Here is a 115,343-nt window from a genome sequence, read left to right as displayed (position 1 = left end):
AACTGCCGGCCTGTTGGTAGGTATGTTTAAATGGCCCGCTGGTAAAGGATTGAACGGGCGTGTTATCTCCCCAGTTCCAATCCCACTTTTTAATCCCACTACTATGGCTAACATCTGTATTGTCTGTAAAGGTTACTTCTGTTCCCCTGCATTGAATTTGTCCGGGGAGATGATAACCGGCGATAGGCCCTTTTACATTGATCTCAATATCATTGCTGGGATGGTAACATCCTACCTTGTCCACAATTTGAAGACCTATCACGTGTTTGCCGGGGGCAAGCCCGCTGTAGGTATATGTTTTGTAATCATAGTATCCATAACCACCGCCACCGTCCAGTTCCCAGCGGGCAGGATAATAGGAGTCGTGAATGCTGGCATCTTCAGATACGATACTGGCCACCACATTTTCATTGCTGCACAGGGTTGTTTTATTGGTGGTTATCACCACCGGGGAAAGAGCAATGATGGTAACGGTATGACTGGTATGCGTGGTACAATGTCCATCGGAGGTAGTGAGCTGTATGGTATAGGTACCGCTTTTATCATATTGATGGGTTACGATATCGCTGTGCGTGGTGTAGCTGGTCTCTTTGCCGTCGCCCCAGCTCCATTTCCAGCTGGTGGCGCCCAAAGAATGCTCGGTAACGCTAACGGTAGTACGTTTTGAACAGTCAACCGGGTTGATATCGAACCGGGGGAACGGGTTTACCGCGGTGATGTAAGCCTTTTTGGTAATCCTGTTATGGCAGGTTTCATTGCTTACTACCAGGGTCACATCGTAGGTGCCAGGTTCAGAATAACTATGGGTAACGGTGTTGCCGGAAGCATATCCGCCATCACCAAATTCCCAGTACCAGTCGGTACCTACATCTGATTTATTGATAAAGGTAGCAGGGGTATTTCCGCAAACTTCCGGGGCATCCGGAGAGCTGAAATCGGGGGCAGGCTTTTTATAAACAGCCACTTTATCGGTCAGGTAGGCCGTTCCGCTACAGCCATTGGCGGTAACATAGTCCATCGAAATAGTGTAAAACCCAGCCTTGGCATATTCGTGCGTGGGCGTAGCTTCGGTAGAGGTAGTGCCGTCTCCGAAATGCCATAAATAGGTCTTTACCTCGTCGCCGGTGCTGGTATATGCATAAAAGTTGGTAGACAGGTTTTCGCAACCATTGGTCATCGCTGCGTAGATACGGACTTCTGTTTTGCGGATGTCCAGCCGCAAGCTGTTGCTGATGCTACATCCGTCTTTACTGGTGGCCAGCAGTGTCACGTCGAAGTAACCTTCCTGGTTATATACGTGGGTAGCATCTGCGGTAGTGGCAGTACCGCCATCATTAAAGTCCCACTTCCAGGCGATGGCGCCGGTGCTGTTTGCCTTGAAATCTACGGTGGCCGGCACATTGCAGATGAGCTTATTGTCGGTAACAGGTTGTATTGTGGGACTTTGTTTTACATCCACCGTTTTTGTCACCACATCGGTACAGTTGCCATACTGGGCGGTAACCTTCACCGTGAGGGGACCGGCAGCGCCGTTGTAATAGGTGGCGTAGTCAGCATTAGACCAGTAAGGAGAGCCGTTAAACTCCCATATGGTACTTTGGGGTTGAACAGGCGAAAAAACGGCTCTGTAGTCACTGCTTTGACCGCTACAGGCCAGCGTAGGAACGGTCAGCGTGGTAGCGTAGTTGGCTACGTTGATATCGTTGACCGTTTTGGTGCCTGTGCAACCCCGTTCGTTCGTTACCGTTAATTTAATCTGGTGAGTGCCTTTGGTGGTAAAGGTATGCTTCCCCAGGTCTTTGAGGGTGCTGGTACTGCCATCATCAAATTCCCATTTATAGGAAAGGGTGCCCGGGCCGGTAGACGTATTTTGAAACAGTACATCCACGGGAGCTTTACAAAGCATTTTATCCGTTACCGTAAAATCAGCCTGGATAGCTGGTGCTACGTCAACAGCCTTTTCCATTGTTTTAAAGTTCGTACATCCATAGCTGTTAGTTACCGTCAGGATAACATTATAAATGCCCGGTACGGTATAAGTGTAATTGGCAGTGCTGCCGGCATTCAATGCCACGCCGCCATCCCCGAAATCCCAGCTGAAGCTCTGGAGAGTACCATCGCCGGGTTGCGACTTATCGGTGAAAGAGGTGGCGAATGGTGCGCAGCCTTTATTGGCGGAAACTACAAAATCTACTTTAGGCTTGGACCTTACATGAATATAGTCTGCTTTTGTTACGGTTTGGGTGCTGCCATCGGCGTAGGTTACTTTCAGGGTCACGGTATAATTGCCTGTTTGTACATAGGTGGCGGCAGGATTTTGTTTGGTAGCGGTATTGCCGTTGCCGAAATCCCATTGCCAGGCCACAGGGCTGCCGGTGGACTGATCAGTGAAAGTTGTAATCACCGACTCGCAGTCGCTTGTTACCGAAGCGGCAAAATCAGCCTTTTGTTGTCCTTTTGCCGAAATAGCTAAACATAAACACACACATAAACACGCAAAAAAGGAGGCAACAAATGAGTGCTTGACAGGGTACAGGACCATCTTAGAATAGGTATATGCGCCAAAAGTAGGGTATTTTTACGGATAATTTCGGGGAGAAAGGAGATGGCGAAGGCTGTCTTAGCTATATAATTAATACTTAATTTTAATCCACTTAAAAGCAGTCGATTATGTCACAATTGTTCAGCCCTCTGTCATTGAGGAAAGTTACCCTGAGAAACCGTATCACGGTATCGCCTATGTGCGAATATTCTTCCACGGATGGATTCGCCAATGACTGGCATTTGGTACACCTCGGTAGCCGGGCGGTAGGAGGGGCAGGGCTGGTACTCACGGAGGCGGCAGCTGTTTCACCGGAAGGCCGCATCTCTATTCATGACCTGGGTATCTGGAGCGATGCACATATTCCTATGTTGCACCGCATTACGGCTTTTATCAGCGCCCAAGGCGCCATACCCGGGATACAGCTGGCTCATGCAGGTAGGAAAGCCAGCACAGTACGGCCCTGGGAGGGCAGCCACGCCTTACCGCAAGCAGAAGGTGGCTGGCAGGTGGTAGCCCCCAGCGCTATTCCGTTCAACGATGTATATCCCCAACCGGAGGCGCTCACGGAAACAGGCATACGTAAAGTACAGGATGATTTCAAGGCGGCGGCTATACGCGCGCGCCAGGCAGGCTTCCAGGTATTGGAACTGCATGCAGCGCATGGCTACCTGTTGCATAACTTCTTATCGCCACTCAGTAATCAACGTACAGATGAATACGGCGGTTCCTTTGAAAACAGGATCCGCATGGTGCTGGAAACCATTGCAGCACTCCGCAGCGTATGGCCGGAAGAATATCCGTTACTGCTGCGCATTTCCGCCACCGACTGGGCAGAAGGAGGGTGGAACCTGGATGAATCGGTGAAGCTGGCAGCAATTGTGAAAGACAAGGGAGTAGACCTGGTCGATTGTTCCTCTGGTGGCCTGGCCGCTCACCAGAAAATAAGTGTTGGCCCGCTGTATCAAACGCCTTTTGCAGAAAGGATCCGGAAAGAAGCAGGCATTGCCACCGGCGCGGTAGGACTGATCACCACTGCGCAACAGGCGGCTGGTATTATTGAGGAGGGCAAAGCGGATATGGTGCTGATGGCACGGGAGCTGCTAAGAGATCCTTATTTCCCACTAAGAGCCGCTCACGAATTGGATGCGGCGGTGAAATGGCCGGTGCAATACGAACGTGCGAAGTACCGGAAAGCGTAAAGCAAAAGCTATTGTAGTGAATGATGAACACGATTTTGATATTCGCTATAATCATTCGCTACAATAGCTTTTTGCTTTCCACTTTTTGCTTTTAGCTATTTTAATATTGTTTCTATCGCGTCCAGTTCTTCTTTGCTGAAGCTGGTATTTTTCAGCGTGTAAAGGTTATCGTCCAACTGCGCTACAGAGCTGGCGCCTATCAGCACGGTGGTGATCCGTTTGTCTTTCAGAATCCAGGCCAGCGCCATTTGTGCGAGGGATTGCCCGCGTTGCTGGGCCAGGGCATGGAGCTTTTTCACCTTTTCAATTTTCTCAGGTGTTACTTCGCTTTCCTGCAGGAAGCCGGAAGGCTTGCTGGCGCGGGATCCGGCAGGGATGCCGTGCAGGTAGCGATCGGTCAGCAGCCCCTGGGCCAGCGGTGAAAATGGAATACACCCTACGCCATTGGCTTCCAGTACATCCAGCAGACCGCCTTCTACCCAACGCTCAAACATGCTGTATTTCGGCTGATGAATTAAACAGGGAGTACCAAGCGATTGCAGTACCGCCAGGGCTGCCTTGGTTTGCTCGGCGTTGTAGTTGGAAAGCCCCACGTACAATGCTTTCCCTTGCTGAACAATGCTGTGCAGCGCGCCCATGGTTTCTTCGATGGGCGTATTGGGGTCAGGGCGATGGGAATAGAAAATGTCTACATATTCCAGCTGCATACGTTGCAGGCTTTGATCCAGGCTGGAAATAAGATACTTGCGGGACCCAAAGTCGCCATAAGGGCCGGGCCACATAGTATAACCGGCCTTGGAAGAGATGATGAGTTCATCCCGCAGGTGACCGGTAAAATCTTTTTTCAGTATGCGGCCAAAGTTTTCTTCCGCACTACCTGGTACCGGGCCATAGTTGTTGGCCAGGTCAAAATGGGTAATCCCTTTATCGAAGGCATGCCGGATAATACTGCGTCCGTTCTCAAAATTATCTATTGAACCGAAGTTGTGCCATAAGCCGAGTGAAATAGCTGGCAGCTGGATACCGCTTTTACCACAACGCTGATAAGTCATGTTGTTGTATCTGTCGGCTGCAGGAGCGTAATGCATGGAATTTTAGATTTTAGGCAACCAAGATAGAAAATAAAAGCAGAAAGCAAAAGGCATAAAGCAAAAAGCCATTGAGGCGAATGACCAGAGCGAGTTAATATCCGCTTTAATCATTCGCCTCAATGGCTTTTTGCTTTATGCCTTTTGCTTTCTGCTCCCCTAGTGTGTAACTTCTTCTACCGGTATCCGGGAGGAAGCGAGTTGCTTCAGTTTATTACTTTCTTTCAGCTTGGCAGGGATCGGACGTATTTCCCATACAATGCCGAGCAGCCCCAGTACTTTAATCACATAGTAGGTAATATCTACTTCCCACCAGTAAAAACCTTGCCTGGCCGCGCTTTGGTAGTAGTGGTGATTGTTATGCCAGCCCTCTCCCAGGGTAATCAACGCCAGGATGGCACTGTTACGGGATTCATCTCCGGTATAATATCTTTTATTACCAATTTTATGCATGAGCGAGTTAATGGTAAAAGTACCATGATATAATAATACCGTGCTGAGGAAAAAGCCAATCAGCAAGGTGGACAGGCCGGCCGACCAGTCAAACCAACCGGTACCATTTACTTTATTACCTACAAAGTATACGGCGATAGCCAATACAACGGCTGGCACCATGTGCCATTTGTTGAGCCATAATAATTCCTTCGCTTTATGGTCCTTGATCAGGTCAAAACGGGTAGGCTTGTATTCCGGCCCCATAATCCACCCGATATGGGCATACCAGATGCCATACACATTCGCTGAGTGCGGATCTTCCGGCGTATCGCTATGCTTGTGATGTATACGGTGATTGGCAGACCACCATAACGCGCCCTTCTGTAAGCTGCTCTGTGCTCCGCCTGCCAGGATAAACTGGAAGAATCGCGACGTCTTAAATGCGCGATGCGAGAAATACCGGTGATAGCCGGCTGTTACAAAAAACATGCGTACTACGTACAAAACTCCGCATAAAATCCAGTCAAATGCTGTTGTACCAGTGAAAAACGCTAACAAGGGCACCGCGTGAATACCCAAGAAGTCTACCTGATGCCACCAATTGGGTGGTTGTCTGTCTTGCTTGATCGCCTTATTCATTCCACAAAGATAATTTCCGTCTGTTGTTAATTCTATGATTTAAATCATCCGGGCAAAGTTAAGTGCTTTTCCCCGTTTTTTTGCGGTCCTGTTCTGCTGAACTTTTTATACCCGGATGTGTTAGAGAAAAGTGAATACGATCGTTTTATAACATTAAAATAATCTTTATGTCAGAAATTATCTCCGGCATCCGGAACAACCTCAGGTATTGGTGGCTGTATTTGCTCAATGGTATTATATTCCTGATAGCAGGAGGCATTGTTTTTTCCAACCCTTTCAGCAGCTATGTACTATTAAGTATCTTTTTTAGCATTACTTTTTTTGTGACAGGGATCTTTGAAGTATCCTTTGCGCTCAGCAACCGTAAACATCATACTGGTTGGGGATGGTCCCTGGCGTCAGGTATTGTGGATGTAGTCATCGGTATTATCCTCATGCTGTACCCGGCAGTGAGTATGGCGGTCATCCCGTTATTCCTCGCTTTCTGGTTTATGTTTAAAGGCATTAGCCTGATAGGTTTTTCGATACAGCTGCAATCAGATGGTATCCCCAATTGGGGCTGGCTGTTGGTAGGAGGGATAGTACTTATCATTATCGCTATTTTTATACTCGATAATCCCGCCCTTGGTATTGCCGCGATATTGGGCCTCATGGCCGCCGCTTTCTGGGCTACCGGTATCCTGAGCATTATTTTTGCCTTCCGGATAAAGGCTTTTAAAAAAGCGCACCATTTGTAAAGCTTAAAGCGAAAAGCATAAAGCGAACAGCGGGTATTTAAATCGCTTCAACAGCTTTATGCTTTTCGCTTTTCGCTTTCTGCTTTTTCTGTATATTCGATTTAGTTAAATCTAATCGCTCCGATGAAAATCAACAAAATCTATGCTATCGCGTGCTTGCTATTGAGCACGGGAGTACAACAGAGCATGGCCCAAACTGCACCGGTATATGACCAGCATGACGCTTTTGGTCCCTTGTTTTATCCTGCACCGGGCAATGAATACCGCAGCGCCGGCGGCCAGCCCGGCCCTAAGTATTGGCAAAATACGGCGGACTATAAAATGGAAGTAACCCTCGACACCACCCAACACCGGATTAGTGGTTCCGTAGTCATTACGTACAAGAACAATAGCCCCGATCAGCTGCCCTTCCTATGGCTGCAGCTGGATCAGAACATTTACCGCCAGGGCTCCCGTGGTTCCTCTACGGTAGCCGCTTCCGGGGAACGGTTTGCCAACCGCAGCTTTACCCAGGGATTTGAACTGAAAGCCGTTAACCTGGTGGTAAACGGTAAAACAATGCCGGCTAACTACCTGGTAAATGATACCCGCATGCAGATACGCCTGGCAGATGCTATGAAAACAGGCGCCTCACTGCAAATAAAGATCGACTATGCCTATACAGTGGCTGAATATGGTACCGATCGTAATGGACGGCTGCGTACGCCCAATGGCTGGATCTACGAAATAGCGCAATGGTATCCCCGTATGGCGGTATATGATGATATTCTCGGCTGGAACAATATTCCTTACCTGGGCGCTTCTGAATTTTATCTCGAATACGGCAACTTCGACTATAGCATCACGGCCCCGGCTAATATGCTGCTGGGTGGTTCCGGTGAACTGGTAAACGAAACACAGGTATTGTCGCCCAAAGAGATCAGTCGCCTGGCCAAAGCCCGCAACAGTGAAGAGACGGTGATGATCCGCGATAGCACAGAGATAAAGAATAACACCGCTAAAGGCAACCGGACCTGGCATTTCGTCTGCAAAAACTCCCGCGACGTAGCGTGGGCCGCCTCTTCGGCATTTGTATGGGATGCTGCCCGCATTAACCTGCCCGGTGGTAAAAAAGCATTGGCCCAATCGCTTTATCCGCCTGAAGTTGGCGGCAACAATGCCTGGGGCAGATCTACCGAATATGTGAAAGGCTGTATTGAACATTACTCTAAAACATGGTTTTCCTACACTTACCCGGTAGCGACCAACGTAGCCGGTATTGTAGGCGGAATGGAATATCCCGGCATCGTTTTCTGTTCCGCAAAGTCTACCAGGGGCGGCCTCTGGGGCGTTACGGATCATGAATTCGGGCATAACTGGTTCCCCATGATCGTAGGTACCAATGAACGTAAATATGCCTGGATGGATGAAGGCTTTAATACTTTCATCAATGGCATCTCTACAGCACAATTCAACAAAGGAGAATACAACAGCCCGCAGAACGCTCAACGCATGGCCCCTTTGCTGTTTTCCCCCAGGGCGGAAGCTATCATGAATACCCCTGACGTGATCGATTTGTCGTACAATGGCGTGGCCGCTTATTTTAAACCGGCTATGGGATTGAACCTGCTGCGGAATGAAATTTTAGGCCCCGATCGTTTCGACTATGCTTTCCGGGAATACATTAAGCGCTGGGCATTTAAACATCCTACGCCGTGGGACTTCTTCCGCACTATAGAAAATGTAGCAGGAGAAGATCTCAGCTGGTTCTGGCGCGGCTGGTTCTTCAGCACCTGGAAACTGGATCAGGCGGTGAAAGGTGTACAGTATGTTAAAAACGATCCCGCACAAGGTGCGCTGATTACTATACAAAACCTGCAACAAATGCCTATGCCGGTAGTCATCGCAATAAAAGATGTAAACGGAAAAACAGATACGGTACGCCTGCCGGTTGAAATATGGCAACGTGGCGCCAGCTGGACTTTCCACTATCCATCTACGGTGAAACTGAGTAGCGTAGTGATTGACCCGGGTAGCAACTTCCCGGATATTAAGCCAGCCAATAACAGCTGGAAAGCAGACAACAATACTCCTGTACCCGCCGGTACTACCGGTCCTTCGGTACTGAAACGGTATATAGACGCCATTGGCGGCGCCGATAAATTAAAAGGAGTAAAAGACCTGGCACTGGATGAAGAAGGAGACGTTTCCGGTACACAAATGGAACTGCACATCAAAGCTACCCCCGACAAACGCCTGGAAACTGTATACATTCCGATTGCCAGTCTAACCGCCATGAAATTGTTGATCAATGGTAATGAAGTACGCATAGCCCGCAGCGGACAGGAAATACCACTTTCTGCATCCGACAAAGCTATCCTGAAAGATAAGAATCTCCTTTTCCCGGAACTGTATTTCGCGGCGCCGGAGTATAACGCCAAACTGGAGCTGTCGCCCACCATGGAAGATGTAAACGGTGCGCCGGCCTACGTAGTAAGTATTGCTACTCCCAATGGCGCCCTCGTAAAAAACTACTACGATGCTAAAACCGGCTTTAAAGTAAGAAGCACCGCCCTGGTTGGCCAGGAAAGTGGGGGAGGCAGCGAAACTACCACCGACTATGCCGACTATCGCGAGGAAGGCGGTATCCTGATGCCACATAAAATACAATCAAATATAGGAGGATATAATAATAGCCTCACCCTGAAAAAAGCCGTGGTAAACGGTGGTTTGAGTGATGACGTGTTTAAGTGGTAAATAATTTTTTTATCAAGAAAACAGCCCTGCTTTTGGCGGGGCTGTTTTTTGATAAGTACTTTTGCGCAGGGAATAAAAAGATGATCTTACTTGACACTAACAGGTAGTAATCCCCAACACCTTCTTCAATCCTTCTATATTATCTCCAAAATAAAAATGCAGGTAACTCGCCAGGATATTTTCATTCCTGAAAACAGGGACCTGCAATATTTCATTCCGTGCTGTTAAAACACGTATATCCGGCGCCGTTAGTAGCGGTACGCCGGTATATTGGGAGTAGTGAAACTCATGACCTTTTAATTGCACATCGCCGAAATATACCTGGCGGTACCCCAGTGACAGTTGCGGTGGCTGCATACTGGTGCTACCAGGAATTACGCCGGCCATCGGGTAGGAGGTACCATCTTCACTGGTAATGGACGTTCCCAGGTACATCATACCGCCGCATTCTGCCAGTATTTTACCGGTATACGTACGTAATTGATCCAGCAAGGTGGTGTTGGCCGACAAGGCCGGCAGATACAGCTCGGGGTAACCGCCGGGAAAATAGAGGAGGTCGGCAGAAGGCAGCTGCTGGTCTTGCAGTGGACTGAAATAGGTAACCGGCCCTAGTTGGGATAATATCCGGAGATTTTCCCTGTACAGGAAACTAAATGCAGCATCCCTGGCCACGGCTATACGAAAATTGCCGGTCGCCACAGGTATGGTGGTAACGGCGGGCGCCGGCTGTGTACAATGCGCAAGCAGGGCGCTGAGGTCAATATGTTTTTCCAGTTCGTTGGCAGCCTGGTTTATCGCCCGCTCGTAATCTGTTTCGTCGGCTACATATAGACCCAGGTGACGGGAAGGAATATAAATAGCCGCTGTTTCGGGTAAATAGCCCAATGCCGGAATCCCGACATCGGCCGCGGCTTCCTGTAAGAGATGGTAATGAGCCGCCGAATTCACGAAGTTGAAGATAACGCCGGCGATGTTGATATCCGCATAGAAATGTTTGTATCCATATAACAATGCCGCCGCTGAATAGGCCATGGCTTTGGCGTCTACAATCAGTATCACCGGTATGTTGAGGAAAGCGGCGAGAGCTGCCCCGCTGCCTTCCATTTTGCGGGCGCCGTCAAAAAGGCCCATTACTCCCTCTACAATACCCACATCTGCGGCCTGCAGGTAGCGGGCATACACTTCCTGTACATGCGCGTCGGTCATCATGTACCGGTCGAGGTTAATGCTGGTTTGCCCGGCTGCTAGGGTATGGAGCTGGGGATCCAGGTAATCGGGACCGCATTTGAATGGTTGCACTCGTAGTCCGCGTCGCCGTAAGGCGCTCAGCAGGCCAAAGGTAACCGTGGTTTTGCCGGCGCCGCTATGCGGCGCCGCAATGAGGAACTGTGGTTTCATGCCATGCAAAGAAAGAATTCTTTTATGAAAGTTAATATCTTCGTTCCCGTTTAAAGCGGGTAATATATGAAACAACTGCGGCCGGTTATGTTTGTAGGTACTGCCTCCGATGTAGGCAAGAGCGTGATCACTGCGGGATTTTGCCGTATATTTAAACAGGATGGCTATGCACCAGCGCCATTTAAGGCGCAGAATATGTCACTCAACAGCTATGCTACGCCCGAAGGTTTTGAAATAGGCCGCGCACAAGCGGTACAGGCAGAAGCGGCAGGCATACCTTGTCACACAGATATGAACCCGGTGTTGCTCAAACCTACCACCGATAAAACCGCCCAGCTGGTGCTGCATGGCAAACCCGCCGGTAACCAATCGGCCTGGGAATATTTCATGGAAGATGATAAGCGTGCCTTGTTCGACGAAGTAAAGCAGGCTTTTAACCGCCTCTCGCACCGGTTTAACCCGGTAGTGATGGAAGGCGCCGGCAGTATTTCAGAGCTCAATTTACGGCACCGCGATATCACCAATATGCGCATTGCACTACACGCCGGCGCCGCCGTATACCTGGTAACCGACATCGATCGCGGCGGTATCTTCGGCAGTGTTTACGGCACCATCGCCTTATTGCCGCCGGAAGAGCGACAGCTGATCAAAGGCATCATTATCAATAAATTCCGTGGCGATATCCGCCTTTTTGCCGAAGGACGTACCATGCTGGAAAAAATTACCGGCGTACCCGTAACCGGCGTGCTGCCCTACTTTCATGATATTCATATCGAAGAAGAAGACGCCGTGGCACTATCGTTGAAGCAAAAAGGATGGAGCGCCGGCCGTATTAATATTGCAGTAGTTTTATTGCGGCATATGTCTAACTTTACGGACTTTGATGCCCTGGAGAAAGATGAACGGGTAAACCTCTTTTATACAGACAACCCGGCAGCATTGGCCGAAGCAGATATCATTATTTTGCCGGGGAGCAAAAATACAATCGGCGACCTGGTGGCGATCCGGAACAATGGCACCGCCGCCGCTGTAACGGAAGCGCACAAACGAAATAAGGTGGTCATTGGCATTTGCGGCGGCTACCAGATGATGGGATTACAGGTAGCCGATCCCGATGGGGTGGAAGGAGCGCCGGCTACAATACCGGGATTGGGTATTTTACCGGTAACCACGGTACTTACCCCGGAAAAGATTACCCGACAGCGCCGCTTTTATTACCGCCAACAAACTAAGTTATGTGAAGGATATGAAATACATATGGGAGATACCAGCTGTGAAAACCGTGCGCCGCTCAATGAATTTACAGATGGTACCACCGATGGGTATTTCCTTCATGCAAAATGCTGGGGCACTTACCTGCACGGCATACTCGACAACGACACAGTGGTAAATGATTTACTGGCCCAATGTGGTAAAGATACTACTGTAAAGGATTTTGACTATCGTGCATTCAAAGAAATACAATATAACAAACTAGCAACACATATCCGTGAACATCTGGATATTCCGGCTGTTTACAAGGCGCTGGAACTATAATTTAACTGCACTATGATACAAGGACACGGGGACGATGGCTACCTGTTTGACCGGCCCATCAAGGCCGACTTCAGCTCCAATGTCTGGTACGGCGGCTTATCAGAAGGATTGAAAGCGCATCTTGCCGGTAAAGTGGGCGACATAGACCATTATCCGGATGCTGGAGGGGTGAAATTACAAAGCCTGCTTGAGAAGCAGGCCGGCCTGGCCCCTGGTACCGTTATGGTCACTAATGGCGGTACGGAAGCTATTTACCTCGTGGCACAGGCTTTTACAGGCGCCACTGCTACGATCATAGCGCCTACCTTCGCTGAATATGCCGACGCCTGCAAACTGTACCGTCACCAGGTGCAATACCTGTTCTGGGACAAGCTAACCCGCGATACTGTTTTTATGACAGATATGGTATTTATCTGTAATCCCAACAATCCAACGGGGCATGCATTCGATGAGCGGTCGCTGCAACACCTGGTGAACCTGAATAAACACACTATTTTCATCATTGATGAAGCCTATATCCAGTTCACACGCGATGCGGCTACCATGTTGCCGCACCTGCACCGCCTGCCGAATGTACTGGTGATACGGTCCCTTACTAAAACCTGCTGTATTCCGGGATTGAGACTGGGTTATCTTGCTGGCGGGAAACAGCTGGTCGACCGGGTGCGAGCCTATAGAATGCCCTGGTCGGTCAATAGCCTGGCCCTGGAGGCGGGCTACTATATTGTTGCCCATCCCGGTCAGTTTCAGCTGCCAACGGATACCTTGCTGGAACAAACTTACCAATTCCGGGAAAGCATCCGGAAAATGGCGGAGTTCAAGGTATGGCCCACACATACGCACTATTTTCTTTTTGAAACGTTGACGGGTACTGCCGCAGCGCTGAAGGCGTGGCTGCTCGAAAATCATGGCATTCTTATCCGCGATGCGGCCAATTTTTATGGGCTGGAACAAGGTCATTGCCGTGTTGCCTGCCGCAGCGTTGCCGACAATACTTTATTGACTACTGCTTTGCGCCAATGGACCTTATACTGAAATTCGTATTGCCTTTACTGTTAGGGTATTTGATGGATCTTATATTAGGAGATCCCCAAAGCTGGCCGCACCCGGTAAAGGGCTATGGTAAACTGATTCATTACGGCACACAATGGCTGAATAGCGGGGACGCCCGTTTCTGGAAAGGAGCTTTATTGACGGTTACCTGTTGCGTGGTCATATATCTCTTTTTTTATGGTGTACAAAGAGCCCTGGCACCCTGGCCCCTGGCTTATTACAGCTTTAGTACCATTTTCGTCTATTTTGCGTTGGCCAATAAAAGCCTGCTGAAGGAAGGACGGGAAGTATTTAATGCCCTGCAACACGATGGACTGGAGGCAGGCCGTCAGCGCCTGTCGCGGATTGTAGGCCGGGATACCACCCAGCTAACACCCGACCAGGTGCGAATAGCGGTAATGGAGTCGATGTCGGAAAACCTGAGTGATGGGGTAGTGGCCCCATTGTGCTTTTATGCAGTGCTGGGGCTGCCCGGTATGATGATGTATAAAATGATCAACACCCTCGACTCGATGATTGGCTATAAGAATGAAAAATACTTGTATTTTGGGCGCTTTGCCGCGCGACTGGACGATGTAGCCAATTACATTCCTGCGCGCCTTACCGCCGGGTTGATGATCATTTTGTATGGCAGCAGCCGTGCCTGGCATTTCGTTGTAAAATACGGCGCCGCACATACCAGTCCCAATGCAGGATACCCCGAAGCCGCATTAGCCGGCATTCTCGACTGCCGTTTCGGTGGCCCTAACACTTACCAGGGGAAGCTGGTGGAAAAGCCTTATATCGGCGAAAATGACCGCAGTATTGCCCATGAAGAATTCCGGACCGTGGCGCTTCTGAATCATGCGGTGACTTTTACAGTGGTGATTTGCATTGCCGCCATAAAATACTACCTGTTATGGCATGCACAACAGGCGGGCTAATCACTTTTCCCGTTGTGTAGGTATAATGAGTGTAACCTTTACGCCATGTTCTCCTTTTTCCTGTTTGTCGCTAACAACGATGGATGCCAGCTTCCCGGTTTCTTTGCTGAGTATTTTCAGCCGCTCCCGCGTAATAATACCAGAGAGCGAATGTTTGCCGGCACTTGAGCTGGCCGCCAGTCCATGCCCGTTATCTTCTATTACGCAATGCAGTAAATCGTTGTGGAGCTGTAGTTGTACGCTGATATGCCCTTTATAGGCCAGGTTGCGCATACCATGCTGAATGGCATTTTCCACGAAGGGTTGCATCAGCATGGGTGGTATAAGTATATCCATCTCTTCACATCCTTCAATCGGGTGTATAGCATAATCAAAGATATTTCCAAAGCGAATGGTCTGCAAGCTGAGATAGTTTTCGAGCGCTTCTACTTCCTGGTGCAGCTGTACCAGGTTATGGCGGGAATTATCCAGGTTAAGCCGCAGCAGCCGGGCAAATTTGTTAAGATACTTTACGGCTTTTTCTTTTTCATCATGCCGGATGAAGCTCTGTAATACAGCCAGGGTGTTAAAGATAAAATGTGGCTCCATCTGGCTGCGCAGTAGGCGTTGCTCCAGGGCCATATGATGTTGCTGTGTTTTGAGTTTTCGCTGCCGGATCAACACCAGTCCGAGGGAAACGCCCGCTATCATCAGGATACCCAGGATCAGTAATATAACCCGCTGCTGGCGGAGAATGATCGCCTGGTTATTATATTGGCGGCTGATATCAAGGGTTTTATGCTGTTGCTCTTTTAGTTCATTCAGTGCCTGCAGTTCCATTACTTTTTTCAGCTGTTCTTCTTCCAGGGCGGTAAGCGCCATGTTGGATGCAGAGTCGAGGTATAACACCGCTTTTTTATAATCACCGCTCTGGTAGTAAATGGTATACAAGGTGTTGTAGGCAGAGCTGAGATTGCTGGCATTGGTGGGTGTTCTTGCCATGTCTACTGCCTTTTGAAGGTAGAAGACAGCAGGAGCGTACTGCGCTTCTTCCATAAACATTTGTCCATAGTTCACATATTCCCGGAACGATACTTTATTCTCCCGCTCCTTGATATGAAATGCCTGTATCATAAGGGCATGGCCTTTGGCCTGTTGACCCATTTTTTCATACAATACTCCCAGGGCAGAATATACAGTGGCAATCCGCAAGGAGTCGGGTTGCCGCAGCGCCAGCACCAGGGCGCTGTCTTCGTAGCGCAAGGCAAGTGGATAATTGTGTTGCCGTTCAGCAATCCGCGATTGTGCCTCCATCAGGTAGGAATGATAATAGTTATCATCAGAGTTAGGGTAACTTGCAGTGGCTTTGTCAGTGTATAATTTCGCTTTGTCATAAACGCCGTAACGGAAATGGATTTCAGCCGCGAGGTCGTATACACGGAATATATCGGGGTAGTGAAAACGTGCCGCTATATCCAGTAGCTGATAAATCCTGGCAAAGGTGCTGTCATCTATCTTCTTTTTCAGATCCAGGCGAAGCAGGGCCATTTGTTGCAGCAGGTATAGATCAGTCATGCGGGTGGTATCGATGGACCCGGGAGGAAGCATGCGCAGGAAGCTTGCTATGGCTGCTTTGTTGCTGTCGGGCTGCCATTGTAGCTTGCCTATCAGGTAATAATAATATCCCTGCGCCCGCTCGCCCCCCGCCATAGCAGCGGCATACAACGATTCCACCTTTTTTCGCGTAGCTGGTGTGGTCGACCGGTCAACGCTGTCGATCCACTGTTTCAGGCTGTCGACCACAGGGGAGTTGGCAATTACAGTGGTATCGTATGTACGCGTCTGCGAGCCCTGCTGACGGCAGGAGAGCAAACAGCAAAACAGTAAGCCCGCAAGGAGTATGATCCGGAAATTTATCATGGTTGATCGCCGGTAAGAAACTGCCGTACGAAGTCCCGCTTACGGTAAGAAACCGGGATTTCACTGCCTTCTTTCAATATCAATATCCCATCTTTCAGGAACCGGTCTATGAAATGATGATTCACAATATATGACTGGTGTATACGAATGAACCAGGCCTCCGGCAATAATTCTTCATATTCTTTGATAGGCCGGGATACCATCACTTTTCGTTTATCCAGGAGATGAAAGGTGGTGTAGCTGCCATCGCTCTGGCAATATAGTATTTCTTCAAAGGAAACTACCTGCAGGTATTGATGGGAGCGGAGTACAATGCGGTTATGTAACCCTGGCTTTTTGTTACCCAGGTGCTGATCTGCTACTTCCAGCTGCACTTTGTGAGGTATAGGGTCCTCCGCTCTTAAACGTTGCAGGGTAGCCGCCAGTTCATCTTCGTCTACAGGTTTCAGCAGGTAGTCGTAAGCCCCAAATTTAATGGCTTTGATGGCATGCTGATTGTAGGCAGTAATAAAAATGACCCGGAAGCTCCTGTCCGGGAATTGCTGCAGCAATTCAAATCCTGTACCATCCAGTAACTCGATATCGAGCAGCAACAAATCAGGTTCGGTATTGGGAATAATTACTTTCGCTTCGGCAATACTGCCACAACTGCCCAGCACCACATAATCGCCGTATCGCTTCATTAGCCATTCCAGATCCTTCCTGATGGCGGGTTCATCATCAATTATCAGCGTGCGGATCATAGTTCGCTTTTTCGATGGTCAATAATTATTTCATAGGTGGGGCTATAAACAGCACGCTAAAATAAGGGATTTTCACAGTCTTCAAAACCAGGGGGGTATAAACAGTGATGAGAGGCCGGCTAAATGCCCTGATGGCTGCTGTTGACGAGCATGTTAGCCTCGTCTTCAAACGACTTGAATTCATCAGCCCGGGTGGATTTAAATACTGCCTTAATGATCAGTAGCCCGATAATCACCGGGATTACACCGCCAATGCTGATCACCAGCTGCTGAAATAATATGCTCAGTAAAATGGTGAAAATACCCCAACCTGCCAGCATACCGCCTATCGTCCAGATAACCGGCGGCATAAAATCTACGCGTAAATATTGTTGCTTGTATTGCAACAGGAACTTGTAGTTGCCCTGGGGAACAATAATCGTTTGGGGGCTTAGAAACGGCTTCTTCAACTTAGCATTCGGAAAGTGTTGCTGTATCTCCGAAAAGATCTGCTGCACACTCTTTGACCGCGAATTGGTAATTTTCATGTAAAAACATTTATAGGTGCTTCAATCATTTGAATACTGGTGCAAGGTAACAGGCGTCTTCCATGGGAACCAGGTGGAACCTATATCCGCTGTGATATTTTATATATTCGACGGATTTGGGGAGATGCCGTCAAATGTTTTTATCTTCGCCGCCACCTGTGGGTAGGTTGTATACGGGTAGGAAATCCGATGCAAATTGGTACTCCTGGCGGTGTAACGTGTAGTGTAAACGTAAAGTAGTGATATGACGCAACAAACTAAGATCAGCATTTTAAGCTGTGGCTGGCTCGGAAAACCATTAGCGCTGCACCTGCAGGCGGCAGGTTACAGCGTGAAAGGTGCCCGGACATCGGCTGCCGGCGTGAGGGAGTTGGAAGCGCTGGGGCTGGAGGCTTATGAAATGGTGTTGTCAGAAGAGGTGTTGTCTGGCCCGGACGCATTTTGGGATGCGGATATCCTTATTGTGAATATCCCGCCGCGCAAGGAAAGAGGAAAAGAAGCACATATCACCGAAATAGCCCTGCTGCGTAGTTTCGTTGAAACAACCGCTATCCGTAAAGTATTATTTGTGAGTTCTACGTCTGTATATGCCGACATCAATGGGCTGGTGACGGAAGACAATGAGGAAATGCCGGATACTCCCAATGGACAGGCATTAAGAGCGGCGGAAACATTGTTGATGGAATCACCTGTATTTGAAACCACGGTGCTACGTTTCGGAGGCCTCATCGGCTATGACCGGATACCTGACGAACGTCGTTTGCTGGAAGGGAAGCGGGTAAATGAACAACCGATGAACGCCATTCACCGGGATGACTGTATCGGCGTTATCCAAATGGTGATTGAGAAAGAAGCCTGGGGAGAAATATTCAATGCCTGTGCTACCCGGCATCCATTGCGCTGCGCCTACTACAAGGCTGCTGCACAGGCCATAGGACTGCAACTGCCCCGGCGCACACCCGCTGAAGAACAGCCTTATAAAATAGTGGGGTCCAGTAAACTGAGAAATAAGCTAGGTTATACTTTCACCTACGATGATCCACTGCTGATTTTCGATCAGCCCCCAAAACAAGTATAGGCAGTATCCGCCAGTTACGCATTCACAGGCCGATGTACCCGAAAGCCTGCAGGAATGCCGCGGTAGGCGTCTGCCGGAAAAATAAAAAAATTGTTTACATATATTAAAATCGCTATATTGTAAGACCTCTGCCGGTTACTATGCCAACGGAGAGGCGTATTCAACCATATATTGATCACTACCTAAACCTGAAAAAGCCGTGAATCTCCTGTTACTTAGCCTGTTTGCCATAGCAATCTGGCTGATGTTTTCCCTCTACCGGAATCACAATCGCAAAAAAGTGGCATTTATGACACCCGTAAGATCTGCGAACATCCTGAAGATCCGTAGCTATAAATCCTTCGGTATCCTTGCCACGATCCGTTTTAAAGACTCGATGACGCCACAGGTAGGCGACCGTTTACATGAAGAAGGAAATATCTACCAGATAACCGGGGTGGTAACACCCGACCCCGTAAGGGAGCAACCTAAAGATACCTGGGACTGCCGGTTGGTAAAAATGTAAGCGATGGAATACCTCAAGATATCCTGGCTTCATCCTTTTAAAGATGAACCCGAACTGCTGTATAGCGAAATCGATGCCCAGCGCTATGAAAGCCGGAAAATAGAGATATACCCGGATGGCAGCTTCGGCATTGCCTGTCCCCAGTTTCATTTTGGCGGCACCGCCCTATCTGGCCTGATAATACCCGAAATAGAAGAATTTTCGGCAGATACCCAGCTGATCTCTGAACAGATTTCAGCTGCCGAATTTGAAGGGGTCTGGAACAAATATTTTAATTTTTTATCCTGATGTTGCTGGTCTGTGATTTGCGTTAAGATCTTTTAAAAGGGATCTTATGAATGCTTTTATGATTAAAACAACCGGCGGACGGTTTTATGTAAGGCCTTGTACTCCTGAGCGTTTCCTGGTGGATATTGACGGGGAGGAGGTTGCTATGGAAAAAGATGAAGACGGATATGTTCGGGCGCCAGGTGCTACTGACAGCGGACACCGGTTGGATATGCAATTATTGAACAACATTGCGGAACAAATTGCCAGGCAGACGGCGTAATAAATCCACAATCTGGGGTCAGGCGAAGTCGGCAAAAGCCTGGAGGTATTTGTCGATATAAACGGCCTTGGTTTTGGATTTATACTGCATCACAAACCTGGGATGCTCCAGAGGAACCACTTTTTTGAAAAAGTGTTCCTTGTTGTTCAGGGCCTGCAAAAAGGCCGCGTTCTTGCCTGTTCCCATTACATAACAGGTTTCCCGGCTGATATTCCATTCCAGCTGCTTTTTCAGGCTTATTATAATGAAGTCGTAAGCGGCTTTGGTCAGCGCCGTACTATCGTAATAATTGTAGTTGATTTCCTTGCCGCCGGGCTGTACAGCGGTAAACCCCAATGGGCATACTGAGCTGATATAAAATTGCCGGTAGAACTTCTTTACGCCACCATAGGCATCAATCACATCATATACAAATACAGAAGAGGGTTCATGGGTTTTCAGTCCTGGGATTTCGATACCGCATTTCTCCCACATCCTTTTAGTATCTGTAAAAGGTACGCCCGTGGCACCCGAACCCAGCCGGCCGGGGTTAATGCCCAGGATTAGCTGCCGGGGCTTTTGATCGTCGTAAAACTTTTTATAAAACTTCGTCATAATATCCATAATGCCAGGACCCTCTTTAAAAGGATTCATAACACGGATACCGGGAGGTAACTTACCAGGAAAATGCAGATGGCTGTTGAAGTCAATAATCTGATCGGCGATAGTCATGCTGCAATTTAGACCATTTGGTGATGCCTCGTTATTTTTTCCAGGATATCCTCTTCGCGGTAAGGCTTCATGATATAATCGTTTAGCCCCGAACGTAAATACAGCGAAATATCATCTTCCATTACGTTGCCCGTAATGGCGATAATGGTTACGCTGGCCTTTTTCTTGTCAGGCAGTTCACGGATCATAGCGGTGAGCATCAGTCCGTCGATACCGGGAAGATCAATGTCGGTAAGGATGAAATCGAAGGATTCACGCTGGTATACCTCCAGTGCTTCTTCTGCAGAAGAAACAATGAGAAAGGAGGCCTGCATCCTGTTGAGCATCAGTGCCAACAGTTTCTGGTTAAGGATACTGTCTTCTACCACCAGTAATCGGATTCCTGCAGGAATGGTGGCATTGGTAGGTGTATTACTCACGGGGACGATAATTTTTTTGGTAGCCGGAGATGCGGGCATCGCCTGGTACCTGATTTCAAAATAAAAAGTGGTGCCTTTACCTGGAAGGCTCTCCACATGAATTTTACCGTTATGCAGATCGATGATTTTCTTCGTAATATGTAATCCCAATCCGCTTCCTTTATGATAATGGTTATTTCCCTGGGAGAAAGCGTTGAATACCAAAGGTAGTTCTTTATGGGAAATACCTGGACCAGTATCTTTTACGCTTACCTGTAACAGGTTATTGTCGCGCATATGCGCTGTAACGGTGATGTTTCCCTTTTCCGTGAATTTAATAGCGTTCGCTACCAGGTTGATCAATACTTGTTTCAACCGGAAATCGTCGCCTATCACCTGCAAGGTGCTGGGAAAGTAGATGTTAACGATCAGGGGGAGCGATTTCATCTCGGCCTGGATAGACAAGGCCTGGCATACTTCTTCAATAGTGATGCGGGGGGCAAATTTTTCCTGGCGCAACACAGGGGTAACTGTTTCCATTCGCGTATAGTCCAACACGTTATTGACAATCTGTAACAGCATCTGTGCCGAATGGCGAAGCGCGGATATGGTTTCGGGTGATTTATCCCGCTCCAGCAAGGACGAAAATCCAATTATCGACTGTACCGGCGTACGGATTTCGTGGCTCACTGTGGCCGCAAAATCGCTTTTTTGTTGCGCAAACGTTTCGGCCTGTTGCTTGGCTTTCAACAGAGCCAGGTCGTACCGGTACAGCCGGGTGATGCCATAGATCACAATGCCTACCATCAGCAGTATCAGGGGAATCTCCCAGGAGTTGTGCTTATCAAGTTGGTATAGCGAATGATCAATATCTTGTCCCAGCTGCAGCCGGCGTTTATCCGTTTCCGTTGTAATGTTTTGTTTCAATGCGGCCATCAGGTGAAGCAGTTCGGAAAACAGGCGCTCGTTGGCCACCACCAGCGCATATTCTTTTTGTTTCAGGGTATTATGGCTTTCCGTGGCATTCTTTAAAAAATTAGCGTAGGTATCCTGGATCTTTTTCAGTTGTTCTTTGGTAAAAGCCCCGTTATCGCCGGCCTCGCGCTGCACAATGGTTACCTGGCGATTGGTTTGCTGAACGCCGGACTTATTGTTGATCGCATCTTTCAGGCGGCCAAACAACTTTTTCTTCCCCCGTGAGGTGGCTACCTGGGTAGTGACGATCGTGTCTGTTGCCGGTTTTATTTGCGGAAGTTTAATCTGGTTTAACTGTTTTTCAGGAGAAGGAATATCGGTAGTATCCCATACCTGCGACAACTGCAGGAGCGAGTCCACATATTGCCGTGTTTGCAGGAACAGGGATGATTTCCGGGCTTTGTCGGCCATCAGCACTTCCAGTTGCTGCTCATCCTTTTCCGAAGTCAGGGCGCTGTCCAGGTGGGCTGTAATGCCATTTAATTGTGTAATATAAGTCTGCAGGTATTTGCGGTCGTATGTAAGGGTATAGATACGGAAATTATTATCGGCCGCGTACAATAGCTGTACCGCCTGGTCAATGTGACCAACATCGGCTTTAGTGGCAACGAGATGTTTTACCACCATACCTAGTTGCATGGATTCCTTTTTCTTTAAAAAAAAGATCATGAAGAATGTCATCAGCACCAGTACTATGATGGTTAACACTGCGTAACGGGTAAACGTCTTTTTTTCGGGTAATTTGTACATTGTTACATTATAATAATTGGGTTGGCAGGAGTGGCTTTCCCGGCTAAAGAACGAAAATAGATGATTTTATTTTCCATAACTAATAGATTATCAATTGAAAACAATGAATATGGGTATGTGTTTTCGGTTGAATTGGCTATATATTAGCAGATTTAATACATTAATTTTTTTTATATAATAAAGGCCGGGCTTCCCGGCCGGTTACCGTTGGTATAATAAATTTTAAATATCTTTTGGCGCTGCAAAATTCAGGTGGGTTTTTGTATTATTATTGCGGTAGTAATATCATTTCCATGCGCCTTATGAGAATCTGCTTAATAAACATCCTGCTGTTATTCATTTTCTTACCAGCCGTTTACAGTCAACACAGTGCACCTGATCCGCATTACCGGTTTATCGCCGGGCCATCCCTGTTACAGGACAGGAATTTCTACCTTTTTACCCTGATGGAACGTTTGCCAGGCCTGCCCGTGTTGCTGGAGAAAGATAGTACGCTACAGCATGTGCTGCTTACCTGCCAGGAACGTATAGCCCATCCAGTGAATAAGGAAGCTCCCGCCGAAGCGTTGTTGTTTTCGGACGACGCCATCCGGGATGTAACAGGTGCATTACTGCGTTTATGGCGGCAGGATCCCGGGCAGATGGCGACCTTGTTTCATGAAATGCGCGCCAGTGGACTGTTTCAGCTCTATGCCGGCAAAGGCGATAATGAATTGCTGGAAGCAGCATGGAAAGATGCCGCCAACGGTATCAACTATATCATTAACGGCTATACGGCAGGGAAGGGGCAACGCTATCCGACCATCGATTCCGCCGCATTTTATGTAGCGTCACCCGCATATAAGAGCGCTGTACAGCGATTGGTAGCGAAAGCAGGAGAGAAGAACACCCTTTTCTTTCAACCATCCCTGCGATTGGCACTAGGCTTACTCACCCTCAACCGGCGTGAAGAAGCCATCCGTTATGAGCCCTTGTCGGCCCTCAACGCCGCAGCCTGGAAGCAGATAAAGAAAACCGACTGGAGTAAATACACTTATCCGGCCATGGTGATCCTGGGCGCCAGTCCCAAATCGACAGAGCACATCAGCGAAATCGGTAAAAACCGTTGTCGCATGGGAGCCGACTTATACCGTAAGGGACAGGTGCCTTTCATTATTGTATCCGGAGGGCATGTAAGGCCGGTGTTCACTACATTTTCAGAAGGAGTAGAAATGAAAAAATACCTGGTAGAGGAATTGAAAATCCCCGCGTCTGCGGTGCTGGTAGACCCCTATGCCCGGCATACGACCACCAATTTACGCAACGCCGTGCGACTGGCCTGGAGAAGCGGTATGCCGGTGGATAAGCGCATGTTGTGTGTGTCTGATGCCATGCACCTGGTGTATGTAAACAGCCCCGTGTTTGCACAACGCTGTAACACCGAACTGGGTTATGTGCCGGTAGCGGATATCCAGCAAACAGGCCTTTACTTTTTGTCATTTATGCCTGATCTCCGCTCCCTGCAGGCTAACGCTATGGACCCACTGGATCCCTGATCAGAGAACGCAATATTTTAATCACTTGTTCGTCTTACTTACATCTACAATTATCATTTATGTCTGAGTCACCTTTGTATACCATCCTCGGCGCAGGAGGTATTATTGCTAATGAACTGGCCACCACACTGGTCAGCAACCAGAAAAGGGTACGCCTCGTTAGTCGCTCCCCACAATCAATTGCCGGCATCACCGACCTGGTAGCTGCAGATATCACCGATGCGGCGCAAACACTCAACGCCGTGAAGGGAAGCGCCGTCGTATTCCTCACAGCGGGGCTCAAATATGACACTAAGGTCTGGTCCGATGCCTGGCCCCGGATCATGAATAATGTTATCGCAGCTTGTAAAGCTACCGGCGCTAAACTGATCTTCTTCGACAACGTATACTCGTACGGGTTAGTAAACGGCCCTATGAAAGAAGATACACCGTACCGGCCAAGCAGTAAAAAAGGCCAGGTACGCGCGGCTATCGCCACTCAACTAATGAATGAAGTAAAAGCAGGGAATATCACCGCTACCATTGCCAGGGCAGCAGATTTCTACGGTCCGGGCGCAGATAAAACCGGCTTCCTCAACCTCCTTATCATCGACAAATTCAAAAGTAAAAGCTCCGCTATGTGGTTGGGAAAAGATACCCTCACACATACTTATACTTTTACCCCGGATGCCGCCAAAGGACTTTACCTGTTGTCGCAGGATGACAGTTCCTGGAACCAGGTGTGGCACCTGCCTACAGCCAATCCTGCACCCGACGGTAAAGGTTATATGCAGATGATTGCCGCACAAATGGGCGTAAAACCCCGGTACATGAAGCTGGGTGGCTTTATGCTCACCATCTCCGGGTTGTTTGATCCCACCATCCGGGAAATGAAGGAAATGCTTTACCAGAACAACTACCCCTATATATTGGATTCGTCAAAATTTGAAAATCACTTTCATGTTAAACCTACACCTTACGAAGAAGGCATGCGTTTAACACTGGCAAAACAATAGTCTACTGATTTTGTAGGAAATAAATTTGGTAATTAAATTTTCTGCCCTATCTTTGCACCAGTTCTTTAAATAGCTTATCAAGAAAGGAGGAGGGAAATGGCCCTGCGAATCCTTAGCAACCATCTCGCGAAAGCGGGAAAGGTGCTGCATCCATCCACGCTTTTAGCGGGAAAGATAAGTCAGATTACATGTTTTTAATCGCATTATCATATAATGTAAAAACTCATCTGGCATCCAGGTGAGTTTTTTTTTGCGCCCACCCACCACTTCTTGATATGCTCATTTAACCGGACCTGTTTAATCATTTTTTCATCAAACTAAAAATCAAACGAAGATGAGCACTATCACCCAACTGATTCATTCTATCCCGGTAGACCCGCAAACAGGCGCTATTGCTGTACCTATCTATCAGACCTCTACTTTTGTGCAGGACGCACCCGGCATTAACAAGGGCTATGACTATGCCCGGTCTAACAATCCTACCAGGGAAGCAGCCGAAAAAATTATCGCTCAACTTGAAGGGGGCGCCGCTGCCTCTGCCTTTGCCAGTGGGCTCGCCGCCATAGATGCAGTGATTAAACTGCTAAAGTCCGGCGATGAAATTGTAGCAGTAGACGATATTTATGGCGGCGCTTTCCGCCTCTTTCATAAGGTATATGAAAAATTTGGTATCAAAGTAAAATATGTAGATACTTCCGATACACAGGCCGTATTCAATGCCATTACGCCGGCCACCCGCCTCATCTGGCTGGAAACGCCCACCAACCCAACGCTGAAGATTTCCGACATTGCAGCGATAGGACGTATTGCCAAAGCGCATAACTGCCTGTTTTGCGTAGATAATACCTTTGCTTCCCCCATACTGCAAAAGCCGTTGCAATTGGGCGCAGACCTGGTCATACACAGCGCTACCAAATACCTCGGCGGCCATAGTGACTTAATCGCAGGCGTAGTCATCTCAAAAACGCCGCAATTGGGCGAAGAAATTAAGTTTTACCAAAATGCCTGTGGCGCTATTCTTTCGCCGTTCGACAGCTTCCTCCTGATCAGGGGCATAGAAACCCTGCCACTGCGCATCAAACAGCATGGCATCAACGCACAGGCATTGGCTGAATACCTGGAGCAACATCCTGCCGTAGAGAAAGTATTTTACCCGGGGCTGCCATCGCATCCGGGGCATGAACTGGCAAAGCAGCAAAGCAAAGGATTTGGAGGAATCATTTCTTTTACGCTCAAAGACGATACCTCCGGGGCAGCTACCGCTTTCGTAACGGGTACACATTACTTCAAGCTGGCGGAAAGCCTGGGTGGTATTAAGAGCCTGGTCTGTCACCCTGCGGCCATGACCCATAAATCTATTCCTGCTGAAAAGAGAAAAGCAGCGGGTGTGAGCGATAGCCTCATCCGGTTGTCGGTAGGACTGGAAGAAACAGCCGACCTGCTGGCCGACCTGGAACAGGCGTTTAAGAAATTGCCGGCGATCGCCCGCGAAGAAACCGCGCTGTCAGCATAGCGGCTACATTATCGCCTGTGGCATTGAGAATAGTGGCCAGCGGATCTACAAGGGTACCAATAATCATCAGTGGGGGCAAGGCCTCTATTGGGAAGCCATAGATGCTCATTACCAGCATCTCCCCAATATAACCGCCATTGGGAATACCACCTTCTACAATGCTGGCAATAACGGTAACACCGAGCGCCATGAGGATAATGCCCGGCCCATCGAAGCTCTTGCCAAACATGGCAAATACAACCGCCATCTTAATAATAGAAGAAATACTGGAGCCATCTTTATGCAGGGTGGCTCCCAGGGGGACTACCACACCGCCTATATCCTCGGGTACGCCCATCGCTTTTACTGCATTGAGATTAGCGGGAATGGTAGCAATGCTGCTACCGGTACCCACTGCGGTAAGCGTGGGTATAATGTTGTTTTTCCAGAAGATGCGGATGCCCGGCATGCCACCAGCAATGAAGGCATATAAGGTGAAGCCAACAAGGAAATACAAGGTGCCGAAGCCATAATAGATACCCAGGGAATGTGCGTAGGTACCAAACAATTTTGGGCCTACAGTGCCCACCTGGTAAGCGAAGTAAGCGCCTAAACCAACGGGGCCAAGCCGCATGATCACAATGAGCACATCTTTCATCACCTCGTTGCCGGAATGCAGAAACTGCCGGAATGCTTTACCACGCTCACCTGCGCGCATAGCTGCCAGGCCGGTGATACCCGAAAAAATAATAAACGGCAACATATTTTTGCGGGACAGTATCTCGTAAAACTCATTTACAGTAAGGAGTTTAACGACCTGGTCGCCCCAGTTGCCCGGCTGCTCCAGGTTAATATCATGACTCAGCGTTACCTGCTGATGTATCGGGAAAATCCATACCGCTACTATGGTTAAGAATGCAGAGAAAAGAATGGTTGACAGGAATACCAGCGACATTACGCCCAATATACGCCCCAGCTTATTACCAGCTTCAATATGAGCAATGGCACTGGCAATACAGAAAAATACCAGTGGTATAATAGCAGTAAATAAAAGGTTCAGGAATATGTCGGCGATGGGCTTTATTACAACAACTTTTTCACCGAATATGAGCCCTGCGATACTGCCTGCTATAATGCCGGCCAGCAGCGTAAACATGCTGCGGTACGTCTTAAAAAATCCCATGCCTGAAGTTTATAGAGTACAAGTTAACCAAATGTAATCGATCCGTGAACAATCAGGGCTGATTATTGTTTAATGAAAATTGAATACTAATTTTAGTACTATGAAAAGCTGGTTGTTGGGTTTGTTGCTTCCCTTTGCCCTGGTACAGGATAAGACCTATACTGTGGGAGAGGTGATGCGTAATGCCCGGCGGTTGCATAACGATAGCACTACCGTGCAGCTCATCGGCTATTTCACCAAAAAGTTGAATAACAATAACTACGTGTTTGAAGACCGGACCGCAGAAATCCACGTGAATGTGCCTCCTAAATTCCTGCCTGAACGCCCGCTGAGCGATAGAGAAGCGGTAACGATTAAAGTATGGGTGGAATATGAAATGGATAAACCCATTACATTAACAGTTAACCAGCCAATTAATTAACGGGGAGGGCTATATGATTTTTCCCAGAAAGGTATAAATGCTCTTCATACTCACCAGGATCACAATCACTGCCACGGCTACCATAATGGTTTTAGCGGAAATTTTATTGGATACGCGGGCTGCAATGGGAGAAGCAATGGCGCTGCCCAATACGAGACCCAGTACGGCATCCCAGTGTACGTGCGAAAGCACAGTAACAAATGTGAGGGAACTGAGCATGGCAATGAAAAAGCGGGTAGCCTTTACCGTGCCTAAAGAAAAGCGGGGATGCCTGCCACCGGCAATGAGCGAGGATAATACGATAGAACCCCAGCCTCCGCCGCCAATAGCGTCTATAAATCCGCCACCAAATCCCAGGAAACCAATACGTTTTATCTTGTTAGTCACTACCTTTCTGCGTTGCGCCTGAATAGCCCGTTTCAGGATTACGGTTCCGAGGATCAGGGTATATAAGGATACCAGGGGTTTGGTATACTGTGCATAATGTTCGAGCGACGACAACAGGTAAGCCCCGATCACCGCACCGGCAATGCCCGGTAATATCAGGAGTTTAAAGAGCTTTTTGTTGATATTTCCCATCCTCAGGTGCATCCAGCCGGCAATACCACAACTCAGGATCTCCGAAATATGCACCGCCGTACTGGCCGATGCCGGCGGTATCCCCATCGACAGCGAAAAGGTAGTTGACGTAATGCCATACGACATGCCGATGGCGCCATCAATCATGGCAAAAATAAACCCGGCTATGAGGAAATAATAGAAAGTAGGAGGGACATCTTCTACATACACGCGAAAGTCGGGCGACTGCCACCAGGCAATGCCCAATCCCGTTACCAGGAGCAGTAATCCGGCCAATCCGTATATCCAGCGCTGTTTTCTCAGCGTACTGTTTTCGGTATTGATGCCGTTTTCTTTTGGCGCTACCGCCTTCGATTCCGCTATGATATTGGCTGCAGGGGCAACCAGGGTAGTAGTATCTTTCTCCATTTTTTATGATATGCCTGCCTTAATTCACCACAAAATACATAAACTCTATGAAATAAGTAGACTATTTGAAAAAAAATACCTCCCCGGATCATCAATAAAGAAGTTATTCATAAAATAGCAACAACGTATAAAAATTGATTTACCTATATTTGGGGTTGCGAACCAATTTACGAACTACATGCTTTGGCAACTTTTCTGGACCATTATATTAGTGCTTTTAAACGGATTCTTTGTAGCGGCGGAATTTGCCATTGTCAAAGTACGCTCTTCCCAGATCGCCAGTAAAGGCGGCGCAGGCAAGAGAACCACCGCAGCGGCCAAAAGTATTTTAAGTAACCTGGACGGGTACCTGGCAGCTACCCAGCTGGGCATCACCCTGGCTTCCCTGGGGCTGGGCTGGGTGGGCGAGTCCGTGATGACTACCATCGTACTCACGGTAATGGATAAACTGGGTATCCATATCGCCGAATCTGCCGTACATGTGATTGCAGTAGCTATCGCCTTCACTATTATCACCATCTTACATATCGTTTTCGGAGAACTGGCCCCTAAGTCAATGGCCATCCGTAAGCCATTACCCACCACGCTGGTGGTAGCCGTTCCGTTAAGAGCGCTGTTCGTCATTTTCCGTCCTTTTATATGGATGCTCAACGGCTTAGCCAATAGTATCCTCCGCCTGATCGGCATTACCCCGGCGGGAGAGTCTGAAATTCATTCCGAAGAAGAGCTGAAGCTGATTATCTCTGAAAGCCAGGAGGGAGGCGCTATCGAAGAAACAGAACGGGAGCTGATCCAGAACGTATTTGAATTCGATGACAGCCGGGTTAAGGAAATCCTTACTCACCGCAAAGATATTTCCGCGCTCGACATTAACCTGCCGCTGGCTGAGCTGATAGACCAGGTCATCCGTGATGGCTATTCCCGTTACCCAGTTTACAGTAACTCCCTCGATCACCTCCAGGGCGTGGTATATACCAAAGATGTGGTAAAAGGCATGCATGAGAAAACGCTGGTCAACATTAAAGATATCATGAAGCCAGTATTTTATGTACCGGACAGCATGAAAATCAAAGACCTCCTGCGTACTTTCCAGCTACAACGCCTGCAGATGGCTGTTGTAACCAACGAATTTGGCGACACGGAAGGGATTGTAACCATGGAGGATATCCTGGAAGAACTGGTAGGAGATATCCAGGATGAACACGACCATGAGGCGCCTATCGTGGAGCAAAAAGATGATAACTTTATCGTTAACGCACACGAATACCTGGCCGATATCAACGAGCTGCTGCCTTACCCGCTCCCTGAAAGTGAACATTATGAAACACTTTCCGGTTTAATCAATTACATACATGGTAATATCCCCCGTGAGGGAGAAGTGATCATAATCGAAAACTACGAAGTGCTGATCCTCAAGATGTTCCGTAGTTCAGTGGAAAAAGCAAGATTGAAACTGATCCGTTAAAATAGTTTTTATGGAGAAGAAGATACTACACGTGCTGGAAGGACGTGAAAAACACATTACCGATACCGAAGTTGTCAGGCAATCGCTGCCTACTATGCAATTCCGGTTTGCCAGCCCGTTTATCGTCGTACATCATATGCCGGTAAAATATTTTGCCCCGGGATCGCCGGAAGACAGGCTGCATCCGCATCCACACCGCGGTTTTGCCCCGGTTACCTTTATGCTGCAGGGCCAAGGCTTCCACCGCGATAATGCCGGCAATGCTATGACGGTGACCGGAGGGGACGTACAGTGGATGTTTGCCGGTAAAGGCATCCTCCACAGTGAAGGTCCCTCTCCCGAATTTCTGGAAAAGGGCGGTAACTATGAACTGTTACAACTATGGTTTAACGTACCCGCCGCCAACAAGGGCGAGAATCCCTGGTACCAATACATTAAAGGCTCGGAAATGCCCGCCGTGGCGGTAAAGGAAGGCGTACACCTTACGCTGGTGGGTGGCGACTACGAAGGCAAAAAGGGCCCCCTGAAAAACTATACACCCATTACAGCTATCTGGGGAAAGGTAGATGCCCGTAGCGAAGTAACATTAACAGCAACATCGGGCTATTGGACTTTATTATACGTGATAGATGGGAAAATAAATGTAAACGGAACGGAGGTTACCGGGTATCACCTGGTAGTGTTTGATAAGGAAGATGCGGCCCGCGATATACATATTACCGCTGCTGAGGATACCCGCCTGTTATATCTCTGCGCCGAACCTATCAATGAACCGGTAGCCGCAAAAGACAACTTCGTGATGAATACGGCAGAGGAAGCGGACCAGGCAATAGCAGACTATAAAAACGGCTTATTCGGTACCCTGGAAAAATAAAATACTCCTGGCAAAGGGCCAGGAGTACTGTACGATAACCATCTATCTTACTTATTCTTATTGAACGCTATCTTTCTTGGGTCTCCAGGTTGTATCCTTTCCCATTCCTTTTCCTTTTTTCTTCCAATCCTTCTTTTCAGGGTGATGCTTTTTAGGCATGGTATCCACCGACTGACGCAGAGCGTCTTCGGAAATAACGCTACCGTTAGTTGCTATCGGAGCGGCCTGTGCTGCATAGTCAGGATTTCCCTTAAAGAAAAAGAGCAGCATCAGTATTACGACAAGGCCAATAGTGGCAGGCAGGTTTTTCATAATGCTAGTATTTTTTGTTCATGAAAGTGTAGACAGATATCTTGCCAAATACCTTCCGGTTTGAGCTAATCAATTGAACATATTTAAGTTATACTTTATTTCAGCTAACCCTGCCACCGCTGTTAACTGTGGATATTGCCCGTCAATCAGTGGAACACGGGTAACACGATTATTCCCACAAACACCCCATAGCCGGGAAAAGGAGTAGGGCACTGCTTTTGTGTCGCATAGGATATTGTTTACTTTAAATCTATTTGCTATGAAGAACGTGAATAGCGCCAACAACCAGCGAAACAAACAGCCCCATTTACCCAAGCCGGAGATCAGGGACCATCTCGATAGCCGTAAGAATGAAGAACAGGAGTTTAAAGGGAATGACATGACTCACAACAGTAAAGACACCAAAGCTCAGAAACACAAAAAACAAGGATGATGTACAGCAAAATAACAATGGGCTTCATGATATTGGTTGTTCTTTTTTCCTGTAACAGCCCCCTGCAAAACAAAAAGGAGCGGGCAGAGCATGATTCCGCCAACGCCGCCCCCGAGGGGAATGCGCCGGAAGAAGAAAAGACGGCAGCGAAAGATACCACCTATGAAGGGTATCATATCAGGGTCCGCACAGAAGGGACTACCAACATCAGAAACCTGGTGCTCATCGTCACTGATAAAAAGGACTCCACCCGGCAAGACAGCGTAATGGAACGTGATATCAAAGGAACGCTGAAAGACCTGATGATAGCGGACCTGGATAAAGATGGCAAACCGGAAATTTATTGCTCCACCTTGTCAGGAGGCTCGGGCCATTATGGGAAAATATATGCTTATAACCTGGGCAATAAAATAACCAGCATCAATACCGATGCTATCGATACTATGGAGCTGCCCTCCTACAGAGGAGAAGACACTTTTTATATAAAAGGAGACAGGCTGGTACGTAGTTTCCCGGTATACAAACCAGATGACCCGGAAGCACGTACCGCCAATACAAAAGGCATGTTGTTATATTATCCAAAGCGGCTACAGGATACGATTAGAATGGTACAACAGCCGTAGGAAGCGGAATGCTTAAAGCAGAAAGCAAAAAGCTATTGTAGCAAATGATATTAGCGAATATTCATAAATCGCATTGGTCAATCGCTGCAATAGCTTTTTGCTTTCTGCTTTAGGCTTTCCGCTCTATTTGTTATAACCAATAGCTGCTTTGTCCCAGCGGGTATAGAAGTACTGTAACGCCTGCTGAAACTGGGTGAAATTTTTATTGGCTGTCTGGCTCCAGCCATCTTCGGCATAGGCAGCCAATCGCGGAAATACCTGGCGATTCATAGATTTTACATCGGGTATCCATTCTCCCCACATCTGGCAACCGGTACCCAGTATCTGCGCATGGTATTTAGGATCTAATCCGGCAGGAATAGGATCGAAATTATACGCCTTTTCCAACGAGATATCCTGGTAACTGTAGTCCAGGTAGGTGAGTGCATGATAGGAGTTCACCACATCATATCCTTTAGACACTGCGTCGTTGATCAGTTTCAGGTCGCCTTTCCAGAATTGTACAATAGTTCCTGGCGCCAGCTTTTCGGTTACTGTATTGTCTTTGCTGTCGGTATATTCATGCAGTTTGCTGCCCATGATTTCATTCCAGCCCGTCATCCTGCGATTTTTTCCCGCCAGGTAATTGGAAATGCTGTTGGTAAAGGCTATTTGCAGGTCGGCCGGGGAACTGAGATGATGTGCTTTCATATAGGCATTCACACCAGGATCTGCCTTCCATTGATCGTATCTTACCTCGTCGCTACCAATATGAATGACTTTAGAGGGGAATAAGGTAATCACTTCCTGTAATACATCCTGCAGGAAGGCAATCACTTTGGGGTCAGATACGTTGAAAACATCGTAGTGCACGCCGAAGGAGGTGGGTACTTTGATGGCCTGGTGGGTGGTGCCCAACCAGGGATAGGCGGCAATGGCGGCGCTGGAATGGCCCGGCATTTCTATTTCCGGTACCACCGTAATATGCCGGTCGGCCGCGTATTTGATAATTTCTCTGATCTGCTCTTGGGTATAATAGCCTTCATGGACTTTGCCGTCAAATACTTTACTGTTCCAGGTGCCTATCTGTGTAGAGTCGCGTTTGCCTCCCACCTGTGTCAGCAATGGATACTTTTTGATTTCTATACGCCAGCCCTGGTCATCCGTCAGGTGCCAGTGAAATACATTCATCTTCAACAAGGCCATTTCATCCAATAGGCGCTTAACGGTTTCTCCGCCTTTGAAATAACGGCCTTCGTCCAGCATAAAAGCTCTCCAGCCAAAGCGTGGCTTGTCTTTAATGGCAACGGCATTTATCGTATGTACGTTACCGCTGGTGGCGATGAGTTGGCGCAGCGATTGGGTACCATAGAAAATACCGGTATTAGTGGCAGCGGTAATGTCCACGTGATCAGGGCTTACCTGCAACTGGTAGCCTTCTTCTCCCAACTCTTTTTTAAGGGAAGGATTGAGGGTAAGGCGGATGTAATTGTTTTTTGCGCTGGGCTTCAGCGGGAGTGCCAGACTATAACTCTCCTGTAGCGCCTGTGCCAGGAGGTTGGCCTCGCCGGCGCTCTTGCCAACAATGATGGCAGTGGCGCCGGACAATGTAAAGGTGCCGGTTAAGGTTTTTACTTCCGACGGCTGTGGAATAATATTAATGGCATGCCCCGGAGTGGTGCGTGCCGATAGCAACAGCAGGAGCGCGCCTGCCAGCGTGGAACGTAGTTTTGACATACAGCAATTTTAATTGTTCACTTGATTAACCGTGATAAAATACAAATAAAATTCCGTGATTTAAAACTACGCCTGCCCACGGGACACCGTAATGTCCGTGATCGCTTCTGAATAAAATACCGGCGGCACGTTTTTCAGCAGCAGCAGGCAGTCAGCAGCTTCTTTATCTGTACTGCGGAACCAAGGCTGCGATGCCTTGGTTTTATCAATAAAATACAGCTTGCCCAGCTTAGACTGGAAATGGTCGGCAGCTGAAACACTGCTCATCTCCAGGATCACTTCCAGGTGGTGTACGTCATCTGTTTTGTGCCAGGCATACATAAATTTACTATCGCTGCCCTCGCTCAGTTTCCAACCTTTTTGTTCCATATGGGCATGCCATATCCCGCTTTCCATAGATATATCCTCAAAGTCATGCACCAGCGTGGTATATGCTTGTTGTGGCAACAAGGCGCTTACCGGCCTGTCCAGTTGAGGAAAAACCGGTTCAATACCGCGTTCTGCAAATTTATGCTTCCACTGTTGTAAAGTGGCCGTATCCAGCATCAGGGGATGCAGGATGCGTATACTGGTATTTTCGAGTAGCGTAATCTCTGTATCTACTGCTGTAAGCAGGGCCATATTGTCCTGGCAGTAGAATGGCGTAATCAGCTGGTCCTGCTCATCAAATAATCCCCACAGCAACCGTTTGGCAAATACAAACATTAACGGGTTGCCCAGGAACAGTTGCCGCCATGCGTGGCTGCTCCATTTTCTTTGTATCACCAGGAAATACTCCAGTCGCTGCGACTGCGATTTTACCGCATCGCCAATTTCTTTTGCCAGCAGTTTAAATGATTCTCTCATTTCGCTGGAAGTACCGGTAGGTATAGATTTGAAGCGGCGATTATTTTCGTTGAGATAGCCAGGTTTGAAGTGGTTGTCGATAAATACGCGCCAGGTCTCATTGTTTATTTCCACGTATTTAACCATGCCGGCAAAACCGAAATCGGGGGCAATACGATCTCCCAGTTCATGAATACTGATGCCCAGTTCAGTAGCGGTGCTTTGCAAGGTTGCCGATGCAGCCGCACCTACGGCAGATTTGCGGATACGGTAGCGGCGCGAAAGGAATTCCACAAAGCGTAGCGCATTGGCGCTGCCCTGCATGGCTAATGCAGCAATGCCGTGTTCCGCCATTTTGAAACGCTTGGACTCTATCCAGAAATGCATGGCGCCCTTGAGCTTTTCCACCAGTTGATCATCGCCCAGCATCGCCGCTACGATCAGCAGGTACCGGATGCTGGCATCGCCACCCTGTTGCTGGTACTGCTGAAATAAAGCGGATGCAAATTCCCCGCTGCGGGAACGGTCTATTAAACGCAAGAGGGGCTTCACTTCCATATCAGCACGTACTTCCCTTACCCGCGACATACGGTATAGCAGGAAACGCATCATTTCGATGCTCATCGCCTGACCATCCAGCAAATATAATAATGGCAGGGAAGTGTCATCCAGCCACTTCTCTGCTGGCCGGGAAAGTTTATGCCGTTTTTTGGCGTAAGCTACCAACCGGGTTACTACCGTAAGATCGTCGCCGTCTTCAATGGTTGGATAATTTAATGTTTCCAACATCAGGTCGCGGGCATCATCATTTATTTCTTTCTGCACCGCCTCTTGCAGTAGTGTTCTTGCATAGGTATTATTTAACCTGCACAGGATTTGCACAGCTGTGAGGCGTTGATCCGCTTTTTTATGTTCCAGTAATTCACCCGCTCTTTCCAATGCCTGTGGGTGTTCGGCCAGGATAACGGCTACGAGCGAACGAACAGATTTTAATTTGTGCAAGGTAAACGGCCAGAGTTTGTCCATGTATAACGACACGGGCAACTGGCTCAATGCGGGCAGTACCACCCTGGCATCATAATCGTTGTCCAGCGCCTGCAGCAACAGGCTGACCGCATTTTCTTTCAGCTCATCCGCCAGTACCTGGAAGGTATCAGGGTGCATATAGCGTTTGCTGTTAAGATAATCGCCCAGGTAGGAGAGCACCGCAGGCTGGTCGTATTTCAACAAGTCTTTTATGGCCAGCACTACTGGCGGCGGCATACCGTTATGAGCCGGTGTTGCTATGTGGCTATGAGGCGCTTCCAGGAAATCGTACGCGGCTTTTTTCAACACCGGCACATATTGCTCCGGCAACTGGGCCGCCAACAGGTGGTAGCCCAATAAGGCAGGGGCATATTGTTGGTCTGCTGTGAATGTTCCCGTGACACGGGCCACCAGGTCGGCATATTTCTGTACGTTATTTTGCAGCAATACCCGGCTGAGTTCATACCGGTCTGCCAGCGTATCGCCACGCAGCAACCTGTTTTCCAGGTATTCCATTTCCCTTTCAGGATGGGCTTTTGCCAACAGGCGATAAAACAGGGAGTTCCAGGGTCTGTCTCTCCAGGTATGGAGATATGCATTTACCACATAAGGTGCTGCACTCTTCATCAGGTCCTGTAAAAACTTACGCAGTGGCGTAAACTTCAGTGGCGACAGGTCAAAGTTGTGTCCATCGCCGGAGTAGCTGATCAGGCGGGAGCCTATCTCTTCCGGCGTATAGCCCCGCTGTTGCAGGAAGCTGGTAAAATAACTGAATCGCAGTACAATAGACGAAGAAGTACCCGGCATGTCCATCATGGGTACAATTGTGCGCAGGAACCGGTCCTGGCACCTGGCCCAGGTATTGGGGGCAGAAATAAGTTGCAATACCAGCCGGTCGTTATCATCCCATAGCTCTGGTACCTGCAATAGTGTAATAAATAATCCGGGTGTATCCGCATGTTCATCTGTGAAGATGGGTGGCTGAAAGGTTACACCTGTAAGGAAATCTACCCCGGACCGCAAAGGTTCATTGTTTTCATAGTTAGTCAAGTTCAGTTTTTCAAGCAGAGGTAGTATCGTTTCCTTTTTGTACGGCATAAGGGTATAGATAGATTCAATTATTTTTTCAGCACAATATTTTCTTTTGCGGCCCATTGCGCCACATCTTGTTTACTGAGCGCCATGGCCATCATATCCGGGAATTGGTCCGGAGAGCAGGCAAACACCGGGATGCCCAGTCCTGCGAGGAACTGCGCATTTTCCTGGTCATAACCAGGAGCTCCTTCATCGTTTAGCGCCAGCAAAACGATCACCTGCATACCGGCCGCATGCAGCTCAACAAAGCGTTTCCTCATGCCCATTTCATCGCCGCCTTCCATCAGGTCGGTTACCAGTACCAATACCGTATCGGTAGGGCGGGAAATGATCTGGCTGCAATATTTTAGCGCTGCATTGATATCGGTACCACCGCCCAGCTGCACGCCAAAGAGCAGGTCTACGGGGTCGTTTAGCTCTTCTGTGAGGTCTGCCACCGCGGTGTCAAATACTACCATCTGTGTTTTCAACGCCGGGATGGAGGCCATAACAGCGCCAAAGATACCGGAATATACCACAGATGTTCCCATGGAACCACTTTGATCCAGGCACAATACTACTTCTTTCAGCGCAGAACGCCTCCGGCCGTAGCCTATCAATGTTTCCGGGATAATTGTTTTATAATCAGACTGGTAATGCCGCAGGTTTTTCTGTATCGTCAGGTGCCAGTTGATTTCATGATGGCGAGGGCGATTGTTGCGCGTACTCCTGTTCAAGCTGCCATTAATGGCCTGTTGAGTGGGTTGCGCCAGTTTTTTCATCAGTTCATCCACCACTTTTTTTACCACTAGCCTGGCAGTATCCTTGGTTTTCTCCGGTATTACCCGGCTGAGTGTCATCAGGGTCGCTACCAGGTGTACATCTGTTTCTACGTTCTCCAGCATCTCTTTTTCAAAGAGCATTTGGGTAAGGTTCAGGCGTTTTAGTGCATCCTGTTGCATTACCTGTACTACGGAGGAAGGGAAGTAGTTCCGTATATCCCCCAGCCAACGGCTTACATTGGGCGACGACGGGCCAAGGCCGCCCCGCTTCGTACTGTCGTACAGTGCTTCCAGTGTTTTGTCGATTTGCAGATCCGTTTTATTCAACGAATAAGCGGTGCCGTCATTTTCTGTTCCTCCCAACACCAACCGCCATCTGCGAACCTGTTCTTCATGCTCCATCTGCTAACAATTTTGAGTCAACCAATCCCAGCATTTGCATTATCACCCGTATGCCCTGTTCCCCCCGGGCTGCATCCGTTTCTCCTGTTGCCACTATTTTAATGGCGGTTTCACTACCTCCCCGTTTCACTTTAGCGCCCAGTTTTTTTCTTTCCGGGGCTGTAAAGTTAGAAAAGGTGCGGCGTAATAACGGCAATACCTGGATGAAAATATCATTTTCCAGTTGAGAAACCCAGCTGTACACCATTCCCCAGAGCGATTCGTCCAGTAGCAGCAAGGTGCCGCTGCCTTTGAGGAAGCCTTCCAGCCAGGAAGCGGCTACCGCCGGTGGATTGGCCACCGACATCGCCACACTGAAGCCCTGCAGTAAAGGTTCGCCCCTTAATATCCCGGCATCAAACAACAGGCGGGTAGCATAGCCGGCTATCATGGGGGCGGACTGGCGATTACCGGTAATTGTCTGTAAGGTATTATGCCAGGAACCGGTCAGCGCCGCGTGTTGCAGTAACCCGATGGCATCGTTCATACCATAGAAGAGCTCCAGTAAGGCCAGCGCCGCATCTTCTGTAATGGAAGTGCTGGCGGGGGGTAAACTGATGCAGATACGGTCTATCATGCTCTCAATAATACCATTCACCAGCTCGGCATCTGTTTTACGTACGTTCCCAAATTTGCTGATATTCACCAATGGGGGAATCACCTGCATTAGTTGCAACACATCTGCGGAGGTGGCCGCGAGGTTGTTGATACGATGTATCAGCACGTCTACCACAGCCGGTAGTTCGGCCGGTATGGCCGATTCCAGCATTTGGCATACCTGCTGTAAAGTGCCCGTATGATTGGCTGTATCTATCACATAGTTGGAAGCCGCCTCGGCTACCGTATTTCCCCAACTCCCTTTTTCAATAATGTCAATAGAGTAGGAGGGATCCCATTGCAGGCGCCACTGCTCTTTAAAAGTGCCCTTGCCCGACACCTCGTGCCTGGTTCCCCAACGGATTTCCAATAGTTGTAGCCGGTGCAGGAATATACTGCGTTCCAGGTCATTTTCCTTACGCAGGTCGAGTTGATAATCTTTGAAATCAGCCGTTTGCGGTAGCCGCAGTTTCTTCTGCCATTGCGCAATATCTGATTGCAAAGGAGGAGCCGGCACTTCGTGGGGCACGCTACCAATGCGGTCGCGTATGATCAGTTGATCCCTGATCAGTTGCATCAGCACTGATTCCCCGTTACAAAGCACGCTCAATGTAGCCTCGTTCAGCTCTTCCAGTCCCGGACGGGAATATTGGCGCAGCGCTGCCAGCGCATTGGCCAGCCGTACTGCTTCCATTACATGCGCCACCGAAGTATCCTGTTGTTGTTCCCTGAAGAGTTTCGCCACCAGGGCCATCCAACGGGTACCATCATCGGTGGGATGTTCCCATATGTGTTCATACCAGCCAGGGGAAGGAATGCCTGCACCATAACCGCTTTCATAACTCAAACGGTTATAGGTCCATGGTATCCAGGTGGTAGCCACTTTGGCTTTGGGTAAGCCTTTCAACAGATCGTTGTCTTCTTTTTGCTTAGGCATATTTTGCAGCGCAGGTCCGTGCCAGGCGCCGCAGATGACGGCTATCCGCTGGAACATTTCCTTTTCTGCAGCACGGATACATTTCCGCATCCAGGCTTCCCGCAGTTGTTCTACCTGGTTATCCCGCTGGGGCAACTCTTCCCGGAGCGCCTGCATGGCATCATTTACCGCCTCAAATACCTGTTCCTGCTGCTGCCGGTATTCAAACATATGTTCCCACCATCTTTCTCCATCATCGTAACCTGCGGCCGCCGCCAGGTGGGATATGGGATCCTGCCTCACGGGGAAAGAGATTACCTCGCCATCCGTTGCAGCCTGGCTATCCTGGCGAAGATGCTGCCTGGTTGAGAAGAAAGATTGACGGGCACTGTTCAGCCGTGTTTTTTCATCCCCGTTAGCTCGTATAATATCATCTTCTTGTGCAGGCCCTTCTTCATTAGCTGCCGCTTTCACCGCCGCCTCATTTTCCAGTCCGAATACATGTGCCAGCGGCAGATCCATAAACCGGGCATGGATGCGATGTTCTTTTGCATACAGCATGGCCTGCCATTCGGGTGAAAAAGTGGCAAATGGATAGAAACAGGCTTTCCGGGGATTATCCGGTTGCCAGGCCAGGATGGCTACCGGCGGCTGTAAGTCATCATGTCCTGCCCACGACAGCAGTGCATCGGCTTCAGGAGGTCCCTCTATCAGCACAATATCCGGTTGCAATTCCTCCAGGAATGCTTTCACGTTCCTGGCAGAACCAGGCCCGTGATGCCGGATACCTAAAATATGTACAGACATATGTCTATGTTAGATCGTTAAGTAATGAAGGAAGCAGCAGGCAGAAAGCTAAAAGCTAAAAGCTAAAAGCTAAAAGCATAAAGCTTTTGACTTGTTTATAGATTTGTTTCATTACAGCCGGTGCTTTCTGCTTTTAGCTTTTAGCTTTCAGCTTTTTACGCCAGATCCCTGCAGGCGCGGTACACATCTTTCCAGTCTTCCCGCGTTTTCACAACGGTTTCAAGATATTCCTGCCATACCAGTTTATCTTGTACCGGGTCTTTCACCACAGCGCCGATCACACCTGCGGCGAGATCTGCGGCATTGAGCGTGCCGTCGCCAAAGTAGGCGGCCAATGTCAGTCCATTGTTTACAACAGAAATAGCTTCTGCGGTGCTGAGCGTACTGCCGGGGGATTTTAATTTTGTTTTGCCATCCAGTGTTACGCCGTTGCGCAGCTCCCGGAAAATGGTCACGATACGGCGTATTTCTTCCAAAGCAGGTTTCTCTGCAGGAAGATCCATGGTCTTCTCAAAGCTTTCCACCCGCCTCCTTACAATATCTATTTCTTCTTCCATAGAATCCGGTACAGGGAGTATAACGGTATTAAACCTACGTTTTAGGGCGCTGGATAATTCATTTACTCCCTTATCGCGGTTGTTGGCGGTGGCAATCACATTAAAGCCTTTATTGGCCTGTACTTCAGTGTTCAGTTCCGGAACCGGCAACGTTTTTTCCGACAGGATAGTGATGAGGGTATCCTGCACATCTGCTCCGATACGGGTCAGCTCTTCTATGCGGGCAATTTTTCCATCCTGCATGGCCCGCATCACTGGTGTTTCCACCAGCGCATTACGGGAAGGTCCTTCTGCCAGCAGGCGGGCATAGTTCCAGCCATAGCGGATACTTTCTTCGCTGGTGCCAGCCGTACCCTGTATGATCATGGTGGAATCGCCACTGATAGCAGCGGCGAGGTGTTCACTCACCCAGCTTTTGGCGGTGCCGGGCAAACCGTATAGCAATAAGGCGCGGTCGGTAGCCAGTGTAGCCACGGCTATTTCCATAAGGCGCTTACTGCCAATATATTTAGGTGTTACTTCAAATCCGTTCTCCAATTTTCCGCCTACCAGGTAGGTTACTACAGACTGGGGGGCTAACAGCCAGTTATGAGGGCGTTTCCCGGTATCCTGTTTCCGGAGTTCTTCCAGTTCTTCCGCGAAGAGTTGTTCTGCGTGATAGCGTAAAATGTCTGACATGGTATGTTTGTTAAGCGTTGTTGTTAAAGGGTATTAATCAGGCTTTTGGCGTGCAACAGCCTGGCCAGGTGAGCTTTGATATTGTTCCAGTAGCCGGTATGATAAGTTTCGGTAGCATTGATGTCGTCCAGTTTGCCTGCTATGGCCACTGGTATCTGTCGGACCACATTATTCATGAATAGCTGGTTATATGTATATGGTTGTGTGGCGGCATACCGCATAATGCGGGTGCATAATGGCATACTCCACTCTTCCGGACTGTCGGCCGCATATTTGATGATCGTTTCCGGCTGCTCATCGAAATATTTTTCACTGAGCAGTTGTTGCTGCTCTACCGGCAACAAGGGAATCAGGTCGATATAAAACACCTCACTGTGTTGTATAAACGTCATAGCGCGTTGCTGTTCTTCAAACCATACGATGGCCTGTACAAGAGACGGAATAAAGATTTGCAATGCGGCCTGTTGTTGAAACAGCTGCATTATTTCCGCTGTTGTTTTGCCGAAATGGATTTCCCATTGAGCAGGATGTATAAGGCCGATCAACTGGAGCAGAAGGTGCCAGTCGTCCGATATTTTTTTATTGTTGCTGAGCTTTTCTATCCCACTTTGAAAAATGCTGTCATCTTTAATAATGGGCGCCATCACGTCCACGGTACCATCCGGACGAAGCTGTACCGCTTCCGATACCACCTGCCAGTACTGCGCTTGTAAGGAAGAGGATGGTTGTTTTTTCAGCAGGTGTATCAACGCTTCTTTTACTTGCTTGCTTTTTTCGCCGCTGAGCGATTCCAGCCAGGGAACATCATCCGGATCAATGGGTTGTTCCAGCACTTCCAGCAACGCTGTTTTTACAGTAGCGCTTTCCTTCGCCCATGATTGTTGTAACCAGGTACGGGCCAATACGGGGTCGGCTATACGTAGTTCTTTTAACGCCTCCACCCGTTGAGCGGTAGCGCCGTTCTGCCATCTTTCTTCGATGGTATCTGCCACCCGGGAGAAGTTCCAGTCGGGATTAAATTGTCCCAGCCATTCAGCCCGGTATCCGCCGGCCGCCGCCGTGAGTACCCGCAGCGATTTGTTTTTCCATGCTTTGTCGAGCATCACTGGAAGCTGTGCCGGAGGCAACAGCAAATTGGCGCCGGTACAGTATTCCAGCCAGAGCTGTACCAGCTGTGTGCTGTCGGTTTCCAGTACAGATTGTAGCACCCTTACCGCGGCGGGGGTACAATAACGTTTCGTTTCCGGCGGCGCAACGGGCGTAGGCGGAACATTGGCCGTAATCGGCTGCGTGCCGCACTGCCGGTAGTTATAAATCACCGACGCCAGGTGCAGGAACTGATCTTCCCGGTCCAGCGCGGGATTGCCCAGTATACTGTCGGCCGCCTGTTCCAGTGGGCCCGTTAAGCCCTGCTTGTCCACCGGTTTTTTGGCGGTGCCCAACAACACGGTATTAATGATATTGTTCCAATGCTCCATTATAATATTTTGTATTCCTGTTCATGCCAGACTCCCAGGGGTTCGTACTGTTTTTCGCGACCGGTTACGGCCATGGGCAGAGGGGCGCCGCCGCTGAAGGCCAGCAATTTCCAGATATGCGGAAACCCTTTTCTTATGGGCATCAGCTGTTGCCGGCCATCCTGCAGCCACCATTGTTCCTGGTACCATACCGGCGTGAGGGCCGTTATCGTATATACCTGGTCGTTATAGAGGGGAAATACGCTTCCCATATTGGTTTGCGTTTGCACCACTTCCTTCCAGCCTTCCAGGCCCTGGAAGGTATGATTCATCGGTAGTTGGATTTGTTGCTTGATCAATGCCCGCAGTGGTGCTGCGGAAGGGTAATACACCAGTTCTGCCTTTAGGCAGGTGCCGGGTGTTAGTGAGGTAGCAGCCGCCTGTTGGCCGCGGACAAAAAATTGCAGGATCAGGGCACTGCGTCTGGAATTAATCCCGTATAGCCAGTACCGTTCTATTACCAGCTTGTCTTCTTCGCTGGTTTGTTTTCCCAATACCTGCCAGGTATCGATGATCCCGGTCTGCGCTTTCAGCTCTTCCTGTGATTGAGAAAAGCCAATCAGCGTGCGCAAATCCTGCTGCAGTGCAGCTGGCAGTTGATCCTGGTGCCGGTAGCCCTGGATAACGAGATAAATACGCAGTAGCTGGTGCAGGAAAACGGTTTGCCAGCCATCATGGAAATAGCTGATATCTGCCAGCTCCCGCATCATGGCGGCCAGGCCGGGGGCCTGGGCATCCACCATGCGGCGGATCATATTTTCGAAGAAGGAAAAATCTTTTTCGGGAAGATCCAGTATGCCATTGCGTACCAGGTGCTTGATCCAGCGAAGCAATTCATCGGTACCATCGGCAACCTTTTGTTGACGGGCCTGCAACCGTTTGGCCTGGGCCGCTGTATCCGTTGTTTTTTCTGCTGTGGGTACTGCCGTTTTTTTCTCGTCCCGCTCCGCGCGTTTGGCCAGCCAATCGCTCACCCAGGCAGGCGGTGTCTGGGTGTCAAAAGAACTAGGCTGCCGGGAATAAAGGAGCAACAACCCTAAACCATGTTTACAGGGAAATTTACGACTGGGACAACTGCACTTAAATGCCATGTTGCCCGTATCTATCTGCGTCTGGTAAGGTTTACTGCCGCTGCCCTGGCACTCGCCCCATAACGCCTGTTCGCCAACGCACTTACTCGCCCATTTAGCCGGATTGGCCAGGTCTTTCCCCGCTTTACGGGAGGAATCATCAGGCGCCATGGCCAGCACTTGTTCGTCGGATAGGTTCAATGGATTAACGATTTAAGCCACAAATTAAAGAATTAAGTAAAATAAAAAACCAAATATCAAATAACACTACGCAGTGTATTTGGTATTTGGTTTTAATATCACGAAATTTCTTTCTCTTATAAAAATCCCAGCTCCAGCTTGGCTTCCTCGCTCATCATATCCCGGGTCCACGGTGGATCAAAGGTGAGATGTACATCTACATCAGACACGCCTGCTATATTTCTTACCTTCTCATCTACCTCCCGGATGATATCCCCCGCTACCGGGCAACCAGGCGCGGTCAATGTCATATCTATACCTACGCGGTTATTGGCCTTGATCTTTACTTCGTATACCAGTCCCAGTTCCCAAATATTGACCGGGATTTCCGGATCATATACCGTTTTCAGCTGGGCTTCTATCTGTTCTCTTAATGTTGCTTCACTAATAGGTGCTTCACTCATTGCTGGTTAATTTTAGCCTGGTAAGCGATCGAATACAGCTTCATTTGTTTCAGCATACTCAGTAACCCGTTGGAGCGGGTAGGGGAGAGATGACTGCTTAAACCAATGGCATCGATGAAATAAATATCCGCAGCGGCAATCTCCTGTGGTGTATGACCGGAAAGCACATAAATCATCAGACTTACCAGTCCCTTGGTGATCACCGCGTCACTGTCGCCGGTGAAAAACAATTTCCCGTCTTTCAGCTCCGTGTGCAGCCATACCCTGGATTGACAGCCCTTAATCAGGTTATCCGGTGTTTTATATTCTTCTGCAATGAGTGGTAACTCTTTACCCAGCTGGATAATATATTCATATTTATCCTCCCAGCTGCCCATCACCGAAAAATCGGATATTATTTCTTCCTGTATTTCCTGAATCGTCATATATGCTCATTTACAAAAGCATGGAAGCGGCTCTTTTAACACCGGCTACCAGTTTGTCTATTTCCTCCTTGGTGTTATAAAATGTCAGTGATGCCCTTACGGTACCCGGTACCTGGAACAGGTCCATCAATGGTTCCGTACAGTGGTGGCCGGTTCTCACCGCTATTCCCTGCTGATCCAGTAATTCTCCCATATCAAACGGGTGAATATTATGTACCAGGAAGGAAATAACGCCACTTCTGTTTTTGGCATCGCCAATGAAACGGATACCATCTATTTTACGCAGCTCCTGCAGGGCGTAAGTCATCAGCGCTTCTTCCCGCTGTTGAATTTCAGGGAGACCAATCTGCTGCAGGTATTCGATTGCCGTACCCAATGCGATGGAACCAGCAATATTCGGGGTACCTGCCTCAAATTTATAAGGCAGTTCGTTGTAAATAGTTTTAGCAAAAGTAACGGTCTTGATCATATCGCCACCACCCTGGTAGGGAGGTAGTTTATTTAGCCATTCCGTGGTGCCGTATAATACACCGGTACCGGTAGGCCCGTAAATTTTATGCCCCGAAAATACCAGGAAATCCGGCTGTAGGGCCTGCACATCAATACTAATATGCTGAATAGCCTGGGCGGCATCTATGAGTACGGGTATATTCCGGGCATGCGCCAGCGCAATGATGTCCTGTACCGGGTTTACGGTACCCAGGGTATTGGAAACATACGTAACAGCCACCATCTTCACGGTGTCGTCCAGCATGCCTTCATACACATCCATCCGCAGTTCCCCTTTTTCTGTAATCGGTATTACCTTCAGGATAGCGCCGGTCTCTTCACAGGCAATCTGCCAGGGCACAATATTACTATGGTGTTCCATGGAAGAGATGATCACGCTGTCGCCTGCTTTCAGGAAACGGCGGCTCATAGTGTTGGCTACCAGGTTGATGCCATCGGTAGTGCCTTTGGTGAAGATGATTTCATGGGAATGGGCGGCATTGATATAACCGGCCACAATGTGACGGGCCTTTTCATATGCATCCGTTGCCACCTGGCTCAGGTGGTGTACTCCCCGGTGCACATTGCTGTTATATTCCTCGTAATAGCGTGCTTCCGCATCTATTACAACCTGTGGTTTCTGCGTGGTAGCGCCGTTATCAAAATATACCAGCGGCTTACCATGCACCTGTTGCTGCAGGATAGGAAAATCCTTTCTTATCTGTGCGATATCCAGGCCGGTGGTAATGTTAGCAATATGTTCCATCGTTAATTTTAATTATTCATGATCTCCGCAATCTGCTCCTGCAGGAAATGCTGCAGGGCCGGTACATGTATCGCATCGGTAATATCGTGCGAGAAAGCATTTACCATCAGCGCTTTGGCCGCCTCTTCACCTATGCCACGGGAGCGCAGGTAAAACATAGACTCTTCGCTGAATTGACCGGCAGTAAAACCATGGCTGCACTTTACATCGTCGGCATAAATTTCCAGCTGTGGCTGGGAATTGATATCCGCTTTGCTGCCCAGCAACAGGTTATTATTTTGCTGGAAGGCATTGGTTTTCTGTGCTTCCTGGTGTACCAGGATCTTACCGGTAAATACGCCGTTGGAATCGTCCAGCAGCACGCCTTTATACAGTTCATTACTGTTACAATCCGGCATGATATGATCCATAAAGGTATGGTTGTCTACATGCTGATGCTTGTTGGTAATGTATAAACCGTTCAGGTTAGTTTCGGTATGACTGCCATTCAGTGCCACGCTGGTATTATTGCGGGTAAACGGTGTACCAGGCAGGGTAACACTGAAGTGATGGTAACGGCTGTCTTTAAATTGCTGTGCAGCAGTGGTGCTAACTTCACGGAAGCTGTCTTCTCCCTGTTGTACGCAGTAATGCCATAATTCAGCATTTTCCTGTACTACGGTTTCGACCACGCTGTTGGCAAAAGCTACAGCAGTGGTTTCCGGGTGTACAGAACTTTCTATAATCGTTGCTGCAGCGTTCCGGTTCAGCACCCACAGGTGGCGGGGCTGGATAAAGGAATGCGCTGTACAGGAGTATACGTGTATTACGTGGATAGGTCTATCCAGCACCGTATTGGCGGCCAGTTCAATATAGAGGCCATCTGCGAAGAGGGCGGTATTTAGCTGGGCCAGGGATTCAGTTTCCAGGTGATGCTGCTGGTTGAAGTAGGTGACAAAACCAGGGGCGTCGGCATAAGCGCTCATAGCGCCTATGGTGATGCCTTTACCTTCCGGCAGGGTAGACTGATCTGCCTGCAGGTGACCATTTACCAGTACTACCCGGTAGCAGTCCAGCTCAGGAATAGCTGCCTGTTGTGCCACTGTTGGCGCTACAGGAGCGGCATTGTTCAGCAGCTCATAAGGAAATTCCTTTAGGTAGCGCTGAATATTTGAATAGCGCCATGCTTCCGTTTTCAGCGTTGGTAAACCCATCGCTGTAAAACGCTCCAACGCCTTCCGGCGGATGCTTTGTACCGCATCGGTCGACGGAACAGTTACCTGCGCCGCTAATGCAGTTACATCGGCTGTTAAAGCCTGGTAAAATGGCAGTATCATATCGCTTGTCATAAATTCGTTCTTATACAGATTCTTTCAAATGTAATTCCTCTTTCAGCCAGTCGTATCCTCTTTCTTCCAGCTCCAGTGCCAGTTCTTTGGTACCGGTCTTGATGATACGGCCATTGTACAGTACATGTACAAAGTCGGGTATGATATACTCCAGCAGGCGTTGGTAGTGGGTAATCACTACAAAGGATTTTTCTGCATCGCGCAATTTGTTTACCCCACTGGAAACAATACGCAGCGCATCAATGTCCAATCCGGAATCTGTTTCGTCCAAAATAGCCAACTGAGGATCCAGCATAGCCAGTTGGAAAATTTCGTTACGTTTCTTTTCTCCACCGCTGAAGCCTTCGTTCAGAGAACGGTTCATCAGGTTGGAATGAAAATCTACCAGCTGCTGTTTTTCTTTGGTCAGTTTCAGGAACTCTCTGGCTTCCAGCGCAGGGAGACCTTTATACGCCCTGATTTCGTTCAGCGCTGTTTTCAGGAAGTTAAGGTTGGAAACACCTGGTATTTCTACCGGGTATTGGAAAGCAAGGAATACACCTTCACGGGCGCGATCTTCCGGAGATAAGTCCAGCAGATTCTTACCATTGAACCAAACTTCACCTTCGGTCACTGTATAGTTATCACGACCAGCCAGCACAGAAGCCAGTGAGCTTTTACCGGAACCGTTAGGTCCCATGATAGCGTGCATTTCTCCTTTGTTTATTTCGAGATTGATGCCCTTCAGAATTTTTTTCCCTTCTACTTCTGCGTGCAGATTTTTAATCGTCAGCATGTTTGTTTTATTTCGTTCTGTATGTATTAGTTGAATAATGAATTATCCAACGCTTCCTTCAAGTGTAATAGATAATAATTTTTGTGCTTCTACCGCAAATTCCATTGGCAGCTGGTTGAGCACTTCCTTCACGTAACCATTTACAATGAGGGCTACTGCCTTTTCACTGTCAATACCACGTTGATTCAGGTAGAAGATCTGGTCTTCCCCGATTTTAGAAGTAGTGGCTTCGTGCTCAATCATGGCGGATTTGTTCCTTGACTCAATGTAAGGGAATGTATGAGACCCGCATTGGTTACCAATCAGCAGGGAATCGCACTGGGTAAAGTTACGCGCGTTATCCGCACGTGGCCCTACAGATACCAGACCGCGATAGCTGTTGTCGCCATGGCCGGCGGAAATTCCTTTGGAAATGATACGGCTTTTGGTGCCTTTACCTATATGGTGAATTTTGGTACCGGTATCTGCAATTTGCTTATTGCGTACCACTGCTACCGAATAGAATTCACCTTCGGAGTGATCGCCCTGCAGAATTACGCTGGGATACTTCCAGGTAATCGCAGAACCGGTTTCTACCTGTGTCCACGAGATCTTGCTGGCAGCGCCTTTACAGATTCCTCTTTTGGTCACAAAGTTGTAGATACCGCCTTTACCGTCCTTATCACCTGGATACCAGTTTTGTACGGTAGAATATTTTATCTCAGCATGTTCGAGTGCTACCAGCTCTACCACGGCCGCATGCAGCTGATTTTCATCACGCATAGGGGCGGTACAACCTTCCAGGTAGCTTACATAACTGTTATCATCTGCGATAATCAGGGTACGTTCAAACTGGCCGGTGTTCTGGGCATTGATACGGAAGTAGGTGCTCAGTTCCATCGGGCAACGCACGCCTTTGGGAATGTAAACGAAAGAACCGTCAGAGAATACAGCGGAGTTCAGTGCAGCAAAAATATTGTCGGTATGAGGTACCACGCTGCCCAGGTATTTCTTCACCAGTTCAGGGTGTTCCTGTACAGCTTCTCCGAAGGAACAGAAGATAACACCCATTTCCTTTAACTTGCCTTTAAAGGTAGTAGCTACGGAAACGCTGTCAAATACGGCATCTACGGCCACCCCGGTCAATGCTTTCTGTTCATTCAACGGAATACCCAGCTTTTCGAAAGTAGCCAGCAGTTCAGGATCTACTTCATCCAGGCTGTTGAGCTGTTTTTTCTTACGCGGTGCGGCATAGTAAGAAACGGCCTGCAGGTCGAGTGCCGGCATTTCAAAGTGCTGCCATTTCGGGAACTCCATCTTCTTAAAAGCTGCAAAGCCTTTCAAGCGCCATTCCAGCAACCATTCAGGTTCATTTTTCTTTGCCGAAATAAAACGGATGATATCTTCATTCAGCCCGGGAGGGGCAATATCCATTTCAATATCGGTGGTAAAGCCAAACTCGTACTCCTTATTGGCTATATCATCAATTATTTCGTTACTGTTGATCATACAAGTTTAAAATTTAAACTGCAAAGCTCTCGCCGCAGCTGCAGGTTCTCGTCGCGTTAGGATTGTTAAAGAAAAGGCCTTTTCCGTTCAGTCCATCTGAATAGTCCAGCTCTGTACCATACAGGTACAACAGGCTCTTCATCTGCACCACCACTTTTACGCCTTTGTCTTCAAATACCTGGTCGCCTTCTTCTTCTGTTGATTCAAATTTCATCACATATTCAAGACCTGAACAACCACCACCTTTTACGCCTACACGTACAAAGGTACCTGGCGCATGGTGCTCTTTTTCCATGAGATCTTTTATATATGCTCCTGCTTTTTCTGAAACGGTTATCATACTCAGAATTTTTTTTAATGACTAATACCGGTTGCCCGGTGTAACGTTTTATCCTTCAATACCTGCCACTACGTGCGATTTAGCCGCACATAATAACTGCACCATCGTATCGAGCTTGTTTTTATAAAATGCAGTAAACCCACGGGTTTGCGGGTCATACAGATTGTCTTTCAAAATGGGTAGGGAATAAGGTAATACCCAGGCCCTTAATGCTTTCGCTACTGCATCCATCGCATTGATACCCTGCATGGCCTGCGTCCCGTCTGCCCAGGACAGCAAAGCTACAACCTTTCCTGTTAAATAAGGGCGTTGGTTCTTACTGGTCATCTCCAGCCAGTCCAGGCAATTTTTCATGGCGCCGGTCATGCTGCCATGATAGAGAGGTGTCATCCATATATGAAGATCTGCTTTGCAAAATGCCTTGCACATGGCATCTACTGCGGCCGGTTTATTACCTGCTTCCTGCTGGGAGAAAAAGGGGATGTCCGCATTACCCAAACTAAAAATCTCCGGGGAAAATCCCTTTTCTTTTAACTGCTCCGTCAGATACGCCGCCAACTGGTTGGACGTGGCATATGGCCGGTCATCTATAGCGCCATTAAATATCAGGACGTTCATTAATATTTAATTTTTAGAGATTGAGCTGATTGTGAGATTAAGTTTTGATGAACAACTGCTCATTACCAGCAAAATCCCAAAAATCTTTTTTTAGCTCCCACAAATTTACGACATTTGAGAATAAAACAAGTAAGAACTTGGAAAATTATCCAATCCGTACGAAACATGCTGCCGACAGGTTTTTGACTTTGCTCAAGACCCGGGGCCCGCTGTCTGCCGCCGTGCTGGCGGGCGAATTGGGTATTACCGGTGAAGGAGCCCGGCTACAGCTGGTAAAGCTGGCCGAGGAAGGACTAGTGCAATCTGAAAGTATCTCCAAAGGCGTTGGACGCCCGGTATTAATATGGAGCCTTACCCCCCTGGGTAACGCCCGTTTCCCCGACACTCATACAGAACTAACCCGCGAACTGATCCAGACCATCAAAAATGTGCTGGGTAAAGAAGCATTGGATAACGTAGTGAATGCCCGGGAAAAAAATCAACTGGAGAAGTATAACACCGCCCTGCAGGGAGTAACCGGTCTCGAAAACCGGCTCACCTCGTTTGCCGCCATCCGCTCAGGAGAAGGATACCTGGCTGAATGGAAAAAAGAAGGTAATACCTATTATTTTATTGAAAATCACTGTCCTATCTGTTGCGCTGCCACTGAATGCGATAATATATGTACCTCAGAAATGAGGACTTTCGTCAGCGTCCTGGGGGAAGCCACCAATGTGTCCCGCGAGGAACACATCATCAACGGCGCCCGCCGCTGTGTATACAAGATAGAAAAGGTGGCTGCTCCTACTTTATAATTAGTACCAATGTACCGGAAATGATCAGCAAGGCTCCGATCGCCGTCTTCCAGGTAATCGCCTCCTGCAGGAAAACAGCTGATAAAATAATGGTCAGTGCCACACTGAGCTTGTCTACCGGCGCTACCTGCGATACCTTCCCAAGCTGTATAGCCTTGAAATAAAAAATCCAGGAACAACCTGTCGCCAACCCTGATAATACGAGGAATATCAGGCTGTGCCGGGAGATGGCCTGCATCCCTCTATATTCCCCACGGGCCAGCACAATAGCCCAGGCCATAATGAGAATAATAACAGTACGGATAGCCGTTGCCAGGTCCGAAGAAATATTGGCTACGCCCACCTTAGCGAAAATAGCCGTAAGCGCTGCAAAACCAGCTGATAGTAACGCGTAAATCCACCACATGGCACCATATTTAAAGATTCGAATGTAGTCGGAGAATCTGATGGAATACTGAAGCGGTACTTATTTTATCTTGTAGCCTAATATCTTCAGGCTCCGGCTTTCGCCATCCAGTATGGCAATGTCCGGCAAATGCGCCCATTCTTCAAAACCCATGGCCGTAAAAAGCTTTACACTGGGCTCATTATGCGCAAAGATGAATCCCAGTAAGGTATGTACACCAAATTGCGGCGCCGTTTCCATGGCATAACGCAGCACTTCTTTTCCCAAACCCTTTCCCCGCGCGTTTTCTGCCAGGTAAATGCTCACCTCCACGGTACCACTATATGCCGGCCGGCCATAAAACGACTGGAAACTCATCCAGCCCACATTCTGTCCATCGAGGTCTATCATCCATAAAGGACGCTGGGCAGGATTATGTGCATCAAACCAGGGCACTCGGCTTTCTACGGTAACGGGACTGGTATCTGCCGTCACCATCCGCCCCGCTATCGTACTGTTATAAATTGCCACAATCCTCGGTAAATCAGCCATGCTCGCATGCCTGTACACTAAATTCATCATCAGTATGAAAATATTAATAAATGGATTCTCTGCTGTGCTCCCGTCTTAAAAGGCTATACATCTCCGCATCCACAAATCTGCCCTTCTCAAAGAACGCATCTCTTAAAAAGCCCTCATAACGAAAGCCCAACCGCGTCAGCAGTTTTGACGATGCGATATTGGCAGGATCTACGAAAGCTTCGATACGGTTGAATTGCAATACATCAAAGCCATAAGCCAGCATAGCGCTCACGGCTTCTTTCATGATACCCTGCCCCCAGTATAAAGGCCGAAGGTCGTATCCGATCTCCGCTTTAAAATGCGGCTTATTAATTTTGTGAAATCCGCAGGTGCCAATCAATTCATCGTTGCTGGCCACTGTAATGCCCCAACGCATGCCTTCTCCTTTTTCCAGGTTCTCCCGGAAAAAATGAATAATCTGCACAGCGTCACTGATATTGGTAAAGGAGTCAATGTCCATGAACTGGGTGACCGCATCGTCCGAAAAATGACGGAAAAGGGCAGCGGTATCTCTCTCTTCGATAGGCCTCAGTACCAGGTCGCCAGTACTTAAAACAGGTAAATGCATGATACGGTTGCCGGTTTAGGTGGAGACAAAGCTAACAGTTATTCGGAAAATGTATGATTTTAATCTGTCTTTAATGCCCGCGGATGGAAACAATCCTACTTTTGTAAGGGTTATTGCTTTTAATATATTATTATGAAAATATTGGTAATAGAAGATGAGACTAAAGTAGGCGCTTTTATTAAAAGGGGCCTGGAGGAACATCATCACCAGGTAGAGGTATATGCCGATGGTATTGGCGGACAACAGGCAGCATTGGAGCACGACTATGATATAATCATTCTCGACCTCATGTTACCCGGCATCAATGGTATTACCCTCTGCAAAAATTTGCGCACCCTGGAAGTCGGCACTCCTATATTAATGCTTACGGCCCTCAACGCCACCCAGGATATAGTGGATGGCCTTAATGCCGGTGCTGACGATTACCTGGCAAAGCCTTTTCATTTTTCAGAACTAATAGCGCGGCTACAGGCGCTTGCCCGCAGGAAAACCCCGTTCCACCAGGATCAGGCCATCCTGGCATTTGCCGATCTGCAGTTGAATACCAATACCAAAATGGCCCGCCGCGGGGGGCAGGATATAACCCTCACTGCCAAGGAATATGCCCTGCTGGAGCTATTGCTGAAAAATACCGGTAAGGTCCTTTCCCGTGCTCTGATCTCGGAAGCGGTATGGGGACTGGAGTTCGACACGGGTACCAATACGATTGATGTCTATGTAAATTATCTCCGCAATAAAATCGAAAAGGGCTTCAGCGGCGAAAAGTTAATCCACACCGTAGTAGGTATGGGTTACGTCATGAAGCAGAAGTAAATCATCACCATCACACAAACAGGCCAGGTTACCCGCACACATGAAGATACGGCATCGCTTATCCCTCCAGTTTACGCTGATATCAGGTATTATCCTGACGATCGTTTTTGTATTGATATACCTGTTGTCTGCCCAGTATATTCAGAACAGCTTTTATAAGCTGCTGCAGATGCGTGCATTGGTAACCGCCCAGGTATACCTGGAAAAAGATGAGCTTACCAAAAAGAAATTTCTCGAAATAGAAAAAAGTTACCGCGAACGTATACCTGATGAATCCAGTAATATTTACGATGCGCATAACCAGCCGGTCTTCATAGAAAAAACACGGTACGACTGGCCGGTATCTATGCTGGAAACCATCCGCCATAAAGAACTATATCGCTTCCGGTTCCAGGATGAGTCGGGGCTGGGAATCTATTATCCCGACAACCAGGGCGACTTTGTGGTTATTGTCACAGCCCGCAATAGTATGGGAATTCAACAGCTGAATTACCTGATGTGGATACTGATTGTAATGTTCCTGGTGGCGCTGCTGATTGTATTCCTGATGGGGCAGTGGTACGCCAGCAGGGCATTGGAGCCTATCAAGAACATTAACCGCCAGGTGAAAAATATCCGTTCCAACAACCTGCATATGCGGGTACAGCATGGCAGGAATAAAGATGAAATAGACGAACTGGCCACTAACTTTAATAGCCTGCTGCAACATATGGAACAGGCTTTTGATATGCAACGTTCCTTTGTTTCCAATGCGTCCCATGAATTGCGTACGCCATTAACCACTATCATCGGGGAAATAGAAGTGACCCTGCAGAATGACCGGCGGCCGGAAGAATATGTACAGTCGCTGGGCACTGTACTGGGAGAGTCAGAAAAACTGAAGATCATTACGGACGGCCTGCTGCAGCTTACCCGGCTGGATGCCATCATCACCGACGCCAATGCCGAAACAATACGTCTTGATGAGCTGCTGTGGGAGATGCAGGAACACTGGCGCCAAAAGACACCGCCGGTGAGGCTGATCGTAAAACTTAACAATTTGCCGGAAGAGGCAACCTTGCTCTGTATCCGGGGAAACCGTTCACTCCTGGTGCTGGCACTGCAAAATATTGTCCGGAATGCCTTTAAGTTTTCGTATAACCGTGACGTTAATTGTTTGCTTACCTGGCACAAATCAGGCATGACGTTATCCATCAGTGACCATGGTATCGGTATTGAAGCTGACGACCTGGATAAAATATTTATGCCGCTTTACCGGGCTGGTAACGCCCATGCCTTCGATGGGTATGGAATAGGATTGTCTATGACCGGTAAAATCCTCCAACTCCATGGCGCCGGTATTACCGTTAGCAGTGTACCCGGTCAGGGCACCACCTTTAATATATTCTTTCCGCCTGCGCTATAAATTCTAATTTTGTTTTAACTTCATTCTAATATGTAGCTAATAGCCTATTGCCATCTTTGCACTGAAAAATCAGATGTATGGTTAATAGACTAGTATTAAGTTCCTATTTTGTACTGTTCGCCGTCTTTCTACCTGTGATGGTGTTTGCTCAGCTAACAGCTCCTCCCGCTGCTGCTACCCCGCAGCAGGATACCCTTCACCTCACTTTAGACAGCGCTGAGAACATTTTTTTACGACAAAACCTGTCATTGCTTGCGCAGCGGTATAATATCGATGCACAGAAAGCGCTGGTGATCCAATCGAAGTTATACGCCAATCCTAATTTTAACGTCGAACATGGTCTATATAATACGGAAACGCATAAAGTCTTTCCTTTTGGCAGTCAGGGCGAAACTTCCGCGGGATTATCGCAGCTCGTAATGTTGGCGGGTAAGCGGAATAAGCAGATCAAAATAGCCCGGGCCAACGTAAAGCTGTCCGAGTTTGAATTTTATGACCTGTTACGTACCCTTAAATTTACCCTGAGAGATGATTTCTATAACATCTATTACCTGCAGCAATCAGCCAAAGCCTATGATGAAGAAATTAATTCCCTCCAGAAAGTGGTAGATGCCTTTGTAGAACAAAAAGGAAAGGGCTATATCTCCCAGAAAGAAGTAGTAAGGATACAGGCCCAGTTGTATAGCCTGAAAAGTGAATACCGGGATTTGCTGGAACAGATTGCAGACCAACAGAGTGAAATGAGACTGGTATTGCAGGTAAAGCCCGTATATGTCGATCCATTGGTAGATACCACCTCCCTGGTGGCGCTTAATCCCCGCCAATATCCCTTGCCTGTGCTGCTGGATTCTGCGTATAGCCGCAGGAGTGATCTGCTGATTGCGAGGGCCAACACAGAAATCAGCAAACTAAATTACAGTTATCAGAAAGCGCTGGGCGTACCGGATGTCACATTTAATCTCGCTTACGATCAGCAAGGTAGTTACATTAAGAACTATACTGCCGCCGGTGTAGCCATTGATCTCCCCGTATTTAACCGGAACCAGGGGAATATTAAATCGGCAAAAGCCATGATTGATGTGAATACAGCCACGCAAAAAAGTACGGAAGCCACCGTGGAAGAACAGGTATACCGCGTAGTGGAGAAAGCTACAGCGGCAGATAAGCTGTACCGGAATATAGATGCTTCTTTTGCATCGGATTTTCAACGACTCATGCATGAAGTATTGATTAATTACCAGAAAAGAAATATCAGCATGCTGGATTTCCTGGATTTCTATGATTCCTACAAGCAGCATGTATTGCAGTTAAACAGCATCCAATACAACCGGGTACGGGCTTTTGAAGAGCTCAACTTCGTTACGGGAACCAACTTTTTTAATTAAGACTAATCTATAACACAGATGCAAAACTTTATGAAGGCAGGTAGTATGAGCCGTTTCTTTTTTTTCTTTGCCGGAATACTCCTGGCGCAGGGCTGTAATACCCAACCCGACAAAGTAGCGGATGAAAAGCAAAAATATATCATCCCTGATACTGTATTACATTCCCTGAAAATTGATACCGTACAAAAACGTGCGCTGGTAAATGATCTGACACTGACCGGTAAAGTAACGACCAACGATGATAATGTGTCTAAGATATACCCTATGGTGAGTGGTAAAATCCGGGATATTAAGGTGGCACTGGGCGACTACGTCAATAAAGGCCAAATCCTGGCAGTTATGAATAGTACCGAGATGGCCGGCTATAGCGCCGACCTGGTAAATGCAGAAGCAGGATTGTCGGTGGCAAAGAAAAATATGGATGCCACACAGGATATGTATAAAAGCGGCATCGCTTCCCAGAAGGACCTCCTGTCGGCCGAAACCGATTACCAGAAAGCACAATCCGAACTGAGTCGCGTAAAAAGGGTATTGAACATCAATGGCGGTAACACCGGTGGTGAATACGTGATCACTTCACCGATCAGCGGGTTTGTAGTAGAAAAACTCGTCACCAATAATACCATGGTGCGCGCCGATGCCGGTACGCAATTGTTTACTATCTCCGATCTGAAAAATGTATGGATCATGGCCAACGTATATGAGTCCAATATAGGACAGGTGCATATGGGCGACAATGTGGAGGTAACCACTTTATCCTATCCTGGCAAGGTTTTTCACGGTACGGTAGATAAGATGTATAACGTGCTCGACCCCACGAATAAAGTGATGAAGGTGAGAATCGTCATGTCTAACGAAGATTATTCCCTGAAGCCGGAGATGTTTGCCAGCATCAGGGTAATTTATAAAGAAGGAGGACAGGCGCTGAGCATTCCTTCTTCCGCCCTGATATTTGATAACAGCCGCTACTATGTACTCATATACCATAGCAAATCTGATGTGAAGATTACGCCGGTAAGCGTAATCAATTCTATTGGCGACCGAACATATATTTCAGCAGGCGTGAACGCAGGCGACCAGGTCGTTGCATCCCAGGCCATCCTGATTTATGATGCACTGAATAACTAGGCGCCCTTGCTAACTAATCATAGTATAATTGTTTTTAGATGAATAAAGTTCTCAGAAGTATAATAGGCTTTTCGCTGAAGAATAAATATTTCATTTTCTTCGCCACGCTGCTGTTGCTGGTATCGGGCATCATCTGTTTTAAGAATATGCCCATTGAGGCATTTCCGGATGTTACCAACACGGAAATCAGCATTATTACCCAATGGCCCGGAAGAAGTGCAGAAGAAGTAGAGAAATTTGTGACTATCCCGATAGAAATCGCGATGAACCCGGTGCAAAAGAAAACCAGCCTGCGCTCTACAAGCATTTTCGGGCTGTCATATGTGAAACTGATTTTTGATGATAAAGTCACTGATAATGAGGCCAGGATACAGGTAAATAACCTCCTGGCGAATGCCAGCCTGCCGGAGAATGTTAATCCTTCCGTGCAGCCACCTACCGGCCCTACCGGCGAAATTTACCGCTATTCGTTGCGGAGCTCCTTCAGAGATGTCCGGGAGCTCAAAACCATACAGGACTGGACGATCGACCGGCAGCTGCGGGCAGTGCCGGGTGTAGCGGATGTTGTGAGTTTTGGCGGAGAAGTAAAAACCTACGAGATACGGGTAGATCCGGGCAAACTGACCAATCTTGGCATTACACCACTGGACGTATATTCTGCTGTTACCAAAAGCAATATCAACATCGGCGGGGATGTGATTGTAAAAAACGACCAGGCCTATGTAGTACGTGGTATCGGCCTGCTGAATGATATCAATGAAATCAAAAATATTATTGTAGAGAACGTAAACGGTGTTCCTGTACTGGTGAAAGACGTAGCCTCCGTGGAAATATCCAATATGTCCAGGTTGGGGCATGTAGGCCGTACAGACGCCATCGTGGACTCGACCGGCCGCAGAACCGTTACAGATGAAGACGATGTGGTACAGGCCATCGTGATTATGCGTAAAGGAGAGAATCCTTCGGAAGTAGTACAGGCAGTAAAAGCGAAAATTAATAAGCTCAATGCCTCCGTGTTGCCGGAGGATACTAAAATTATTCCTTTCTACGACCGTGAAGACCTGATCCACTTTGCAACCGAAACGGTGATGCATAACCTCGTGGAAGGTATCCTGCTGGTAACATTACTGGTATCGATCTTTATGTTCAACTGGCGTACTACGCTGATTGTTTCTATTATCATTCCATTGGCACTGCTGTTTGCATTCATCTGCCTGCGCCTTATGGGCATGTCGGCCAACCTGTTGTCCCTGGGAGCGGTGGACTTTGGAATTATCATAGACGGCGCCGTGGTGATGGTAGAAGGGCTATTTGTTGTCCTTGACCACCAGGCGCGGGATGTAGGCATGGAGCGATTTAATAAGATGGCCAAAATGGGCCTGATCCGGAGACATGGCGCACAGTTGGGGAAGGCTATCTTCTTTGCCAAAGTCATTATTATTACCGGCTTGCTGCCCATCTTCGCTTTCCAGAAAGTGGAAGGGAAAATGTTTTCTCCGCTGGCCTATACCCTTGGCTTTGCCTTGCTGGGCGCGCTGATTACTACGCTTACCCTGGTACCGGTGTTGATCAACCTGTTGCTCCGCAAGAATGTGCATGAAAAACACAATCCTATTTTACATGCGCTTACCGGGTTTATGCTGGGATGGTTTGCATTTACTTTTAAGCATAAAAAGAAAGCGGTTTTCTCTTCATTTCTCATTATTGGCCTCGGATTATATTCTTTCAAATTTTTGGGGACAGAGTTCCTGCCGGAGCTGAATGAAGGCTCTATTTGGCTAAGGGTGCAGTTGCCCTATAGTGTATCACTGGATAAGTCGGTACAAACGTCCCGGCAGGTAAGGGCCACGTTGATGCAATTCCCGCAGGTGAAGAATATTGTATCACAAACCGGTCGGCCGGATGATGGTACCGATGTGGCAGGGTTCTATAACAACGAGTTTGACGTGATGTTGTACCCGGAAAAGGAGTGGAAACCAAATATTACCAAGGAGGAACTGATCGACCGCATGAGTGAAAAGTTGTCGGTGATACCAGGTGCATCGCTCAACTTCTCGCAGCCTATTATGGATAACATTGAAGAGGCGGTATCCGGAGTGAAAGGGTCTATCTGTGTAAAGATCTTCGGAGATTCCCTGAACTATATGGAATCGCAGATCACCCAGGTACAGAATGTGCTGAGAACAGTGCGGGGTATTGAAGACCTGGGCGTGATCAAGAATATTGGTCAGCCGGAACTGAATATCGACCTGGATCAGCAGAAGATGGCGCTATACGGGGTAGCCACGGCAGATGCCAATGCGGTGATTGAAATGGCGATAGGGGGAAAGGCGGCCAGCACTTTATATGAAGGTATTAAGAAGTTTGATATTCGCTTACGTTTCCCGGAAGAATACCGTAAGAATGCGGAGGATATCGGCAACCTGATGGTGCCTACCCAAAGCGGATCTAAAGTACCGGTGAAAGAGATAGCGAAGATTGTGATGAAAACCGGGCCATGCCTGATTTTCCGGGATGCCAATGAGCGGTACTCTGCGGTGAAATTTTCTATAAGAGGCCGGGACATGGGTAGTACCATTGCGGAAGCCCAGGAAAAGGTAGGCAAGGCAGTAAGCCTGAAGGGAGGCTACACGATGGTGTGGCAGGGCGACTTTGAAAATGAGCAACGTGCCACCCATCGCTTGCAACAGGTAGTGCCCATCAGCCTGATGCTGATCTTCCTGCTGCTCTTTGTGATGTTTGGTAATTTAGTAGATGCCGGCCTGGTATTCCTCAATGTACCCTTTGCGATCGTAGGAGGCTTACTGGCACTACATCTCACTGGTACCAACTTTAGTATCTCCGCCGGTATTGGTTTCATAGCCTTGTTTGGGATCTGTATACAGGACGGGGTGTTGCTCATCACGGTGTTTAAACAAAACCTAGAGAAAATGCGGGGGCAAAACGCTTCCCTCTATACTGCTATTAAGCTGGGGGTTAACTCCCGGATCCGGCCTGTGATGATGACGGCATTGATGGCAGCGATAGGGCTGTTTCCTGCAGCAATTTCCCACGGTATCGGATCGGAGAGTTCGCGGCCACTGGCCAGGGTGGTAATAGGAGGGATCCTTTGCGCCATGGTATTCTCGCTGATTATCTTCCCCCTGATTTTTGGTTGGGTGTACCGGAAATTTGATACCCGGCACCAGGAATAAAGAAGGTTGTTTTATAAGTTTAATTGGTGTGGCTGCCTTCCGTTTTATCGCGAAGGCAGCCTTTTTATTTATCCGGCAGCATTTTCATTATTGTTTTGGGGTTTTAGCTTCTTCACTTTTTTGTCTTTAGCTTCATCTCCCAGGAGTATGGCCCATGGCTGTAATTCCTCAATATTCTCACAAATGATTTTAATGATGGCAATGGTAGGAATGGCCAGGAACATACCGGGAATACCCCAGAGCATATTGCCCAATACCACGCCTATAATAGTAATGAGGGCATTTATTTTTACTTTGGAGCCTACAATGCTGGGAAACAGCACATTGCTGTCGAATATATGTACCAGGAACAGGACGACGCCAGCCTGCAGTGCCTGGATAGGGGCCCCGGTAGCCAGCGTAACCAGGATAATCAGTATGGCTGCAGACAGTATGCCTACATAAGGAATAATATTGAAGATAGCCGCCATTACCCCTAGTAAGATAGCATATTTAATACCGAGTATGAGGAACAAGACGGTATTGAGAACAGCTACCACCACCATTTCAATCATTAATCCGCCTACATAGCTTTTAATGATGCTGCGGGTACTGCCGATGACTGTCAGCAACTTTCCGCGATGTTCTTCCTTGAAATTTTTTATCAGGAATTTTACCAGTAATCGCCGGTAGAAGAGAATAAAAAATACATACAGGAATACAAATACGATGAACACCAGCAGGGAAGAAAGTGAAAGAAACGTTTGGCTGATGAAGCTGGTAGCAGTACCAAGGGTTCCCATCAGCGCCTTTTCCACGTAGCTCAGCTGATCGCTGGAGTTGACATGAAATTTTTCGTTTACCCAATCCTGTGTGGAGCTAACCACCAGTAATAGTTTTTGCTGCAGGGTAGGAAAGTCGGAAATAAAGGCTTCCATTTGTTTACCCAGCATGATCATGATCAATACCAGTACAATAATAAATAGCAGTACAGCGAGTATGGCGGCCACGCCCCTGGGTATCCGCCATTTCTCCAGCCATTGTACTACGGGTAGCAGCATGATGGCAATAAGGAGGGCAAACATCAATGGTACAACGATGCCACTGCCGATATGAGCCACATAAATAACCAGGATAATGGATAACAGGGTAAAGGTGAGTCTTGCGCTGAAAGGCAGTTTAACCTCATTCATAGATGCGTACTTTTATCAAAGATATTAAAAATCAACGTGTATAACATTAGAATTGCTATTATACATTTGTTTGGCCCAAATGGTTGCAGAACATCCCGGCATTCCTTAATTTACTGCATTCCTGAAAATTTTTATCACTTATGAAAAAACTGTTTGCCCTTTTTCTGCTGTTTGCCGTCAGTATTTCGTTTTCTTTTGCCACGTCGCCACCAGTCGACACGCTGCCTGTCCGCGGTTTTTGTATAGCGGCTCCCCGATCGGCGGGCCTGCCGGCTTTTCTGAAATTTATTGCAACAGAGCTGGCGCCCCGGCATATCAATACGCTGGTGCTCCGCGTGGATTTCAATTACCAGTTTAAGTCGCATCCTGAGTTGCGCGACCCTGGCGCCTTAACAGAAGCGGAAGTAAAGCAATTAGTACAGACCTGTCGTGCACACGAGATACAGCTTATTCCGCAGGTTAATTTGCTGGGGCATCAATCCTGGGCCGGTACGACTAACAACTTGTTGAAGGTGTACCCTGATTTTGATGAAACGCCCTGGGTAAAGATGCCAGCCAAATATGAATGGCCCAATGCAGACGGATTGTATTGCAAGAGCTATTGCCCGCTGCATCCGGGGGTTCATAAAATAGTATTCGAGTTGGTAGATGAGATCTGTGATGTGTTTGAATCCACGGCTTTTCATGCCGGCATGGACGAAGTGTTTTATATTGGTGAAGAGAAGTGCCCCCGTTGCGGCGGGCGGGATAAGGCGGAATTATTTGCCGGTGAAGTATGGACCCTCCGCAATCACCTGGTTGGAAAACAGCGTGTATTATGGATTTGGGGTGATCGCTTGCTGGACGGCAAAACTACCGGGTTGGGAGCCTGGGAGGCCAGCATGAATAACACTGCCAGGGCGGTAGACCTGGTGCCAAAAGACATTATGATCTGCGACTGGCATTATGAGCGTCCTGATAAAACGCCTGTCTACTTTGCGATGAAGGGATTGTCAGTAATTACCTGTCCATGGCGGATGCCGGCCAATGCGAAGTTACAACTGAAAGACATGAATGATTTCCGGGCTGCGGCTACTAAAGAAATGAAGCCGCGTTACCAGGGCATGATGCAGACGGTGTGGTCGGATGCTGATAGTTTCCTCGCCGAATTTTACGGCACCGGCAAACCCCAGAAAGACATGGAGCATACCAGCGCCAATTGTTTCCGCGCGGTTTTTGAGAAGTAAAGAAAATAATTAATGGATGTTCCGGGAAAGATGCCGCAGCCTGGGGGATCATCGCAGGGGGACATCCATCAACCACCTACTCAATAATGTTTCTTCAGCTGCGGTATATATATTTCGGAATAGCTAGGGCCGTTCATAGAGATGAAAAAGTGATTGCCACTCATCTTAAATATGCCTTCTTTACAGTTCATACTGATGAAATTATACATTGGGACGCCGGCAGTGGCAAAATCCATAGGCACGGGCAGTTTCAGGTAGCTGCCGCCTGTAAGTCTTTTTGTCATCAGGTAGCCGAAGTTTTGCTGTAGTTGTATATGCGCCGCAATGGCCTGCACAGGGATCAATATGCCAGCAAACATGGATAGCCGTTCATAGTTAGTTACCGGTACTGCATCGAGCGTGCCGGTAATAATCCTGCTTTGTGGCAGATCGTACAACGTCTGCATCTTCTTAAACAGGTTATAGTACTGGGTCATCCTGGCAATCATTTCCGCTATTGGGTCTTGTCCCCGGGAAATAAGAGAATAATACAGGATACTGTCCGGCAGCTTTACCTTTTCGCAGCGCTCATAGTTAAACACGCCGTTGAAGGCATCGGGGCCAAGTGCGGCGGTAATGGATTCCGTTATCTGCAATGTTCTCTTTTCATTAGGAAGAATAATAATTTGCCGGAAGTCTTTAGGACTTTCTTTAAAATGTTGTTTGAACGCCTTGCTGAATGCCGCTGTAGTAGCGTATCCGCATAGGTCACTTATTTCACCGATATTATACCCGCTGTGCCGGAGCAAACCTGCGGCCAGTTCCAGCCGATGGCGCTTTACATAATGCCAGAAGGGTTCGCCCATATACTGCGCGAAGTTGTGGTAGAAATAAGAATAAGAAATACCTAGTCTGTCAGAAACATCTTTAATACTAAATGGATCGCTTACATGATCATCTGCATAGGATAGTCCCTGTAAGGCAAAATTCTCAAGTTGTTCTCTGGTTATAAGGGAAGCCATAAAATAATATGGGATTTAAGGAATTCACCGGATGCGAACATGTAAATTTTATCGTAAATCAGCTTTTATCAACATGAACATTATATCTAATTTAATCTCTTTTGAGATGTTCCAACATGTAATTTTAAAAATCATTTCAAGATATTAATTATCAATATAATATGAATATTTTTTTTAAAGTATTTGAGGGAAATGCGGACATGTACGGTCGCCCGCGGGGTAATTTTTTTAAAGAAAAGTGTAAAAAAGCTGAAATGGACAAATGGTGGTGAAAGTGATTGGATAACTTTAATGGTGCGTCATGTAAACAGCCTCAACCAGGTTTTTCAGTTTGGATTTTATTGAATTCATCATATTTGTCCTATCAATCCTGTTATGGCGTTGCAGAAATCGCAACGCCATTTGGAAGATTCTATAACATGGCTCCCGTAGTATAATTGTATTAAACCATGATACTTGTCATTATTACTTTTCTGTTGCTATTGTTGTTTCTCGGCTGGGTTTTATTGTTCCGTCACTTCAGGGCTTTACAGATTGCCAATATCAATATTGTAAGGCAAGAACAGCAGGAGGCCTCGTTGTTGTACCAGTTGCACGAAATCAAAAAGAAAAATCATCAGCTGGAAGACAAGCTCCGTGAGGTGCAATATGAGCTTTACCAAGAGAAGCAGAAAGCGGCGCATCGCTGAGGGAACATCCACCTTTTTACTTTCCATTTTGCCGATATTTGGGTAGGTTTGTTACCATGAAAGTCGTTTTCCAGATTACGTCCGGTGATGCCGATGTACAACTATCCATGCTAGGGCAGCTCCATAACCTGTTAACCCAGGCGGCTATTGAGCAAACGCCGCTTGATGTGGAGGTAGTAGTACACGGACAGGCCTGGAACCTGTTGTTACCCACCGCCAATCCCCTGGCGGAGAAGGTCCGGCTACTGCAGGAAAGGACCGTGTTATTTATCATTTGTGCCAATACGCTTCGCGGCCGGGAAATGCAATTAACGGATCTGCTGCCCGGAATAGCCCTGGTGCCTGCGGCCATCTTCCACCTGGTAAAACGCCAACAAGAAGGCTGGGCTTATATCAGATGTTAGTTTAGCGATTTATTACTTTAATTGTTTATTAGTTAATTGCTTTATTAGTTTATTTTTACATTTTTAAAGCCCCTGTAGGTGTATGTGGAGAAGTATTGAAGCGGGCAGCAAATAAAAATTGTAGAATTAGCGTTTAATGGAATCAAATCGGACTAACCTCTTAAACTTTTATACTTTGAAATTCACAAAATCTACCGGAATACTCTTGTTGTTGACGGCGATCCCCTTATTCAGCTTTGCACAGGACTGGCATGTGGGCGCTTTTGCTGGCATTAGTAATTACAGCGGAGATCTGACACAACAACGGGTGGATATGAAATACACCCGGCCTGCACTTGGATTGTTAGTGCGAAAAGATATCAACCGTTATCTCAGCGTACGTGGGGCCTTTACCTGGGGAATCGCTACAGGTGCCGATAGCACCAACACCTCACCCGCGTTGAAAGCCCGTAACCTTAGTTTCCGTACCAATATTTTTGAAGGAAGTCTGATCGGTGAAATCAACTTTTTTGACCTGGATGAAAAAGGATTTACTCCTTACGTATTTGTGGGGGTTGGAGCCTTTGGTTTTGATCCTACGGCCAAAGACCAGTCGGGCAACCGGGTGCGCCTGCGGCCATTGGGTACTGAAGGGCAGGGGTTACCCCAATATCCCAGCCGTACGCCATACGACCTCTTAACTTTTTCCTTTCCTTTCGGCGCTGGTCTTAAAGCCAACCTGAATGAAAAGTGGACGCTCGGATTTGAAATCGGATTACGGCCAACGCTCACCGACTATCTCGATGATGTAAGTACGAATTACGTTGATAAAAACACGTTGCTGACTTATCGCGGCCAGAAAGCCGTAGATATGGCTTATCGCGGCGATGAAGTAACCGGGAAAGGTACCACACCGGGTACTTATCCGGCAGATGGCACCATCCGCGGTTCTGATAAACATAAGGACTGGTACGCCTTTTCAGGGTTTACCATTACTTATCGCCTGGGCGGCGGCTCAGGATGGGGTAAGCAAAAAGCTACCCGTTGCCCGATATTGCGGCCATAACAGCGCTTTTAACTTCTTATTTTCTCTATAAAATCCTGGCCTTAGGCCGGGATTTTTTTATTGGCATAGTTGTTGAATTTAAGAGTTTAAACAGGTATCAATGTAGCCACCAGCTTATAGTGGAGGGTATTAACAGAAATCGCGGAGAGAGTATGAAATCAACAGCCGCATAAAAATAAGTTGGTGTGCAACGACCTGTTATAGCGAACAAAAAAAAAGTGCCATGAAGAAGTTTTTGTATTTAGCTTCAGTGATGTTGACGGTGGGAAGCATGAGCCTTTTTGCACAACACAGGCCTCCCGCTCCACCACTGCCACCAAGGCCACCGGTACCGGGGCACTTCCCGCATCCGCCGGTTCCGCCTCATCCGCCGTTGCCGCCGCATTTCAGGCATCCGCCACATCCGCCCGGACCGCCACGCCGGCATCGTCACAGGCACTACAGACCGCATCGGCATTACCACCGATATAGCTATGTGAGCTACCCGGGAGCCATCTACGTTGTGAATAGCGCTCACCTGAACTTATATCAGCTTTCTTAAAGAATAACACCACATTTTTTATTTGCCAACCAATCTTGAACTAAAAAACCAAACAACATGAAAAAAGTAATGCTGATGATGCTGCTGATAGGTGGTACAGTGTTTACCGCTTCCGCTCAGAGAGGATGGGGGCATGACAGGGGCCGCGGACATGGCCGCTGGGAGCGCGAGAGATGCGATCGCGACGATGACAGATGGGAACGTAGAAGGGAATGTCGTCGCGACTGGGATGACGATGAGTGTTACCGCCCAAGAAGAAGGGTCGTATATACCGAACCTGCTTACTACCCGGTAGTACCTGTACCGGTGCCGGTACCCGCTCCGCGTTATTACCCCTCCAGGCCCAGAGCCGTATTCCACGCAGGAGTTACCATTGTGAACTGATAACTGAAAATGGAATAAATGAGATGCCTCCCATTATTTAAGTGGGGGGCATTTTTTATTGCGGTGCGGGATGGTTACTTTTGTTGATTGGTAACACGAATCAATCATGGCATATAAAAATCTCAGACACTTTATTGATACGCTGGAACAGGCAAATGAACTGGTACGCATCAAGACGTATGTGGACCCTCGACTGGAAATCGCGGAAATAACCGACCGGGTAAGCAAATCGCCCGACGGGGGTAAAGCGCTGCTGTTCGAAAATACAGGGACCGACTTCCCGGTACTGATCAACGCAATGGGCAGTTATAAGCGTATGTGCCTGGCCCTGGGTGTACAGGAACTGGACGATGTTGCCGGGGAAATTGAAAACCTCTTTAAAATGCTCTCCAAGCCCAAAGAAGGGATATTGGATAAACTGGCCCTGCTGCCCAAGCTGGGACAATTTGCCTCCTGGATGCCCAAAGTGATTGGCGGAAAAGGAAGCTGCCAGGAAGTAGTGATGGCCAATCCTGACCTGAATAAACTTCCTGTACTTACCTGCTGGCCCAAAGATGGGGGCCCCTTTATTACCCTTCCTGTGATACATACCAAAGACCCGCTGACCGGCACCCGCAACGTAGGGATGTACCGGATGCAGGTATTTGAAAAAGATATGACCGGGATGCACTGGCATAAACATAAAGTATCTGCCAAACACTTTATGGAATATAAAAAGCTGAATAAGCGTATGCCCGTTGCCGTAGTACTCGGCGGCGACCCGGTATATACCTATTCTGCCACTGCACCTCTCCCCGAAAATGTAGATGAATACATGCTGGCAGGCTTTCTCCGTAAGAAAAAAGTAGAATTGGTAAAATGTATTACCCAGCCGGAAATAGAAGTTCCTGCCGATGCCGATTTTGTGATTGAGGGATATGTAGATCCTTCGGAAGACCTGATATGGGAGGGGCCCTTTGGCGACCATACCGGCTACTATTCCCTGGCCGACTGGTATCCCAGGTTCCATGTAACGGCGGTTACGCATCGCAAAGATGCTGTATATCCATCTACCATCGTGGGGATCCCGCCGCAAGAAGATGCCTGGATAGGGAAGGCCACAGAACGTATTTTCCTGGCGCCTATTAAAATGACGCTGGTGCCGGAAATCGTAGATATGGAAATGCCAGTAGAAGGGGTATTTCATAACCTGGTAATTGCCCAGATTAAGAAAGACTATGCCGGGCAGGCCCAGAAAGTGATGAATGCCATGTGGGGCGCAGGGCAGATGATGTTTAACAAGATCCTGGTGGTCACCGACGATGGAACAAAGATTAACGATTATAAGCAGCTAGCCCAGTACGTCTTCCAACACCTGAACCCGGCTACCGATATCTACCTGAGCCAGGGGCCAATGGACGTACTGGATCATTCCTGCTCCAAAATGGGCTTCGGTGGTAAGATGTGTATCGATGGTACCCGGAAATCGGAAGAAGAGGTGGATACTACCTTCCTGCAGGTACCATCGCCCCGGGAAATCGATATGGCAGCTATTATGCGGCAGTTTCCTGAAATAAAGGGTATCAACAGCAGCTTACTGCCGTTGGATATCTCCTGTATATTGGTGGCGGTAGAAAAGAACCGCCCTTTCCATATCCGCGAACTGAACGAACAGCTCTATACCTTACCGGCGCTGACAGGTGTGAAAATGGTATTGTATGTAGAGCATACCGTGGATGTTAGCGACCTGGCCTCGGCCCTGTGGCGTTTCTGCAATAACCTGGATCCTAAACGCGATAGCTTTGTGATACGCCAGCCGTCGGCTGTTGCCGGGAAGTATGTGGGCGGCATTGGCATGGACGGTACGCTGAAAACCAGGCTGCTGGATAACTTTGAGCGTGACTGGCCCAACATCATTGTAGCAGATGACGCCACCATCAGTAAAGTAGACGCTAAATGGGCGGAACTGGGCATGGGTCCTTTCCTTCCGTCGCCATCTCTTAAATACAAACAGCAGATCTATGGCGAAGAAGCGGTGGTACAGCAGTAAATATCTCCTCCTGGCAGGATGGTTACTGGCTGGCAGCCTACGGGCAACCGGCCAGGTAAGCACCGCCGATTTCCCCTTGCTCAGTAAGCTGGAAGGCACCTGGCGGATGTCTACCCGCAAAAGCACGATTGTAGAGCGTTGGAGTAAAGTAAACGACTCTACCTGGAGCGGTAAAACCTGGCGTGTAATAGGGAAAGACAGCGCAGTACAACAATCGATGCAGGTGGTGCAGCGGAATGGAGAGATCAGTTTTTTACCTGTTTATGAAGGTGGACCTACGGGCAGGCCTATACGTTTACGACTCCGGGTACTGAAGCCCATTGGCTTTGTAGCAGAAGACCTCAACAATGACTTTCCCCGTAAAATTACTTACCGCTTTAAAGATGCCCGGCACCTCGATGCCCGCGTAGAAGGCACCAGGGACGGTACTATAGAAGAATATATTTTCCAGTACGTTATCGTAGAAGACTAGTGATTCCTGATCGCGTAAAAAAAAGATCGGCGTCCGGGACCCCGGACGCCGATCTTTTTTTGTTTTCCTACTTATGTATTTCTGAAGTGAAGTTAAACTGGATATCCGGGTTATTGGTACGCTCGGTATTCAGGTACCATTCAGACTGGGCCAGGTATACCAGGTGGCCATCTTTATCTTCCACGATATTGGAGGATTTAAAGCGGATGAAGTCTTCAATTTTATTTTTAGGACCGGTGAGCCAGCAGGCCTTATAGAAAGGCAGGGTATTAAACTGGCAGGCCGCGCCATATTCCTGGAGCAGGCGGTACTGGATTACTTCAAACTGGAGTTCACCCACGCAACCAATAATTTTGCGGTTGCCGCCATGTTGGGTAAACAACTGGGCTACCCCTTCATCTGTAAGCTGACGGATACCTTTTTCCAGTTGTTTGGTTTTCATTGGGTCCTTATTTACCAGCTCCTTAAACAGTTCGGGAGAGAAGCTGGGGATACCAGTAATGTAGAAATTTTCGCCTTCCGTAAGGGTATCGCCGATTTTAAAGTTGCCTGTATCAAATAAGCCTACCACATCGCCGGGGAATGCATCATCTACAATGTTTTTCTCACGCGCGAGGAAGCTGTAGGGGTTGCTGAACCTAACGTCTTTGTCTAAACGAACATGGTGGTAAAACTTGTTGCGTTCAAACTTACCGGAGCATACACGGAGAAAGGCGATACGGTCGCGATGGCGGGGGTCGAGGTTCGCATGTATTTTAAAGATAAATCCGCTGAACTTATCTTCCTGTACATTTATTTCGCGGGTAGTAGCAGTACGGTTGCGGGGTGTAGGCGCAATGTCTACGAAGGTGTCGAGCAGATCTTTTACCCCGAAGTTGTTGACCGCACTACCAAAGAAAACGGGGGCCAGTTTACCGGCCAGGTAATCTTCCCGGTTAAAAGTATCATACACGCCTTCGATGAGTTCTACGTCGCCACGGAGCTGGGCGGCATCTTTTTCATTGAAATGCTCGTCTACATAGCTGCTGCTGAGATCATCGAGGGGCACTACATCCTCATCGGTGGCTTTCTTATTGGGCTGGAATGCCACCAGGCTTTTATCATAAAGGTTATAAACGCCTTTGAAGTCGCTACCCATGTTAATAGGCCAGCTGAGGGGTCTTACGCGGATGCTGAGTTTTTCTTCCAGTTCATCGAGCAGGTCGAAGGGATACTTACCATCCCGGTCCATTTTATTCACGAAAATGATGACGGGTGTATCGCGCATGCGGCATACTTCCATCAGTCTTTCGGTTTGTTCTTCCACCCCTTTTACGCAGTCGATTACCAGTACTACGCTGTCTACTGCGGTGAGGGTACGGTAGGTATCTTCAGCAAAGTCCTTGTGACCGGGTGTATCCAGGAGGTTAACGAGGATATCGCGGTATTCGAAGGTCATAACGGAAGTGGCTACGGAGATACCTCTCTGTCTTTCAATTTCCATGAAATCCGAAGTGGTGTGCTTCTTTATCTTATTGGACTTCACCGCCCCGGCGGTTTGAATAGCCCCGCCAAACAGGAGGAATTTCTCTGTCAGCGTGGTTTTACCGGCATCCGGGTGAGCGATGATAGCAAAGGATTTTCTTTTATTGATTTCGTTAGCGTACTTCATATATATCCGAAAAATGGCAGCAAAGGTAACTAAATTTTTTGTCCGGCTATATTTCGTGTTTATTGGCGCCGCTCATGGCCATAAATCTGTTACATTTGAAATATGATAGCGACCCTTAAAATATTATGGAATAGTTTTAAGATGGCGATGCAGGAATTGCGGGTTAACAAGCTCCGTTCTTTTTTGTCATTGTTTGGTATAACCATAGGTATCTTCTGTATTATCGCCGTACTAACGCTCACCGGCAGCCTGGAACATAATATCCGGAAAGACCTGGCCGACCTGGGTGATGATGTGATTTACCTGCAGAAATGGCCCTGGGGTGGAAATGGAGAGTATGCATGGTGGAAATACATGAACCGCCCCCTGCCTGAGTATAAAGACTTGAAAATTATACAGGAGAAGGTACAGAGTGCGAGCTATGCTTCCTTCGATTTTGAGGTGGGAGGCAAGAAAGTGGAGTATGGTGATGATTATATGGATGGGGTGAATATGATGGCGGTGACCCATGATTTTGACCAGATCCAGACCCTGCAGATAGTGGGTGGCCGTTATTTTGCCAATGGTGAAAGCAATAGTGGCACTAATGTGGCCATCCTGGGATATACCATCTGGGATGGGTTATTTCCTTCTGCGGAGGCGGCGCTGGGAAAGATGGTGAAGGTGGCGGGAAGGGATGTAAAAGTGATCGGTGTGTTAAAGAAAAAGGGCGAAAGCATGATCGGGGGGCTCGGCTATGACAACGCCATTATTTTACCTTACCGTTTTGCCCGTACTATCGTGGATGAACGCCGTTATGCCGATCCTTATATTCTTGTAAAGGCCAAATCGACCGTGTCGATGGATCAGTTGAAAGATGAGCTAAGAGGGGTTATGCGGGCGGCGCACCGGTTGAAACCTGCAGAGGAGGACGACTTTGCGCTGAATGAGATCAGTTCGGCCAATGAGAACCTGAACTCTCTTTTTGCCGCTATCAACGGCGGCGGGATTCTGATTGCAGGTTTTGCCCTGATTGTAGGGGCTTTCGGGATTGCCAATATTATGTTTGTGACCGTGAAAGAGCGAACCAATATTATCGGGTTGAAAAAGGCAATTGGTGCGCGCAGGGCCATTATCCTGATGGAGTTCTTGTTGGAGGCTGTTTGCCTGTGTTTAATCGGAGGACTATTGGGACTATTACTCGTGTATCTACTGACAGTAATTATTAATATGTCGGGTAGTTTTGAGATGATATTGTCGCCGGGCTCGGCGGTATTTGGGATCAGCGTATCGGTAATTGTAGGCTTGCTGGCGGGTTTCATCCCGGCATGGGTGGCCAGCAAACTGGATCCGGTGGTGGCCATACGGAGCAATTGATCGGCTAAAGGTATTGGCAGCAGGCATGCTGTGTACAGGCGGGGTTTTCCCGCCTTTTTTTATTAAATTTGCCGCTTATGTCTGTTAAAATATTAGCCATAGAATCGTCCTGTGATGATACAGGAGCCGCTGTTATTGTAGATGGAAAAGTGTTGTCTAATCATATTGCCAACCAGAAGGTACATGAGCAATATGGTGGGGTAGTGCCGGAACTGGCTTCCCGGGCGCACCAGGAAAACATAGTGCCCGTAGTGGATATTGCTTTGCAAACCGCCGGCGTGAAACGGGAAGAGCTGAGTGCCATTGCCTTTACCCAGTCGCCCGGCCTGATCGGATCTTTGCTGGTGGGCAGCTGCTTTGCCAAGTCGATGGCCATGGCGCTGGATATCCCGTTGATTGGGGTTCATCACATGCAGGCGCACGTGCTGGCTAATTTTATTGACGATCCCAAACCAGATTTTCCTTTTCTATGTTTAACCGTATCGGGTGGACATACCCAGATCGTATTGTGTGAAAGCCCGTTGAAAATGCGGGTCATCGGCGAAACGCTGGACGACGCTGCGGGCGAAGCTTTCGACAAGAGCGCCAAAATACTGGGACTTCCTTATCCGGGTGGTCCGTTGATTGATAAATATGCTAAAACCGGTAACCCTACCCGGTTTAAATTCCCCGAACCTAAAATTCCCGGGCTGAATTTCAGTTTCAGTGGGTTAAAGACGGCCATCCTGTATTTTTTACAGCAGCAGGACCCGGCCTTTATTGCGGAAAATCTGCCAGATATCTGTGCTTCCATACAGCATCGTATTATCAGTATCTTATTGAATAAAGTGATTAAGGCGGCCGAGGAAACCGGTATCCGTGATGTAGCCATTGCTGGCGGCGTAAGCGCCAATAGTGGCCTGCGCCAGGCGCTGGCCGAATATGGGGAGCGTTATGGTTGGCGTACCTTTATTCCTAAGTTTGAGTACTGTACTGATAATGCCGGCATGATTGCCATTACCGCGTATTACAAGTACCTCGCCGGCGATTTCGTGGGCCTGGATGCGGTGCCTACGGCAAGAGCCGCATTTTAGTGAAGACTATCTGCGGTTAAATGCTAACAGTTTTGGGTAAAATCCTATTCCTTTCAGTTCCTGAATCGATTTAGCTTTAGGTTTGGCTATAACGCTTACATTTATCTATGAAGAAAATTTTTATCGTATTACTGGCGCTGGCAACCACGTTCCAGGTGGCGTCCGCGCAGGAATCCACGGCACATACCGACTGGAGAAACCAGAAATATTCCATGTTTATTCACTGGGGGGCCATCTATTCCACGCTGGGAGGCGTATGGGAAGGAAAGCCGGTAACCCGGGGCTATAGCGAACAAATTCAGGCGCATGCCGGTATTTACAGTGATGTATATGGAGATGTGGCTAAACGTTTCCACCCCGAACATTGGAATGCTGACTCAATCGTGCTGCTGGCCAAAGCTGCCGGCATGAAATCGGTGGTAATGACTTCCAAGCACCATGATGGTTTTTGCATGTTTCATTCTGCCTATACTGATTATAACGTGGTAGATGCCACCCCGTTTAAACGCGATGTATTGAAGGAATTATCGGATGCCTGTCAGCGGCATGGCCTGAAATTCGGGATGTATTTTTCGCTGATCGACTGGCATTTCCCACAGGCCTATCCCATCTCCAGTAGTAACAGTGATCCTATTACACCCGAGCATCATGAGTATAATAAGAAACAGGTGACTGAGCTGATGACCAACTATGGGCCGGTATCAGAGATATGGTTTGATATGGGCTCGCTCACTGCTGCGCAAAGCCGCGACCTGGCAACGATTGTACATCGTTTACAGCCGGGTTGTATGGTGAGTGGCCGTTTGGGCAATGATGCCGGAGATTTTTGTGTGATGGGAGATAATCAATACCCTGATTACAAGATCGCTTCGGCCTGGCAAACGCCTGCTTCCGTATATGATGAAACCTGGGGATACCGCAGCTGGCAACAGCATGGTAAAGCCGCCGATAAGGCGCATGAGAAACTGGAAGGGTTGATTAAAGTAGTAAGTCGCGGTGGCAACTACCTGCTGAATATCGGTCCCCGTGGTGATGGCTCCGTGGTAGACTTTGAAAGAGAAGTATTACTGTTAAATGGCGCCTGGCTGCAACGCAATGGAGAAGCCATTTACGGCGCTTCCGCCAATCCTTTTGACACTACTTTTACATGGGGAGAAGTAACCACTAAACCAGGTAAGTTATACCTGCACCTCTTACAAATGCCCGAAAATGGCAGCATCCTGTTACCAGGTTTAAGCAGTAAAGTAAGCCAGGTAACTTTGTTGGGAGAAAATAAAAAGGTGGCCGCTAAGATTAACAGCAAAAATGGTAACACATATATCCAACTGCCGGCAGGCTTCCAGTTAAAGGATAAGAACATTGAAGTACTGGCGTTGACCTGTAAAGAGGGAGTGCATATTACGCCCCTGCATTTGTTGTCGAATGCCCGCCGCCTGGACCGGTACAATGCGGTTCCGTTGTATAGTTTTTCCGGTGTCGATTATGAAAGCTATTACCGCAGCCAGGTGGGCGATTCCTGGGCGTTTACTACCAGCAAACCGGCCAAATTGAAACTGTTGTATAGCGACGCTGAGAAAGGCCGCCGTATACAGCTGACCCTGAATGGTAATACCCGCGGGGTATTGCTGGACGGTGGCACTGTACAGCCACTGCAGTCTGATACTGCTGCTTTACAGTGGGGGCCTTTGTACAGCGCCGGACCATTCTGGTCTGGTATAGACGGTGTACATGGAGATATAAAACAAATAGATCCTTCCAAACCGTGGCCTAACCAGGACAGTCAGCCCTGGAAGCTGCAGCCCGGCTGGAAGAACGACGCGCTCATTACCTTTGACGGCGACAGAAGTATTGCCAAATATGTATTACAGGAAATTACTGCTACAAAGGCAGGTAACTACCTGGTAGGTTTTACCAGTGGAGATGGTATTGCGGTATATCTAAACGGAGAAGAGCAGGTGTTGCATAATAACCCTGAAAGGGGAGGCGTGGCCAATGAGGTGGTGTTGTTGTCGCTGAAGGAAGGCAAAAATCAACTGTTGGTAAAGGCATACAGCCGTTTTGCCAAACAGTCGGAAGTGGCTATCCGTCGCAATGTGCCACAGGTAATGTATGTGCAACCGTTGGATATACAGGTAAGCGGAAATGGCAAGGTAGAGACCTGCGAAGTAAGAGAAGCGAACCCGGTATCTGTGCATCGCAATCTACGTATGCCGAACCTGTCGCTGTTGATTGATTCAAAATAAGGATGGCAAATACATTTTTTCAATTCAAACAATTTACCGTTCACCAGGAGCACTGCGCCATGAAGGTGTGTACAGATGCCTGTATACAGGGAGCTTTTACGGCGCAGTACCTGGCGAGCCGACCTACTGCGGTACCGGCTATACTGGATTTAGGCGCCGGTACCGGTTTGTTGAGCCTGATGCTGGCGCAGCGTAGCCCGGCAGCCATTACCGCCGTGGAGCTCGATCCCGGCGCAGCGCAGCAGGCTACTGCTAATTTTGCAGCTTCTCCCTGGGCAGACCGTTTAACCCTAACGCAACAGGATATACGAAAAATGGAGCCCGGCGGAGGCTACGATTTTATTATCAGCAATCCTCCATTTTATGAAAGTGCATTGAAGAGTGGTCATGCCCAAAAAGACCAGGCGATGCATGCTACCAATCTTACTTACCATGATCTGCTAACAACGATCGGCCAACAACTATCCCCGGCGGGGGAGGTATCGGTATTGTTGCCCTATGCTGTATTTGACACTTTCCGCGGACAGGCATTAACAGCAGGATTGCATTTGCGCGAGGTATTGTATATCCGGCAGAGTGTGAACCATGGCTATTTCCGGGCCGTAGGGATTTTGGGAAGAACTGCAAGAGAAACCGTGGTAACGGAAATGGCGGTGTATGATGCCGCAAAGACATATACGTCTGAATTTAGGGTATTATTACAGCCTTATTATCTCTATCTATAGCCATCGTATTATCAATTGGTGGCCTCTGAATTTTTGGCTGCGCTCAGATATTTGATTACTTCTTGGTCGCTTACTTCGCTGAAATTATCATAGAAAGCACCCACACCAATAAATATTTCCGGTATATAGCTTACTACTACTTCATCGGCTATTTGCCGAAGTAGCTCATATGCGGCCTTAGAAGCAATAGGAACTGCTACAACAATTTTCTCGGGATGTTCTTTACGCAGCATTTTGATGGTAGCCAGCAGCGTATTGCCGGTAGCAATGCCATCATCTACAATGATAACGATTTTGCCGGTAACAGACCTTGGAGGCTGATTGCCCAGATATAGCCTCTGCATTTCAGTCAGCCTGGCCCGTACTTTCCTGATTGTTTTTTGAAGGTAAGCCTCCGATACATTTTCATGTGGAACGATATAACTGTCGGTGAGGCTCACAGCGCCTACTGCATATTCCTCGTTATCCGGGTGCCCAATTTTCTTGGTAAGTATGACACTTAATGGTAACTGCAAGGTTTGGGCAATAATATATGCAATTGGCACACCGCCCCGTGGTACTCCCAGCACGATTGCATTCTGCCGTTTATATTTATCCAATAAAGGAGCCAGCTGGCGGCCGGCAGTTATTCTGTTGCTAAACATGTAAGTTGCTTTTATGGGTGAAGGTACCGTTCAAACCACTCAATAGCGGCTAAGCTTACCTGGCGGAGTGTATCACCTTCTTCAAAGAGATGTCCTGCTCCAGGTACTACTAATAATTTTTTAGGGCCTTTCAGCTGGGTGAGCGCCTGTTGGTTTAATACCAGCACTTCGGGATCAAGGCTGCCTACTATGAGCAATGTGGGCGTTGTGATAGCAGGCAATTCGGTCGCGAGGTCAGGTCTTCCGCCGCGACTTACTACAGCCTGCACATACGGTAGCTCACCGGCAGCCTCCAGGGCTGCCGCTGCACCGGTACTGGCGCCGAAGTATCCTATCGCTGCATGGCTGGCGGGTTGAAATGCCGACAACCATTTTGTTGTATTGACGAGCCTGCTGGTTAGCAGCGTAATATCGAAACGTGTGAAATAAGACGCTGCTTCTTCTGTTTTGGTAAGCAGATCGAATAGCAAAGTGCCAAATCCGTGTTGTTGTAATGCTAATGCCACAGCCTGGTTACGCGGGCTGAACCTGCTACTGCCGCTACCATGGCTGAAGATTACAATAGCAGTAGCTCCTTCCGGAATGATAAGCTCTCCATCCAGTATTACTTGTCCGGCAGGTATTTTGACGGCCTTTGAAAAAGATTGCATCATAATTTAAATGTAGAAAAATGATCATGGCGTCGGAATGATTTCTGTCATAAAGTGAGGTGATTATCATCATAGCATAAAAATGATGATATTTTTATCTTAATAAAAGTATTTAAATCTTTTTGTTATGGATCATTACTTTAAGCATAATACGCTTGATACAGCAACGTCTATAGCTGATCTTCACAGGGCTGCGCACCCATTTACCCGCGGCGGGGATCTGGACCTTTTAATTGACAAACTTGGTCGTGCACGCGTGGTAATGTTGGGAGAAGCTTCGCACGGTAATCATGAATATTACAAGTGGCGTAATTACATCTCACAAAGGCTTATTGAGGAAAAGGGTTTCAATTTTATTGCAGTGGAAGGCGACTGGCCGGATTGTTACCGGTTTAACCGGTATATAAAACATTATGATCAATCGGGAAGCAGTGCATTTAATGTACTGCATTCATTTAACCGCTGGCCTACCTGGATGTGGGCCAACTGGGAAATTACAGCGCTTGGAGAATGGTTATACAATTACAATGCGTCATTGTCTGCCGAAAAGAAAATTGGTTTTTATGGGTTGGATGTATACAGCCTTTGGGAAAGTATGGAAGCCATCCTGGCTTACTTAAGAAAGGAAGATCCGGCTATGGTCAGTGTAGCAGAAGAAGCTTACCAGTGTTTTGAGCCATATCGTACAGAGGAAGGGCATGGCTATGCAAGAGCCACGGCGCTGGTGCCGGAGTTATGTAAGACAGAAGTGGTGAATCTTTTACGGGATATACGGCATCGTTTCCCTCATTACGACACAGATCATGAAAGTGCCTTTAGTACCGAACAAAATGCGCTGGTGGCGGTACATGCAGAAAATTACTATAGCGCAATGATAAAGGGGGGACCTCATTCCTGGAATATCCGTGATCTGCATATGGAAGAAACCCTCGAGCGATTATTGCAATTCCATGGAGAGCAGTCGAAAGTTATTATCTGGGCACATAATACACATGTTGGTGATGCCCGGGCCACTGATATGGCGGGTGAAGGCATGGTAAATATAGGAGAGCTTGCCAGGGCAAAGTTCGGGGAACACCAGGTCGCGCTTGTTGGTTTCGGCGCCTACCAGGGGCATGTGATAGCCGGAAAAAGATGGGGTGCCCGAATGGCAACTATGACCGTTCCGCCAGCCCAGGAGGGGAGTTGGGAGTATCTGCTTAGAAATGAGGGAAACCGTAATAAATGGTTTTTAATGGATGATCTCCGCAATACCCAGTTTCTGGAAGTGCCTGTAGGGCATCGCGCCATCGGGGTGGTTTATCATCCGGAGTACGAACGATATGGCAATTATGTGCCCAGTATCCTTCCTTTGCGCTATGATGCTTTCATTTACCTGGATCACGTTACTGCCCTTCATCCGCTGCACATCAAGCCGGATGGCACTCAAATGCCCGAAACCTATCCTTTCGGCGTTTGATGCTTATGATAAAAGTCATGCGGGTGCTTGATGCCGCTCATCTTTTTTTTGATGGGAATCCTGGTTCTTTGCTATAAAAGCATTTATGGTTACCGTTGTTAAAACAAAGGCTGACTATAACACCGCCTTACGTAATATTTTTCACCAGATGTCGGCCTGTTACCGTTACCTGGGGCCGGCGGAACGTTTCCGTGCCATCGCATATGAAGTTGCTTCCAGAACACTGACCAACCTGCAGCGTGATGTGAGTGAATATGCAGGGGATATTCAATCTCTTGATAAATTAAAAGGAATAGGAGAGAGCATTGCCGAAAAGATCATAGAATATATTCACACCGGCAAAATTAAAACTTTTGAAGCGCTGAAACGGAAAGTACCGATGGAGCTACTGGAGCTGATGGACATGAATGGGATGGGCCCTGCTACTGTAAAGGTTTTACATGATCAGTTAGGGATTAAGAATCGTGAAGACCTGGCTGCGGCTATTGCTGCAGGCAAGCTGGAGAGCATAAGGGGCATCGGCGCCCGGAAAATTGCCAACATGCAACGTGGTTTGAAGATGCATAAAACAGCATTAAACCGCATGTTATTATGGGATGCGCTAAAGACGGGACACGAGCTATTGCTGGTAATTAAAACGCTCCCCGGAGTGAAGAAAGCTGAGCTGGCTGGAAGTCTCAGAAGAAGAAAAGAGACAATAGGTGATATTGATATCGTTGTTCAGGCCGAAAAGATCGCCCGCAAAGGGTTGACAAATACGCTGGTAAAATCCGGGATTGTATCCAGGGTTATTTCGAGAGGCGATACGCGTGTAAGTATAATATTGCGTAGTGAAATGCAGGCTGATATCAGGATCGTGGATAAACATGAATTTGGCGCCGCCATGCTGTATTTTACCGGTTCCCGGGACCACAATGTGAAATTGCGTACACTTGCAGGAAATAAAGGGTATAAGCTCAATGAATATGGTTTATTTAGTGTAGAAACAGGCGCCTACCTGGCCGGCAAAACCGAAGAGGAAATATATGACCGGCTGGGGCTTCAATATATTGAACCGGAATTGCGTGAGGAAAAGGGAGAAATAGAGAAGGCCGCGAAAAACAAGCTTCCGGTACTTGTTACAGTTAACCAGATAAAAGGAGATATGCAGATGCACAGTCGTTGGAGTGATGGCGAAGAGCAAATTGAAGATATCGCCCAATTTATACGACGTGCCTTCCCTCACTACGAATACATTGTAATAACGGATCATTCACCCAGTGAACGGGTGGCCCATGGGTTACAGCCATCAGATTTCACCAGGCAGTTTAAAGAGATAGATAAAATCAATACGAAGCTGGGGTTTAAGTTCATAAAAAAAGGGGTAGAGGTAGATATATTGGCCGATGGTCAGCTGGACTTACCCGATACGTTATTAAAGCAATTTGATTGGGTGGTAGCAGCTATTCATAGCGGTTTTACACACGATAATACGGCAAGGCTAATAAAAGCCTGCAATCATCCGTATGTCAATTGTATCGGACATCCCAGTGGAAGAATAATAGGCAGCCGTGAAGCCTATGCGGTGAACTGGGAGCAGCTTTTTCTCAGCGCCGCAGCTACAAATACCTGTATGGAGATCAATGCCCAGCCGAGCCGCCTGGATTTATGGGATGACCTTATACGGATGGCGCTAAACAAAGGAGTATGCCTTACCATCAGCACAGATGCACATGCATTAACGCAGTATGAATTTATGCAGCTCGGTGTATGGACGGCAAGAAGGGGTGGTTGCAGGCGAAAGGATATTCTGAACACCCGGTGTTGGAATGAAATTGAAGATTGGAAGATGAAAAAAAGGGCGGTCCTTCCTGCATAACTATCACCCTAAGAGATTTGTTATGACATATAGCAACAAAGAAGAATCCCGTCTTCGCCAGCTGTCAGAAAAGTTATTAGCCGGTATAAAGGGCGGTAGTCCTATATCAACCAGTAAGCGCGCCCTAACAGACTTGCGAAGCGTAATTACCTATCATAACTGGCGTTATTATCAAAAAAACGACCCACTGCTAAGTGATTATGAATATGATCAGCTTTTCAAACACCTGCAGAAGCTGGAAGAAAAATACCCTCAACAGCGTAGTGCAGGTTCACCCACGGCGCATGTAGGTTCAGATAATGGAGGCATATTTCCGACCGTTGCACATCTTGCACCGATGTTGAGTTTGGATAATACCTACAATACAAGTGATCTTGAGGAATGGGATCAAAGGATACGGCGTATCACGGGGCAATCCGCTGTAGAGTACTGTATTGAACCAAAATTGGATGGCGCCGGTATTTCCCTGATTTATAGGGATGATCAACTGATTCAGGGAGCTACCAGAGGTGATGGCGCGGAAGGGGAAGATATTACAGCCAATCTCCGTCAACTGGCCTTCATTCCGGCTACCATACCATTTAGTAATCTGGGCATCCGCCTGATTGAATTGAGGGGAGAAGTGCTCATCAGTAAAAAAGACTTCATTGCCTTTAATAAAGAGCGTAGTAAGCTACAGCTGCCTCTCATGGCCAATCCACGCAATGCAGCAGCAGGGACATTGCGTTTGCTGGACCCTGGCATCGCCAGGCAAAGGCCATTGGAGGTTTTTCTTTACCAGATAAGTTATTATGAACTGAAACCAGGTAAGCCTGTTCCGCTGGTATTGAGTAAGCAGGACGAGATTCTTTCAGTATTGTCGCAATTAGGTTTTCATACCACTTACCGGCAACAGAAGACGCTTACTGGTATAGCGGATGCGATAGCTTGGTGTCGTGCCTTTAATGAAAAAAGGGACCAGCTGCCTTATGAAATAGATGGATTAGTGATAAAGGTAAATGCCACCTATTTTTATTCTGCGCTAGGCATGACCAGCCACCATCCACGTTGGGCGGTAGCTTACAAATTTCAGCCACGGCAGCACAACAGCAAGTTGAATAAAGTAATATTTACCGTGGGACGTACGGGTGCCGTAACTCCGGTAGCAAAGATAGATCCCGTATCTATTGGCGGCGTAACGGTTAGTGCCGTTTCCCTGTTCAACGAGCAAATGATCAAAAAACTCGATCTGCGGATTGGAGATACGGTGTTAGTAGAAAGGGCAGGGGATGTTATCCCTCATGTAGTTAAAGCTATCAAAGAAGTGCGGAAAGGGACTGAAAAGCGGGTGATTTTTCCACATACATGTCCTGCTTGCGGAGCCAGGCTATCGCAAACACCCGGGGAGGCGCAGTGGTATTGCACAAATCCGCATTGCCCGGCACAGGTAATTGAACATATTCTTCATTTTTCAGGACGTAAGGCAATGGATATCAAAGGGCTTGGAGAAAGCCATGTACAAATGTTTTTTGACCGGCAATTATTAAAAGATATTCCATCCATTTATCAAATGGACTATGATAAAATTGCTGCACTGGAAGGCTGGGGGAATAAATCGGCGGCAAGATTGCGAAAGGCAGTAGAACATTCGAAACAACAACCGCTTGACCACCTTATTTATGGCCTTGGAATAAGATATGTAGGAGAAACATCAGCAAAGGTGCTTGCCGGTGCTGTTCATCAGCTGATGGATCTGGCAGATTACTCTGTGTCACAGCTGGCTGCATTAACGGATATTGGACCAAAGGTAGCAGCCAGTATTTTTGAGTTCTTTCACGATAAGGATAATATACGCATGTTGCAAAAACTGGCGCACCTGGGGGTAAATGTACGTGGCAAATGAGCCAACCTGGTTTATAATTTCATTCTGTTGAATGCCCACGTGCCAACAGCAATCAGGACAACATCAAACAAAAGCAGGACAGAAATATCAAGGTGGAGAGGCATTGCTGCGCTTTTAAGGATCACATTGCGTAAGGCATCTACCGCGTAGGTGGCTGGGTCTGTATGCGTCAGGATTTTCATCCAGGAGGGCAGCTTACCGAGAGGATAAAGACTTCCAGACAACAAAAATAGCGGGTATACTACAAAGCTGGATACAAGGCCAAAGCTTTCGGGACTCTCCAGGAAAGACCCGATGATCAGACCAAGACTCACCAGCCCAATGGCGAAAATAAACAGTATCGCCAGTGATATCGGCACATTGACAATAGTAAATGGAATGCCCAGAAAGCACCCAATGATGATAAGTATGCAAGCTTGCAGTAATGCATCTGTCATTCCACCGATTACTTTACCAATGAAAATGGTGGTGCGGGACAACGGTGCGATTAGCACTTCTTTCAAAAAATCTATTTTTTTATCCCAGACAATATACGCGCCATTAAACAATGAGCTGAAGATAATTGTCATAACGAGAAATCCCGGGAAAATGAAATGCCGGTAAGAGGTATCGCCTGCTGACGTAATAGATCCCACACCACTTCCGAAAATGAAGTACCAGAATATCGGCAAAAAAATGGCTGATACAATTCTACTCTGCTCATTTAGGAATACTTTGAACTCCCGGTACCACAGGGCATAGACGCCTTTCAGGAATTTTTTCAGCTTCATTTATTTTTGTTTTGCTTTTGTTAAGGAACGGATATGTTCTAATGTACCTCCTTCGCTTTCTCTGATTTCTTTCCCGGTATAAGAAAGAAATACATCGTTAAGGTCAGGAGCGCGGACTTCAATAAAATCTATTTCACCAGCTACGGTTAATAACAGGTATAAATTTTTTGCTGCATTGTCTATAGTAATTTCCACACGCCCATCCAATACTTCTATCTTTTTTACAAATGGTAACCGTCTTAAATTATCCAACGGAATATGCGTTCCTTTTAGCGATATCAAATCACCTGCAATGGTTTGACGGAGGTTTTCGGTGGTGTCATTGGCGACGATTTTTCCATGATCGATGATGGCAACGCGACTACAAAGTCTTTCTGCTTCTTCCATATAATGTGTAGTAAGCACAACAGTCATTCCTGTTTTCCTGGTGAGCGATTGAATATATTGCCAGATATGCTCTCTTGTTTGCGGATCAAGTCCGAGAGTTGGTTCATCGAGGAAGAGCACTTCCGGCTGATGAAGTAATCCCCTGGCAATTTCCATGCGGCGTCGCATACCCCCTGAATATGTTTTGACTTTATCATGTTTTCTTTTTTCCAGATCCACCAGCATAAGCACTTCATCAATTCTTTTGTTGATCGATTTTATTGGGATATTATAAAGCAGCGCATGAAGTTTAAGGTTCTCATATCCCGACAGCAGTTCATCTGAACTGGGGTCCTGGAATACCATTCCAATGGACTGACGTACTTTATCTGCCTGGGTACTAGTATCAAAACCATTGATAGTTGCATAGCCGGCACTGGGCTGGAGGAGCGTGGAAAGCATCATCAGCAGGGTAGTTTTACCAGCTCCATTGGGGCCCAGCAATCCAAAAATTTCCCCTCTCGCAATTGTGAGGTTGATGTGATCTACTGCCACCAGGTTTCTATACCGCTTTTCCAGGTTTTTAATTTCGATGGCTGCTATCATTGCTATTGCCTTTGTTTTTTTTGAAATACCCCCTGAAAAGAAAATTGTGTTGGATAGCTTTGAGATCTTCATCCAGTTTCTGGCTGCTTGTTTTCAGGTTGTTAATAGTTTCCTGGAGATCCTTTGCGGCCGTTTTATCGTTCAGTAATACCCCAAGGGGATTGTCTGTTGCTCTTAAATTACTGCTGGATTTCTGGAGATTATCAACGATTAAAGAGGCGGATGTACCTGCCTCTTTAATTTGTGTTATCGTTTCCTGCAGATCCCTGAAGATAGAGGTGTCGGATAATAATTCATTGACCAGCCCGTTTTGATTGTTTAGCCGTTCAGTAAAATTGGTTATGTTGGTCATTGCCTTCTCGCTTTTTAAAGTGGTTGTTTTAAGCTGAGTAGCGATGGCCTGGATATCCCGAACAATCGCATCGTCGTTGACGAGCGTACCGATAGTGCCATTTCCGTTTGCAATTTTCTCTGAAAATTTTTTAAGATTACCGGTGATCTCCAACAGGTTCTTGTTACTGGATTGCAGCACGGTAAGCATTTCGTCGGTAGTAGTTCCTTTGTCACTTTCAAGATAACCATCATTGGATATAATACCGGTACTCGCTGTACCACAGGAAATGACAACGATCCTGTTGCCGATAAAGCCATCGGTGCTTATTTTGGCGCGTGCATCTTTATAAATGTGCGATTGTGCCAGTGCTTCAATATTGAGTGTAACAGCTACCTGTTTTTCTCCATAGAAAGTGATCTTTTTTACGGTACCTACTTTCACGCCGGCGAGCCATACATTATTGCCTGCCTGCAGTCCACCTACATCATAAAAAAGTACATTCAATGTGAACTTTTTTGAAAAAAATTTTTGCTGGCTTCCGATGGTGAAGATGCCCACGATGAATATAATTATACCAATGAGGATAAAAATACCAACTATAAATGGCCGTTTATAATCCGCTTTGTTCATTGGTCGAGTATGAAATTGTAGTCGTAAAAAGCTCTGATCCGGCTGTCGTCCGTACTAAACACTTCGTCAAAACTTCCCTGTTTCAGGAATTTTCCATCGGCCAGCATTACGATACGATCGCCTATGGATCTGGCACAGGTTAGATCGTGTGTAATGATGATGGAACTTGTATTATATTGTTCCTGTACTTCTTTGATAAGACGGTTAATCTCCACACAGGTAATGGGATCGAGGCCGCCAGTAGGTTCGTCGTACAGGATGATCTCAGGCTGGAGCACGAGCATACGAGCGATACCAATTCTTTTTTTCTGGCCACCGGAAAGTTCGGCTGGCATTTGGTCTACCGTTTGCCGAAGACCTACATCATCCAGTACCTGATCTATAGCTTCGTTTACCTGCTTCCTGGTAAGATTCCTTTTATTTCGTACCAATGGGAATTCGATATTTTCCCATACTGTCATGCCATCATATAGGGCGCTGCTCTGGAAGGAGAACCCTATTTTCAGCCGCAGCGCATGAAGCGTTTTTATATCCAGTTGTGCTACGTCTTGTCCGAGTATTTTAATATGGCCATTATCCGGTTGCAGGAGCCCTGCAATGATTTTTATCAATACAGATTTGCCGCTCCCGGAACGGCCCAGTATTACCACATTTTCTCCCTTGTATACTTCCAGGTCTATGCCTTTCAATACTTCCAGGTCATCGAAAGATTTGTTCAGATCTTTTAACGAAATGACGGTGATGGCTTTGTCAATATTTGATATCTCATTTTTCACCGGAAATAGTTAACGAATTGAACAATGATCATTTCTTCTATGAATATCAGGAACATGGAAAGCACTACTGCGGCATTGGCAGCTCTTCCTACGCCGACAGTTCCTTGTGTGGCGTGGTATCCTTTAAAGCAGCCGGTTATGCCGATCGTGAATCCGTATACTACTGCCTTGATAAAAGATGCAAACAGGTCGAGAAACGAGATTTTCGCAAAAGCATCCTGGATAAATGAGGTGAAGCTGGTTAATTCGTTGGTATGGATGTTTAGATAGCCGCCTATCAGACCTATAAATGCGAAATAGGTCACGAGTATCGGTAACGATACTGTAATGGCCAGTACCCTGGTAACAACCAGGAAATTGAAAGGATTGGTGGATGAGACTTCCATCGCATCGATTTGCTCTGTTACCCTCATAGATCCCAGTTCTGCTCCCATGTTGGAGCCAACTTTACCTGCAATGACCAGCGCCGTAATAAGAGGAGCCAGGGCCCGTATAACTGCAATAGAAATTAAAGATGGCAACCAGGATGTGGCGCCAAACTCTGAAAGGGAGGGGCGCGATTGTTTGGTAAAAACAATCCCTGTGATAAAGGCGGTTAAGGTGATAATTCCGAGCGAACGGTATCCTATTTCATAACATTGTCTGATAATTTCTCTGAATTCATAAGGAGGAACAAATACCTCCCGGAGAAAACGGAGAATGAACCCATATACATTATATATCCCTGTGAAGAAATCCCGCATTTTCTTCTCCCATGTCACTTTCCTGATATCTCCCAAGGCTGCCATAACTTGCAGATATTATAATTATAAATTTGATATTTTTTCCCGGCCATAATAATGACAGAGATCAGCAATTGTTATGACTTTGCTCACAAAGATGGGATCCAGGTGGTTATTATCTTCCGTAGAATTACGCCCGCAAAAATGCCAGCCATATACGTACTTCTACTGAATTTTTAATTTTGGCAGCTAAAAAGTTTGCTGCCATGCACTAAACGATTAATTTTATTCATTCATTATCCAATAACAAATACAAACCCCTTAAAACCATATATTCAAACCCCAGTTAATAATAATGCTTATACGTACCTAGCAACCCCAATACACATATTCATAACCCCAAATTGAAACTCAATGTTAACGATCCAAAAGTCGTTCCGCTATGCTGCGGACGCTACTAAGCTGCCGTTTAGTAAAGTTCCTATTAACGTCGGCTATCCTGTATTCTCTTTCAAGACCGGTGATACCAGCGGCCTGGTGACCCGGGAAAAGTCAGGTGATGCCACTATTAGCTTTTCGCAGGAAATAAGTGCCACCACCTACTTTAGTGCGCTTCCGGAGGGCAGTATGTTCAGTACTGCTTATGATTTGCTGGCCAAATTTTTCCAGCTTCATTTTAATTCGTCGTCCATTACAGGTGTCACCTTGAACGACATTTCTATCAGCCTCCAGGTAACATATGGAGGTACCGGTAGTGCTGCAGCTGCCACCGTATTGGAAGGTATTTATTTCCTGAAAGATCTTGCACCGGCACAAAGGTCGCTGCGACTGCTAAATGCAAACGCAGCCGATGGAAATGCCGAACTTTACATCAACAAAAACCTTTATCTTCTCAACAAGTCGGTGTACCTGAAATTCCTGGAGAAATTTGGAAATATTTCCCCCGACCAGGAAGGATTTTACCTGTTGTATGTGATTAACCAGCTGGTAGATCTCAGCGGACAAGCGCCCGCACTGCGCACAGATATTGATGATGCGCTGAAAACAAAAATTGCCGGCATATTAGGTGCATTGGGTGTGCAGGAAACAAACATCAAACAGGTGATTGACTACACGATGGCCAATTTTGCCCAGCTATTTGATTTTTCATTGCTGATGCCGGAGCTGAAAACAGTGGATATCAATGGTACTTTTGAAGTAGTGAGTACCGATAACACAGATGTTGGGTTTACAGACCTGTTGCTTTTTGATCTATCGGTCGAATATGCTGCTCATATTGCGGATAACACTTCTTTGATGCAGATCCTGCATTTCGACTGGATGGCCCATAAAACGGATTTTCACAGCGGCAAGATCAAGTTCTCCTTTACACAGGACAACCCACTGTTGCAGAGCAATGTGGATGGCGTGATCTCTGTAAAAGTGAAGAATTTTGATAAGACAATTATCTGGTCAAAAGATTACCGGGTAGATGATGCTGCGCTGGGAAGTCTCGCTATTTCAGTTCCACTGCAACGGCCCAACGTAATTACCTCCGGGGATAAAAGCGGCAGCAAAGATGAAAACAAGCGCCTGAGAGGGCAGCTGGTAGAGCTGAGTAAGCAATGCGACCTGAAAGGCGTTACTGTGCTGGTGCAGGCGAAGAAAGCCGAAGATCAGCCCTGGCAGATAGTCGGTGCAGCCGACGCAGATAGCGCCGGTAATTTTTCCATGGCCTATCCTTTCGGGGTATATATTGCGGCGCAGGCGTTGGTGTCGCTTACCCCGCAAAGCCCGGTAGCAATCGCCACAGATCCGGCTTCCAAAAATAACCAGTCCATTTCCGCAGATTTCCTGTACCTGCTGGTGAATGGCGCTGATTGTACCCCGGCAAACGATAGCCATGGGGATGATGACTGTGCATGTCATTCCGTAAAGAAATCAGGCCGGTTACCTGGCCAGGAAGACCTGATCAACTCTGACCAGTATTCCCAGGACATTGGCGGTTCTTGCGTGAACTTGTCAACCCCCAACCGCACCTTAAGAGAATATAACTACCAGGCGATCGTGCGTACCTCTGACCCGGATGTATCGAATTATACCCTGCGGAAGCTGGAGAATGGCACCTTTGAACTGGTAGGGGATAATAAGAAGATTAAGCGCGCAGCAGTAGACCTGGATAACCCGGTAAGATGGCAGGATGCCCCGGATGCCGGCGATAACCTCTCTTTTTACCAGTCTGTAACCGTAGCTACCGGTCATATTCTGCATTATAAATCAGAGTTTAAGGCTGATGGATATTCCATGGGAGATCTCCTGTATTCCCTGGCCCTGGCTCCCGGGCAGAAAAAACAGATGGTAGTGATTGATGCAACGCACTCCCTGTTAGGCGCCGAAAATCAATCTATCGCGCAAGGGGAAAGCCTGGCAGCTAACCTGCTAAATGACCGCTCAATCACCGATCAGCTGGGAGGCAATATCAACGAAGCCTTGCAGGGCAGTAGTTCCGCGTCTACCAGCGGTGTCAGTGCCGGTTTAGGCGTTGGCGTTAGCTATGGCGGCATAGGCGCTTCTTTGGGCGTTGCCGGCGGTTATTCCAATTCCAACTCCAGTGCGTCGCAAAACAGCTCCCGCAACGTATCGCAGTTCTTCGGGGAAAGGCTGCGCCAGTCCATTATGCAGAATGCAGAAAGCTACCGGCGGTTGAACGCCTCTGTAGTGACTTCTGTACAGGAGGGGCAAACATATGGCGCTACCGCGGATGTAGTGTCCAATCATAACCACTGCCACGCTCTGACGATGATGTATTTTGAAGTACTGCGTCATTTTGCCATCTACCAGGAACTGGTGAATGTAGAAGAATGTGTGTTTGTTCCGCTGCTGATGACCAATTTTACGACAGATAATATCTTCAAATGGTCTGATATCCTGGCAAAGAACCTGTTGCCCATGTCTTCCAACACCTACCTGAAGCCGTTCAGCTTTTTCTACGGAAGGCCACAGCACCCGCTGCTGAAGGCATTTGATGCCAATGAAAGGATTAAGACGAATTATGCGCATGTAGATTATCCGACGGGATCTTACGACCAGGAGCCTATCAGCTTTGTAAAAGGAGATATTAATATCCGCACAAATCTGCAAAGGCCTAAAACCAAATACGATCGCATCAAGTCTTTGCCCATTATCACCAAAACGGTAACGAAAGAGGTAACCGATGCGCGTAGCATAGCCAAAAGCGCTATGCTGGGTGTAATGACCGGCGGCCTGTCTTTTCTCTTTGGTTCCGATGGCTCTCATACAGAAACGGAGGAAATACTGGCGAAGGAAAAGATCTTCGATTCTTTCATGCAGCTGGATGCTAACTACGAATATGTACCGCCGGCAAAATGTATCCGGGTGGTAAACTTCGAAGCTTTCAGCATTAAGTTCTCCGGTATCAATATCACTATTTCCCCGGTAGATTTTTTCCAGAACGGCATCGTAGATAAGAAGCTGTGGGACGCTTATGCCTCTATCCTGGGATATAATAATACCCTGGAAATGCTGGACTACTACTTCAAAGGCAGGCTTATATCCGAATGGGACGATATCTATTACAATGATATTGCACCAGTGGTTTTTGATAAGATCGTAGACAGTATCCGCCTGGAATATATCGGCACTGATATGACCAGCACTTCCCGGTATAAGGGTGGTGAGCGTGTGATGCGCATTAATTTTGAAGGTACCACCAGCAAACGCCGCGTTGATTTTCCATTGACCATGAAAATGTTCTGTAACAGCCCGGTGATAAAAACATTAAAAGACCTGGTAACGCTTACCGTAGAAAATGTGCGTATTGCCTATTCTACGCCTCACTTCAACGGATTGTTATACAGCGGCAGTGTGGGCGACGACCTGCTCGATGATACCTTGCTCTACATTCCTGAAAACGCGGACGAGAAAAAAGATCCACGTAAAGAAGACCGCTACCTGGTGCAGAAGCTGATAGAACATCTCAACAGTAACCTGGAGCATTATAATAAAGCGCTGTGGTATAACCTCGATGCAGACAGGAGGTTTATGTTGTTGGATGGTTTTAACATCCAGATCTTTAATGATTTTGGGATACCGGTAGGTTTCAGAAGCCTGGCGTCTGTCGTGAAAAATCAGCTGATCAGTATTGTAGGTAATTCCCTTGTACTGCCCGTAGCGCCCGGTTATAAGGTGAGTCAGTCTTTCATCACAGAAAAAACCGGCGATGGCGTAGAACAGGAAATAACCCTGCTGGATCACTATCAGCCTATTACCCCGGTTCCTCCTTACCGGATCAGCATTCCTACCAGGGGCGTGTTTATGGAAGCAGTACAGGGCGCCTGCGATGCTTGTGAGAAGGTAAAAGAAAACTCTTCACAGGATTGGAATAAGTTCCCAACTGATGAACCGTCACAAATTAATCCGATAACGCCGCCCGTACCGACTGTTACCGACTGGAAGGCAACCTTCAAGGATTTTGCTACGCCAATCGTCAATATCCAGAATGCGCCGGCAACACCGGAACCAGGCGCCGGACTGGCAGGTATAACAGAACTGTTGGGCAAGGCAGGCATCTTCAAGGATATTACCGGTCTGGATGCTAATCAGCAGAATGCTATTAAAACCTATCTCTCCAACCAGGAAAATGCGAAAGCATTTGCAGAAATGGCGAAGAGCATGGCAATGCAGGGACATAATACCGATAACTCTTCCAAGATTATGGATACCCTGAAAAATGCAAAAGATTCAGGTGCTATCAGCAGTGAAGATTACGGTAAGCTGGTGAAAGAACACCTGCAACAGCAGATCGACGGCGGAGCAACCAAAAAAGCAGAGTTGGAAAAAGAAAAAGCCACGCAGAAACCTACGTTAACAGATGCTGCTGTAAAAGCTGCAGACCAGGGTAAGGACGTGAAAGCCCAGAAAACTGATCCGGAAGGTAACATAGAATCCGTAGAAATCAGCAGCGGCGGCAAGAACGGTGCTGTGTTGGCTGCTGTAGAAGGCGTTGTTCCCAAATTGCAACAGGATAACAACCTGGCCTGCTGGGCGACAGCCGCTGCGATGATGGTCAGCTGGAAGATGAAAAAGCCTATGACGGTTCCAACAGTACTGGCGCTGGCCGGCGATGAATACGTAGATAAATTTACGAATAAGCAGGGACTAAAGTCGAGTGAGAAAGAAGCATTTATCGGTAAACTGGGCATGGTGGGCGAACCTCCTGCGGACTACCCGGTACAACAGTACATCGACTGGATGAAGGCTTATGGTCCGTTGTGGATTACTACAGATGCCAGTGTGGCTACTGGTATGTTCTCGCCTCATGCCCGTATCCTCACCAGGATTGAAGGCACTGGTAACCCTAATGGAACAGGTACTTACTTTATCTTCAATGATCCGGCTACCGGCTCAGAAAAATCACAGAGCTTCCTTGAATTCATCGCGGCATTTGAACAGATGGTGACGGATAATAAATCTGATAACCTGTTTGTACAGGTGGTGCACTTCAAAGACAAAATTGACGATACCTCCGAAGGCTACCAGATAGAAGGACCATGGAATCTTAATAATCCTGTGCATGAAAATGTGACGCTGGCGGCGCTGATCAAATCATCCGTCGGCGTTCCTACCACCACCAAAGTGGGCAGCGACAAGGCGGTGAATGAATTTTTCCGCGGGGTTATATGGAACGACGATCCGGCCATTCTGTTGTTTGATGAAAACAAGTATGATAACTGGGATTTCTCCAGCGGTATTATATGGAAGAACAAGTTTGACACAGCCGGCAAGGCCAGTGCCAATGATCTGAAAAACCTCACCGGCAGATCCCACTACTGGGACATGCAGTTTCTGCATGGTATGGCATCTGCAATAGGAGAGGATCCTAAAGATACGCAGGCTAAAGTTTTGCTTTGGGCGGAATTCATGTATAAACTGTCCATCAATGAAGGAATTATGGATACGGATACGCTAAAGTCGGTGCCGGTCACCAGTAAATTTGGTAGTACCACCTATTCGGTAAATTCGTTCTTTACAACGGCTTCTGATCCACTGGAAACAGATACCATTAATACGCTGCTTAACCGCAATACAAAATGCGTATTCCTCAACAACTCCAGGAGAGCCATTGGATCCCTGATGCACCTGATCCAGGATTCCTTTGCCAAAGGGCATGTAAGAAGGGTGCTGAAGAACCCCGGCGATCTTAAACCAGGTACTACTGACCAGTTCCAGCCTGGAAAGTTCGGAGATTACGGAGACATCCAGAACTTCCATTGCTACAAAGGACAGAATCATGATGATCATGATAAATATGATAAGTATGATACCAGTCTTTTAGATACCAGCAAACCGGAAACCTTCAATGGATTGATCGGTGCGAGAAACGCGATTGATTTTTGCACCAGGTTGCTTAATTTTTGGAAAGCCCGAACACCGTATGCGAATGGCCCCAAAGTGATGTTTGAAAATGAAATATTCAAACTCGCTCCCGGAGCTACTCCTGCGGATGCCACTGTGTAATATCAGTTGGTGTATTTTTAGGCCGGTTGAAAGCAGCAATGCTTTCAGCCGGCTTTTTTATTGAATAACCTTTATTTCATCACGTGCTTCATGCTACTTACGGAAAAACCGCTGAAACACCCAACTACATTACTGCCCTTTATATTACTCTTTAGCACAACAGGGGTAGAAAACGGACCGCTATTGAGCCTTGCTTTATTAAAACTATCCCAGAAATTGTATATGGGGCGTTCTACACTAACAAGATAATAAATGGCCGTGTCGCCGATTGGTAGGGGAGCCGAATGGGTGATATGTATAGCCTGGCCGTTTACCAGCTCGTCTGTATTGGGGAGATACCTGTCTGTACTGAGTGCGCCCCATCCAAATGTATTTTTAGTGTAACGGTTGCCCCAGTAATAAATCTGTGCGTTACCAAGCGTGTCTGGGTCTGTATAATGTACCGTAAGCCGGGCCTGTACCTTTCCGGAATCGTCTTTAAATGGAGAGGTATTGGTAAGGCTATCAATAGGTACCGGAATGGGTAGAGTGGTAATCGCGGTATATTTCCTGCCTTCTGCTGTAATTTCAAGTAGATAGGACTTTCCGGGTTTACCCAATAGGGCATGAGATGAGTCGGTCGTAAGTTTGGGATCGAAGTAGGCGCCTGGAACGTACAGACCGTGCATGCCGGGTGTTTTGCCTTCCTTCATTGCCACTTTACTGGCGGGATTCCATTGATAACCTTTCCCTTTTTCAAAAACGCCTTCTGTGATGGTTACCGTTGCTTTTTCTACTGCGGTATTGGCAAATTGTGATTCATTGAAGTTGACAGTTTTGCCAATGATGACATAATTGTAGGTACGGAGGCTATTGTTGATATAAGCTTCTACCACCACCATAGGAGGTGTTTTATCCAGCTGGAGATCTATGTTTTTCTCACATGAATTACAAAGCAGCAGTAACAATAAAATAAAGATATAGCCGTTGCCGTAATTTGATTTTTTCATACATCAGAAATTAAAGTTCCATGAAATGCTTGGCAGAATGGGGAACAGCGTTACCTGCTTACCTTGTATGGACTTCTTGTTTTCGTCTACATCTATATAAATGAAGTACGGATTACTACGATTGTAGACGTTATATACGCTCAATATCCAATGGCTTTTAAAGCGCCGGGTACTTTCAGGGTTCGGAGTGAAAGTAGCCGATAGGTCGAGGCGATGATAAGCCGGCATACGATAATCGTTGATTTTGCCATAGCGGTTGATATTGGTGTATATTGGTGAATCGTTGCTGAAATTAAATCCCAGGTTATAAACAAACCGGCCATTAGGCATGGTGAGCGCGTTGCCGGTACTGAATACAAATAAGCCGGAGAATGTCCATTTTTCCGACAGTTGGTAGTTGGCGACTACGCTGAGATCATGTGTGCGGTCGTACCGATAGGGAAATGGTTTGCCTCCATTAAGCTCTGCGAAGGTGCGTTCTGTGCGACTCAGCGTATAACCAATCCAGCCGGTGAGTGCTCCTGTTTTCTTTTTGAGAAGCAGTTCCAGGCCATATGCCTTTCCGGTACCAAAGATCATTTCGTTTTCAATGTTTTGATTGAGGAGCAGTTGGGCGCCTGGCATAAATTCAAGCTCGTTGTCCATTCGTTTATAGTAGGCTTCAGCACTGAATTCATAGCCTTTGGAGAAATCCTTAAAGAATCCCGCCGCTACCTGGTCGGCCACTCCTGGTTTTATCAGACGGCTAACAGGTACCCACAGGTCGCTTGGAAAGGTGGCAGCGCTGGTAGTGGCCAGGTGCAGGTACTGTACAGTACGGGTATACGACAGTTTAATACTCGTTTCGCGGTCAAACAGATATCGCATGGCAAGACGTGGTTCGGGGTACATATACTTCGCGATCCGTTGCCCTTTTTTGTAGGTAATTGTTTTACCGGTGGGAACGCCATCTTTTCCGTATACCACATCTGTCTTGGGGCCTACCTGGTCGAAGTAGCTCACTCGCAATCCTGTAAGGATATTGAACCGGTTATTAATGTCCCAATCTGCACTGAGGTAGGCTGCTGCTTCCCGGCCATATTGCTTATTGATCTTTGATATAAATTCCTGCTCTCCTGCGCTGGTGCTGCCCGCGCCGGGTTTGAACTGATGCCATGTGCCCTGCCAGCCGGCTTTTAACTTGAGACGGTTGGAGGCGAGATACATCCAGTCGTTTTTTACCTGGTAGTCTTGCAGCCCTGATGAAAACAGTACACCATCTGTATTGTAGGTGATGCTGCTGCCAAGTTCAAAGGAGTTATGGAATATGGAAAACTCTTGTTGAATTTTTCTGCTGATCTGAGATTTCCAGGTAGCGCCGGCAAGTGTATTTCCCCAATTTGCTTTAAAATGACGGTACCTGTCGGTGGACTCATTTTTATCGTAGTTGAAATTGTCTTTGCCTGTATAGAAATTCAAAGAAATACTGTTAGCAGCGTTCAACTCAAAATTCAGTTTAGCATTAACATCATAAAAATAGTAACCGTTATTGCCTATTGAATCCGGTGCAATCCAACGGGCAAGCTGATCAATATAAGTACGGCGGGCACTTATAATAAAGGAAGATTTTCCTTTTTGCAGCGGCCCTTCTACAGTAAGGCGGGAGGAAATCAAACCAATGCCCCCATTGAGTTTAAGGCTGTCTTTATTTCCTTCCCTGGAAGTAACGGAGATTACGCTGCTCAGCCGTCCGCCATATTCAGCCGGCATTCCTCCTTTGATAACGGATATGTTTTTAACTGCATCGCCATTAAAAATACTGAATGCACCCAGCAGGTGGGTGGGATTATAAACAGTAATGCCATCCATTAATACGAGGTTTTCATCGGGGCCGCCGCCACGTACATATATACCGTTACCGGCGTCTCCGGCATTTTTGACGCCAGGAAGCAGTGTGATGGATTTTAATGGATCAATTTCTCCCATCAGTGTAGGTAATTTTTTCATTTGCTCGATACTCAACAAATGTGAGCTCATCTGGTTGAGCTGTAGAATCCGGTCCGCCTCAATTGTAATGGGTTTAAGCTGGTTAGTACTTTTTTGCAAAACAAAAGCAATAGTGGTATCACCACTTAGCACAATGCCCCGGCTGCTGCCGGAATAGCCAAGGGAGCTAACGGTAACCAGGTACCGGCCCGGGGAAAGATGCAGCAGGGCTGTGCCGGTTGAATCGGTAACAGTGGTGAGGGAGCCTGCCACAATATGGGCACTGATACCCTGATGTTGAGTATCGGTAACGTGTACGCTAAGTATTTTCGACTGCCCCCGGGCGTTCTGTCCCACAACTAACAAAAATAGAAAGTTCCATAGTCTGATTCGAATGGTTTTCCGTCTGTTTACCATTTTTAGAAGATTAAGCTGGTTTACAGAAAGCTCAGTTTCGTTGAGCCTGTTTATGGTTCTTTAATATGGCCATTTCAGTCCGCATAGTGTAAGCTGGTTGAACGGTTTTTCAATTTTAATACTGGGTGATAACGATACAAAGGAATGCTGTGCCCATCTGCAATTAATACGACGAAAACACTACCGCGGTTTGAAAAACGTAGTGTAATTGAACATTAATGTTAATGGTTTAAGGTGATAAAAATCAGGACAATCAATAGATGTAACTATTGCTACAACTAAAATCCGGCACGCCAATATTTTTTAATGCTCGATATGGTTTATCAGGATGACGTTCCCTGAGTTTAGTGTTACAGCTTTGAGCAATAATTACGCCAGAAAGGCGGAGGTTGGAATTAATTTTTCTTTATGAGTTGTCAATATGCGAATACCCGCGATACTGACGATAGTCAGGATTTATGCTAATAGACATCATATTTCATTCTCCCGGCGGGTTCTACATTTGAGTAAAATAACCAGATTCTTAAAACGGTAACTATGAAAGGTATTATCATCTATAAGGGCAAGTACGGTGCTACGCAGCAATATGCAGCCTGGTTATCGGCAGCATTGAATATTCCCGTGGCGACAGCCGGTAATGAAACGAAAGATCAATTGAAAGATGCAGACTATATCATCATGGGGACCAGTGTCTATATTGGGAAATTGCAGTTGCGTGACTGGGTGAAGAAGAATCAGGACCTATTGGCAGGTAAAAAGCTGTTTCTTTACCTGGTGTCTGGTACACCGGCGGCGGAAAAGGAGAAGCTGGAGGGATATATTATTGGCAGTATTGGCGCCGACATCGGTAATAAATGCACTTGTTTTTTTCTTCCCGGTAAACTTGAGTTCAGAAAGCTCTCGTGGGTGGATAAATGTTTGTTAACGATGGGGGCAAAGTTGGCGAAGGGCCGTGGAGAGAGCATTAGCGTTGCTGATTATAATGATGTGAAAGTAGAACATCTTTCCGGATTAATTGCTTCCGTACATAAGCTAAGTGAAGTGTCAGTTTAATGAAAGTCTGTTTTTTTATATTGCTATTTTTTCCCGGTCTTTATTTAAATGGACAGGTAGTTCATTATACTGTGCAGCGGGAGGATTTGGCTATACAGATCTTTTATCAAAAAACCGGTAGCCGGATTGCCTGGATCAGTGCTGCAGGAAAACAGCATTTTGATATGCTGACTGCATATCTTCGAAAAGCTGCTTTCCTGGGATTGAAGGCAAGCGATTATGATCCGGTGCTGATACAAGCGTTAGCAGATAGTAGCTACAAAATGCCGACAGCAACAGATACCCTGAACGCCGATGTCCGTATAACTGAAGCGGCTATCCACTTTTTCCGGGATGTAGCATATGGCCGCCTGGCAGCCCCTCCTGTAAAGTATAATGGCCTGCCACCGTTGCCCAATGCCGAAGCAGCTATTGCTGCTAAACTGGCAGACTCCCTTTCCATGGGACGTTTTTCAAATTTTTTGCCCTCCATAGAACCACCGGATACAGCATATATACTGCTAAAGAATAGTATTGCTGCTTTATATCCCATTATCATGGACACGGCTTTTAAAGAGATATCTGTTAAGTCTTTGAAAGCAGATAGTTCCAATGTTCCGCTATTATTGAGGCTGAGGCAAATCGGCATTGTAGATACACTCGCCGGCATCGGACAGAAGCCGTTGTCGGGCAAAATAAAAGAGGCGCAGCATTTGTTCAATACCCTCGACGATGGTGTGTTGAGAGACCGTTTCCTGAAGGCGCTGAATGTGCCATTGATGCACCGGTTGCAGGACCTGTATAAGGGGTTAAACGAAATTCGTTGGCTGCATTATTATAAAATGCAGGCATCGGTGGTATTGGTAAATATTCCATCTACTACATTGGTGCTTTATGAGCATGGAAAGCCAGTGTTATATTCGAGGGTGATAACCGGGAAGAAAAGTACGCCAACTCCCACACTCGGCAGTTGTATTACGGAAGTAATATTATTTCCCTACTGGACAGTGCCCAATAAAATTGCCGTTGGTGAATTATTGCCCCATATCAAAAGAGACCGGCAGTACCTGGCTGATAACCAATTCGTGATATTAGATAAGCGCGGACGCATTGTAAACCCTTCGGATATTAACTGGAATAATCTTAGCCGCAGTAATTTCCCATATACCATCCGGCAGAATACCGGTTGCGATAATTCCCTGGGCATTGTAAAATTAAATTTCTACAGTCCATTTGGCATTTATCTCCACGATACACCGGGGAAAAATCTGTTTATGCTGCAACAGCGGTTTTTCAGTCATGGATGTGTAAGAGTAGAGGAGGCCGTGCAGCTGGCGCACATGCTTTTGGATAAAGAAGCAGCAGCCATGATGGCGCTGGAAGCAAAAGGAAGTCAGCCTGATCAGCACCCGGTTATTTTTCCTGTTCCTGCTACTACGTATGTATTGATACTTTATAATACAGCGTGGCCGGATGCTACCGGTCAGGTTAGGTTTTATGAGGATGTTTATGGGAAAAACTGATCGTTTGCCACCTTTTTCAAAACACAAACTACTACTTTGAGTATATGCTGTCATTGCAGTAACCGGTAATTTTAGGACGGCAAATCAGCGGAATGTTTTCAAAACCCGGTACTTTTTATTGTATACTATACTGCTGCCTGTGGTTAACCCTGGCAATCAAGGTAAGCGCGCAGCATATTTCCCTGGGTAATCCCTCTTTGGAAGGCCGGGCGGGAAAGGGGATTGTACCTTCGCCCTGGTTTATAGCAGCAGGGACGCCTGATACGCAGCCGGGTATTTTTGATATTAAGCTGTTGCCATCGGCGGGCAACAGCTATATCGGTATGCATAGTGGAAAAGGGTTTCTGGAGGGGATAGGACAGGAATTATCTCAACCATTGATGCCGCATACTACTTATGTATTAAGTTTTGATATGGCCTTTACCACCTATTATCTGTACCCGGCCTGTTACGGCAGCCTGGCAATTTATGGTGGCAATACGCCGGGGGATACGGCGGCATTGCTATGGTTGTCTGACAATTTTACCCAAACAGACTGGAAGCGATACCACGCCGTATTTCGTCCCACGGAAGCATGGCACTATATTTCATTTTGGGCTTATCCCACTGCTCCCTGTAATAAAAGCCAGTTTGGTATTGCCTTGCTGATCGACAATTTGTCCGCGATAGATAAGTTATTATTACCTGCCGTAACCGCTACAGTAAAACCTTGTAGTTGTGAGGCCGTAACAGATGGTCGTATTACGCTACATGTAACCGGTGGAGTTCCTCCCTTTCAATATAAGCTGGATAATAGCGGATGGCAGGCGGACAGTGTTTTTACAGGTCTTGCGGCAGGAGCGCATACCGGCGAAATAAAAGATCAACATGATTTTCGTGCCAGTATAGACACCACCGTAGCTTCGCCCTGGAAAAATTGCCTGGTGGTATTACCAACTGCTTTCACACCCAATAACGATGGGCAGAATGATATTTTCCGACCCAGGGTATACGACGCTATCCATGACTACCGGTTACAGGTATACGACAGGTGGGGCAAGCTGGTATTTTCCAGCCAGGCTCCGGAATGGGGGTGGGATGGCACTGTCGGAGGATCGCCCGCAAATGTACAATCTTACGTGTATATATGCACGTATACAGACAGCCGGGAGGAGCAGCATCTGCAGAAGGGTAGCGTATTATTATTGCGCTGACGAGGAACGGGGATAATGTATAAACATCATTCAGAAGGACGTATCAGCTGCATAAGGAAATGTAATGGTAAAAACAGTACCGGTTGTATCGCTGCTCACTGTTATTGTGCCGTTGTTGGCATTAACAAAGCACTTCACAATGGCCAGCCCCAGGCCGGCGCCTTCCCTGGCGCCTACATTTCCGGCGCGGAAGAAAGGAGTAAACAATAACCGTATATCTTTTTCAGGTATACCGATGCCGTTATCCTTTATTTTGATGCAAAGATATTTTTTCCTGTAGTGCAGGGTCAGTAAAGGGTTTTTTCCATGCGAGTATTTGAAGGCATTACTCACAAGGTTGGTAAGGATACTTGTCAACTGGCTTCTGTCGATGTAAATATCGTGATGCGTACCGGAAACCTTTATTTTCAATTGCCGTTTATCGGACCGTTGGTTAAAGTACTGTTGTTTGATGGCCTTGGCGAAAGTAGTGGCGTCCGTTACCTCAGGATGTGTGACGGGACTGCCTGCTATCATGCTACCGCTAATGAGTATGTCGTCCACCATATTGCTGAGGATTGTTATCTCCTCTTTGATACGGGACAAATTCCGCTCGTAAAATGGCAACATCAATTCGTCCCGCTGCATTTTTGTTTCCAGTAGTTCAATAGAAGATGAAATCGCAGTGATGGGTGTTTTAAACTCGTGCGTTGCCATGGAAATATATGCAGTTCGTATTTCCAGTAGTGATTCTTCTCCGGTTATATGTCTGTTGATGGGTTCCCGCATATGCCTGATTTTTAGTACACAGTGAATAAGGTTTATTTCGAAGGATATGGATCAGCAGGATAGATCTGGTTGTGAACACAAAATACGAAAGTTTTTTAAATATTATATTTTATAAATAATAATATGAATGATTTTCCCCTTGTATTTGTTGTAAACATTGTGTTTATTGTAATTTTTGAAATTAATATTACTTCGATTGTACATTTTATTATGTTATATATTTTTATTTATAAATTGTATACATGATTGAATTTTATAATAAAATATATCTAATTGACTTATTAATAGCTATTTGTAAAATAGTGTTAACTGGCAATCTTTTTTAAGATTATATTTACTATCAAAGTATTTTATTGTACCATATCTGTTTTTATTAACCATATCTATCTGTAAACCTCCCTCCATTAATATGATTAACATAGGAATCATTGAAGACAACCATTTTCTGTTAAACAACTATCGTGAATTTCTCGAGGACTTTCAGGAGTGTTGTGTTGTATTTGCATGTAAATCGATAGAAGAATTTATCGCGTTGCCGGTTAGTTATCCGGATGTAAAGGTAGTATTGGTGGATATTACTTTGCCGGGTATGTCGGGTATTGATGGTATAGCCGAAGTCAAGCAGCGTTACCCCGAGTCGAAAGTGATTGTATTGTCAGGACATGACGGTAAGCAATACATTATTGAGTCCATTAAAAAGGGAGCGAGCGGGTATATTATTAAAACGAGCCGATTGAGTGATATCTACCAGTCTGTAATGGACACGGTGCATAATGGGGCCACTTTATCTCCCAAAGCAGCACATCTGTTGATTAGCCACCTCAACAAAAATCCATTGGAAAGTATTAAAGACAAGCTTACCCGCAGGGAATATGAACTGGTGGAATTACTCAAAGAAGGTTACTCATATAAGGAAATGGCCGGGAAATTATTTGTGACTGTATTTACTGTTAATCAACACCTGAAAAAGGTCTATCAGAAGTTGAATGTTTCGTCCAAATCAGAATTAATTTCAAAAATCTGGTCAAATAATTTGTTCTCTCTCTTCTTTTTAACAGGCATATCCGAAAATGTATTATATTTTTCTTTTGTTGATATGATCACTGATTTTGTTACAGATCTACTTTAACAAGTAGTAAGATACCTGAATTGAAAGCAATTTATACTGTAGTGAGTAATTGATTTCGGATAGTAACCGAAGTAATATTGTATGGAGATGTGAGAGACGTGCAAATGATGATGTAAAATGCCATATGATGATATTGAAAACCTGCTTAACCTGGATAGGATGGGGATTACTATGCTTCAGTTGTTTGTTTACTTCCTGTGTGTCAACCAAAAATGCTGTTTACTTCAGCGACGTAAAGGACACCGTGCTGTCGCCGGTGGATGGTAATTTTGAGCCTCGGATACAAAAGAATGATATACTGCAGATCAATGTAAGCAGTCTTAACCCGGAAGATGTTATAATCTATAATGTATCCAACATGACTTCTGCGTCGGGTGCAGGTGGAGCTAATGCTGGCGCGGGAGCAATACTGGGAGGGTTCCTGGTAGATGAGCAGGGGTTTATTCAATACCCGGTATTAGGGCCGGTAAAGGTAATCGGCCTTACAAAAAAAGCACTCACTGTTTATCTGCACGATCAGCTTATAGAACGTAAGCTGCTGGTAGATCCTGTGGTGAGCATCCGTTTCCTGAATTATCGTGTTACGATATTGGGCGAAGTCAGCAAGCCAACTGTAGTAAATGTTACGAATGAAAAGATATCAGTACTGGAGGCATTGGGAATGGCTGGCGATATAACGGTATTTGGTAAACGAAATAATATCCTGTTAATCCGGGAGGTCGACGGGGAGCGGATCATCCGCCGTATGGACCTGAATGATAAACGGATCCTCAACTCTCCTTATTATTTCCTGCAATCAAATGATATACTGTATGTAGAACCCAATAAGTCAAAAATAGCGACAGCGGACCGGTCCCGGCAAATATTGCCCATTGTGCTCAGCAGCCTGTCGTTACTTGTTATTATCCTGGATCGTTTAGTTGTTAATAAGTAGCGTATGCAAAAAGTTAACGGAAATAAAACCCAGTCTGGTGAAACGCCATTGAGCTTATTAACGCTCATCCGTTCCCGCTACCTGCCTTACTGGCCGCTATTTATAGTTGCTGTGGCAGCTGCCCTGGCAGGCGCATTTTTATATCTCCGCTATGCTACGCCACTCTATAAAGTTTCGGGTGTACTATTGGTACAGGAGGCTTCTAACGGACTTGGCGCCAGTGATATGCTGCAATCGCTCGATTTGATGAGCGGCAGCAAAACAATCATGGAGAATGAAATTGAAATACTAAAATCGCGTACACTAACTAAAGCGGTTATACGAAATTTAAATTTGTATGGAGAGGTAATAGAGAAAGGGAAGATACGTGATGTAGTACTTTATAAAGACAGCCCACTGAAATTTACTTTCCTGGAACCGGAAAGCATCGAAATGGCCGCAACAGGTATCTGGCCGTTTACCTGTAACGAGGCCGCCAAACAGGTGGTTATCGACGGTAAGAAATACCCTATAGGTGATACCGTGCAAACAAGATGGGGTAAACTGTTAATACAATCAGGGGCGAGACATATGGATACATCGGCCAGCTATACCCTGCACGTGATGACAGAAAAGCAGTGGATACAGCTGCTACTGGCCACAATGAAAATTATGCCTGCCGCGAAAGCAGGGAGTGTAGTAGACCTCGAGTACACCGATGCCGCGCCGGAGCGGGGCGAAGATATTGTAAATGAGTTGATCCGGGTATATAATAAAGCGGCGGTTGATGATAAGAACAGAACCTCTGCCAACACGATGAACTTTGTGGAAGAGAGATTACGCATTGTAAGCGCTGAACTGGGACAGGCTGAAACACAGGTAGAACATTTCAAGACGGCGCAGGGGATTGTGGATATCGGGGAACAAAGCAAATTGTTCCTGGCCAGTGTACAGGAGAACGACCGTAAGATCAGCGAAGCAAATATGCAGCTTTCCGTCCTGGATGCGATTGAAAAGTATGTCAACAACCAGGATCCGAATGGCAATATTGTTCCGGGTACCATTGGCCTTACGGATGCAGTATTACTGGAATTGGTCACTAAATTATCAGAAACCGCATTACAATTGGAACGGCTGCGTAAAACTACTGGTGAAAACAGCCCGTTGCTGGCTAGCCTGACCCGGCAGATGGAGCGCCTGAAGCCAGCTATCCGGGAAAATATAGGGAGTTTACGTGCCAACCTTGAGGCAGGATTAACGCGATTACAGGCGGAAAATAGCCGTAATATGGGTATTATCCGCAGTGTACCCGGCAAAGAAAAAGCATTGCTGGAAGTGAGCAGGCAGCAAGTGATTAAGAATAATATCTACACCTTTCTGCTTGAAAAACGTGAGGAAACAGCGCTGGCCTATGCAGCAGCCGTATCTGACAGCCGGATCGTAGATGCAGCCGAATCTGCCGCTTATCCGTTTAGTCCCCAGAAACCACTGGTACTCGGCATTTCTGTACTAGGCGCCATAGCGTTGGTAGTGGGATTTGTATCGCTCAAAGATATGATGAACCGGGAAGTGATGTTCCGTGCCGATATTGAAAAAGTAACCACCGCACCTATTGCCGCCGAAATTATGCACCACGATGGTAAGGATCCTTTGGTGATGCATAGTAATAGCAGGACCGCTGTGGCAGAACAATTCAGGGCATTGAGAACCTCGCTATCCTATATTGGTTTGAATGGCGACCGGAAAACGCTACTCATCACGTCTTCTATTTCCGGTGAAGGCAAAAGTTTTATATCGGTGAACCTGGCGATGAGCCTTTCGCTGGCGGGAAAAAAAGTGGCGCTGCTGGAATTCGATCTCCGGAAACCCATGATCAGCAAAATGCTGGACATGCGCATAGATCCAGGCATCAGCAACTACCTGGTAGGTAAGGCATCTCTACAGGATATCCTGAAAAAGATAGGCGATAACGGGCTTTTATACCTGGTGCCTGCAGGCATTATGCCGCCAAATCCCAGCGAACTTATTCTCAACGGCCAGCTGGAACATTTACTGAACGAGCTGAAAGAGCGGTTTGATTATATCATTATCGACTCTGCACCGGTAGGACTGGTAACAGATGCCAGGTTGATTGCGCCGTTCTGTGACGCTACCCTGTATGTAGTACGTCATCAGCGAACTCCCAAGCATTATCTTAAGCTGGTGGAAGAGCTTTACCAGAACAGGGAATTGGGAAAACTGAATATTGTATTTAACGGTATAAAACGACAAGGGGTAGCAGGGTACGGGTATGGATCCGGATATGGCGACATAAACGGCTACGGCTATACTGAAGTATCCAAAAAACCCGGTTTATTTAAACGCAGTACAAAGTAGCTATTGTTATATCCGGCTGCACCATTAATATGAATTGCGGGCAGAAGTACGCCCGGTCCCGCCTTTATAAATTCCGCACGAACTATCCGATCACCTTAAAACCGGCTCTTATGTTTAATGAACAACCATTGGCCTGGTATGCGGTATATACCAGGGCCAAATGTGAAAAGAAAGTAGCTGACCTGTTCACCCGCAAGAAAGTGGAGCATTATCGTCCTGTTAAGCAGTTGATGCGTTCCCGTAAGATCGTAGAGGAACCTCTCTTTCCTTCTTATGTATTCGTACACATTCCAGAAAGCAGGAATTGGGTAGTGCGCGAAACAGACAACGTCGTGAACTTTGTATACTGGCTGGGCCAACCGGCGGTTATACCCGATCATGAAATTGCATTAATCAGGCATTTTCTCCGCGACTACGACGAGGTGTCGGTAGAACCGTTTCCCTTAAAGGCAGGTGAGGAAAGGGCATCCTCTTCCGGTGGTAAAATTATACAACTCAGCAGCACCCGGGTAAAAGTGGAACTGAGTAGTTTAGGTTGCATGTTGGTAGCCAAAGTACCATCGAGAGAGATAACGGTGATCACCGGAAATAAAACGGTAAATGGACATCATTACTGACTTAAACAACCAACCTTATGATGCAGCATATTCTTCTTTGCGGTGGCTCGGGCACCCGCTTATGGCCTTTGTCGAATCAGCAAACCCCCAAGCAGTTATTAACGTTGTTTGATGGCTATAGTCTCCTGCAACTGGCTTTCCGGCGTAACCGTTTCGCCTGTAACAAAGTGATGGCCATTGTAAATGAACAACAGGCGGAGATAGTACTGGAGCAGCTGGAACAAGCTGGCGCTTCGGCCCCCGTGTGCCTGGCTGAACCGGTAGGGCGTAATACGGCCGCCGCCATCGCGCTGGCTGCTTTTGTAGCCGATCCCGAAACTATTTTACTCATCACCCCGGCCGACCATCTCATTGGTACACCCGACAGGTACGCCATGGCCATAGAAACAGCGGGGATATTGGCTGCCGGAAATCATATTGTTACTATCGGACTGGTGCCCACGTATCCGGAAACAGGGTTTGGTTATATCAGTTATTCCGGTCATGACGTGCTGCGGTTTGTAGAGAAGCCCGACCGCGTGGTGGCGGAGGCGATGCTGGCCGCAGGCGGATTCCTGTGGAACAGCGGCATTTTTTGCTGCAAAGCCAGTGTCATGCTGCAGGAATTACAACACCATGCGCCGGCTATTTATGAAGCCGCCGCCATTGCTGCCGCTGAATGGAAAAGAACCGGGGCTTTACCGAAAGAAATGATGGAAGCCATTCCATCAGACAGTATTGATTATGCTGTACTGGAGAAAAGCAATCTTGTGAAAGTCGTGCCAACAAAAATGGACTGGAGCGATGTGGGCAGTTATGAAGCGCTGGCAGATGCGCTCTCCCAGCACTATCAATATCGCAATCACCAGGCTGTATTTATAGAAAGTGATCCGCGAAAGAATATGGTGATCGGAAAAGATAAACTGGTAGCGCTGGTAGGCGTGGAAAATATAGTGGTGGTGAATACTGCCAGCGCCTTGCTGGTTATGAAACGCGGCCGCGGCCAGGATATTAAACAACTGCATCAGTGGGTAAGAGATAACCGCCCTGAATTACTATAAACAATAATCGAAGTATATGGAAGCAAATGATCCTATCTATATAGCCGGTCACCGTGGTATGGTGGGAGGCGCCATTAAAAGGAGGCTGGAAACCCTCGGCTATCATAACATTATTACGCGCAGTTCCGGTAGCCTTGATTTGCGCAAACAGCAAGAGGTAGAAGCTTTTTTTGCCTCAGAAAAGCCTGCCTATGTATTCCTGGCGGCGGCTAAAGTAGGCGGCATACACGCCAATAATACCTACCGCGCTGAGTTCCTGTACGATAACCTGATGATCGCAGCTAACGTGATACATGCTGCCTGGAAATATGGTGTTACCAAGTTGCAGTTTCTTGGCAGTTCGTGTATCTATCCCCGCATGGCGCCGCAGCCGATCAAGGAAAGTTTTCTGCTGACGGGGTTGCTGGAACAAACCAATGAGCCTTATGCCATTGCTAAAATAGCGGGCATCAAATTATGTGAAGCTTACAGGGATCAATATGGCTGCAACTTTATCAGTGTAATGCCTACTAATCTTTTTGGTATTGGCGATAATTACCACCCGGAAAACGCGCACGTATTGCCGGCATTGATCCGCCGCTTTCATGAAGCAAAAGTAAATAATAGACCCTCTGTTACGGTATGGGGAACGGGAACGCCTAAACGGGAATTCCTTTTTGCCGACGACCTGGCAGATGCATGTGTATACCTGATGCAGCACTATAATGAAAAGGAGCCTGTGAATATTGGTAAAGGGGAAGACCTGACAATTAAGCAGTTGGCCGAGTATATCAAAGAGGTAGTTTGCTATGAGGGCGAGCTGATATTTGACGCCAGTAAACCTGATGGCACTCCCCGCAAGTTAATGGATGTATCCAGGTTGCATCGATTGGGGTGGAAGCATAGCATTAGTTTGAAAGAGGGGCTGGTAATGGCTTACAGGGATTTCCTGCAGCAGGACCAGTTCAAATTACAATCTTAAATACCAGTTGTATGAAAGTAGTCATTGTAGGTACAGGGTACGTTGGTTTGGTAACGGGGGCCTGTTTGGCAGAAGTAGGAACGGAAGTGGTTTGCGCTGATGTAGATGCAGCAAAGATTGCCCGTTTACAAAACGGCATATTACCTATTTATGAGCCGGGGTTGCAGGAAATGGTAGTGCGCAATCAACACGGGGGCCGGTTGTCTTTTACAACGGAACTGGCTACGGCGTTGCCGGGGGCAGAGGTAGTATTTATTGCGGTGGGTACCCCTCCGGGAGAAGACGGGAGCGCGGATCTGCAATACGTATTGCAGGTGGCCAGCCAGGTAGGGGCGCTGATGGAAAAGTACCTGGTGATCGTTACCAAAAGCACCGTGCCGGTGGGCACCGCTGTTCATGTAAACCGTGCAGTGAAGGAAAGCCTTTACGCCCGGCAGATGATCGTGGATTATGATGTGGCCTCTAACCCGGAATTTTTGAAAGAAGGCGCTGCGGTAAATGATTTCCTGAAACCAGACCGTATAGTCGTTGGCGTTAATACTTTGAGGGCCCGGCAAAAGCTGGAGCAACTGTACCGACCTTTTTTACTAAATGGGCACCCGATATTGTTTATGGACATCGCTTCTGCAGAAATGACCAAATATGCCGCCAATGCGATGTTGGCCACCAGGATATCCTTTATGAATGATATCGCTAATTTATGCGGACTTGTAGGCGCCGATATCAACCAGGTACGTAAAGGTATTGGCAGTGATCCGAGGATAGGCAAGCATTTCTTATATCCCGGTATCGGCTATGGCGGTTCCTGTTTCCCCAAAGATGTAAAGGCCCTGATGCAAACCGGCCGCGAGTATGGTTACCAGCTTCGTATCCTCGATGCGGTGGAAGCGGTGAATGAAGATCAGAAGCAGTTGTTATTCCAGAAAGTGCTTCGTCATTTTGATGGGGATGTGAGCAACAAAAAGTTCGCCGTATGGGGATTGTCGTTTAAGCCGAATACAGATGATATGCGGGAGGCGCCGTCGCTGGTGCTGATCCGTTGCCTGCTGGAAGCCGGCGCGGTGGTGAGCGCATATGACCCGGTAGCTATGGAGGAAGCAAAGGCTTATCTCGGCAGCAGCATCACCTTCGCGGATGATATGTACCAGGCCGCAGATGATGCCGCAGCATTACTGCTGGTAACAGAGTGGAATCTGTTCCGTATACCCGACTGGCAGCGGCTGAAAGGCTGCATGAGATCGCCGCTGTTGTTCGATGGCCGCAATATTTATGACGATGTTGAACTGGTGAAAATGGGTTTTACTTATTACGGTATCGGCAACACTGCTGCTACACCAGTTAATGCACTAGTGCGATAAAACACAGCTATAATAACTATTTCTATCACCACTAAATAAAGATTGTATGAAAGTAGCCCTGATAACAGGTATCACTGGCCAGGATGGCGCTTACCTGGCAGAATTGCTGCTGGGAAAAGGATATATGGTGCATGGCGTAAAACGCCGGGCCTCCCTGATCAACACAGAGCGTATTGATCATTTATACCAGGATATGCACAGCGAAAATGTGCGCTTTCGTTTGCACTATGGTGATATGACCGATAGCACCAACCTGATCCGTATTATACAGGAAACACAACCGGATGAAATTTATAACCTGGCGGCGATGAGCCATGTAAGAGTAAGCTTTGATACGCCTGAATATACAGCCAATGCAGATGGAATCGGCACCTTGCGTTTACTGGAGGCGTTACGTATCCTGAAGATGGAAAAGAAGACCCGTATCTACCAAGCCAGCACATCGGAGTTATACGGACTGGTGCAGGAAGTGCCGCAACGGGAAACTACGCCTTTTTATCCACGCAGTCCTTATGCTGTAGCAAAGTTATATGCTTACTGGATCACCGTTAACTACCGGGAAGCCTATGGTATGTACGCCTGCAATGGTATCCTGTTTAACCATGAAAGCCCCCTGCGGGGAGAAACCTTCGTAACCCGCAAAATTACCAGGGGCGCGGCAGCCATCGCGTTGGGGCTGCAGGATAAGTTATACCTGGGCAACCTTGATGCGCAACGCGATTGGGGACATGCGAAGGATTATGTGGAAGCCATGTGGCGCATCCTGCAACAAGAACAACCCGACGACTATGTAATTGCCACCGGCATTACCACTACGGTCCGCGAATTTGTTCGTATGGCTTTTGCCGAGTTGGGTATCACTGTTTCCTTCCAGGGAAATGGCGTAACTGAAACCGGTGTAGTTACTGTCTGCTCAAATGAAGTATACGCGTTGCCGTTAGGAAAAGAAATTGTAGCGATCGATCCCCGTTATTTTCGTCCTACTGAGGTGGAGCTGCTCATTGGCGATCCTACCAAGTCAAAGACAGTACTGGGATGGGAGCCGGCCTATGACTTGCCAGCCCTGGTAAAGGAAATGATGGCCAGCGATGTAGCATTATTTGCGAAGAAAGAAGTCACCCAACTGGAGCACTTAATCGGATAAAATCAGAGTCATGCAGGTAGCTAACAAGGTAATCTTGAATACGGGCGCTCTTTATGGAAGAATGCTGATTACCGTTTTTATTTCACTGTATGCCACCAGGCTGGTATTGAACCTGCTGGGAGCGGCCGATTACGGGTTATTTAACCTGATCAGCGGGGTGATTGCCATGTTATCTTTTCTGAATATTGCGATGACCATCAGTACGCAGCGGTATATGTCGTTTTACCTTGGTACAAAGGACGGTCACAAACTAAGGACGGTATTTAACGCCAGCGTATTGCTGCATTTTATACTGGGGCTGGCAATGGTGCTGTTATTTGAAATGGCGGGCAGCTATCTTTTCGGGCATGTGCTGAATTACCCGGTAGAACGGACCATGGCGGCAAAGCTCATTTTTCAGTTTATGGTGGTTAGCGCTTTTTTTACCATTATTTCAGTCCCTTACGACGCTACGTTGATCGCGCAGGAAAACATGGTGATGGTGGCAGCGCTGGGGATTGTAGAATCATTGGGAAAGCTCCTGATTGCAGTGGCCCTGCAATATACCGGTTATGACAAGCTTATTGTATACGGTGGCCTGATGGCGTTGCTGACGGTGCTGTTGCTGTTGTTTAAACAGGTGTATTGTGGTATGAAGTACGATGAAAGCCGGATCAGCATTCGGCGGTATTTCGACCGGCATTTGCTGAAGGAAATGTTTGCTTATGCCGGGTGGAACATGTTTGGCGCAGGAAGTGTAGTAGCCCGTAACCAGGGCCTGGCATTGCTGCTCAACGTATTTTTTGGCACTATTGTCAATGCCGCCTATGGTATTGCCAACCAGGTGAACGCACAATTGAGTTATTTCTCTGTAACCATGTTACGGGCATTGAATCCACAGATTATAAAAAGTGAAGGCAGTGGCGACCGTCCGAGGATGCTGCGGTTGGCTATGATTGCCAGCAAATTTTCCTTTTACCTGCTGAGTTTTTTTGCTATTCCCATGATGATAGAAATGCCATTTGTGTTGCAATGCTGGCTGAAGCAGGTGCCGGAGTATACAGTGATGATGTGCCGTTTAATTGTTGTTGCCACGCTGATAAACCAGCTATCCGCTGGCATACAGGTGGCGGTGCAGTCGGTTGGCAAAATCAGGAAATACCAGGTGGTAGTGAGTACTATGGTACTGTTTAACCTGCCTGTTGCCTGGCTGTTGCTGAAAGCAGGATATCCTTCTTCTGCAGTATTGGTCAGCGCAATTGCTATAGAAGTGGTAAGTGGCATTTACCGTATGATTGCCGCGAAGAAGATTACGGGTTTGTCGCCATGGCTATTTACCAGGCAGGTAATCATCCGGGCTGTCGTGCCGGTGCTGTTGTCTGTAACCCTGGCTGGCATACCACAGTTGTTTCTTTCGCCAGGATTTGTGCGACTTGGTATTACCACCCTGGTGAGTGTGGCGGGTATGGTTGTCTGGGTACGGCTGATTGGCCTGACACCGGAAGAAACGACGAAAATAATGCAGTTATTTAGCCGCGCTCTTTCAAAATTGCAGGCAAGGCTGGTTGTATTAAAAGCAAACTAACGCAGATGTACATACTATTCTTTACAGATATTTCACCTTTCCCGCAAAACGGGGGAGAGAGGATCAGGAGCTATAACCTGATCAAAGCCCTGTCGCAACTGGGATATGAGGTGATGGCCGTAGTGCGGAACGTGGAAAAGGTAGATTTACAAAATTATCATCTCCCTAATGTTACTTTTTATACGTACGAGGTAAAGGATTTTGACCTGGTGACCCGCATTACCGGGAAACAGTATTTCCAGCGGTCGTCGGCCATACTGGATATATTCCGGGAAATATGCCGGGAGTACCCGGTGGCTGTTGCCATGCTCGATTATGGCTATGTAGGTCATTATATTTCTTTTTTCCGGGCCAGGAATATCCCGGTGATCCTCGGCACACATAATGCGCAGCCTATGATCACCTGGCAGCTGCCATCCGGCAGCCTGCTGGACCGGCTACGTAAACTGCAGTTGTTTAGCATGGAAAAGCTGCACGAGCGGTTATACTTTAGGAAGGCAACGGCGGTATTGGTAGTGAGCGATGATGATCATGCATACCATACCCGTTTCCTGCCGGAGCAGAAGGTATTTACGGTGCCCAACTTTTTGGACCAGAAAGATTACCATCTTTTTGGAAAAAAACAACAGAGAGTGCTGGTGATGACGGCCAACTTTGGGGTATATATGAATTATGCTGGTCTGAAATGGTTTGTTGAAAATGTGTGGGATGAAGAACTGGCCGAAAGGTACGACCTGTGGCTGGTAGGCAGGGGATCAAAGGAAGCGTTGAAACGTATTACAGGTAAGGAAGATTACCGGAACATCGTAGCTTTTGGAAAAGTGGATGATGTGAAATGGTATATATCCGTAGCCACCGCAGTGATAATCCCGTTACTGCATGGCAGCGGCACCCGGTTGAAATGCCTGGAAGCTATGGCCCTCAGAACGCCTGTTATCAGTACGTCCAAGGGAGTGGAAGGGGTGAGGAGTAAGCATTTTATCGTGGCCGATGAACCGGCGACATTTAAGCAATCCTTACTCGGCTTCAACGCAGATACGGATAAAGGGAGGCTGTTACAGGAAGATTTTCAGCAGGAATACAGCCTGGAAGTAAACAGGCAGCGTTTACAGCAGATTGTTGACTACACCGTACGCGGTAAAATAACGGCCTATGCTCAACCGGCTTAAGATAGCTTTATATACTTTGCTCAGCGGCGTAAATCTTTCGCTGGTAGGACAGCTGAAGCTGAATGAAATCATGGTGCTGTTAT

97 protein-coding genes and 1 riboswitch (2 of these 98 cut by a window edge) are annotated in these 115,343 nt (G+C 47.2%); of the genes, 54 read left to right on the top strand and 43 right to left on the bottom strand.

The features are described 5' to 3' along the window. A protein-coding gene (locus tag HGH90_RS01605; protein WP_317166125.1) for a PKD domain-containing protein crosses the window boundary here: on the bottom strand, nucleotides 1–2,404 show its 5' portion. 2,345 nt of this gene lie to the left of the window's left edge; 2,404 of the gene's 4,749 nt are visible here — the first part of the coding sequence; its start codon is at nucleotides 2,402–2,404; its stop codon lies beyond the left edge, outside the window. 266 nt (nucleotides 2,405–2,670) lie between these two features. Here HGH90_RS01605 and HGH90_RS01600 point away from each other — a divergent pair, with 266 nt between their 5' ends. Next, entirely contained in the window at nucleotides 2,671–3,744 is a 1,074-nt protein-coding gene (locus HGH90_RS01600; protein WP_169190218.1) for an NADH:flavin oxidoreductase/NADH oxidase, read from the top strand. Nucleotides 3,745–3,839: 95 nt separating this feature from the next. On the opposite strand, the gene mgrA is transcribed toward HGH90_RS01600, so the two are convergent. Continuing rightward, entirely contained in the window at nucleotides 3,840–4,832 is a 993-nt protein-coding gene (gene mgrA, locus HGH90_RS01595; protein ID WP_169190217.1) for an L-glyceraldehyde 3-phosphate reductase, read from the bottom strand. Nucleotides 4,833–4,991: 159 nt separating this feature from the next. Next, nucleotides 4,992–5,906, bottom strand: a complete 915-nt coding sequence (locus tag HGH90_RS01590) for an acyl-CoA desaturase (RefSeq protein WP_168765701.1) — start codon at nucleotides 5,904–5,906, stop codon at nucleotides 4,992–4,994. Between the two features lie 167 nt (nucleotides 5,907–6,073). On the opposite strand from HGH90_RS01590, the gene HGH90_RS01585 reads away from it, so the two are divergent. Together HGH90_RS01585 and HGH90_RS01580 are read left to right on the top strand one after the other, a co-directional pair. Beyond that, complete coding sequence (locus HGH90_RS01585) at nucleotides 6,074–6,643, top strand: HdeD family acid-resistance protein (protein WP_169190216.1); 570 nt, start codon at nucleotides 6,074–6,076, stop codon at nucleotides 6,641–6,643. A gap of 123 nt (nucleotides 6,644–6,766) precedes the next feature. Continuing rightward, entirely contained in the window at nucleotides 6,767–9,379 is a 2,613-nt protein-coding gene (locus HGH90_RS01580) for a M1 family metallopeptidase (protein ID WP_169190215.1), read from the top strand. A 96-nt stretch (nucleotides 9,380–9,475) separates the two neighbouring features. Here HGH90_RS01580 and HGH90_RS01575 read toward each other — a convergent pair whose 3' ends face one another. Next, nucleotides 9,476–10,777, bottom strand: a complete 1,302-nt coding sequence (locus HGH90_RS01575) for a cobyrinate a,c-diamide synthase (RefSeq protein ID WP_169190214.1) — start codon at nucleotides 10,775–10,777, stop codon at nucleotides 9,476–9,478. 66 nt (nucleotides 10,778–10,843) lie between these two features. On the opposite strand from HGH90_RS01575, the gene HGH90_RS01570 reads away from it, so the two are divergent. Genes HGH90_RS01570 through cbiB form a run of 3 tightly spaced genes read left to right on the top strand, consistent with a single transcriptional unit; the run spans nucleotide 10,844 to nucleotide 14,289 of the window. Beyond that, entirely contained in the window at nucleotides 10,844–12,313 is a 1,470-nt protein-coding gene (locus HGH90_RS01570) for a cobyric acid synthase (protein WP_168765697.1), read from the top strand. A 12-nt stretch (nucleotides 12,314–12,325) separates the two neighbouring features. Beyond that, on the top strand, nucleotides 12,326–13,348 hold the full coding sequence (locus HGH90_RS01565) for a pyridoxal phosphate-dependent aminotransferase (protein ID WP_169190213.1): 1,023 nt from the start codon (nucleotides 12,326–12,328) through the stop codon (nucleotides 13,346–13,348). Further along, nucleotides 13,333–14,289, top strand: a complete 957-nt coding sequence (gene cbiB, locus HGH90_RS01560) for an adenosylcobinamide-phosphate synthase CbiB (protein WP_169190212.1) — start codon at nucleotides 13,333–13,335, stop codon at nucleotides 14,287–14,289. The genes HGH90_RS01565 and cbiB overlap by 16 nt, the downstream gene beginning before the upstream one ends. Here the strand turns inward: cbiB and HGH90_RS01555 are convergent, their stop codons facing one another. From HGH90_RS01555 to HGH90_RS01545, 3 genes are all read right to left on the bottom strand, one after another. Further along, nucleotides 14,290–16,188 (bottom strand): histidine kinase, encoded by a 1,899-nt coding sequence (locus HGH90_RS01555; RefSeq protein WP_169190211.1) that lies wholly within the window; start codon nucleotides 16,186–16,188, stop codon nucleotides 14,290–14,292. After that, nucleotides 16,185–16,931 carry a LytR/AlgR family response regulator transcription factor gene (locus tag HGH90_RS01550; protein ID WP_169190210.1) on the bottom strand — a complete coding sequence of 249 codons (747 nt, stop codon included), beginning with the start codon at nucleotides 16,929–16,931 and terminating at the stop codon, nucleotides 16,185–16,187. Before HGH90_RS01550 ends, HGH90_RS01555 begins: the two co-directional genes overlap by 4 nt. 119 nt (nucleotides 16,932–17,050) lie before the next feature. Beyond that, nucleotides 17,051–17,458, bottom strand: a complete 408-nt coding sequence (locus HGH90_RS01545; RefSeq protein ID WP_168765692.1) for a hypothetical protein — start codon at nucleotides 17,456–17,458, stop codon at nucleotides 17,051–17,053. Between the two features lie 244 nt (nucleotides 17,459–17,702). Here HGH90_RS01545 and HGH90_RS01540 point away from each other — a divergent pair, with 244 nt between their 5' ends. From HGH90_RS01540 to HGH90_RS01525, 4 genes are all read left to right on the top strand, one after another. Beyond that, nucleotides 17,703–18,536: an SDR family NAD(P)-dependent oxidoreductase gene (locus HGH90_RS01540; RefSeq protein ID WP_169190209.1), complete on the top strand. Its 834-nt coding sequence runs from the start codon at nucleotides 17,703–17,705 to the stop codon at nucleotides 18,534–18,536. A gap of 199 nt (nucleotides 18,537–18,735) precedes the next feature. After that, nucleotides 18,736–19,041, top strand: a complete 306-nt coding sequence (locus HGH90_RS01535; RefSeq protein WP_168765690.1) for a hypothetical protein — start codon at nucleotides 18,736–18,738, stop codon at nucleotides 19,039–19,041. A gap of 3 nt (nucleotides 19,042–19,044) precedes the next feature. After that, on the top strand, nucleotides 19,045–19,329 hold the full coding sequence (locus tag HGH90_RS01530) for a DUF6881 domain-containing protein (protein WP_169190208.1): 285 nt from the start codon (nucleotides 19,045–19,047) through the stop codon (nucleotides 19,327–19,329). Nucleotides 19,330–19,375: 46 nt separating this feature from the next. Next, entirely contained in the window at nucleotides 19,376–19,591 is a 216-nt protein-coding gene (locus tag HGH90_RS01525; protein ID WP_168765688.1) for a hypothetical protein, read from the top strand. 18 nt (nucleotides 19,592–19,609) lie between these two features. On the opposite strand, the gene HGH90_RS01520 is transcribed toward HGH90_RS01525, so the two are convergent. After that, entirely contained in the window at nucleotides 19,610–20,302 is a 693-nt protein-coding gene (locus HGH90_RS01520; protein ID WP_168765687.1) for a uracil-DNA glycosylase family protein, read from the bottom strand. Nucleotides 20,303–20,310: 8 nt separating this feature from the next. Then, complete coding sequence (locus HGH90_RS01515) at nucleotides 20,311–22,425, bottom strand: ATP-binding protein (RefSeq protein WP_169190207.1); 2,115 nt, start codon at nucleotides 22,423–22,425, stop codon at nucleotides 20,311–20,313. A gap of 302 nt (nucleotides 22,426–22,727) precedes the next feature. Between HGH90_RS01515 and HGH90_RS01510 the strand changes: the two genes are divergently transcribed. The 3 genes from HGH90_RS01510 (at nucleotide 22,728) to HGH90_RS01500 (ending at nucleotide 26,468) form a co-directional block, all read left to right on the top strand. Next, nucleotides 22,728–23,960: a YdcF family protein gene (locus HGH90_RS01510; protein ID WP_169190206.1), complete on the top strand. Its 1,233-nt coding sequence runs from the start codon at nucleotides 22,728–22,730 to the stop codon at nucleotides 23,958–23,960. A gap of 59 nt (nucleotides 23,961–24,019) precedes the next feature. Further along, nucleotides 24,020–24,955, top strand: coding sequence for an NAD-dependent epimerase/dehydratase family protein (locus HGH90_RS01505; protein ID WP_168765684.1), 936 nt, complete (start codon nucleotides 24,020–24,022; stop codon nucleotides 24,953–24,955). Nucleotides 24,956–25,026: 71 nt separating this feature from the next. After that, nucleotides 25,027–25,136: riboswitch (SAM riboswitch) on the top strand. Nucleotides 25,137–25,289: 153 nt separating this feature from the next. Continuing rightward, complete coding sequence (locus tag HGH90_RS01500) at nucleotides 25,290–26,468, top strand: trans-sulfuration enzyme family protein (protein ID WP_168765683.1); 1,179 nt, start codon at nucleotides 25,290–25,292, stop codon at nucleotides 26,466–26,468. On the opposite strand, the gene HGH90_RS01495 is transcribed toward HGH90_RS01500, so the two are convergent. Further along, nucleotides 26,419–27,630 (bottom strand): dicarboxylate/amino acid:cation symporter, encoded by a 1,212-nt coding sequence (locus HGH90_RS01495; protein WP_169190205.1) that lies wholly within the window; start codon nucleotides 27,628–27,630, stop codon nucleotides 26,419–26,421. The two genes, HGH90_RS01500 and HGH90_RS01495, sit on opposite strands and share 50 nt — an antisense overlap. A gap of 100 nt (nucleotides 27,631–27,730) precedes the next feature. Between HGH90_RS01495 and HGH90_RS01490 the strand changes: the two genes are divergently transcribed. Continuing rightward, on the top strand, nucleotides 27,731–28,051 hold the full coding sequence (locus HGH90_RS01490; protein ID WP_145673573.1) for a NirD/YgiW/YdeI family stress tolerance protein: 321 nt from the start codon (nucleotides 27,731–27,733) through the stop codon (nucleotides 28,049–28,051). 9 nt (nucleotides 28,052–28,060) lie between these two features. Here the strand turns inward: HGH90_RS01490 and HGH90_RS01485 are convergent, their stop codons facing one another. Beyond that, nucleotides 28,061–29,038: a sulfite exporter TauE/SafE family protein gene (locus tag HGH90_RS01485; protein ID WP_169190204.1), complete on the bottom strand. Its 978-nt coding sequence runs from the start codon at nucleotides 29,036–29,038 to the stop codon at nucleotides 28,061–28,063. A gap of 178 nt (nucleotides 29,039–29,216) precedes the next feature. Between HGH90_RS01485 and HGH90_RS01480 the strand changes: the two genes are divergently transcribed. Both HGH90_RS01480 and HGH90_RS01475 read left to right on the top strand, forming a co-directional pair. After that, complete coding sequence (locus HGH90_RS01480; RefSeq protein ID WP_168765680.1) at nucleotides 29,217–30,503, top strand: hemolysin family protein; 1,287 nt, start codon at nucleotides 29,217–29,219, stop codon at nucleotides 30,501–30,503. A 10-nt stretch (nucleotides 30,504–30,513) separates the two neighbouring features. Continuing rightward, the gene (locus HGH90_RS01475) at nucleotides 30,514–31,377 is read left to right on the top strand and encodes a pirin family protein (protein ID WP_168765679.1); all 864 of its coding nucleotides are present in this window, start codon (nucleotides 30,514–30,516) and stop codon (nucleotides 31,375–31,377) included. Nucleotides 31,378–31,434: 57 nt separating this feature from the next. Here the strand turns inward: HGH90_RS01475 and HGH90_RS01470 are convergent, their stop codons facing one another. Continuing rightward, entirely contained in the window at nucleotides 31,435–31,689 is a 255-nt protein-coding gene (locus HGH90_RS01470; RefSeq protein WP_168765678.1) for a hypothetical protein, read from the bottom strand. 259 nt (nucleotides 31,690–31,948) lie between these two features. Between HGH90_RS01470 and HGH90_RS01465 the strand changes: the two genes are divergently transcribed. Next, complete coding sequence (locus HGH90_RS01465) at nucleotides 31,949–32,122, top strand: hypothetical protein (protein ID WP_168765677.1); 174 nt, start codon at nucleotides 31,949–31,951, stop codon at nucleotides 32,120–32,122. Nucleotides 32,123–32,148: 26 nt separating this feature from the next. Beyond that, entirely contained in the window at nucleotides 32,149–32,745 is a 597-nt protein-coding gene (locus HGH90_RS01460; RefSeq protein ID WP_168765676.1) for a PliI family lysozyme inhibitor of I-type lysozyme, read from the top strand. A 123-nt stretch (nucleotides 32,746–32,868) separates the two neighbouring features. Here the strand turns inward: HGH90_RS01460 and HGH90_RS01455 are convergent, their stop codons facing one another. From HGH90_RS01455 to HGH90_RS01385, 15 genes are all read right to left on the bottom strand, one after another. Next, entirely contained in the window at nucleotides 32,869–34,461 is a 1,593-nt protein-coding gene (locus tag HGH90_RS01455; protein ID WP_169190203.1) for a beta-N-acetylhexosaminidase, read from the bottom strand. A 66-nt stretch (nucleotides 34,462–34,527) separates the two neighbouring features. Next, the gene (locus HGH90_RS01450) at nucleotides 34,528–37,410 is read right to left on the bottom strand and encodes a DUF4132 domain-containing protein (protein WP_168765674.1); all 2,883 of its coding nucleotides are present in this window, start codon (nucleotides 37,408–37,410) and stop codon (nucleotides 34,528–34,530) included. 20 nt (nucleotides 37,411–37,430) lie between these two features. Continuing rightward, complete coding sequence (locus HGH90_RS01445) at nucleotides 37,431–38,570, bottom strand: VWA domain-containing protein (protein WP_169190202.1); 1,140 nt, start codon at nucleotides 38,568–38,570, stop codon at nucleotides 37,431–37,433. Further along, entirely contained in the window at nucleotides 38,560–40,929 is a 2,370-nt protein-coding gene (locus HGH90_RS01440; RefSeq protein WP_169190201.1) for a DUF5682 family protein, read from the bottom strand. The genes HGH90_RS01445 and HGH90_RS01440 overlap by 11 nt, the downstream gene beginning before the upstream one ends. Nucleotides 40,930–41,084: 155 nt before the next feature. Next, a complete protein-coding gene (locus HGH90_RS01435) occupies nucleotides 41,085–42,164 on the bottom strand; it encodes an ATP-binding protein (RefSeq protein WP_168765671.1) in 1,080 nt (359 codons plus the stop codon). Between the two features lie 23 nt (nucleotides 42,165–42,187). Next, nucleotides 42,188–43,642 (bottom strand): DUF5691 domain-containing protein, encoded by a 1,455-nt coding sequence (locus HGH90_RS01430; RefSeq protein WP_168765670.1) that lies wholly within the window; start codon nucleotides 43,640–43,642, stop codon nucleotides 42,188–42,190. Continuing rightward, a complete protein-coding gene (locus tag HGH90_RS01425) occupies nucleotides 43,642–44,952 on the bottom strand; it encodes an SWIM zinc finger domain-containing protein (protein ID WP_169190200.1) in 1,311 nt (436 codons plus the stop codon). Before HGH90_RS01425 ends, HGH90_RS01430 begins: the two co-directional genes overlap by 1 nt. A 116-nt stretch (nucleotides 44,953–45,068) precedes the next feature. Then, nucleotides 45,069–45,380 (bottom strand): iron-sulfur cluster assembly protein, encoded by a 312-nt coding sequence (locus HGH90_RS01420; RefSeq protein ID WP_168765762.1) that lies wholly within the window; start codon nucleotides 45,378–45,380, stop codon nucleotides 45,069–45,071. A gap of 11 nt (nucleotides 45,381–45,391) precedes the next feature. Continuing rightward, nucleotides 45,392–45,820 carry a SufE family protein gene (locus tag HGH90_RS01415; RefSeq protein WP_145673549.1) on the bottom strand — a complete coding sequence of 143 codons (429 nt, stop codon included), beginning with the start codon at nucleotides 45,818–45,820 and terminating at the stop codon, nucleotides 45,392–45,394. 10 nt (nucleotides 45,821–45,830) lie between these two features. Next, nucleotides 45,831–47,075 (bottom strand): aminotransferase class V-fold PLP-dependent enzyme, encoded by a 1,245-nt coding sequence (locus tag HGH90_RS01410; protein WP_168765668.1) that lies wholly within the window; start codon nucleotides 47,073–47,075, stop codon nucleotides 45,831–45,833. Between the two features lie 8 nt (nucleotides 47,076–47,083). Next, nucleotides 47,084–48,403 (bottom strand): Fe-S cluster assembly protein SufD, encoded by a 1,320-nt coding sequence (gene sufD, locus HGH90_RS01405; protein WP_168765667.1) that lies wholly within the window; start codon nucleotides 48,401–48,403, stop codon nucleotides 47,084–47,086. 10 nt (nucleotides 48,404–48,413) lie between these two features. Continuing rightward, a complete protein-coding gene (gene sufC / locus HGH90_RS01400; protein ID WP_168736515.1) occupies nucleotides 48,414–49,178 on the bottom strand; it encodes a Fe-S cluster assembly ATPase SufC in 765 nt (254 codons plus the stop codon). A 42-nt stretch (nucleotides 49,179–49,220) separates the two neighbouring features. Continuing rightward, nucleotides 49,221–50,666, bottom strand: coding sequence for a Fe-S cluster assembly protein SufB (sufB, locus tag HGH90_RS01395; protein ID WP_145673542.1), 1,446 nt, complete (start codon nucleotides 50,664–50,666; stop codon nucleotides 49,221–49,223). Nucleotides 50,667–50,679: 13 nt separating this feature from the next. Then, entirely contained in the window at nucleotides 50,680–51,006 is a 327-nt protein-coding gene (locus HGH90_RS01390) for a HesB/IscA family protein (protein ID WP_168765666.1), read from the bottom strand. Nucleotides 51,007–51,054: 48 nt separating this feature from the next. Further along, nucleotides 51,055–51,624, bottom strand: a complete 570-nt coding sequence (locus HGH90_RS01385) for an NADPH-dependent FMN reductase (RefSeq protein WP_168765665.1) — start codon at nucleotides 51,622–51,624, stop codon at nucleotides 51,055–51,057. 137 nt (nucleotides 51,625–51,761) lie between these two features. Here HGH90_RS01385 and HGH90_RS01380 point away from each other — a divergent pair, with 137 nt between their 5' ends. Further along, a complete protein-coding gene (locus HGH90_RS01380) occupies nucleotides 51,762–52,418 on the top strand; it encodes a helix-turn-helix transcriptional regulator (protein ID WP_169190199.1) in 657 nt (218 codons plus the stop codon). On the opposite strand, the gene HGH90_RS01375 is transcribed toward HGH90_RS01380, so the two are convergent. Genes HGH90_RS01375 through HGH90_RS01365 form a run of 3 tightly spaced genes read right to left on the bottom strand, consistent with a single transcriptional unit; the run spans nucleotide 52,408 to nucleotide 53,953 of the window. Then, entirely contained in the window at nucleotides 52,408–52,824 is a 417-nt protein-coding gene (locus tag HGH90_RS01375; protein ID WP_168765663.1) for an EamA family transporter, read from the bottom strand. The genes HGH90_RS01380 and HGH90_RS01375 overlap by 11 nt on opposite strands. 60 nt (nucleotides 52,825–52,884) lie before the next feature. Continuing rightward, complete coding sequence (locus HGH90_RS01370) at nucleotides 52,885–53,385, bottom strand: GNAT family N-acetyltransferase (protein WP_248276954.1); 501 nt, start codon at nucleotides 53,383–53,385, stop codon at nucleotides 52,885–52,887. 13 nt (nucleotides 53,386–53,398) lie between these two features. Continuing rightward, on the bottom strand, nucleotides 53,399–53,953 hold the full coding sequence (locus HGH90_RS01365; protein WP_169190198.1) for a GNAT family N-acetyltransferase: 555 nt from the start codon (nucleotides 53,951–53,953) through the stop codon (nucleotides 53,399–53,401). 132 nt (nucleotides 53,954–54,085) lie between these two features. Here HGH90_RS01365 and HGH90_RS01360 point away from each other — a divergent pair, with 132 nt between their 5' ends. The 5 genes from HGH90_RS01360 (at nucleotide 54,086) to HGH90_RS01340 (ending at nucleotide 61,878) form a co-directional block, all read left to right on the top strand. Then, nucleotides 54,086–54,766, top strand: coding sequence for a response regulator transcription factor (locus tag HGH90_RS01360; protein ID WP_168765660.1), 681 nt, complete (start codon nucleotides 54,086–54,088; stop codon nucleotides 54,764–54,766). Between the two features lie 40 nt (nucleotides 54,767–54,806). Next, entirely contained in the window at nucleotides 54,807–56,171 is a 1,365-nt protein-coding gene (locus HGH90_RS01355; protein WP_169190197.1) for a sensor histidine kinase, read from the top strand. Between the two features lie 77 nt (nucleotides 56,172–56,248). Continuing rightward, complete coding sequence (locus HGH90_RS01350) at nucleotides 56,249–57,556, top strand: TolC family protein (protein ID WP_169190196.1); 1,308 nt, start codon at nucleotides 56,249–56,251, stop codon at nucleotides 57,554–57,556. 18 nt (nucleotides 57,557–57,574) lie between these two features. After that, nucleotides 57,575–58,684 carry an efflux RND transporter periplasmic adaptor subunit gene (locus HGH90_RS01345; RefSeq protein WP_211093040.1) on the top strand — a complete coding sequence of 370 codons (1,110 nt, stop codon included), beginning with the start codon at nucleotides 57,575–57,577 and terminating at the stop codon, nucleotides 58,682–58,684. A 38-nt stretch (nucleotides 58,685–58,722) separates the two neighbouring features. Continuing rightward, a complete protein-coding gene (locus HGH90_RS01340) occupies nucleotides 58,723–61,878 on the top strand; it encodes an efflux RND transporter permease subunit (RefSeq protein WP_169190195.1) in 3,156 nt (1,051 codons plus the stop codon). Between the two features lie 68 nt (nucleotides 61,879–61,946). On the opposite strand, the gene HGH90_RS01335 is transcribed toward HGH90_RS01340, so the two are convergent. Beyond that, complete coding sequence (locus HGH90_RS01335; RefSeq protein ID WP_169190194.1) at nucleotides 61,947–63,050, bottom strand: AI-2E family transporter; 1,104 nt, start codon at nucleotides 63,048–63,050, stop codon at nucleotides 61,947–61,949. Between the two features lie 140 nt (nucleotides 63,051–63,190). Between HGH90_RS01335 and HGH90_RS01330 the strand changes: the two genes are divergently transcribed. Next, nucleotides 63,191–64,276, top strand: coding sequence for a family 20 glycosylhydrolase (locus HGH90_RS01330; protein WP_169190193.1), 1,086 nt, complete (start codon nucleotides 63,191–63,193; stop codon nucleotides 64,274–64,276). Nucleotides 64,277–64,356: 80 nt separating this feature from the next. On the opposite strand, the gene HGH90_RS01325 is transcribed toward HGH90_RS01330, so the two are convergent. Beyond that, a complete protein-coding gene (locus HGH90_RS01325; RefSeq protein WP_169190192.1) occupies nucleotides 64,357–65,277 on the bottom strand; it encodes a helix-turn-helix transcriptional regulator in 921 nt (306 codons plus the stop codon). 449 nt (nucleotides 65,278–65,726) lie between these two features. On the opposite strand from HGH90_RS01325, the gene HGH90_RS01320 reads away from it, so the two are divergent. The 7 genes from HGH90_RS01320 to HGH90_RS01290 all read left to right on the top strand — a co-directional run bounded on the left by HGH90_RS01320 (nucleotide 65,727) and on the right by HGH90_RS01290 (nucleotide 70,841). Next, nucleotides 65,727–65,966 (top strand): hypothetical protein, encoded by a 240-nt coding sequence (locus tag HGH90_RS01320; protein WP_169190191.1) that lies wholly within the window; start codon nucleotides 65,727–65,729, stop codon nucleotides 65,964–65,966. Between the two features lie 56 nt (nucleotides 65,967–66,022). Beyond that, nucleotides 66,023–66,370: a DsrE family protein gene (locus tag HGH90_RS01315; RefSeq protein WP_168765652.1), complete on the top strand. Its 348-nt coding sequence runs from the start codon at nucleotides 66,023–66,025 to the stop codon at nucleotides 66,368–66,370. Nucleotides 66,371–66,545: 175 nt separating this feature from the next. Further along, nucleotides 66,546–67,415: a DUF6089 family protein gene (locus HGH90_RS01310; protein WP_168765651.1), complete on the top strand. Its 870-nt coding sequence runs from the start codon at nucleotides 66,546–66,548 to the stop codon at nucleotides 67,413–67,415. A gap of 223 nt (nucleotides 67,416–67,638) precedes the next feature. Further along, complete coding sequence (locus tag HGH90_RS01305; protein WP_168765259.1) at nucleotides 67,639–67,956, top strand: hypothetical protein; 318 nt, start codon at nucleotides 67,639–67,641, stop codon at nucleotides 67,954–67,956. A gap of 57 nt (nucleotides 67,957–68,013) precedes the next feature. Beyond that, nucleotides 68,014–68,340 (top strand): hypothetical protein, encoded by a 327-nt coding sequence (locus HGH90_RS01300; protein WP_168765650.1) that lies wholly within the window; start codon nucleotides 68,014–68,016, stop codon nucleotides 68,338–68,340. Nucleotides 68,341–68,446: 106 nt separating this feature from the next. Continuing rightward, nucleotides 68,447–70,369, top strand: coding sequence for a menaquinone biosynthesis decarboxylase (locus tag HGH90_RS01295; RefSeq protein ID WP_168765649.1), 1,923 nt, complete (start codon nucleotides 68,447–68,449; stop codon nucleotides 70,367–70,369). Further along, entirely contained in the window at nucleotides 70,341–70,841 is a 501-nt protein-coding gene (locus HGH90_RS01290; protein WP_169190190.1) for a DUF6265 family protein, read from the top strand. The genes HGH90_RS01295 and HGH90_RS01290 overlap by 29 nt, the downstream gene beginning before the upstream one ends. A 67-nt stretch (nucleotides 70,842–70,908) precedes the next feature. On the opposite strand, the gene HGH90_RS01285 is transcribed toward HGH90_RS01290, so the two are convergent. Continuing rightward, nucleotides 70,909–72,492, bottom strand: coding sequence for a peptide chain release factor 3 (locus tag HGH90_RS01285; protein WP_168765647.1), 1,584 nt, complete (start codon nucleotides 72,490–72,492; stop codon nucleotides 70,909–70,911). A gap of 102 nt (nucleotides 72,493–72,594) precedes the next feature. Here HGH90_RS01285 and HGH90_RS01280 point away from each other — a divergent pair, with 102 nt between their 5' ends. From HGH90_RS01280 to HGH90_RS01265, 4 genes are all read left to right on the top strand, one after another. Then, on the top strand, nucleotides 72,595–73,848 hold the full coding sequence (locus HGH90_RS01280; protein WP_168765646.1) for an ABC transporter permease: 1,254 nt from the start codon (nucleotides 72,595–72,597) through the stop codon (nucleotides 73,846–73,848). 77 nt (nucleotides 73,849–73,925) lie between these two features. Then, on the top strand, nucleotides 73,926–74,921 hold the full coding sequence (tsaD, locus tag HGH90_RS01275; RefSeq protein WP_169190189.1) for a tRNA (adenosine(37)-N6)-threonylcarbamoyltransferase complex transferase subunit TsaD: 996 nt from the start codon (nucleotides 73,926–73,928) through the stop codon (nucleotides 74,919–74,921). Between the two features lie 107 nt (nucleotides 74,922–75,028). Then, entirely contained in the window at nucleotides 75,029–77,164 is a 2,136-nt protein-coding gene (locus HGH90_RS01270; protein WP_169190188.1) for an alpha-L-fucosidase, read from the top strand. A gap of 2 nt (nucleotides 77,165–77,166) precedes the next feature. Further along, nucleotides 77,167–77,889, top strand: coding sequence for a tRNA1(Val) (adenine(37)-N6)-methyltransferase (locus tag HGH90_RS01265; protein WP_168765643.1), 723 nt, complete (start codon nucleotides 77,167–77,169; stop codon nucleotides 77,887–77,889). An 11-nt stretch (nucleotides 77,890–77,900) separates the two neighbouring features. Here HGH90_RS01265 and HGH90_RS01260 read toward each other — a convergent pair whose 3' ends face one another. Together HGH90_RS01260 and HGH90_RS01255 are read right to left on the bottom strand one after the other, a co-directional pair. Then, a complete protein-coding gene (locus tag HGH90_RS01260; protein WP_168765642.1) occupies nucleotides 77,901–78,533 on the bottom strand; it encodes a phosphoribosyltransferase in 633 nt (210 codons plus the stop codon). 11 nt (nucleotides 78,534–78,544) lie between these two features. Next, nucleotides 78,545–79,186: a dienelactone hydrolase family protein gene (locus HGH90_RS01255; RefSeq protein ID WP_211093039.1), complete on the bottom strand. Its 642-nt coding sequence runs from the start codon at nucleotides 79,184–79,186 to the stop codon at nucleotides 78,545–78,547. A gap of 124 nt (nucleotides 79,187–79,310) precedes the next feature. On the opposite strand from HGH90_RS01255, the gene HGH90_RS01250 reads away from it, so the two are divergent. From HGH90_RS01250 to ligA, 3 genes are all read left to right on the top strand, one after another. Beyond that, nucleotides 79,311–80,642: an erythromycin esterase family protein gene (locus HGH90_RS01250; RefSeq protein WP_168765641.1), complete on the top strand. Its 1,332-nt coding sequence runs from the start codon at nucleotides 79,311–79,313 to the stop codon at nucleotides 80,640–80,642. An 85-nt stretch (nucleotides 80,643–80,727) separates the two neighbouring features. After that, nucleotides 80,728–82,500, top strand: a complete 1,773-nt coding sequence (gene polX / locus HGH90_RS01245) for a DNA polymerase/3'-5' exonuclease PolX (RefSeq protein WP_168765640.1) — start codon at nucleotides 80,728–80,730, stop codon at nucleotides 82,498–82,500. Nucleotides 82,501–82,522: 22 nt separating this feature from the next. Then, complete coding sequence (gene ligA / locus HGH90_RS01240) at nucleotides 82,523–84,382, top strand: NAD-dependent DNA ligase LigA (RefSeq protein WP_168765639.1); 1,860 nt, start codon at nucleotides 82,523–82,525, stop codon at nucleotides 84,380–84,382. An 11-nt stretch (nucleotides 84,383–84,393) separates the two neighbouring features. On the opposite strand, the gene HGH90_RS01235 is transcribed toward ligA, so the two are convergent. The 5 genes from HGH90_RS01235 to HGH90_RS01215 form a co-directional block, all read right to left on the bottom strand. Continuing rightward, the gene (locus tag HGH90_RS01235) at nucleotides 84,394–85,152 is read right to left on the bottom strand and encodes an ABC transporter permease (protein WP_169190187.1); all 759 of its coding nucleotides are present in this window, start codon (nucleotides 85,150–85,152) and stop codon (nucleotides 84,394–84,396) included. Beyond that, complete coding sequence (locus HGH90_RS01230; RefSeq protein ID WP_169190186.1) at nucleotides 85,153–86,124, bottom strand: ATP-binding cassette domain-containing protein; 972 nt, start codon at nucleotides 86,122–86,124, stop codon at nucleotides 85,153–85,155. It abuts the gene before it with no gap. Continuing rightward, nucleotides 86,102–86,962 carry an MlaD family protein gene (locus HGH90_RS01225; protein WP_169190185.1) on the bottom strand — a complete coding sequence of 287 codons (861 nt, stop codon included), beginning with the start codon at nucleotides 86,960–86,962 and terminating at the stop codon, nucleotides 86,102–86,104. The genes HGH90_RS01230 and HGH90_RS01225 overlap by 23 nt, the downstream gene beginning before the upstream one ends. 122 nt (nucleotides 86,963–87,084) lie before the next feature. Beyond that, on the bottom strand, nucleotides 87,085–87,864 hold the full coding sequence (locus HGH90_RS01220) for an ABC transporter ATP-binding protein (protein WP_168765637.1): 780 nt from the start codon (nucleotides 87,862–87,864) through the stop codon (nucleotides 87,085–87,087). Then, complete coding sequence (locus HGH90_RS01215) at nucleotides 87,861–88,652, bottom strand: MlaE family ABC transporter permease (RefSeq protein WP_247679956.1); 792 nt, start codon at nucleotides 88,650–88,652, stop codon at nucleotides 87,861–87,863. The genes HGH90_RS01220 and HGH90_RS01215 overlap by 4 nt, the downstream gene beginning before the upstream one ends. A 348-nt stretch (nucleotides 88,653–89,000) precedes the next feature. Here HGH90_RS01215 and HGH90_RS01210 point away from each other — a divergent pair, with 348 nt between their 5' ends. Further along, nucleotides 89,001–95,102: a papain-like cysteine protease family protein gene (locus HGH90_RS01210; RefSeq protein ID WP_169190184.1), complete on the top strand. Its 6,102-nt coding sequence runs from the start codon at nucleotides 89,001–89,003 to the stop codon at nucleotides 95,100–95,102. 71 nt (nucleotides 95,103–95,173) lie between these two features. On the opposite strand, the gene HGH90_RS01205 is transcribed toward HGH90_RS01210, so the two are convergent. Then, nucleotides 95,174–96,091 carry a DUF4249 domain-containing protein gene (locus HGH90_RS01205; RefSeq protein WP_168765635.1) on the bottom strand — a complete coding sequence of 306 codons (918 nt, stop codon included), beginning with the start codon at nucleotides 96,089–96,091 and terminating at the stop codon, nucleotides 95,174–95,176. Between the two features lie 3 nt (nucleotides 96,092–96,094). Further along, on the bottom strand, nucleotides 96,095–98,413 hold the full coding sequence (locus HGH90_RS01200; RefSeq protein ID WP_169190183.1) for a TonB-dependent receptor domain-containing protein: 2,319 nt from the start codon (nucleotides 98,411–98,413) through the stop codon (nucleotides 96,095–96,097). 597 nt (nucleotides 98,414–99,010) lie between these two features. Between HGH90_RS01200 and HGH90_RS01195 the strand changes: the two genes are divergently transcribed. The 3 genes from HGH90_RS01195 (at nucleotide 99,011) to HGH90_RS01185 (ending at nucleotide 102,221) form a co-directional block, all read left to right on the top strand. Beyond that, nucleotides 99,011–99,526 (top strand): flavodoxin domain-containing protein, encoded by a 516-nt coding sequence (locus HGH90_RS01195; RefSeq protein WP_169190182.1) that lies wholly within the window; start codon nucleotides 99,011–99,013, stop codon nucleotides 99,524–99,526. Continuing rightward, nucleotides 99,526–101,028 (top strand): L,D-transpeptidase family protein, encoded by a 1,503-nt coding sequence (locus HGH90_RS01190; RefSeq protein WP_247679955.1) that lies wholly within the window; start codon nucleotides 99,526–99,528, stop codon nucleotides 101,026–101,028. Before HGH90_RS01195 ends, HGH90_RS01190 begins: the two co-directional genes overlap by 1 nt. Nucleotides 101,029–101,120: 92 nt before the next feature. Further along, nucleotides 101,121–102,221, top strand: coding sequence for a gliding motility-associated C-terminal domain-containing protein (locus HGH90_RS01185; RefSeq protein WP_169190180.1), 1,101 nt, complete (start codon nucleotides 101,121–101,123; stop codon nucleotides 102,219–102,221). Between the two features lie 30 nt (nucleotides 102,222–102,251). Here the strand turns inward: HGH90_RS01185 and HGH90_RS01180 are convergent, their stop codons facing one another. Further along, nucleotides 102,252–102,989 carry a sensor histidine kinase gene (locus HGH90_RS01180; protein ID WP_168765630.1) on the bottom strand — a complete coding sequence of 246 codons (738 nt, stop codon included), beginning with the start codon at nucleotides 102,987–102,989 and terminating at the stop codon, nucleotides 102,252–102,254. 409 nt (nucleotides 102,990–103,398) lie between these two features. Here HGH90_RS01180 and HGH90_RS01175 point away from each other — a divergent pair, with 409 nt between their 5' ends. The 11 genes from HGH90_RS01175 to HGH90_RS01125 all read left to right on the top strand — a co-directional run. Next, nucleotides 103,399–104,118 (top strand): response regulator, encoded by a 720-nt coding sequence (locus HGH90_RS01175; protein ID WP_168765629.1) that lies wholly within the window; start codon nucleotides 103,399–103,401, stop codon nucleotides 104,116–104,118. A gap of 124 nt (nucleotides 104,119–104,242) precedes the next feature. Beyond that, nucleotides 104,243–105,052, top strand: coding sequence for a polysaccharide biosynthesis/export family protein (locus HGH90_RS01170; RefSeq protein ID WP_168765628.1), 810 nt, complete (start codon nucleotides 104,243–104,245; stop codon nucleotides 105,050–105,052). A gap of 3 nt (nucleotides 105,053–105,055) precedes the next feature. Further along, on the top strand, nucleotides 105,056–107,407 hold the full coding sequence (locus HGH90_RS01165) for a GumC family protein (RefSeq protein WP_169190179.1): 2,352 nt from the start codon (nucleotides 105,056–105,058) through the stop codon (nucleotides 107,405–107,407). Nucleotides 107,408–107,517: 110 nt separating this feature from the next. Further along, entirely contained in the window at nucleotides 107,518–108,024 is a 507-nt protein-coding gene (locus HGH90_RS01160; protein WP_168765626.1) for a transcription termination/antitermination NusG family protein, read from the top strand. Nucleotides 108,025–108,041: 17 nt separating this feature from the next. After that, nucleotides 108,042–109,064: a mannose-1-phosphate guanylyltransferase gene (locus HGH90_RS01155; RefSeq protein ID WP_168765625.1), complete on the top strand. Its 1,023-nt coding sequence runs from the start codon at nucleotides 108,042–108,044 to the stop codon at nucleotides 109,062–109,064. 16 nt (nucleotides 109,065–109,080) lie between these two features. After that, entirely contained in the window at nucleotides 109,081–110,025 is a 945-nt protein-coding gene (locus HGH90_RS01150) for a GDP-L-fucose synthase family protein (protein WP_168765624.1), read from the top strand. A gap of 11 nt (nucleotides 110,026–110,036) precedes the next feature. Further along, nucleotides 110,037–111,383 (top strand): UDP-glucose dehydrogenase family protein, encoded by a 1,347-nt coding sequence (locus HGH90_RS01145; RefSeq protein WP_168765623.1) that lies wholly within the window; start codon nucleotides 110,037–110,039, stop codon nucleotides 111,381–111,383. A 46-nt stretch (nucleotides 111,384–111,429) separates the two neighbouring features. After that, nucleotides 111,430–112,527 (top strand): GDP-mannose 4,6-dehydratase, encoded by a 1,098-nt coding sequence (gmd, locus tag HGH90_RS01140; protein WP_169190178.1) that lies wholly within the window; start codon nucleotides 111,430–111,432, stop codon nucleotides 112,525–112,527. Between the two features lie 10 nt (nucleotides 112,528–112,537). Continuing rightward, entirely contained in the window at nucleotides 112,538–114,091 is a 1,554-nt protein-coding gene (locus tag HGH90_RS01135) for a lipopolysaccharide biosynthesis protein (protein WP_169190177.1), read from the top strand. Between the two features lie 5 nt (nucleotides 114,092–114,096). Then, on the top strand, nucleotides 114,097–115,260 hold the full coding sequence (locus HGH90_RS01130) for a glycosyltransferase family 4 protein (protein ID WP_168765620.1): 1,164 nt from the start codon (nucleotides 114,097–114,099) through the stop codon (nucleotides 115,258–115,260). Further along, nucleotides 115,244–115,343: the start of an O-antigen ligase family protein gene (locus HGH90_RS01125; protein WP_169190176.1), read on the top strand. 1,166 nt of this gene lie beyond the right edge of the window; 100 of the gene's 1,266 nt are visible here — the first part of the coding sequence; it begins with the start codon at nucleotides 115,244–115,246; its stop codon lies off the right edge, out of view. The genes HGH90_RS01130 and HGH90_RS01125 overlap by 17 nt, the downstream gene beginning before the upstream one ends.

The sequence above is a fragment of the Chitinophaga sp. Ak27 genome (assembly GCF_012726295.1).
GTDB lineage: Bacteria > Bacteroidota > Bacteroidia > Chitinophagales > Chitinophagaceae > Chitinophaga.
This window is presented reverse-complemented; position numbering and strand designations above follow the sequence as displayed.

What these genes read in the sequence shown, in the direction of transcription:
- HGH90_RS01600 (WP_169190218.1), top strand. Translation starts at nt 2,671, where the DNA reads ATGTCACAATTGTTCAGCCCTCTGTCATTGAGGAAAGTTACCCTGAGA.
- mgrA (WP_169190217.1), bottom strand. Translation starts at nt 4,832, where the DNA reads ATGCATTACGCTCCTGCAGCCGACAGATACAACAACATGACTTATCAG.
- HGH90_RS01590 (WP_168765701.1), bottom strand. Translation starts at nt 5,906, where the DNA reads ATGAATAAGGCGATCAAGCAAGACAGACAACCACCCAATTGGTGGCAT.
- HGH90_RS01585 (WP_169190216.1), top strand. Translation starts at nt 6,074, where the DNA reads ATGTCAGAAATTATCTCCGGCATCCGGAACAACCTCAGGTATTGGTGG.
- HGH90_RS01580 (WP_169190215.1), top strand. Translation starts at nt 6,767, where the DNA reads ATGAAAATCAACAAAATCTATGCTATCGCGTGCTTGCTATTGAGCACG.
- HGH90_RS01575 (WP_169190214.1), bottom strand. Translation starts at nt 10,777, where the DNA reads ATGAAACCACAGTTCCTCATTGCGGCGCCGCATAGCGGCGCCGGCAAA.
- HGH90_RS01570 (WP_168765697.1), top strand. Translation starts at nt 10,844, where the DNA reads ATGAAACAACTGCGGCCGGTTATGTTTGTAGGTACTGCCTCCGATGTA.
- HGH90_RS01565 (WP_169190213.1), top strand. Translation starts at nt 12,326, where the DNA reads ATGATACAAGGACACGGGGACGATGGCTACCTGTTTGACCGGCCCATC.
- cbiB (WP_169190212.1), top strand. Translation starts at nt 13,333, where the DNA reads ATGGACCTTATACTGAAATTCGTATTGCCTTTACTGTTAGGGTATTTG.
- HGH90_RS01555 (WP_169190211.1), bottom strand. Translation starts at nt 16,188, where the DNA reads ATGATAAATTTCCGGATCATACTCCTTGCGGGCTTACTGTTTTGCTGT.
- HGH90_RS01550 (WP_169190210.1), bottom strand. Translation starts at nt 16,931, where the DNA reads ATGATCCGCACGCTGATAATTGATGATGAACCCGCCATCAGGAAGGAT.
- HGH90_RS01545 (WP_168765692.1), bottom strand. Translation starts at nt 17,458, where the DNA reads ATGAAAATTACCAATTCGCGGTCAAAGAGTGTGCAGCAGATCTTTTCG.
- HGH90_RS01540 (WP_169190209.1), top strand. Translation starts at nt 17,703, where the DNA reads ATGACGCAACAAACTAAGATCAGCATTTTAAGCTGTGGCTGGCTCGGA.
- HGH90_RS01530 (WP_169190208.1), top strand. Translation starts at nt 19,045, where the DNA reads ATGGAATACCTCAAGATATCCTGGCTTCATCCTTTTAAAGATGAACCC.
- HGH90_RS01525 (WP_168765688.1), top strand. Translation starts at nt 19,376, where the DNA reads ATGAATGCTTTTATGATTAAAACAACCGGCGGACGGTTTTATGTAAGG.
- HGH90_RS01520 (WP_168765687.1), bottom strand. Translation starts at nt 20,302, where the DNA reads ATGACTATCGCCGATCAGATTATTGACTTCAACAGCCATCTGCATTTT.
- HGH90_RS01515 (WP_169190207.1), bottom strand. Translation starts at nt 22,425, where the DNA reads ATGTACAAATTACCCGAAAAAAAGACGTTTACCCGTTACGCAGTGTTA.
- HGH90_RS01510 (WP_169190206.1), top strand. Translation starts at nt 22,728, where the DNA reads ATGAGAATCTGCTTAATAAACATCCTGCTGTTATTCATTTTCTTACCA.
- HGH90_RS01505 (WP_168765684.1), top strand. Translation starts at nt 24,020, where the DNA reads ATGTCTGAGTCACCTTTGTATACCATCCTCGGCGCAGGAGGTATTATT.
- HGH90_RS01500 (WP_168765683.1), top strand. Translation starts at nt 25,290, where the DNA reads ATGAGCACTATCACCCAACTGATTCATTCTATCCCGGTAGACCCGCAA.
- HGH90_RS01495 (WP_169190205.1), bottom strand. Translation starts at nt 27,630, where the DNA reads ATGGGATTTTTTAAGACGTACCGCAGCATGTTTACGCTGCTGGCCGGC.
- HGH90_RS01490 (WP_145673573.1), top strand. Translation starts at nt 27,731, where the DNA reads ATGAAAAGCTGGTTGTTGGGTTTGTTGCTTCCCTTTGCCCTGGTACAG.
- HGH90_RS01485 (WP_169190204.1), bottom strand. Translation starts at nt 29,038, where the DNA reads ATGGAGAAAGATACTACTACCCTGGTTGCCCCTGCAGCCAATATCATA.
- HGH90_RS01480 (WP_168765680.1), top strand. Translation starts at nt 29,217, where the DNA reads ATGCTTTGGCAACTTTTCTGGACCATTATATTAGTGCTTTTAAACGGA.
- HGH90_RS01475 (WP_168765679.1), top strand. Translation starts at nt 30,514, where the DNA reads ATGGAGAAGAAGATACTACACGTGCTGGAAGGACGTGAAAAACACATT.
- HGH90_RS01470 (WP_168765678.1), bottom strand. Translation starts at nt 31,689, where the DNA reads ATGAAAAACCTGCCTGCCACTATTGGCCTTGTCGTAATACTGATGCTG.
- HGH90_RS01465 (WP_168765677.1), top strand. Translation starts at nt 31,949, where the DNA reads ATGAAGAACGTGAATAGCGCCAACAACCAGCGAAACAAACAGCCCCAT.
- HGH90_RS01460 (WP_168765676.1), top strand. Translation starts at nt 32,149, where the DNA reads ATGATATTGGTTGTTCTTTTTTCCTGTAACAGCCCCCTGCAAAACAAA.
- HGH90_RS01455 (WP_169190203.1), bottom strand. Translation starts at nt 34,461, where the DNA reads ATGTCAAAACTACGTTCCACGCTGGCAGGCGCGCTCCTGCTGTTGCTA.
- HGH90_RS01450 (WP_168765674.1), bottom strand. Translation starts at nt 37,410, where the DNA reads ATGCCGTACAAAAAGGAAACGATACTACCTCTGCTTGAAAAACTGAAC.
- HGH90_RS01445 (WP_169190202.1), bottom strand. Translation starts at nt 38,570, where the DNA reads ATGGAGCATGAAGAACAGGTTCGCAGATGGCGGTTGGTGTTGGGAGGA.
- HGH90_RS01440 (WP_169190201.1), bottom strand. Translation starts at nt 40,929, where the DNA reads ATGTCTGTACATATTTTAGGTATCCGGCATCACGGGCCTGGTTCTGCC.
- HGH90_RS01435 (WP_168765671.1), bottom strand. Translation starts at nt 42,164, where the DNA reads ATGTCAGACATTTTACGCTATCACGCAGAACAACTCTTCGCGGAAGAA.
- HGH90_RS01430 (WP_168765670.1), bottom strand. Translation starts at nt 43,642, where the DNA reads ATGGAGCATTGGAACAATATCATTAATACCGTGTTGTTGGGCACCGCC.
- HGH90_RS01415 (WP_145673549.1), bottom strand. Translation starts at nt 45,820, where the DNA reads ATGACGATTCAGGAAATACAGGAAGAAATAATATCCGATTTTTCGGTG.
- HGH90_RS01410 (WP_168765668.1), bottom strand. Translation starts at nt 47,075, where the DNA reads ATGGAACATATTGCTAACATTACCACCGGCCTGGATATCGCACAGATA.
- sufD (WP_168765667.1), bottom strand. Translation starts at nt 48,403, where the DNA reads ATGACAAGCGATATGATACTGCCATTTTACCAGGCTTTAACAGCCGAT.
- sufC (WP_168736515.1), bottom strand. Translation starts at nt 49,178, where the DNA reads ATGCTGACGATTAAAAATCTGCACGCAGAAGTAGAAGGGAAAAAAATT.
- sufB (WP_145673542.1), bottom strand. Translation starts at nt 50,666, where the DNA reads ATGATCAACAGTAACGAAATAATTGATGATATAGCCAATAAGGAGTAC.
- HGH90_RS01390 (WP_168765666.1), bottom strand. Translation starts at nt 51,006, where the DNA reads ATGATAACCGTTTCAGAAAAAGCAGGAGCATATATAAAAGATCTCATG.
- HGH90_RS01385 (WP_168765665.1), bottom strand. Translation starts at nt 51,624, where the DNA reads ATGAACGTCCTGATATTTAATGGCGCTATAGATGACCGGCCATATGCC.
- HGH90_RS01375 (WP_168765663.1), bottom strand. Translation starts at nt 52,824, where the DNA reads ATGTGGTGGATTTACGCGTTACTATCAGCTGGTTTTGCAGCGCTTACG.
- HGH90_RS01370 (WP_248276954.1), bottom strand. Translation starts at nt 53,385, where the DNA reads ATGATGAATTTAGTGTACAGGCATGCGAGCATGGCTGATTTACCGAGG.
- HGH90_RS01365 (WP_169190198.1), bottom strand. Translation starts at nt 53,953, where the DNA reads ATGCATTTACCTGTTTTAAGTACTGGCGACCTGGTACTGAGGCCTATC.
- HGH90_RS01360 (WP_168765660.1), top strand. Translation starts at nt 54,086, where the DNA reads ATGAAAATATTGGTAATAGAAGATGAGACTAAAGTAGGCGCTTTTATT.
- HGH90_RS01355 (WP_169190197.1), top strand. Translation starts at nt 54,807, where the DNA reads ATGAAGATACGGCATCGCTTATCCCTCCAGTTTACGCTGATATCAGGT.
- HGH90_RS01350 (WP_169190196.1), top strand. Translation starts at nt 56,249, where the DNA reads ATGGTTAATAGACTAGTATTAAGTTCCTATTTTGTACTGTTCGCCGTC.
- HGH90_RS01345 (WP_211093040.1), top strand. Translation starts at nt 57,575, where the DNA reads ATGCAAAACTTTATGAAGGCAGGTAGTATGAGCCGTTTCTTTTTTTTC.
- HGH90_RS01340 (WP_169190195.1), top strand. Translation starts at nt 58,723, where the DNA reads ATGAATAAAGTTCTCAGAAGTATAATAGGCTTTTCGCTGAAGAATAAA.
- HGH90_RS01335 (WP_169190194.1), bottom strand. Translation starts at nt 63,050, where the DNA reads ATGAATGAGGTTAAACTGCCTTTCAGCGCAAGACTCACCTTTACCCTG.
- HGH90_RS01330 (WP_169190193.1), top strand. Translation starts at nt 63,191, where the DNA reads ATGAAAAAACTGTTTGCCCTTTTTCTGCTGTTTGCCGTCAGTATTTCG.
- HGH90_RS01325 (WP_169190192.1), bottom strand. Translation starts at nt 65,277, where the DNA reads ATGGCTTCCCTTATAACCAGAGAACAACTTGAGAATTTTGCCTTACAG.
- HGH90_RS01320 (WP_169190191.1), top strand. Translation starts at nt 65,727, where the DNA reads ATGATACTTGTCATTATTACTTTTCTGTTGCTATTGTTGTTTCTCGGC.
- HGH90_RS01315 (WP_168765652.1), top strand. Translation starts at nt 66,023, where the DNA reads ATGAAAGTCGTTTTCCAGATTACGTCCGGTGATGCCGATGTACAACTA.
- HGH90_RS01305 (WP_168765259.1), top strand. Translation starts at nt 67,639, where the DNA reads ATGAAGAAGTTTTTGTATTTAGCTTCAGTGATGTTGACGGTGGGAAGC.
- HGH90_RS01300 (WP_168765650.1), top strand. Translation starts at nt 68,014, where the DNA reads ATGAAAAAAGTAATGCTGATGATGCTGCTGATAGGTGGTACAGTGTTT.
- HGH90_RS01295 (WP_168765649.1), top strand. Translation starts at nt 68,447, where the DNA reads ATGGCATATAAAAATCTCAGACACTTTATTGATACGCTGGAACAGGCA.
- HGH90_RS01290 (WP_169190190.1), top strand. Translation starts at nt 70,341, where the DNA reads ATGGCGAAGAAGCGGTGGTACAGCAGTAAATATCTCCTCCTGGCAGGA.
- HGH90_RS01285 (WP_168765647.1), bottom strand. Translation starts at nt 72,492, where the DNA reads ATGAAGTACGCTAACGAAATCAATAAAAGAAAATCCTTTGCTATCATC.
- HGH90_RS01280 (WP_168765646.1), top strand. Translation starts at nt 72,595, where the DNA reads ATGATAGCGACCCTTAAAATATTATGGAATAGTTTTAAGATGGCGATG.
- tsaD (WP_169190189.1), top strand. Translation starts at nt 73,926, where the DNA reads ATGTCTGTTAAAATATTAGCCATAGAATCGTCCTGTGATGATACAGGA.
- HGH90_RS01270 (WP_169190188.1), top strand. Translation starts at nt 75,029, where the DNA reads ATGAAGAAAATTTTTATCGTATTACTGGCGCTGGCAACCACGTTCCAG.
- HGH90_RS01265 (WP_168765643.1), top strand. Translation starts at nt 77,167, where the DNA reads ATGGCAAATACATTTTTTCAATTCAAACAATTTACCGTTCACCAGGAG.
- HGH90_RS01260 (WP_168765642.1), bottom strand. Translation starts at nt 78,533, where the DNA reads ATGTTTAGCAACAGAATAACTGCCGGCCGCCAGCTGGCTCCTTTATTG.
- HGH90_RS01255 (WP_211093039.1), bottom strand. Translation starts at nt 79,186, where the DNA reads ATGATGCAATCTTTTTCAAAGGCCGTCAAAATACCTGCCGGACAAGTA.
- HGH90_RS01250 (WP_168765641.1), top strand. Translation starts at nt 79,311, where the DNA reads ATGGATCATTACTTTAAGCATAATACGCTTGATACAGCAACGTCTATA.
- polX (WP_168765640.1), top strand. Translation starts at nt 80,728, where the DNA reads ATGGTTACCGTTGTTAAAACAAAGGCTGACTATAACACCGCCTTACGT.
- ligA (WP_168765639.1), top strand. Translation starts at nt 82,523, where the DNA reads ATGACATATAGCAACAAAGAAGAATCCCGTCTTCGCCAGCTGTCAGAA.
- HGH90_RS01235 (WP_169190187.1), bottom strand. Translation starts at nt 85,152, where the DNA reads ATGAAGCTGAAAAAATTCCTGAAAGGCGTCTATGCCCTGTGGTACCGG.
- HGH90_RS01230 (WP_169190186.1), bottom strand. Translation starts at nt 86,124, where the DNA reads ATGATAGCAGCCATCGAAATTAAAAACCTGGAAAAGCGGTATAGAAAC.
- HGH90_RS01215 (WP_247679956.1), bottom strand. Translation starts at nt 88,652, where the DNA reads ATGGCAGCCTTGGGAGATATCAGGAAAGTGACATGGGAGAAGAAAATG.
- HGH90_RS01210 (WP_169190184.1), top strand. Translation starts at nt 89,001, where the DNA reads ATGTTAACGATCCAAAAGTCGTTCCGCTATGCTGCGGACGCTACTAAG.
- HGH90_RS01205 (WP_168765635.1), bottom strand. Translation starts at nt 96,091, where the DNA reads ATGAAAAAATCAAATTACGGCAACGGCTATATCTTTATTTTATTGTTA.
- HGH90_RS01195 (WP_169190182.1), top strand. Translation starts at nt 99,011, where the DNA reads ATGAAAGGTATTATCATCTATAAGGGCAAGTACGGTGCTACGCAGCAA.
- HGH90_RS01190 (WP_247679955.1), top strand. Translation starts at nt 99,526, where the DNA reads ATGAAAGTCTGTTTTTTTATATTGCTATTTTTTCCCGGTCTTTATTTA.
- HGH90_RS01185 (WP_169190180.1), top strand. Translation starts at nt 101,121, where the DNA reads ATGTTTTCAAAACCCGGTACTTTTTATTGTATACTATACTGCTGCCTG.
- HGH90_RS01180 (WP_168765630.1), bottom strand. Translation starts at nt 102,989, where the DNA reads ATGCGGGAACCCATCAACAGACATATAACCGGAGAAGAATCACTACTG.
- HGH90_RS01175 (WP_168765629.1), top strand. Translation starts at nt 103,399, where the DNA reads ATGATTAACATAGGAATCATTGAAGACAACCATTTTCTGTTAAACAAC.
- HGH90_RS01170 (WP_168765628.1), top strand. Translation starts at nt 104,243, where the DNA reads ATGATGATATTGAAAACCTGCTTAACCTGGATAGGATGGGGATTACTA.
- HGH90_RS01165 (WP_169190179.1), top strand. Translation starts at nt 105,056, where the DNA reads ATGCAAAAAGTTAACGGAAATAAAACCCAGTCTGGTGAAACGCCATTG.
- HGH90_RS01160 (WP_168765626.1), top strand. Translation starts at nt 107,518, where the DNA reads ATGTTTAATGAACAACCATTGGCCTGGTATGCGGTATATACCAGGGCC.
- HGH90_RS01155 (WP_168765625.1), top strand. Translation starts at nt 108,042, where the DNA reads ATGATGCAGCATATTCTTCTTTGCGGTGGCTCGGGCACCCGCTTATGG.
- HGH90_RS01150 (WP_168765624.1), top strand. Translation starts at nt 109,081, where the DNA reads ATGGAAGCAAATGATCCTATCTATATAGCCGGTCACCGTGGTATGGTG.
- HGH90_RS01145 (WP_168765623.1), top strand. Translation starts at nt 110,037, where the DNA reads ATGAAAGTAGTCATTGTAGGTACAGGGTACGTTGGTTTGGTAACGGGG.
- gmd (WP_169190178.1), top strand. Translation starts at nt 111,430, where the DNA reads ATGAAAGTAGCCCTGATAACAGGTATCACTGGCCAGGATGGCGCTTAC.
- HGH90_RS01135 (WP_169190177.1), top strand. Translation starts at nt 112,538, where the DNA reads ATGCAGGTAGCTAACAAGGTAATCTTGAATACGGGCGCTCTTTATGGA.
- HGH90_RS01130 (WP_168765620.1), top strand. Translation starts at nt 114,097, where the DNA reads ATGTACATACTATTCTTTACAGATATTTCACCTTTCCCGCAAAACGGG.